This window comes from Streptomyces bikiniensis (genome assembly GCF_000716625.1).
Classification (GTDB): Bacteria; Actinomycetota; Actinomycetes; order Streptomycetales; family Streptomycetaceae; genus Streptomyces; species Streptomyces bikiniensis.
The window spans coordinates 1-115343 of record NZ_JNXJ01000007.1 but is presented as its reverse complement, the minus strand read 5'-3'; the positions used below and the strand labels follow the sequence as shown (position 1 = coordinate 115343).

General features: G+C 72.3%; 99 protein-coding genes and 1 pseudogene (1 of these 100 running past the window's edge). 65 read left to right on the top strand and 35 right to left on the bottom strand.

What is annotated here, in order from left to right; translation table 11 throughout:
• From OO47_RS07115 to OO47_RS07085, 7 genes are all read left to right on the top strand, one after another.
• Positions 1 to 398, top strand: partial view of an NUDIX hydrolase gene (locus tag OO47_RS07115; RefSeq protein WP_030223068.1) — the 3' portion only. The gene continues 121 nt to the left of window position 1, outside the view; only the last 398 of its 519 coding nucleotides appear in the window; its start codon lies off the left edge, out of view; it ends in the stop codon at positions 396 to 398.
• 55 nt (positions 399 to 453) lie between these two features.
• Positions 454 to 762 carry a DUF2469 domain-containing protein gene (locus OO47_RS07110; protein ID WP_005311352.1) on the top strand — a complete coding sequence of 103 codons (309 nt, stop codon included), beginning with the start codon at positions 454 to 456 and terminating at the stop codon, positions 760 to 762.
• A 130-nt stretch (positions 763 to 892) separates the two neighbouring features.
• Positions 893 to 1357, top strand: a complete 465-nt coding sequence (locus tag OO47_RS07105) for a YraN family protein (RefSeq protein ID WP_078489517.1) — start codon at positions 893 to 895, stop codon at positions 1355 to 1357.
• A gap of 1 nt (position 1358) precedes the next feature.
• Complete coding sequence (locus tag OO47_RS07100; RefSeq protein ID WP_030223061.1) at positions 1359 to 2972, top strand: YifB family Mg chelatase-like AAA ATPase; 1614 nt, start codon at positions 1359 to 1361, stop codon at positions 2970 to 2972.
• Entirely contained in the window at positions 2969 to 4276 is a 1308-nt protein-coding gene (gene dprA / locus OO47_RS07095) for a DNA-processing protein DprA (RefSeq protein WP_033208324.1), read from the top strand. Before OO47_RS07100 ends, dprA begins: the two co-directional genes overlap by 4 nt.
• A 245-nt stretch (positions 4277 to 4521) precedes the next feature.
• Positions 4522 to 5358 carry an RNA polymerase sigma factor WhiG gene (gene whiG, locus OO47_RS07090; RefSeq protein ID WP_030223055.1) on the top strand — a complete coding sequence of 279 codons (837 nt, stop codon included), beginning with the start codon at positions 4522 to 4524 and terminating at the stop codon, positions 5356 to 5358.
• Between the two features lie 53 nt (positions 5359 to 5411).
• On the top strand, positions 5412 to 5978 hold the full coding sequence (locus OO47_RS07085; protein WP_030223052.1) for a TetR/AcrR family transcriptional regulator: 567 nt from the start codon (positions 5412 to 5414) through the stop codon (positions 5976 to 5978).
• A gap of 97 nt (positions 5979 to 6075) precedes the next feature.
• Here OO47_RS07085 and OO47_RS07080 read toward each other — a convergent pair whose 3' ends face one another.
• Positions 6076 to 6540 carry a murein hydrolase activator EnvC family protein gene (locus OO47_RS07080; RefSeq protein WP_030217955.1) on the bottom strand — a complete coding sequence of 155 codons (465 nt, stop codon included), beginning with the start codon at positions 6538 to 6540 and terminating at the stop codon, positions 6076 to 6078.
• Positions 6541 to 6793: 253 nt separating this feature from the next.
• Here OO47_RS07080 and rpsB point away from each other — a divergent pair, with 253 nt between their 5' ends.
• The 11 genes and pseudogenes from rpsB to OO47_RS36025 form a co-directional block, all read left to right on the top strand.
• Positions 6794 to 7693, top strand: a complete 900-nt coding sequence (gene rpsB, locus OO47_RS07075; RefSeq protein ID WP_030217953.1) for a 30S ribosomal protein S2 — start codon at positions 6794 to 6796, stop codon at positions 7691 to 7693.
• 108 nt (positions 7694 to 7801) lie between these two features.
• Positions 7802 to 8638, top strand: a complete 837-nt coding sequence (gene tsf, locus OO47_RS07070) for a translation elongation factor Ts (RefSeq protein ID WP_030217950.1) — start codon at positions 7802 to 7804, stop codon at positions 8636 to 8638.
• 163 nt (positions 8639 to 8801) lie between these two features.
• Positions 8802 to 9566, top strand: a complete 765-nt coding sequence (gene pyrH / locus OO47_RS07065; protein WP_030217948.1) for a UMP kinase — start codon at positions 8802 to 8804, stop codon at positions 9564 to 9566.
• Positions 9567 to 9660: 94 nt separating this feature from the next.
• Positions 9661 to 10218, top strand: a complete 558-nt coding sequence (gene frr, locus OO47_RS07060; protein ID WP_030217939.1) for a ribosome recycling factor — start codon at positions 9661 to 9663, stop codon at positions 10216 to 10218.
• On the top strand, positions 10218 to 11321 hold the full coding sequence (locus tag OO47_RS07055) for a phosphatidate cytidylyltransferase (RefSeq protein WP_030217937.1): 1104 nt from the start codon (positions 10218 to 10220) through the stop codon (positions 11319 to 11321). Before frr ends, OO47_RS07055 begins: the two co-directional genes overlap by 1 nt.
• A 114-nt stretch (positions 11322 to 11435) precedes the next feature.
• The gene (rlmN, locus tag OO47_RS07050; protein WP_030217934.1) at positions 11436 to 12542 is read left to right on the top strand and encodes a 23S rRNA (adenine(2503)-C(2))-methyltransferase RlmN; all 1107 of its coding nucleotides are present in this window, start codon (positions 11436 to 11438) and stop codon (positions 12540 to 12542) included.
• A gap of 226 nt (positions 12543 to 12768) precedes the next feature.
• A complete protein-coding gene (locus OO47_RS07045) occupies positions 12769 to 13881 on the top strand; it encodes a thiamine ABC transporter substrate-binding protein (RefSeq protein WP_030217931.1) in 1113 nt (370 codons plus the stop codon).
• Positions 13882 to 13934: 53 nt separating this feature from the next.
• Positions 13935 to 15548: an ABC transporter permease gene (locus OO47_RS07040; protein ID WP_030217927.1), complete on the top strand. Its 1614-nt coding sequence runs from the start codon at positions 13935 to 13937 to the stop codon at positions 15546 to 15548.
• Complete coding sequence (locus OO47_RS07035; protein WP_030217924.1) at positions 15548 to 16579, top strand: ABC transporter ATP-binding protein; 1032 nt, start codon at positions 15548 to 15550, stop codon at positions 16577 to 16579. The genes OO47_RS07040 and OO47_RS07035 overlap by 1 nt, the downstream gene beginning before the upstream one ends.
• Before the next feature lie 102 nt (positions 16580 to 16681).
• Positions 16682 to 17326 carry a deaminase gene (locus OO47_RS34405; RefSeq protein ID WP_078489515.1) on the top strand — a complete coding sequence of 215 codons (645 nt, stop codon included), beginning with the start codon at positions 16682 to 16684 and terminating at the stop codon, positions 17324 to 17326.
• Between the two features lie 15 nt (positions 17327 to 17341).
• A pseudogene (locus tag OO47_RS36025) lies at positions 17342 to 17497 on the top strand (dihydrofolate reductase family protein); the annotation flags it as partial.
• Between the two features lie 63 nt (positions 17498 to 17560).
• Here the strand turns inward: OO47_RS36025 and OO47_RS07025 are convergent.
• The 4 genes from OO47_RS07025 to OO47_RS07010 form a co-directional block, all read right to left on the bottom strand.
• Positions 17561 to 18712: a hypothetical protein gene (locus tag OO47_RS07025; RefSeq protein WP_030217922.1), complete on the bottom strand. Its 1152-nt coding sequence runs from the start codon at positions 18710 to 18712 to the stop codon at positions 17561 to 17563.
• Positions 18694 to 19422: an ABC transporter ATP-binding protein gene (locus OO47_RS07020; RefSeq protein ID WP_030217919.1), complete on the bottom strand. Its 729-nt coding sequence runs from the start codon at positions 19420 to 19422 to the stop codon at positions 18694 to 18696. The genes OO47_RS07025 and OO47_RS07020 overlap by 19 nt, the downstream gene beginning before the upstream one ends.
• A gap of 214 nt (positions 19423 to 19636) precedes the next feature.
• Complete coding sequence (locus OO47_RS07015; RefSeq protein ID WP_199812276.1) at positions 19637 to 21016, bottom strand: aspartate aminotransferase family protein; 1380 nt, start codon at positions 21014 to 21016, stop codon at positions 19637 to 19639.
• Positions 21001 to 21492 carry an Lrp/AsnC family transcriptional regulator gene (locus tag OO47_RS07010; protein ID WP_030217913.1) on the bottom strand — a complete coding sequence of 164 codons (492 nt, stop codon included), beginning with the start codon at positions 21490 to 21492 and terminating at the stop codon, positions 21001 to 21003. Before OO47_RS07010 ends, OO47_RS07015 begins: the two co-directional genes overlap by 16 nt.
• Positions 21493 to 21697: 205 nt before the next feature.
• Here OO47_RS07010 and OO47_RS07005 point away from each other — a divergent pair, with 205 nt between their 5' ends.
• The 3 genes from OO47_RS07005 (at position 21698) to OO47_RS06990 (ending at position 25382) form a co-directional block, all read left to right on the top strand.
• Positions 21698 to 23134 carry a gamma-aminobutyraldehyde dehydrogenase gene (locus OO47_RS07005; RefSeq protein ID WP_030217911.1) on the top strand — a complete coding sequence of 479 codons (1437 nt, stop codon included), beginning with the start codon at positions 21698 to 21700 and terminating at the stop codon, positions 23132 to 23134.
• A gap of 118 nt (positions 23135 to 23252) precedes the next feature.
• Positions 23253 to 24443: a polyamine ABC transporter substrate-binding protein gene (locus OO47_RS07000; protein WP_030217908.1), complete on the top strand. Its 1191-nt coding sequence runs from the start codon at positions 23253 to 23255 to the stop codon at positions 24441 to 24443.
• A gap of 396 nt (positions 24444 to 24839) precedes the next feature.
• A complete protein-coding gene (locus OO47_RS06990; protein ID WP_030217902.1) occupies positions 24840 to 25382 on the top strand; it encodes a hypothetical protein in 543 nt (180 codons plus the stop codon).
• 26 nt (positions 25383 to 25408) lie between these two features.
• Here OO47_RS06990 and OO47_RS06985 read toward each other — a convergent pair whose 3' ends face one another.
• From OO47_RS06985 to OO47_RS06960, 6 genes are all read right to left on the bottom strand, one after another.
• Positions 25409 to 26584: a serine hydrolase domain-containing protein gene (locus OO47_RS06985; protein ID WP_030217899.1), complete on the bottom strand. Its 1176-nt coding sequence runs from the start codon at positions 26582 to 26584 to the stop codon at positions 25409 to 25411.
• Positions 26585 to 26777: 193 nt separating this feature from the next.
• A complete protein-coding gene (locus OO47_RS06980) occupies positions 26778 to 27443 on the bottom strand; it encodes a response regulator transcription factor (RefSeq protein WP_030217896.1) in 666 nt (221 codons plus the stop codon).
• Positions 27440 to 28612 (bottom strand): sensor histidine kinase, encoded by a 1173-nt coding sequence (locus OO47_RS06975; protein ID WP_030217893.1) that lies wholly within the window; start codon positions 28610 to 28612, stop codon positions 27440 to 27442. Before OO47_RS06975 ends, OO47_RS06980 begins: the two co-directional genes overlap by 4 nt.
• Positions 28612 to 29433, bottom strand: coding sequence for an SAM-dependent methyltransferase (locus OO47_RS06970; protein ID WP_167345347.1), 822 nt, complete (start codon positions 29431 to 29433; stop codon positions 28612 to 28614). Before OO47_RS06970 ends, OO47_RS06975 begins: the two co-directional genes overlap by 1 nt.
• A 1-nt stretch (position 29434) precedes the next feature.
• A complete protein-coding gene (locus tag OO47_RS06965) occupies positions 29435 to 30121 on the bottom strand; it encodes a glycerophosphodiester phosphodiesterase (protein ID WP_030217885.1) in 687 nt (228 codons plus the stop codon).
• A 68-nt stretch (positions 30122 to 30189) separates the two neighbouring features.
• Positions 30190 to 31221 carry an adenosine deaminase gene (locus OO47_RS06960; RefSeq protein ID WP_030217882.1) on the bottom strand — a complete coding sequence of 344 codons (1032 nt, stop codon included), beginning with the start codon at positions 31219 to 31221 and terminating at the stop codon, positions 30190 to 30192.
• A gap of 75 nt (positions 31222 to 31296) precedes the next feature.
• Between OO47_RS06960 and OO47_RS06955 the strand changes: the two genes are divergently transcribed.
• Positions 31297 to 31974 (top strand): DUF4190 domain-containing protein, encoded by a 678-nt coding sequence (locus OO47_RS06955; RefSeq protein ID WP_030217879.1) that lies wholly within the window; start codon positions 31297 to 31299, stop codon positions 31972 to 31974.
• A 166-nt stretch (positions 31975 to 32140) separates the two neighbouring features.
• Here the strand turns inward: OO47_RS06955 and OO47_RS06950 are convergent, their stop codons facing one another.
• Entirely contained in the window at positions 32141 to 32689 is a 549-nt protein-coding gene (locus OO47_RS06950; protein ID WP_033208318.1) for an NADAR family protein, read from the bottom strand.
• A 175-nt stretch (positions 32690 to 32864) separates the two neighbouring features.
• Here OO47_RS06950 and OO47_RS06945 point away from each other — a divergent pair, with 175 nt between their 5' ends.
• From OO47_RS06945 to OO47_RS06910, 8 genes are all read left to right on the top strand, one after another.
• Positions 32865 to 34379, top strand: coding sequence for a gamma-aminobutyraldehyde dehydrogenase (locus tag OO47_RS06945; protein WP_030217873.1), 1515 nt, complete (start codon positions 32865 to 32867; stop codon positions 34377 to 34379).
• Between the two features lie 49 nt (positions 34380 to 34428).
• Positions 34429 to 35676, top strand: coding sequence for an ABC transporter substrate-binding protein (locus OO47_RS06940; protein WP_030217870.1), 1248 nt, complete (start codon positions 34429 to 34431; stop codon positions 35674 to 35676).
• A gap of 44 nt (positions 35677 to 35720) precedes the next feature.
• A complete protein-coding gene (locus OO47_RS06935) occupies positions 35721 to 36890 on the top strand; it encodes an ABC transporter ATP-binding protein (RefSeq protein WP_030217868.1) in 1170 nt (389 codons plus the stop codon).
• Complete coding sequence (locus OO47_RS06930) at positions 36887 to 37819, top strand: ABC transporter permease (protein WP_030217865.1); 933 nt, start codon at positions 36887 to 36889, stop codon at positions 37817 to 37819. The genes OO47_RS06935 and OO47_RS06930 overlap by 4 nt, the downstream gene beginning before the upstream one ends.
• The gene (locus OO47_RS06925) at positions 37819 to 38616 is read left to right on the top strand and encodes an ABC transporter permease (protein WP_030217863.1); all 798 of its coding nucleotides are present in this window, start codon (positions 37819 to 37821) and stop codon (positions 38614 to 38616) included. Before OO47_RS06930 ends, OO47_RS06925 begins: the two co-directional genes overlap by 1 nt.
• 36 nt (positions 38617 to 38652) lie before the next feature.
• Positions 38653 to 40071 (top strand): NAD(P)/FAD-dependent oxidoreductase, encoded by a 1419-nt coding sequence (locus OO47_RS06920; RefSeq protein ID WP_030217858.1) that lies wholly within the window; start codon positions 38653 to 38655, stop codon positions 40069 to 40071.
• Between the two features lie 123 nt (positions 40072 to 40194).
• The gene (locus OO47_RS06915; protein ID WP_030217856.1) at positions 40195 to 40674 is read left to right on the top strand and encodes a bifunctional DNA primase/polymerase; all 480 of its coding nucleotides are present in this window, start codon (positions 40195 to 40197) and stop codon (positions 40672 to 40674) included.
• 50 nt (positions 40675 to 40724) lie between these two features.
• The gene (locus tag OO47_RS06910; RefSeq protein ID WP_407696286.1) at positions 40725 to 42593 is read left to right on the top strand and encodes a chitinase; all 1869 of its coding nucleotides are present in this window, start codon (positions 40725 to 40727) and stop codon (positions 42591 to 42593) included.
• Here the strand turns inward: OO47_RS06910 and OO47_RS06905 are convergent.
• Complete coding sequence (locus OO47_RS06905; RefSeq protein ID WP_078489514.1) at positions 42544 to 43293, bottom strand: phosphatase PAP2 family protein; 750 nt, start codon at positions 43291 to 43293, stop codon at positions 42544 to 42546. The genes OO47_RS06910 and OO47_RS06905 overlap by 50 nt on opposite strands.
• Before the next feature lie 105 nt (positions 43294 to 43398).
• A complete protein-coding gene (gene gabT / locus OO47_RS06900) occupies positions 43399 to 44733 on the bottom strand; it encodes a 4-aminobutyrate--2-oxoglutarate transaminase (protein WP_030217850.1) in 1335 nt (444 codons plus the stop codon).
• Between the two features lie 322 nt (positions 44734 to 45055).
• Between gabT and OO47_RS06895 the strand changes: the two genes are divergently transcribed.
• Positions 45056 to 47197, top strand: a complete 2142-nt coding sequence (locus OO47_RS06895; protein ID WP_030217849.1) for a type IV secretory system conjugative DNA transfer family protein — start codon at positions 45056 to 45058, stop codon at positions 47195 to 47197.
• 90 nt (positions 47198 to 47287) lie between these two features.
• Complete coding sequence (locus OO47_RS06890; RefSeq protein WP_030217847.1) at positions 47288 to 48841, top strand: PucR family transcriptional regulator; 1554 nt, start codon at positions 47288 to 47290, stop codon at positions 48839 to 48841.
• Between the two features lie 38 nt (positions 48842 to 48879).
• On the opposite strand, the gene OO47_RS06885 is transcribed toward OO47_RS06890, so the two are convergent.
• Entirely contained in the window at positions 48880 to 49083 is a 204-nt protein-coding gene (locus OO47_RS06885; RefSeq protein ID WP_030217844.1) for a hypothetical protein, read from the bottom strand.
• A gap of 237 nt (positions 49084 to 49320) precedes the next feature.
• On the opposite strand from OO47_RS06885, the gene OO47_RS06880 reads away from it, so the two are divergent.
• From OO47_RS06880 to OO47_RS06845, 8 genes are all read left to right on the top strand, one after another.
• Entirely contained in the window at positions 49321 to 50766 is a 1446-nt protein-coding gene (locus OO47_RS06880; protein ID WP_030217839.1) for an aldehyde dehydrogenase family protein, read from the top strand.
• Positions 50767 to 50982: 216 nt separating this feature from the next.
• Positions 50983 to 52218: a 3-phosphoshikimate 1-carboxyvinyltransferase gene (gene aroA, locus OO47_RS06875; protein WP_030217835.1), complete on the top strand. Its 1236-nt coding sequence runs from the start codon at positions 50983 to 50985 to the stop codon at positions 52216 to 52218.
• Between the two features lie 34 nt (positions 52219 to 52252).
• Positions 52253 to 53503 (top strand): 1-deoxy-D-xylulose-5-phosphate reductoisomerase, encoded by a 1251-nt coding sequence (gene dxr / locus OO47_RS06870; protein ID WP_030217832.1) that lies wholly within the window; start codon positions 52253 to 52255, stop codon positions 53501 to 53503.
• A complete protein-coding gene (locus OO47_RS06865; RefSeq protein WP_030217831.1) occupies positions 53500 to 54807 on the top strand; it encodes a M50 family metallopeptidase in 1308 nt (435 codons plus the stop codon). The genes dxr and OO47_RS06865 overlap by 4 nt, the downstream gene beginning before the upstream one ends.
• A 103-nt stretch (positions 54808 to 54910) precedes the next feature.
• Complete coding sequence (gene ispG / locus OO47_RS06860; RefSeq protein WP_030217821.1) at positions 54911 to 56068, top strand: flavodoxin-dependent (E)-4-hydroxy-3-methylbut-2-enyl-diphosphate synthase; 1158 nt, start codon at positions 54911 to 54913, stop codon at positions 56066 to 56068.
• Between the two features lie 129 nt (positions 56069 to 56197).
• Positions 56198 to 57043 carry a GNAT family N-acetyltransferase gene (locus tag OO47_RS06855; RefSeq protein WP_030217819.1) on the top strand — a complete coding sequence of 282 codons (846 nt, stop codon included), beginning with the start codon at positions 56198 to 56200 and terminating at the stop codon, positions 57041 to 57043.
• A gap of 28 nt (positions 57044 to 57071) precedes the next feature.
• Positions 57072 to 57617: a GNAT family N-acetyltransferase gene (locus OO47_RS06850; protein WP_030217818.1), complete on the top strand. Its 546-nt coding sequence runs from the start codon at positions 57072 to 57074 to the stop codon at positions 57615 to 57617.
• Positions 57618 to 57688: 71 nt separating this feature from the next.
• Positions 57689 to 59389: a proline--tRNA ligase gene (locus tag OO47_RS06845; protein ID WP_030217817.1), complete on the top strand. Its 1701-nt coding sequence runs from the start codon at positions 57689 to 57691 to the stop codon at positions 59387 to 59389.
• Positions 59390 to 59444: 55 nt separating this feature from the next.
• Here OO47_RS06845 and OO47_RS06840 read toward each other — a convergent pair whose 3' ends face one another.
• From OO47_RS06840 to OO47_RS06825, 4 genes are all read right to left on the bottom strand, one after another.
• A complete protein-coding gene (locus OO47_RS06840; RefSeq protein WP_033208311.1) occupies positions 59445 to 60389 on the bottom strand; it encodes a slipin family protein in 945 nt (314 codons plus the stop codon).
• Positions 60390 to 60547: 158 nt separating this feature from the next.
• Positions 60548 to 61447 (bottom strand): aminoglycoside phosphotransferase family protein, encoded by a 900-nt coding sequence (locus OO47_RS06835; RefSeq protein ID WP_030217814.1) that lies wholly within the window; start codon positions 61445 to 61447, stop codon positions 60548 to 60550.
• Between the two features lie 66 nt (positions 61448 to 61513).
• On the bottom strand, positions 61514 to 61930 hold the full coding sequence (locus OO47_RS06830; RefSeq protein ID WP_030217813.1) for a ferritin-like domain-containing protein: 417 nt from the start codon (positions 61928 to 61930) through the stop codon (positions 61514 to 61516).
• Positions 61927 to 62514, bottom strand: a complete 588-nt coding sequence (locus OO47_RS06825) for a hypothetical protein (RefSeq protein WP_030217812.1) — start codon at positions 62512 to 62514, stop codon at positions 61927 to 61929. Before OO47_RS06825 ends, OO47_RS06830 begins: the two co-directional genes overlap by 4 nt.
• A 201-nt stretch (positions 62515 to 62715) precedes the next feature.
• Here OO47_RS06825 and rimP point away from each other — a divergent pair, with 201 nt between their 5' ends.
• The 9 genes from rimP (at position 62716) to OO47_RS06770 (ending at position 74652) form a co-directional block, all read left to right on the top strand.
• Positions 62716 to 63213: a ribosome maturation factor RimP gene (gene rimP / locus OO47_RS06820; protein WP_030217811.1), complete on the top strand. Its 498-nt coding sequence runs from the start codon at positions 62716 to 62718 to the stop codon at positions 63211 to 63213.
• Positions 63214 to 63215: 2 nt separating this feature from the next.
• Positions 63216 to 64208: a transcription termination factor NusA gene (nusA, locus tag OO47_RS06815; RefSeq protein ID WP_030217810.1), complete on the top strand. Its 993-nt coding sequence runs from the start codon at positions 63216 to 63218 to the stop codon at positions 64206 to 64208.
• A 74-nt stretch (positions 64209 to 64282) separates the two neighbouring features.
• A complete protein-coding gene (locus OO47_RS06810; RefSeq protein ID WP_078489512.1) occupies positions 64283 to 64564 on the top strand; it encodes a YlxR family protein in 282 nt (93 codons plus the stop codon).
• A gap of 145 nt (positions 64565 to 64709) precedes the next feature.
• Positions 64710 to 67799 carry a translation initiation factor IF-2 gene (gene infB, locus OO47_RS34730; protein WP_078489511.1) on the top strand — a complete coding sequence of 1030 codons (3090 nt, stop codon included), beginning with the start codon at positions 64710 to 64712 and terminating at the stop codon, positions 67797 to 67799.
• Between the two features lie 148 nt (positions 67800 to 67947).
• A complete protein-coding gene (locus OO47_RS06790) occupies positions 67948 to 68241 on the top strand; it encodes a DUF503 domain-containing protein (protein ID WP_030217805.1) in 294 nt (97 codons plus the stop codon).
• Between the two features lie 30 nt (positions 68242 to 68271).
• Positions 68272 to 68712 (top strand): 30S ribosome-binding factor RbfA, encoded by a 441-nt coding sequence (rbfA, locus tag OO47_RS06785; protein ID WP_030217803.1) that lies wholly within the window; start codon positions 68272 to 68274, stop codon positions 68710 to 68712.
• Entirely contained in the window at positions 68709 to 69608 is a 900-nt protein-coding gene (gene truB, locus OO47_RS06780; RefSeq protein ID WP_030217802.1) for a tRNA pseudouridine(55) synthase TruB, read from the top strand. The genes rbfA and truB overlap by 4 nt, the downstream gene beginning before the upstream one ends.
• 204 nt (positions 69609 to 69812) lie before the next feature.
• Entirely contained in the window at positions 69813 to 73652 is a 3840-nt protein-coding gene (locus OO47_RS06775) for a trypsin-like peptidase domain-containing protein (protein ID WP_030217801.1), read from the top strand.
• A 31-nt stretch (positions 73653 to 73683) separates the two neighbouring features.
• The gene (locus OO47_RS06770) at positions 73684 to 74652 is read left to right on the top strand and encodes a bifunctional riboflavin kinase/FAD synthetase (RefSeq protein ID WP_030217800.1); all 969 of its coding nucleotides are present in this window, start codon (positions 73684 to 73686) and stop codon (positions 74650 to 74652) included.
• A gap of 16 nt (positions 74653 to 74668) precedes the next feature.
• Here OO47_RS06770 and OO47_RS06765 read toward each other — a convergent pair whose 3' ends face one another.
• From OO47_RS06765 to eccE, 9 genes are all read right to left on the bottom strand, one after another.
• Positions 74669 to 75685 carry an ABC transporter ATP-binding protein gene (locus OO47_RS06765; RefSeq protein ID WP_051716202.1) on the bottom strand — a complete coding sequence of 339 codons (1017 nt, stop codon included), beginning with the start codon at positions 75683 to 75685 and terminating at the stop codon, positions 74669 to 74671.
• A complete protein-coding gene (locus OO47_RS06760) occupies positions 75682 to 76647 on the bottom strand; it encodes an ABC transporter ATP-binding protein (RefSeq protein ID WP_030217798.1) in 966 nt (321 codons plus the stop codon). The genes OO47_RS06765 and OO47_RS06760 overlap by 4 nt, the downstream gene beginning before the upstream one ends.
• Positions 76644 to 77618, bottom strand: a complete 975-nt coding sequence (locus tag OO47_RS06755; RefSeq protein WP_030217796.1) for an ABC transporter permease — start codon at positions 77616 to 77618, stop codon at positions 76644 to 76646. The genes OO47_RS06760 and OO47_RS06755 overlap by 4 nt, the downstream gene beginning before the upstream one ends.
• Positions 77615 to 78676 carry an ABC transporter permease gene (locus OO47_RS06750; RefSeq protein WP_030217795.1) on the bottom strand — a complete coding sequence of 354 codons (1062 nt, stop codon included), beginning with the start codon at positions 78674 to 78676 and terminating at the stop codon, positions 77615 to 77617. Before OO47_RS06750 ends, OO47_RS06755 begins: the two co-directional genes overlap by 4 nt.
• Before the next feature lie 3 nt (positions 78677 to 78679).
• A complete protein-coding gene (locus OO47_RS06745) occupies positions 78680 to 80530 on the bottom strand; it encodes an ABC transporter substrate-binding protein (protein WP_030217794.1) in 1851 nt (616 codons plus the stop codon).
• Positions 80531 to 80722: 192 nt separating this feature from the next.
• The gene (locus tag OO47_RS36805) at positions 80723 to 83854 is read right to left on the bottom strand and encodes an SCO5717 family growth-regulating ATPase (RefSeq protein WP_030217792.1); all 3132 of its coding nucleotides are present in this window, start codon (positions 83852 to 83854) and stop codon (positions 80723 to 80725) included.
• A 368-nt stretch (positions 83855 to 84222) separates the two neighbouring features.
• Entirely contained in the window at positions 84223 to 84456 is a 234-nt protein-coding gene (locus OO47_RS06735) for a DUF397 domain-containing protein (protein ID WP_030217791.1), read from the bottom strand.
• Between the two features lie 245 nt (positions 84457 to 84701).
• On the bottom strand, positions 84702 to 85421 hold the full coding sequence (locus tag OO47_RS06730; RefSeq protein WP_030217790.1) for a hypothetical protein: 720 nt from the start codon (positions 85419 to 85421) through the stop codon (positions 84702 to 84704).
• Positions 85418 to 86806 (bottom strand): type VII secretion protein EccE, encoded by a 1389-nt coding sequence (gene eccE / locus OO47_RS06725; protein ID WP_199812275.1) that lies wholly within the window; start codon positions 86804 to 86806, stop codon positions 85418 to 85420. The genes OO47_RS06730 and eccE overlap by 4 nt, the downstream gene beginning before the upstream one ends.
• 139 nt (positions 86807 to 86945) lie before the next feature.
• Here eccE and eccB point away from each other — a divergent pair, with 139 nt between their 5' ends.
• The 7 genes from eccB to OO47_RS06690 all read left to right on the top strand — a co-directional run bounded on the left by eccB (position 86946) and on the right by OO47_RS06690 (position 94401).
• A complete protein-coding gene (gene eccB, locus OO47_RS06720; protein WP_030217788.1) occupies positions 86946 to 88469 on the top strand; it encodes a type VII secretion protein EccB in 1524 nt (507 codons plus the stop codon).
• Complete coding sequence (mycP, locus tag OO47_RS06715) at positions 88466 to 89731, top strand: type VII secretion-associated serine protease mycosin (protein ID WP_030217787.1); 1266 nt, start codon at positions 88466 to 88468, stop codon at positions 89729 to 89731. Before eccB ends, mycP begins: the two co-directional genes overlap by 4 nt.
• A gap of 203 nt (positions 89732 to 89934) precedes the next feature.
• Positions 89935 to 90393, top strand: coding sequence for a hypothetical protein (locus tag OO47_RS06710; protein WP_030217786.1), 459 nt, complete (start codon positions 89935 to 89937; stop codon positions 90391 to 90393).
• A gap of 6 nt (positions 90394 to 90399) precedes the next feature.
• The gene (locus OO47_RS36800) at positions 90400 to 92250 is read left to right on the top strand and encodes a mediator complex subunit 15 domain-containing protein (protein ID WP_030217785.1); all 1851 of its coding nucleotides are present in this window, start codon (positions 90400 to 90402) and stop codon (positions 92248 to 92250) included.
• Positions 92251 to 92274: 24 nt separating this feature from the next.
• On the top strand, positions 92275 to 93567 hold the full coding sequence (locus tag OO47_RS06700; RefSeq protein ID WP_030217783.1) for a S8 family serine peptidase: 1293 nt from the start codon (positions 92275 to 92277) through the stop codon (positions 93565 to 93567).
• Between the two features lie 112 nt (positions 93568 to 93679).
• Positions 93680 to 94042, top strand: a complete 363-nt coding sequence (locus OO47_RS06695) for a WXG100 family type VII secretion target (protein WP_030217782.1) — start codon at positions 93680 to 93682, stop codon at positions 94040 to 94042.
• A gap of 59 nt (positions 94043 to 94101) precedes the next feature.
• Complete coding sequence (locus OO47_RS06690) at positions 94102 to 94401, top strand: WXG100 family type VII secretion target (protein ID WP_030217781.1); 300 nt, start codon at positions 94102 to 94104, stop codon at positions 94399 to 94401.
• A gap of 242 nt (positions 94402 to 94643) precedes the next feature.
• Here OO47_RS06690 and OO47_RS06685 read toward each other — a convergent pair whose 3' ends face one another.
• The 5 genes from OO47_RS06685 to OO47_RS06665 form a co-directional block, all read right to left on the bottom strand.
• On the bottom strand, positions 94644 to 95132 hold the full coding sequence (locus OO47_RS06685; RefSeq protein WP_030217780.1) for a hypothetical protein: 489 nt from the start codon (positions 95130 to 95132) through the stop codon (positions 94644 to 94646).
• Between the two features lie 98 nt (positions 95133 to 95230).
• Positions 95231 to 95806, bottom strand: coding sequence for a hypothetical protein (locus OO47_RS33895; protein WP_158708642.1), 576 nt, complete (start codon positions 95804 to 95806; stop codon positions 95231 to 95233).
• 65 nt (positions 95807 to 95871) lie between these two features.
• Positions 95872 to 98121 (bottom strand): DUF6571 family protein, encoded by a 2250-nt coding sequence (locus tag OO47_RS06675; RefSeq protein WP_030217779.1) that lies wholly within the window; start codon positions 98119 to 98121, stop codon positions 95872 to 95874.
• A gap of 11 nt (positions 98122 to 98132) precedes the next feature.
• Positions 98133 to 98636, bottom strand: coding sequence for a hypothetical protein (locus tag OO47_RS06670; RefSeq protein ID WP_030217778.1), 504 nt, complete (start codon positions 98634 to 98636; stop codon positions 98133 to 98135).
• Between the two features lie 279 nt (positions 98637 to 98915).
• Entirely contained in the window at positions 98916 to 102881 is a 3966-nt protein-coding gene (locus tag OO47_RS06665) for a type VII secretion protein EccC (RefSeq protein WP_030217777.1), read from the bottom strand.
• A gap of 269 nt (positions 102882 to 103150) precedes the next feature.
• Here OO47_RS06665 and eccD point away from each other — a divergent pair, with 269 nt between their 5' ends.
• The 6 genes from eccD (at position 103151) to OO47_RS06635 (ending at position 110335) form a co-directional block, all read left to right on the top strand.
• Positions 103151 to 104650: a type VII secretion integral membrane protein EccD gene (gene eccD / locus OO47_RS06660; protein ID WP_030217776.1), complete on the top strand. Its 1500-nt coding sequence runs from the start codon at positions 103151 to 103153 to the stop codon at positions 104648 to 104650.
• A gap of 213 nt (positions 104651 to 104863) precedes the next feature.
• Positions 104864 to 105154, top strand: a complete 291-nt coding sequence (gene rpsO, locus OO47_RS06655; protein ID WP_015036567.1) for a 30S ribosomal protein S15 — start codon at positions 104864 to 104866, stop codon at positions 105152 to 105154.
• A gap of 350 nt (positions 105155 to 105504) precedes the next feature.
• Positions 105505 to 107721 (top strand): polyribonucleotide nucleotidyltransferase, encoded by a 2217-nt coding sequence (locus OO47_RS06650; protein WP_030217773.1) that lies wholly within the window; start codon positions 105505 to 105507, stop codon positions 107719 to 107721.
• On the top strand, positions 107718 to 109097 hold the full coding sequence (locus OO47_RS06645) for a M16 family metallopeptidase (RefSeq protein WP_030217770.1): 1380 nt from the start codon (positions 107718 to 107720) through the stop codon (positions 109095 to 109097). The genes OO47_RS06650 and OO47_RS06645 overlap by 4 nt, the downstream gene beginning before the upstream one ends.
• 27 nt (positions 109098 to 109124) lie before the next feature.
• Positions 109125 to 109877 carry a 4-hydroxy-tetrahydrodipicolinate reductase gene (gene dapB, locus OO47_RS06640; RefSeq protein ID WP_030217767.1) on the top strand — a complete coding sequence of 251 codons (753 nt, stop codon included), beginning with the start codon at positions 109125 to 109127 and terminating at the stop codon, positions 109875 to 109877.
• A 5-nt stretch (positions 109878 to 109882) separates the two neighbouring features.
• Positions 109883 to 110335: a hypothetical protein gene (locus OO47_RS06635; RefSeq protein ID WP_030217763.1), complete on the top strand. Its 453-nt coding sequence runs from the start codon at positions 109883 to 109885 to the stop codon at positions 110333 to 110335.
• Here the strand turns inward: OO47_RS06635 and OO47_RS06630 are convergent.
• Together OO47_RS06630 and OO47_RS06625 are read right to left on the bottom strand one after the other, a co-directional pair.
• Positions 110325 to 110888, bottom strand: a complete 564-nt coding sequence (locus OO47_RS06630; RefSeq protein ID WP_030217760.1) for a hypothetical protein — start codon at positions 110886 to 110888, stop codon at positions 110325 to 110327. The genes OO47_RS06635 and OO47_RS06630 overlap by 11 nt on opposite strands.
• Positions 110889 to 110942: 54 nt before the next feature.
• Positions 110943 to 111182: a hypothetical protein gene (locus tag OO47_RS06625; RefSeq protein ID WP_030217756.1), complete on the bottom strand. Its 240-nt coding sequence runs from the start codon at positions 111180 to 111182 to the stop codon at positions 110943 to 110945.
• Between the two features lie 228 nt (positions 111183 to 111410).
• Here OO47_RS06625 and thyX point away from each other — a divergent pair, with 228 nt between their 5' ends.
• The 3 genes from thyX (at position 111411) to OO47_RS06610 (ending at position 115062) form a co-directional block, all read left to right on the top strand.
• The gene (gene thyX, locus OO47_RS06620; protein WP_030217753.1) at positions 111411 to 112151 is read left to right on the top strand and encodes an FAD-dependent thymidylate synthase; all 741 of its coding nucleotides are present in this window, start codon (positions 111411 to 111413) and stop codon (positions 112149 to 112151) included.
• A gap of 190 nt (positions 112152 to 112341) precedes the next feature.
• Positions 112342 to 113241 carry a 4-hydroxy-tetrahydrodipicolinate synthase gene (gene dapA, locus OO47_RS06615; protein WP_030217750.1) on the top strand — a complete coding sequence of 300 codons (900 nt, stop codon included), beginning with the start codon at positions 112342 to 112344 and terminating at the stop codon, positions 113239 to 113241.
• 135 nt (positions 113242 to 113376) lie between these two features.
• A complete protein-coding gene (locus OO47_RS06610) occupies positions 113377 to 115062 on the top strand; it encodes a ribonuclease J (RefSeq protein WP_030217748.1) in 1686 nt (561 codons plus the stop codon).
• Positions 115063 to 115343 lie beyond the last annotated feature (281 nt).

Below are 115343 nucleotides of genomic sequence, written 5' to 3'. Positions count from 1 at the left end.
TCACCTGGTGGTTCACCCCCGGAGGAGGCCTGGAGGGCGACGAGACCCGGGAGAAAGCGGCGCTTCGCGAGCTCGCGGAGGAGACCGGCATCACCGACGTCGACCTCGGGCCCGTGCTCTGGACCCGGCACTGCTCCTTCCCCTTCGCCGGACGCCGCTGGGACCAGGACGAGTGGTACTACCTCGCCCGCACCCGCCGGGCCGATGCCGCGCCCGGGCCGCAGGCCCTCACGGAGCTGGAGACCCGCAGTCTCTCGGGCCTGAGATGGTGGACCTCCGCCGAACTGTCGGCCGCCCGTGAGACGGTGTACCCGACCAGGCTCGCCGAGCTGCTGCGCACGCTGCTCGACGAGGGACCTCCGCGTACGCCGGTCGTCCTCGCCCCGGAAATCGTCTAGGGGCGCGTACGACTGGCGCACAATGGGGGGACGCACGGCTGAAGGGGAACATGCCATGAGCGCCGAGGACCTCGAGAAGTACGAGACCGAGATGGAGCTGAAGCTCTACCGGGAGTACCGCGACGTCGTCGGCCTGTTCAAATACGTGATCGAGACCGAACGACGCTTCTACCTCACCAACGACTACGAGATGCAGGTGCACTCGGTTCAGGGAGAGGTCTTCTTCGAGGTCAGCATGGCCGACGCCTGGGTCTGGGACATGTACAGGCCGGCCAGGTTCGTGAAGCAGGTCCGCGTCCTCACGTTCAAGGACGTGAACATCGAGGAGCTCAACAAGAGCGACCTCGAACTCCCCGGCAGCTGAGGACGGCGGTGGGGGTGCCACGGGAAACGCACCCCCACGGGTGAGAGGGTTTTCCACAACCCCCCGGTCGTCCACAGCGCCGCACACGGAATGCCCCACCCCGTCACAGTCGGTGACGGAGGTGGTCCGTATGAATACGACCGATACGACCAGTACAACCGGCACGGCCGACACGACCAGTACGACCGACACGGCCAATACGACTGGTACGACCGACACGCCCGGCAAGGCCGGCGCCACTCGCGCGCTCGGACGGTACGGGGAGGAACTGGCGGCCCGCCGACTCATCGAGGCCGGCATGCGCGTCCTCGCCCGCAACTGGCGCTGCGGCCGGGCCGGAGAGATCGACATCGTCGCCCGCGACGGCGACACCCTCGTCATCTGCGAGGTCAAGACCCGGCGCCACGGCTCCTACGAGCACCCGATGTCCGCCGTCACGCCCCGCAAGGCCGAACGGCTCCGCCGCCTCGCCGCCTGCTGGCTCGACCGCAGCGGCACCCCGGCCCCCGCCGGCGGCGTGCGCATCGACCTCGTCGGCATCGTCCTGCCCCGCCGCGGCGCCCCCGTCCTCACCCACGCCCGGGGGGTGGCCTGAGATGGGGTTCGCCCGCACCTGCTCCGTCGCCCTCGTCGGCGTCGAGGGCGTCGTCGTCGAAGTGCAGGCCGACCTCGAACCCGGCGTCGCCGCCTTCGCCCTCGTCGGCCTCCCCGACAAGAGCCTCACCGAGAGCCGCGACCGCGTCCGTGCCGCCGTCGTCAACTCCGGCGCCGAATGGCCCCAGAAGAAGCTCACCGTCGGCCTCAGCCCGGCATCCGTCCCCAAGGGCGGCAGCGGTTTCGACCTCGCTGTCGCCGCCGCGGTCCTCGGTGCCGCCGAGCGGATCGACCCGCGCACCATCGCCGACCTCGTCCTCATCGGCGAACTCGGACTCGACGGACGCGTCCGCCCCGTCCGCGGCATCCTGCCCGCCGTCCTCGCCGCCGCCGACGCCGGATACCGGCAGGTCGTCGTCCCCGAGCAGACCGCCGGCGAGGCCTCGCTCGTCCCCGGCGTCTCCGTCCTCGGCGTCCGCAGCCTCCGCCAGCTGATCGCCGTCCTCACCGACGAACCCGTCCCCGACGAGGAACCCACCGAGGAAGGACGACCCGACGCCATGCTCGCCGGGCTCCTCGTCCCCGGCGCCGGCATCGGTACCGGACTCGCCGCCGATCCCGCCGAAGGGCCCGACCTCGCCGACGTCGCGGGCCAGCACCACGCCCGTCGCGCCCTGGAGATCGCCGCCGCCGGCAGCCACCACCTGCTGCTCTCGGGACCGCCCGGCGCGGGGAAGACCATGCTGGCCGAACGCCTCCCCGGCATCCTCCCGCCCCTCACCCGACAGGAGTCCCTGGAGGTCACCGCCGTCCACTCCGTCGCCGGCATCCTCCCGCCCGGCGAACCCCTCGTCCGCCGCGCCCCCTACTGCGCGCCCCACCACTCCGCCACCATGCAGTCCCTCGTCGGTGGCGGGAACGGGCTCCCCAGGCCCGGCGCCGTCTCCCTCGCCCACCGCGGCATCCTGTTTCTGGACGAAGCCCCGGAATTCTCGGGCAAGGCGCTCGACGCGCTCCGCCAGCCCCTCGAATCCGGGCACGTCGTCATCGCCCGCGCCGCCGGAGTCGTCCGCCTCCCCGCCCGCTTCCTCCTCGCCCTCGCCGCCAACCCCTGCCCCTGCGGACGGCACACCCTGCACGGAGCCGGCTGCGAATGCCCGCCCTCACTCGTCCGCCGCTACCAGGCGCGCCTCTCCGGGCCCCTGCTCGACCGGGTCGACCTCCGGGTCGAGGCCGAGCCCGTCACCCGCGCCGACCTCCTCGGGCAGGGCGGCAGGGGAGAGAGCACCGCAGTCGTCGCCGCGCGCGTCCGCGAGGCCCGCGACCGGGCCGCCGCCCGGCTCGCCGACACACCCTGGAGCGTCAACAGCGAGATCCCCGGCCACGAGCTCCGCACCCGCTACCACGCCGCGCCGGGAGCCCTCGTCGAAGCCGAACGCGACATCGAACGCGGCCTCCTCACCGCCCGCGGCCTCGACCGCGTCCTGCGCGTCGCCTGGACCGTCGCCGACCTGGCCGGACACGACCGGCCCGACCACCAGGACGTCGCCCTCGCCCTGGAGATGCGCACCGGCGTCACCCGCGGCGTACCCGTCGGAACGGGGGACCGGGCATGACCTTCGCCGCCCCTGACACCCCCGACGTCCCCACCACCCCTGATGCTCCCTCCACCCCTGACGTCCCCGCCACGTCCGGCGGCCCCGTCGCTCCCACCGCACCCGCCGCTCCCACGGACGAACGGCTCGCCCGTGCCGCCCTCACCCGTACCGTCGAACCAGGCGACGAACACGCCGGTCGCTGGATCCGCCGGTACGGAGCCACCGGCTTCCTGGAACGACTCCTGCGCCCCGAAGAGACCCGCCCCGACGACACCCGTCCCGACGGCGACACCCGCCCCGGCGAAGGCCCCTTCCCCGGCACCGGCCGCAAGCGCGTCGCCTCCTGGCGCCTGCGCGCCGCCGCCGCCGAACCCGCCCGCGACCTCGACGCCGTCCACGCCCTCGGTGGCCGGTTCCTCGTCCCCGGCGACACCGAATGGCCCCGGCAACTCGACGACCTCGGAGACGCCCGCCCCGTCGGCCTCTGGCTCCGGGGCCCCGCCGACCTGCGCACCTGGGCCCTGCGCTCCGTCGCGCTCGTCGGCGCCCGCGCCTGCACCCCCTACGGCGCCCACGTCGCCACCGACCTCGCCACCAGCCTCGCGAGAAAGGGCTGGGTCGTCGTCTCCGGGGCCGCCTACGGCATCGACGCCGCGGCCCACCGGGGCGCCCTCGCCGCCGACGGCGCCACCATCGCCGTCCTCGCCTGCGGCGTCGACGTCTCCTATCCCCGCGGCCACGACCGGCTCATCCGGCGCGTCGCCGAACAGGGCCTCGTCGCAGGAGAGTTGCCGCCCGGAAGCCACCCCACCCCCAGTCGCTTCATCCTCCGCAACCGCGTCATCGCCGCCCTCACCCGCGGAACCGTCGTGGTCGAGGCGCAGCACCGCAGCGGCTCCCTCTCCACCGCCCGCGCCGCCACCCGGCTCGGCCGCCACACCATGGGCGTGCCCGGACCGGTCACCAGCGCCCTCTCCGCGGGCGTCCACGAACTCCTGCGCGGCGACGCCACCCTCGTCACCGACGCCGAGGAGATCGTCGAGCTCGTCGGGGACATGGGCCAGCTCGCCCCGACGCGCCGAGGACCCGTCCTGCCCCGCGACCTCCTCGCCCCCGCCACGGCACACGTCCTGGAGGCCGTCCCCGCCCACGGCCCGACCCCCACCACCGCCATCGCCCGCCGCGCCGGCACCCACCCCGACGAGACCCTCGCCAAGCTGTACGAACTCCACTCCCTCGGCTTCGTCGAACGGTACGGAGCGGGCTGGCAGTTGACGAACACCGCCACACCGGCGTCGAACGCGCGGCGAGGCGGTACTTGACCCGGAGCATTCGGGTGAAAAGGTGAAGGCGATGAACAATCGAGTTCTCTCGGCCGCACCCGAGGGGCCGACCCGCGCCACGGTCCCGGTTCGAAGATGCGGTCGACGGCGTCCACCCGGAGCGGCGCGATCCACCGACGTTCGCTCACCGCGACGGCACACTCACGCTACGCTCACCGGGATTCCCTCCACGACACCCTCATCCACCCCGACACACCCCACAGCAGAACGGCTCAAGGCAACGCATGCCCCAGCACACCTCCGGGTCTGACCGCGCTGCGGTGCCCCCAGCAGCCCGGGGCACCGTGCGACCGCCGGCACCGACCTCCCTCGACGAACTATGGCGCTCGTACAAGGACACGGGCGACGAGCGGCTGCGGGAGCAGCTGATCCTGCACTACTCGCCCCTCGTCAAGTACGTCGCGGGACGGGTCAGCGTCGGCCTGCCCTCCAACGTGGAGCAGGCCGACTTCGTCTCCTCCGGAGTCTTCGGCCTCATCGACGCCATCGAGAAGTTCGACGTCGAGCGCGCCATCAAGTTCGAGACGTACGCCATCACCCGCATCCGCGGCGCCATGATCGACGAGCTCCGCGCCCTCGACTGGATCCCGCGCTCCGTCCGCCAGAAGGCGCGCAACGTCGAACGTGCCTACGCCACCCTGGAGGCCCAGCTCCGCCGCACCCCCTCCGAGAGCGAGGTCGCCGCGGAGATGGACATCACACTGGAGGAACTGCACTCGGTCTTCAGCCAGTTGTCCCTGGCCAACGTGGTCGCCCTGGAGGAGCTGCTACACGTCGGCGGTGAGGGCGGCGACCGGCTCTCCCTGATGGACACGCTGGAGGACACGGCCGCCGACAACCCCGTCGAGATCGCCGAGGACCGCGAGCTGCGCCGACTGCTCGCCCGCGCCATCAACACGCTCCCCGAACGCGAGAAGACGGTCGTCACCCTCTACTACTACGAAGGCCTCACGCTCGCCGAGATCGGCCACGTGCTCGGCGTCACCGAGAGCCGCGTCAGCCAGATCCACACCAAGTCCGTCCTCCAGCTCCGGGCCAAGCTGGCCGACGTCGGACGCTGAGCACGGCGGTCCGGTCGTACAGTGGAGCCGTGCCCAGGATTCGAGCGGCCTCCGTGGCCGAGCACCGGACGATGCAGCGCGGCGCCCTGCTGGACGCCGCGCGTTCCCTGCTGTCCGAGGGCGGGACGGAGGCGCTGACCTTCCCCGCGCTCGCCGAGCGCACGGGCCTGGCCCGCTCGTCGGTCTACGAGTACTTCCGATCGCGCGCCGCCGTCGTCGAGGAGTTGTGCGCCGTCGACTTCCCGGTCTGGGCCGCCGAGGTCGAGCTGGCCATGGCCGACGCGGAGACGCCCCAGGGCAAGATCGAGGCGTACGTCCGCAAGCAGCTGGAACTGGTCGGGGACCGGCGTCACCGCGCGGTCGTCGCCATCTCCGCCGGCGAGCTGGACGACGGCGCCCGCGAGAAGATCCGCGCGGCCCACGGCGGCCTCGTCTCCATGGTGGTCGAAGCGCTCGCCGCCCTCGGCCGGCCCCGGCCCCGCCTGGCCGCCATGCTCCTCCAGGGCGTCGTCGACGCCGCCGTCCGCCGCCTCGAACTCGGCGCGGCCGAAGACCCCGCGGACATCACCGAAGCGGCGGTCACGATGGCCCTCCACGGCGTCAACGGCCCCCCGGCCTGACCGCCCGAAGAAAATCCGGGGGCTTCCCCCGCCCCTCCCCCCCCACCCTCCCTCCCCCCACCCCTCCACCACGCATCACTCATCCATCACTCCAGGCTTACTCCAGCGGCAGCAGCCGCGATGGCCCCCTTCTCGTCAGGAGCAGTGGGTTCAGGTACCGGTCGCCTCTGAGGAGGCCCCAGTGGAGGCAGGTCCGCGGGCAGTGGGTGCCCGGGGTGACCCGGGCGATCGGGGTGCCCGCGGGCACGGTGGTGCCGGCCGGGACCAGGGGGGTCACCGGGGAGAAGGTCGTGCGCAGCGGGGGAGTGCCCGTGCCCGGGAGGGACAGGGTGAGGACGCCCCGGCCGCCGACCGGGCCCGCGAAGGTGACCGTGCCCGTCACTGGGGCCAGGACCGGGGTGCCCGGCGGGGCGGCGAGGTCGACGCCGCGGTGGCCCGCCGCGTACGGGCCCGGCGGGGGCTGCCAGCCGCGGACGATCTCGGGCGGCGGCGGGCCGCCCACCGGCCAGTAGGAGCCGAGGGCCAGGAGCAGGGCCGTGAACCAGGTCGTCGTGAAGTGCATGGGGAAAGGCTCTCCCGGGCGTCCGGTTCGCACGGTTCGCGGGCGGTTTCTGTGGACTACTCACCGGTTGTGGACAGTGCCGTCACCCGCTGCCCCCGGGGTCCCGTACACTTCCTATGGCGACTCGGGTCACCGGGTCGACTTCGCACGCCCCGCCACGGTCCTCCGACGGTGGCAGCGCCTTTCGGTCCCTTGTGGGCATGGCGCGCCGGGGCGTCAGGAACACAACCGAGAAACCCAAGGAGATACGGCCATGGCCGTCGTCACGATGCGGGAGCTGCTGGAGAGCGGCGTCCACTTCGGTCACCAGACCCGTCGCTGGAACCCGAAGATGAAGCGCTTCATCTTCACCGAGCGCAACGGCATCTACATCATCGACCTGCTCCAGTCGCTGTCGTACATCGACCGCGCCTACGAGTTCGTCAAGGAGACCGTCGCGCACGGCGGCTCCATCATGTTCGTCGGTACGAAGAAGCAGGCCCAGGAGGCCATCGCCGAGCAGGCGACGCGTGTCGGCATGCCGTACGTCAACCAGCGTTGGCTCGGTGGCATGCTCACCAACTTCTCCACCGTCTACAAGCGTCTGCAGCGCCTCAAGGAGCTCGAGCAGATCGACTTCGAGGACGTCGCCGCCTCGGGTCTCACCAAGAAGGAGCTCCTGGTCCTCTCCCGCGAGAAGGCCAAGCTGGAGAAGACCCTCGGTGGTATCCGCGAGATGCAGAAGGTGCCGAGCGCCGTCTGGATCGTCGACACCAAGAAGGAGCACATCGCCGTCGGCGAGGCGCGCAAGCTCCACATCCCGGTCGTCGCGATCCTCGACACCAACTGCGACCCCGACGAGGTCGACTACAAGATCCCGGGCAACGACGACGCGATCCGCTCCGTCACCCTGCTCACCCGCGTGATCGCCGACGCCGTCGCCGAGGGCCTCATCGCCCGCTCCGGCGCCGCGACCGGCGACTCGAAGCCGGGCGAGAAGGCCCAGGGCGAGCCGCTCGCCGAGTGGGAGCGCGACCTGCTCGAGGGTGAGAAGAAGGCCGACGAGGCACCGGCCGCCGCCGAGGCCGCCGAGGTCCAGACCTCCGCCGAGACCGAGAAGGTCGCGGACGCCGAGGCCGCCGACGCTCCGGCCGAGGCCGCCGAGCAGGCCTGACCCTTCAGGACCCAGGTCCTTCGGTGACGACGGCGGGGGCCCACGAAGCCCCCGCCGTCCTCCCGTGGATCCGCCCGATCTTTCAGACTTCGAGAGAGAAACAGACTCATGGCGAACTACACCGCCGCTGACGTCAAGAAGCTCCGCGAGCTCACCGGCGCCGGCATGATGGACTGCAAGAAGGCCCTGGACGAGGCCGACGGCGACGTCGACAAGGCCGTCGAGGCCCTGCGCATCAAGGGCCAGAAGGGCGTCGCCAAGCGCGAGGGCCGCTCCGCCGAGAACGGCGCCGTGGTCTCCCTCATCGCCGACGACAACACCTCCGGTGTCCTCGTCGAGCTGAAGTGCGAGACGGACTTCGTCGCCAAGGGCGAGAAGTTCCAGGCCGTCGCCGCCCAGCTGGCCGCGCACGTCGCCGCCACCGCCCCGGCCGACCTGGAGGCCCTGCTCGCCTCCGAGATCGAGCCCGGCAAGACCGTGCAGGCCTTCGTGGACGAGGCCAACGCCAACCTCGGCGAGAAGATCGTCCTCGACCGCTTCGCGCAGTACGCCGACGGCTACGTCTCCGCGTACATGCACCGCACCATGCCCGACCTCCCGCCGCAGATCGGTGTCCTCGTCGAGTTCGACAAGGAGAACGCCGAGGTCGCCAAGGGCGTCGCGCAGCACATCGCCGCCTTCGCGCCGAAGTACCTCACCCGTGAGGACGTCCCGGCCGAGGTCGTCGAGTCCGAGCGCCGCATCGCCGAGGAGACCACCCGCGCCGAGGGCAAGCCCGAGGCCGCGATCGCCAAGATCGTCGAGGGTCGCGTCAACGGCTTCTTCAAGGACGCCACGCTGCTCGGCCAGCCGTACGCCCTGGACAACAAGAAGTCCGTCCAGCAGATCCTGGACGAGGCCGGTGTCACCCTGAAGCGCTTCACCCGCATCAAGGTCGGCATCTGAGTCCGGTCGCGAACGCGACGGACACCGGACCCCGGTAGGGTCTGAAGCAGTCGTCCGCGCCCGCGCAGGACGACCGCAGATCTGACGAGGAGGCCATTGCCGCACGGGATACCGCGAGGACCCAAGGCAATGGCCTCCTTCGTATGTGCACGAGGAGAGCTCCATGAACCAGGGCGCCGTACAGGGCGACGACAACAACGGCAAAAAGGCCGGCCGCTACATGCTGAAGCTGTCCGGAGAAGCCTTCTCCGGCGGTACCGGCCTGGGCGTCGACCCCGATGTCGTGCACGCCATCGCGCGTGAGATCGCGGCCGTCGTCCGCGACGGCGCGGAGATCGCGATCGTGATCGGCGGGGGCAACTTCTTCCGTGGCGCCGAACTCCAGCAGCGCGGCATGGACCGGGCCCGCTCCGACTACATGGGCATGCTCGGCACCGTGATGAACTGCCTCGCCCTCCAGGACTTCCTGGAGAAGGAGGGCATCGACTCCCGCGTCCAGACCGCCATCACCATGGGCCAGGTCGCCGAGCCGTACATCCCGCTGCGCGCCGTGCGCCACCTGGAGAAGGGCCGCGTGGTCATCTTCGGTGCGGGCATGGGCATGCCGTACTTCTCCACGGACACCACCGCCGCCCAGCGCGCCCTGGAGATCGACGCCGAGGCCCTGCTCATGGGCAAGAACGGCGTCGACGGCGTGTACGACTCCGACCCGAAGCGGAACCCCGACGCGGTCAAGTTCGACGCGCTCGAGTACGGCGAGGTGATCGCCCGTGACCTCAAGGTCGCCGACGCCACCGCCGTCACCCTGTGCCGGGACAACAACCTCCCGATCCTCGTCTTCGAACTGCTCGCCGAGGGCAATATCGCGCGCGCGGTGAAGGGTGAGAAGATCGGCACGCTCGTGAGCGACCAGGGCACCCGGGCCTGACCCGAACCGGGAACCGCCCCGCACGGGGCTGGACGACAGCCCTGCCGGTCGTACACCGTGCAGGACACAACGCGACGACACGCAGGAGCATGTGGTGATCGAAGAGACCCTCCTCGAGGCCGAGGAGAAGATGGAGAAGGCCGTCGTGGTCGCCAAGGAGGACTTCGCCGCGATCCGCACCGGCCGTGCGCACCCGGCGATGTTCAACAAGATCGTGGCGGACTACTACGGCGCCCTCACGCCCATCAACCAGCTCGCGTCCTTCTCGGTGCCCGAGCCGCGGATGGCCGTGGTGACCCCGTTCGACAAGAGCGCGCTGCGCAACATCGAGCAGGCGATCCGCGACTCCGACCTCGGCGTCAACCCGAGCAACGACGGCAACATCATCCGGGTGGTGTTCCCCGAGCTGACCGAGGAGCGCCGCCGCGACTACATCAAGGTCGCCAAGGGCAAGGCCGAGGACTCGAAGATCTCGATCCGTTCGGTGCGCCGCAAGGCCAAGGAGACCATCGACAAGTTCGTCAAGGACGGCGAGGTCGGCGAGGACGAGGGCCGCCGCGCGGAGAAGGAGCTCGACGACACCACCGCGAAGTACGTCGCGCAGGTGGACGAGCTGCTCAAGCACAAGGAAGCCGAGCTGCTCGAGGTCTGATGAACGACTCTTCCTGGGATGCCCCGGCCGGTCACGGCCGCGGGGGACCCCACCAGGGGCCCGCCCCGGCGGGTCCCGCCCACGAGGGGCGCCCGGCGGCGCAGACTCGCCCCATGCCCATCGTGCCCGACGTTCCCGCCGGCGGATTCCAGGACGGTCACGGCCGGGGGGCCGCTCACCCGAGCGGTCCCCTGTTCCGCGACGAGACCCCGCACGAGCACCCACAGGAGCCCATGCCCAGCCGCACCCCGCCTCCGCCGCCCGCGCCGCCGGCGCCACGGCAGAAGAAGAGCGCGGGGCGGAACCTGGGCGCGGCCATAGGGGTCGGGGTCGGTCTCGGCGCCGTCATCATCGCCTCTCTGTTCATCTGGAAGGCGGCCTTCGTCGGAGTGGTCGCGGTCGCCGTGGTGGTCGGACTGTGGGAGCTGACCTCCCGGCTCCAGGAGCGCAAGCAGATCAAGGCGCCCCTGGTGCCGCTCGCGATCGGCGGCGCGGCGATGGTCGTCGCCGGGTACGTGCGCGGGGCCGAGGGCGCCTGGGTCGCGACGGCCCTGACGGCGCTCGCGGTCCTGGTGTGGCGCATGACGGAGCCGCCCGAGGGCTATCTGAAGGACGTCACGGCGGGCGTGTTCGCCGCGTTCTACGTGCCGTTCCTGGCGACGTTCGTGGCGCTGATGCTGACCGCGGACGACGGCCCGGAGCGGGTCCTCACCTTCCTGATCCTCACGGTGGTCAGCGACACCGGGGCGTACGCGGTCGGCTGGCGCTTCGGCAAGCGCAAGCTGGCACCGCGGATCAGCCCCGGCAAGACCCGTGAGGGCCTGGTCGGCGCGGTGACGTTCGCGATGGCGGCGGGCGCGCTGTGCATGCAGTTCATGATCGACGACGGGGCCTGGTGGCAGGGCCTGGTCCTCGGCCTCGCGGTGGCGGCGAGCGCGACGCTCGGCGACCTCGGCGAGTCGATGATCAAGCGGGACCTGGGCATCAAGGACATGGGCACGCTGCTGCCCGGCCACGGCGGCATCATGGACCGGCTGGACTCGCTGCTGCCGACGGCGCCGGTGGTGTGGTTGTTCTTCGCGCTGTTCGTCGGTACCGGCTGACCTGCGGTTCTTCGGGCGAGGGGCCCGTTGTCCACAGGGTGTTCCTCCGGGAGGGGCCCGCTGTCCACAAGGGCGGCGGGCCCTTCTTCGTATCTCTGCGACACTGGTAGCACCATGCCCAAGCCCGGAGAACTCACTTTCGTCGCCCCCCGCGGAGCCAAGAAGCCGCCGCGGCACCTCGCCGACCTCACGCCCGCCGAGCGGAAGGAGGCCGTCGCCGCGATCGGCGAGAAGCCCTTCCGCGCCAAGCAGCTGTCCACGCACTACTTCGCGCGGTACGCGCACGACCCCGCCGAGTGGACCGACATCCCGGCCGCCGCGCGGGAGAAGCTGGCCGGGGAGCTGCTGCCCGACCTGATGTCCGTGGTGCGGCACATCTCGTGCGACGACGACACCACCCGCAAGACCCTGTGGCGGCTGCACGACGGCACGCTCGTGGAGTCGGTGCTCATGCGCTACCCGGACCGGGTGACCATGTGCATCTCCTCGCAGGCCGGCTGCGGGATGAACTGTCCGTTCTGCGCGACCGGACAGGCCGGCCTCGACCGGAACCTGTCGACCGCCGAGATCGTGCACCAGATCGTCGACGGCATGCGGGCCCTGCGCGACGGAGAGGTCCCCGGCGGCCCGGCCCGCCTGTCGAACATCGTGTTCATGGGCATGGGCGAGCCGCTCGCCAACTACAAGCGGGTCGTCGGCGCCATCCGCCGCCTCACCGACCCCGAGCCGGACGGCCTGGGCCTGTCCCAGCGCGGCATCACCGTCTCCACCGTCGGGCTCGTGCCCGCCATGCTCCGCTTCGCCGACGAGGGCTTCAAGTGCCGCCTCGCGGTCTCCCTGCACGCCCCGGACGACGAGCTGCGCGACACCCTCGTGCCCGTCAACACGCGCTGGAAGGTGCGGGAGGTCCTGGACGCGGCCTGGGAGTACGCGGAGAAGTCCGGGCGCCGGATCTCCATCGAGTACGCCCTCATCCGGGACATCAACGACCAGGCCTGGCGCGGCGACCTGCTCGGCCGGCTGCTCAAGGGCAAGCGGGTGCACGTCAACCTGATCCCGCTGAACCCGACGCCCGGGTCGAAGTGGACCGCCTCCCGCCCGGAGGACGAGAAGGCGTTCGTGGAGGCCATCGCCCGCCACGGCGTGCCGGTGACCGTGCGCGACACCCGGGGACAGGAGATCGACGGCGCCTGTGGACAGCTCGCGGCCGCCGAACGCTGACCTTGTACTCTGAGCTCGAACACATCTTCATAGTCATTCCGACAGGGGAGCGCCACAGCGCTGAGAGTGCGGTGTCCGTCAGACCGCAGACCCTCTGAACCTCGCCCAGGTCATTCTGGGTAGGGAGTTCGGTCGTAACTCGAGCTGTTGCGCCCTGCCCGCGTCCGGTCCGCCGGTCGCGGGCGGGGCCGCGTCTCTTCCTGGTCCCACCCAGGAGGAAAACTCAGTGAGCACCAGAAACCCGGCGAGCACCAGGAAGCAGGCCGCCGTCGCGGTCCTCGCGGCGCTCGGCGTCACCGCCCTCGCCGCCTGCGGCACCGACGACACCGGCGAGGCCGCCGGCAAGTCCGGTGCGCCCGCGCCGAAGACCGTGACCCTCGTGAGCCACGACTCGTTCAACGCCTCCAAGGAGGTCCTGGCCGAGTTCACGAAGCAGACCGGCTTCACCGTCAAGGTCCTCAAGGCCGGCGACGCCGGCGAGGCCGTCAACAAGGAGATCCTGACCAAGGGCTCCCCGCAGGGCGACGTCTTCTTCGGCGTCGACAACACCCTCCTCTCCCGCGCCCTCGACAACGGGATCTTCGCCGGATACCGGGCGAAGGGGCTCGACCGGATTCCGGCGGAGTACCACCTGGACAAGGAGCACCGGGTCACCCCGATCGACTCCGGCGACATCTGCGTCAACTACGACAAGAAGTACTTCGCCGACAAGAAGCTGGCGCCGCCGGTGACCTTCGACGACCTGGCGAAGCCCGAGTACAAGGACCTCCTCGTGGTCGAGAACCCGGAGCGGTCCTCCCCGGGCCTCGGCTTCCTCCTCGGTACGGCCGCGAAGTACGGCGACGACGGCTGGCAGGACTACTGGAAGAAGCTCAGGGCCAACGGCGTGAAGACGGTCGACAGCTGGGAGCTCGCCTACAACCAGGAGTTCTCCGGCTCGGCTGGCGGCAAGCAGGCCAAGGGCGACCGGCCGCTCGTCGTCTCGTACGCCTCCAGCCCGCCGGTCGAGGTGCTGTACGCCGAGCCGCAGCCGAAGGAGGCGCCCACCGGCGTCTCCACCGGCACCTGCTTCCGGCAGACCGAGTTCGCGGGCCTGCTGAACGGGGCGAAGAACCCCGAGGGCGGCAAGGCGCTGATCGACTTCCTGATCTCGAAGAAGTTCCAGGAGGACATGCCGCTCCAGATGTTCGTCAACCCGGTGGCGAAGGACGCGGCCCTGCCCGAGCTGTTCACGAAGCACGGCGTGGTCGTGGGGAAGCCGGAGACCATGGAGCCGGGGAAGATCGCCGAGAAGCGCGACGCGTGGATCCAGCAGTGGTCGTCGCTCGTCCTGAAGTAAGGCGCGCCGGAGCAGGACGCGACCCGCGCGGGAACGCGGCACGGCTCGGCCTCATGGCCCTGCCCGTCGCGTTCTTCGCGGTGTTCTTCGCGTGGCCCGTCGTGTCCATCGTGGACCGGGGGCTGCGGCCCGGCGGCGACTGGCGGTTCGGCCGGATCGGCGAGACGCTGAGCCGGCCGGACATCCTCGACGTGCTCGGCTTCACCGCCTGGCAGGCGCTCGCCTCCACCGGCCTCACCCTGCTCGTCGCCCTGCCCGGCGCGTACGTCTTCGCCCGCTTCGACTTCCCCGGCAAGAGCGTCCTGCGGGCCGTGGTCACGGTGCCGTTCGTGCTGCCCACGGTCCTGGTCGGAACGGCGTTCCTGGCCCTCGTCGGCCGCAACGGGCTCACCGACGAGCTGTGGGGGCTGCGGCTCGACACCGGCGTGTGGGCGATCCTGCTCGCCCACGTCTTCTTCAACTACGCGGTCGTCGTCAGGACCGTCGGCGGCCTCTGGGCGCAGCTCGACCCGCGCCAGGAGGAGGCCGCCCGGGTCCTCGGCGCCTCCCGCCTCACGGCCTGGCGGACGGTGACGCTGCCCGCGCTCGTCCCGGCCGTGTCGGCGGCGGCCCTGATGGTCTTCCTCTTCACCTTCACCTCCTTCGGCGTCGTGCAGATCCTCGGCGGGGACGCGTACACGACCTTGGAGGCGGAGATCTACCGGCAGACCGCCCGGCTGCTCGACCTGCCGACGGCGGCCGTCCTCACCCTCGTGCAGTTCGCCGCGGTCGGCGCGATCCTCGGGCTGCACGCGTGGACGGTACGGCGGCGGGAGACCGCGCTGCGGCTCGTACCGCCGGAGCGGACCGCGCGCCGGCCGCGCGGCGCCGGGCAGTGGGCGCTGCTCGGCGGCGTCCTCCTCTCGGTGGCGCTGCTGATCCTGCTGCCGCTCGGAGTGCTCGTGGAGCGGTCGTTCGCCGGCCCCGGGGGGTACGGGCTCGGCTACTACCGGGCGCTCGGCTCGCTGGACGAGAGCGGGACCTTCCTGGTGCCGCCCCTGGAGGCGATCGGGAACTCGCTGCGGTACGCGCTGGCCGCCACCGCCATCGCCGTCGTCATCGGCGGGCTCGCGGCGGCCGCCCTCACCCGGCGGGCCGGGCGGCTCGTCCGGGGCTTCGACGCGCTCCTCATGCTGCCGCTCGGGGTATCCGCCGTCACCGTCGGCTTCGGCTTCCTCATCACGCTGGACGAACCGCCGCTCGACCTGCGGGCGAGCTGGATCCTCGTCCCCCTCGCGCAGGCCCTCGTCGGCGTCCCCTTCGTCGTACGGACGATGCTGCCGGTCCTGCGCGCGGTGGACGAGCGGCTGCGGGAGGCGGCGGCCGTGCTCGGCGCCTCGCCGTGGCGGGCCTGGCGGGAGGTGGACCTGCCGCTGGTGCGGCGGGCGCTGCTCATCGCGGCCGGGTTCGCGTTCGCCGTCTCGCTCGGAGAGTTCGGCGCGACCGTCTTCATCGCCCGGCCCGACAGCCCGACGCTGCCGGTCGCGGTCGCCCGGCTGCTCGGCCGGCCCGGCGAGCTCAACTACGGCCAGGCGATGGCCCTCTCGACGATTCTGATGGTGGTGTGCGCGGTGTCCCTGCTGCTGCTCGAACGGCTCCGCACCGACCGGACCTCCGGGGAGTTCTGATGCTGAGACTCGACGGGGCGACCGTACGGTTCGGGGCGCGGGCCGTGCTCGACGCCGTGGACCTGGAGGTCGCCGACCAGGAGACCGTGTGCGTGCTCGGCCCCAGCGGCAGCGGCAAGTCCACGCTGCTGCGGGCCGTCGCGGGCCTCCAGGCGCTCGACGCCGGCCGGGTGCTCCTGGACGGCGCCGACCAGGCCGGGGTGCCGACGCACCGACGGGGCGTCGGCCTGATGTTCCAGGACCACCAGCTCTTTCCGCAGCGGGACGTCGGCGGCAACGTCGCCTTCGGGCTGCGGATGCGGGGCGACGGCAAGTCCGAGCGGGCGGAGCGGGTGCGGGAGCTGCTCGACCTCGTGGGCCTGCCGGGCGCCGGGCGGCGGTCCGTCGCCGCGCTCTCCGGCGGCGAGCAGCAGCGGGTCGCCCTGGCCCGGGCGCTCGCGCCCCGGCCCCGGCTCCTCATGCTGGACGAACCGCTCGGCCAGCTCGACCGGGGTCTGCGGGAGCGGCTCGTCGTGGAGCTGCGGCAGCTCTTCGGGCGGCTCGGGACGACGGTCCTGGCCGTCACCCACGACCAGGGCGAGGCCTTCGCGCTCGCGGACCGGGTCGTGGTCATGCGGGACGGGCGGATCGCCCAGTCGGGGACGCCCGTCGAGGTGTGGCGCCGCCCGGCCTCCGAGTTCGTCGCCCGCTTCCTCGGCTTCGACAACGTGGTGCCCGCCCGGGTCACCGGCACGGTCGCCGAGACCGCCTGGGGCGAGGTCCCGGTGCCGGACGGCTCCCCGCAGGGCGACCGGCGGCTCCTGGTCCGCCCCGGCGGAGTGCGGCCGGTCCCGGCGGCCGGGGACGCGCCGGCCTGGACGGTGGAGTCGTGGACCTTCCGGGGCAGCCATGTCGTCGTACGGCTCCGGCCGGCCGGCGGCCCGCCTCTGGAGGCCGAACTCCCGCTGCGGGACGCGCCCGAGGAGGGCACGGAGACGGGGCTCGCGTTCCGGCCGGAGGACGTGGTGGTGCTGGGCGACGACACGCCGTAGGGCGTGTGCCGGACCGATGAGTTCCGCCCGCCGGGGGAGTCCTCCGTACGTACGGAGCCTTCGCCGCCCGTACGTCCCGCAGGTCCCGCACCGGAGGAACCCATGGCCCAGCAGCTGCTCAGAGTCCAGAACTTCAACGTCTCGTCCGACGGGTACGGCGCCGGGGAGGGCCAGACCCTCGAACGGCCCTTCGGGCACGCGGACCCGGAGGCGATGTTCGCCTGGGCCGGTGCCACGGCGAGCTGGCCCCGGCGCACCGACCCCGGCGGCAGCCGCGGCCTCGACGACTACCTGACGCGGGACTACGGGCGGAACATCGGCGCCGAGATCATGGGCCGCAACAAGTTCGGGCCCCAGCGCGGGCCCTGGCGGGACCACGAGTGGCGCGGCTGGTGGGGCGACGAGCCGCCGTTCCACACCCCGGTGTTCGTCCTGACCCACCACCCGCGCCCCTCGTTCGCGCTCGGCGGCACCACGTTCCACTTCCTCGACGCCGACCCGGCCACCGCCCTCGCGGCGGCGCGGGAGGCGGCGGACGGCAAGGACGTGCGGCTTGGCGGCGGGGCCGCCACCATCCGGGCGTTCCTCGACGCCGGCCCAGGGCCTGTCCGGCGGATCATGGCCGGGGCCGCGACGCCCGGCACGGCACCTCGCCGCGTTGCCGAAACGCCCCGACAGCTCCGCTGTCGAGACGCTCCGGCGCCTTGCGAGCCACCGCACCAGACGCCGCGGCCCACCCGACCCTGATCCGCCGGACAGGCCCTGGTCGACACCCTGCACGTGGCGGTCTCGCCGGTGGTGCTCGGCGGCGGCTCGCGGCTCTGGGAGTCGCCCGACGAACTCCTCGACCGCTACCACCGCGACGTCGTGCCCAGCCCGGGCGGCACGGTCACGCACCACCTGTTCTGGCGGAAGTGAGCGCGGGACCCGGCCGGGGCCGGGTCTCCTTCCGAAGGGCAGCGCCGCCGGTACGGGGCCCGGTCACCCCCTGAGCGGCAGCGCCGCCAGTTCCGCCACCGCCCACGTCAGCGGCAGGAAGACGGCGAGCAGGACCCCTGCGCGCAGGAGGGCCACCGCGCGGAGGGTCGCGGGCGGGGCGCCGACGCGTACGAGGGCCTCGGTGACGGGCGCGCGGTCCTGCCGGGACTCCAGGGCCGCGGTCAGGAGCGTGGCGCCGGTGCAGGCCAGGATCAGGGTGGCGCCCAGGCCGGTGAGCGGCCCGAAGGCGTCGGAGCCGGTGTCCGACTCGTACAGCGAGGCCGTCGCGAGCAGGCCGGAGAGCACCGCGCAGACCACGCCGAGCGGTCGGCCGACACGGCGGGACTCCGTCATCAGGACGCGGCCCGCGAGCAGCCGGACGGCGCCGGGGCGGGCCGTCTGGAGGAGGCGGCCGCAGCCGTGGACGAGGGCGGGGCCCGCCGTCGCGAGGCCGATCGCGGTGAGGACCCAGCCGGCCAGGACGGCCGCCGGGCTGCCGTCGAAGCGGCCCGGCAGCGGGAGGCCGTCCCCGCCGCCGCCCCGGCCCGCGTACGTCTCGACGGCGAGGCCGATCGCGACCAGGGCGACGCCCCACGGAAGGCCGGACGGCATGGTCTCGTCCTTGACGTCCTCCGCGGGTGGCGCGGTGCGCGGGCGCAGGGCCAGGGCCGCGGCCGTGGCGGCGGTCACGGGGACGACGGCGAGCAGGGTGAGGACGGCCGCGAGCGGCACCGGCTGGTCGCCGGCGAGCAGCCCGGCGGCCGCCCCGTCGAAGGGCAGGCCCGTGAGGTCGCCGCGCAGGTGCAGATAGAGCAGGAGCGCGACCGCCGAACCGAGCGCGCAGGTGACGGCCGTCGAGGCGGCGGCGAGCAGGGTCAGCCGGGCCGGTCCGAGGCCGATCGCGGAGAGCCCGGGGCGCGGCCGGGTGCTGGGGTCGGTGCGGGCCACGGCGACGGCGAACTGGACGGCGGCGGCGAGCGGCAGGACGCACCAGAGGAGCCGGAGCGCCGAGGCCGAGGCCTGCTCCGGGTGTCCGAGGGCGTGGCCGAGGGCGCAGAGCAGGAGGAAGCCCACCCCGGCGGACGCGGCGGCGACGAGCAGCCGGCGCGCCAGGACGAGGGGGTGGGCGCCCCGGGTCAGACGGAGAGCGAGCACGCGGCGACGCCCTCCGCCCCGGTCGCCGGGGGTACGGTGCCGGCCCGGCGTCCGTCGAGGAGCGCGACCGTGCGGTCGGCGAGCGCCGCGACCTCGGCGTCGTGGGTGGCGAGGACCACGGTGATGCCGTGCGAGCGGGCGGCGGCCGTCAGGGTGCGCAGCACCTGGGCTCCGTCGGCGCGGTGCAGGCCGGCGGTGGGTTCGTCGGCGAAGAGCACCGGGGGAGTGGTGACGAGGGCGCGGGCGATCGAGATCCGCTGGCGCTGCGACTGGGTGAGGGCGCGGGGGCGCTTGCGGGCGCAGGCCCCGGCGTCGAGCCGGTCCAGCCACTCCAGGGCGGCGGTCTTCGCGGCGCGGCGGGGGACCCCGCGCAGCAGCAGGGGCAGGGCGGTGTTCTCCCAGCCGGTGAGTTCGGGGACGAGGCCGGGTTCGGGGCCGATCCAGCCGAAGCGCTCGCGGCGGAGCTGTTCGCGCCGGGCGGGGCTCAGGGTGTGCACGGGTCCGCTGTTGAACCAGACCTCGCCCTCCTGGGGGACGAGCTGGCCGGAGAGACAGCGCAGGAGGGTGGTCTTGCCGCTGCCCCGCGGACCGGTCAGGGCGAGGATCTCGCCCTCGCGGACGCCGAGGGAGACGCCGCTGAGGGCCTCCGAGCCGTCCAGGGTGCAGTGCAGGGAACGCGCCCAGAGCACGTCGTTGTCCGGTGGGGCCATCGCGTACACCTCTGTCGATCCGATCTGTGTCCCCCGTACGGAGGGGGGTTTCCCCCGTACGGGTGAACGAAGGACGGGCCTGTCGGTCACTCGGCACCGTAAGTATTCGGATCGGTTCGTAGGGACAGCACACGGCCCGGGCCGCCGCCATCCACTCGGATGGCGGGCAGGCCCGGGCCGTGGTGTCACGCCGTGAGGGCGGCGTGAGGTTCCGCTAGAGCTTGGTCCACGCCTCGGTGAGCACCGAGCGCAGGATGCCTTCGATCTCGTCGAAGGTGCCCTGGTCGGCGATCAGCGGCGGGGCCAGCTGGATGACCGGGTCGCCGCGGTCGTCGGCACGGCAGTACAGGCCGTTGTCGAACAGCGCCTTGGAGAGGAAGCCGTACAGGACGCGCTCGGTCTCCTCGTCCGTGAAGGACTCCTTGGTGACCTTGTCCTTGACGAGCTCGATGCCGTAGAAGTAGCCGTTGCCGCGGACGTCGCCGACGATCGGCAGGTCGTGCAGCTTCTTCAGCGTCGAGAAGAAGGCGTCCTCGTTGTCCAGGACGTGCTGGTTGAGGCCCTCCTTGTCGAAGATGTCGAGGTTGGCGATGGCGACCGCCGACGACACCGGGTGGCCGCCGAAGGTGTAGCCGTGCAGGAAGGTGTTGTCGCCCTTGTAGAACGGCTCCGCGATGCGGTCGGAGACGATGCAGGCGCCGATCGGGGAGTAGCCCGAGGTCATGCCCTTGGCGCAGGTGATCATGTCCGGCACGTAGCCGAACTTGTCACAGGCGAACATCGTGCCGAGGCGGCCGAAGGCGCAGATCGTCTCGTCGGAGACGAGGAGCACGTCGTACTGGTCGCAGATCTCTCGGACCCGCTGGAAGTACCCGGGCGGCGGCGGGAAGCAGCCGCCGGCGTTCTGCACCGGCTCCAGGAAGACGGCGGCGACGGTGTCGGGGCCCTCGAAGAGGATCTGCTGCTCGATCTGGTCGGCGGCCCAGCGGCCGAAGGCCTCGGGGTCGTCGCCGTGGATCGGGGCGCGGTAGATGTTGGTGTTCGGCACCTTGTGCGCGCCGGGGACCAGCGGCTCGAAGGGGGCCTTGAGGGCCGGCAGGCCGGTGATGGACAGGGCGCCCTGCGGGGTGCCGTGGTAGGCGACCGCGCGCGAGATGACCTTGTACTTGGTGTGCTTGCCCTGCAGCTTGAAGTACTGCTTGGCGAGCTTCCAGGCGGTCTCGACGGCCTCTCCGCCGCCGGTGGTGAAGAAGACCTTGTTCAGGTCGCCCGGGGCGTAGTCCGCGAGGCGCTCGGCCAGCTCGACGGCCTTGGGGTGCGCGTACGACCACACGGGGAAGAACGCGAGCTCCTGGGCCTGCTTGTACGCGACCTCGGCCAGCTCCTGGCGGCCGTGTCCGGCGTTGACCACGAAGAGGCCCGCGAGACCGTCGAGGTAGCGCTTGCCCTTGTCGTCGAAGATGTAGGTGCCCTCGCCACGCACGATGGTGGGAACGGGCGAGTTCTCGTACGACGACATGCGGGTGAAGTGCATCCACAGGTGGTCGTAGGCGGTCTTGGAGAGGTCCTTGCTCACGGCTATCGGGTTCCCCACATATAGGTCTGCTTCTTGAGCTTGAGGTAGACGAAGCTCTCGGTGGAGCGCACGCCGGGGAGGGTGCGGATGCGCTTGTTGATCACATCCAGCAGGTGGTCGTCGTCCTCGCAGACGATCTCCACCATGAGGTCGAAGGAGCCCGCGGTCATCACCACGTACTCGCATTCGGCCATGGCCGTCAGTGCTTCCGCAACCGGATCAAGGTCACCCTCGACGTTGATGCCGACCATCGCCTGCCGCCGGAAACCCACGGTGAGCGGGTCGGTGACGGCGACGATCTGCATGACGCCCTGGTCGAGCAGCTTCTGGACGCGCTGCCGCACGGCGGCTTCGGAGAGGCCGACGGCCTTGCCGATCGCCGCGTAGGGACGGCGACCGTCCTCCTGGAGCTGTTCGATGATCGCCAGGGAGACGGCGTCGATCGTCGGGGACGAACCGGTTCCGGTCCTGGAGTCTGCGCTTCGACTGGCCACACCTCACTGTGCACCGAGACTCGTCGGTCTTGCAACCCCGGAGCGATGTAATTCGTTGTGTGACGGTCCAGATCTCACTGAATCCGAAGTTGTGGGGGGTCGGGCCTGTTGAAAGCGTCAGCCGAGCGATTAGGCTGGGGTGTCTCACCCATCGGGACAGCGCACGAGGACGTGCGAAGTCAGAACGTGACAGGAGGGGTGGCAAGTGACCACCGAGCTGCGCCGGCTGCGTAACTACATCAACGGGGAGTTCCGCGACGCGGCCGACGGCCGCACGATCGACGTGATCAACCCGGCCACCGGCGAGGTGTACGCCACCTCCCCGCTCTCCGGCCAGGCCGACGTCGACGCCGCCATGGAGGCCGCCGCGGCCGCCTTCCCCGCCTGGCGCGACAGCACCCCGGCCGAGCGCCAGAAGGTGCTCCTCAAGATCGCCGACGCCTTCGAGGAGCGCGCCGAGGACCTGATCGCCGCCGAGGTCGAGAACACCGGCAAGCCGGTCGCCCTCACCGCGAGCGAGGAGATCCCGCCGATGGTGGACCAGATCCGCTTCTTCGCGGGTGCCGCCCGGCTGCTCGAAGGCCGCTCGGCCGGCGAGTACATGGAGGGCCTGACCTCCATCGTCCGCCGCGAGCCCGTCGGCGTCTGCGCCCAGGTCGCGCCGTGGAACTACCCGATGATGATGGCCGTCTGGAAGTTCGCCCCGGCCCTCGCCGCGGGCAACACCGTCGTCCTCAAGCCCTCGGACACGACCCCCGCGTCGACCGTCCTGATGGCCGAGATCATCGGGCGGATCGTCCCCAAGGGCGTCTTCAACGTCGTCTGCGGCGACCGCGACACCGGCCGTGCGATGGTCGAGCACCCGATCCCCGCCATGGCCTCCATCACCGGCTCCGTCCGCGCCGGCATGCAGGTCGCCGAGTCGGCCGCCAAGGACGTCAAGCGCGTCCACCTGGAACTGGGCGGCAAGGCCCCCGTCGTGGTCTTCGAGGACACCGACATCGAGAAGGCCGTCGAGGACATCTCCGGCGCGGGCTTCTTCAACGCCGGCCAGGACTGTACGGCCGCCACCCGCGTCCTCGTCCACGAGTCCATCCACGACGAGTTCGTCTCCGCGCTCGCCAAGGCCGCCGCCGCGACCAAGACCGGGCAGCCGGACGACGAGGACGTGGCGTACGGCCCGCTCAACAACGCCAACCAGCTGAAGCAGGTCTCCGGCTTCATCGACCGCCTCCCGGCCCACGCCAAGGTCGAGGCCGGCGGGCAGCGCGTCGGCGACAAGGGCTACTTCTACGCCCCGACCGTCGTCTCCGGCCTCAAGCAGGACGACGAGATCATCCAGAACGAGGTCTTCGGCCCGGTCATCACCGTCCAGTCCTTCACGGACGAGGCCCAGGCCCTGGAGTACGCCAACGGCGTCGAGTACGCCCTCGCCTCCTCCGTCTGGACCAAGGACCACGCGCGCGCGATGCGCATGTCCAAGGCGCTCGACTTCGGCTGCGTGTGGATCAACACCCACATCCCGCTGGTCGCCGAGATGCCCCACGGCGGCTTCAAGAAGTCCGGCTACGGCAAGGACCTCTCGGGCTACGGCTTCGAGGACTACACGCGTATCAAGCACGTGATGACGTCCCTCGGCTAGTCGCCGGGAATCCGGCCGCGGCCCCGGCACCCCGCTCGACAGGGTGTCGGGGCCGCGGCGTACCGCCCGCACGGACCGTCCATTGCCGCGGGAGGCGACCGGCCGGGATGCTGCCCGGATGAGAGCGACAGCCAGGAAGAACACGTCCCGCCGGTCCCTGCTGCGCGGCATGGGCGGCGCCGGGGCCGCCGCCCTGCTCGCCGGGTGCGGGGTGCCCGCCGCCTTCGTGGAGGAGGGCGACCGGGCCGCCGCCCGGGACCTCTCGGCCCGCGACCGGATCCTCGACTTCGCCAACTGGCCGCTCTACATCGACACCGACGAGGACGACGAGTCGAAGCGCCCCACCCTGGACGCCTTCCGGGAGCGGACCGGGATATCCGTCCGCTACACCGAGGAGATCAACGACAACGACGAGTTCTTCGGCAGGATCAGCCCCTCCCTGATGAACCACCAGGAGACCGGGCGGGACCTGATCGTCCTCAGCGACTGGATGGCCGCCCGCTTCGTCCGCCTCGGCTGGGTCCAGGAGATGGACCGCGCCGCCCAGCCGAACGTCGCCGCGCACCTCGACCCGCAGCTGCGCTCGCCCGCCTTCGACCCGGGCCGGCTGCACACCGTGCCCTGGCAGTCCGGCATCACCGGCATCGCGTACAACCGCCGGAAGCTCGGCCGGGAGCTGCGCTCCGTCAACGAGCTGTGGGCCGACGACCTGCGCGGGAAGGTCACCCTGCTGTCCGGGCTCGACGAGTCCTTCGCCCTGCTGATGATGGGCGAGGGCGTCGACGTGACCCGCTGGAAGGAGGACGACTTCCACGCCCTGTGCGAGCGGGTCGAGCGGCTCGTCCGCGCCAAGCACATCCGCCGCTTCACCGGCAACGACTACATCAAGGACCTCTCCTCCGGCGACGTCCTGGCCTGCCAGGCGTACTCCGGGGACGTCATCCAGCTCCGGGCCGACAACCCCGACATCGAGTTCGTCGTCCCCGAGGAGGGCGCCGAGCTCTGGGCCGAGTCCCTCATGGTCCCCAACCTCGCCCGGCACAAGGCCAACGCCGAGAAGCTGGTCGACCACTACTACGATCCCGAGGTCGCCGCCGAACTCGCCGCCTGGGTCAACTACGTCTGCCCCGTACCGGCCGCGCAGCGGGTCCTCGCGGACTCCGGCGACGAGGAACTGGCCGCGCTCGCCGAGGACCCGCTGATCTTCCCCGACTCCGCCATGCGGAGCCGGCTCGCCATCGCCCGGGACGTCACCGCCGAGGAGCGCCTGACCTTCGCCAAGAAGTGGAACGCGATCGTGGGGCTGTGAGCCGGCCCTGTCACGGCGGACTCGCGCCTCGACCCCCTTGCCGCGTACGGCCTGTTCCTCGCCCGGGCCGTTCACGACGCCGAGGAGCTCCCGTACGGGCCGCGCCGGCTCCGGGAGAACCCGCCCGTCCTGCGCGAGCGCTTCCCCGGGGCGCCGGAGGAGGTGTGGCGAGCGGCCGAGAGGGACGACGAGCGCGAATCCACCGCGGCCGTGGGGGTGATGGGCGTGATCGCCGCCGCCGCCGTCGCCGGGGCGCGGTCCGGCGGGGCTCGTGCTCGCGGCGGGGGCGACCGTGGCCGCGCCCGGAGCGGGGCGGCCGGCCCGCACTTTTGAACGTGTTCTAAAAAATGGCCCCCTGACTTTTGAACGCGTTCAGAGCGGGCGTACGCCGTCCCCGTGACCGACACGAACGGGCCGAGAGCCCTTCTCGAGCGCATCCGCACCTGGCTGGTCCTCTTCGTCGTCTGTCTGGTCCTGAGCGGACTCACCGCCTTCCCGCTCGTCACCGAACTCCGCCTCCTCGACTCCGCGCTGACCGGCTGGGCCGCCCCCGTCGCCGACGCCCTCCCCGGACTCGCCGAGTGGATCCACCGGGTCCGGGGCGGCCTGGAGACCGCCGACCGGGACGCCCCCTACCTCCTCTACGGCAACGACTGGCCGGCCTTCGCCCACCTGGTCATCGCCGTCGCCTTCCACGGCGTCTGGCGCGACCCCGTCCGCAACGTCCGGGTCGTCGAGTTCGGCATGCTCGCCTGCGTCGGCATCATCCCGCTCGCCCTGATCTGCGGCCCGATCCGCGAGATCCCCTTCTGGTGGTCGGTCGTCGACATGTCCTTCGGCGTCTTCGGCATCCTGCCGCTGCTCCTCGTCCGCCGGCTGATCAAGCGTCTGGAGGCCGCCACGACGACGGCGGCCCCGGAGGCCGTGCCCGCCGCCTGACGGCCGCCGGCCGCGCGCCCCGGCGGTCAGTCCGGCAGGCCGTACGCCGCCACCATCACCCCCAGTGCCGTCGGGTTCGCGTCCCGGCCCTTGGCGTCGGTGGAGTTGACCCCGTAGACGAGCGTCCGGGAGCCGTCCCGGGTCGAGCCGATCGCCGCGTTGTACCCCCAGCGGCCCCCGGTCTTCCCCCACACCTCGCGCCCGCCGAGCCGCTTCATCGACAGGCCGACGGAGTACGCGGCCGGGGCGCCGGTCTCCAGGTCCGTCACCTCCGGCAGCGTGAACATCTCCTCCAGGAGCGGCCCGCGCACCACCCGGCCCGCGAACAGGGCCCGGGTGAACCGCTCCAGGTCCGCCGTGGTCGAGACGAGGTCCCCCGCCGCCCAGGCGTCCGACGTCCCCCACGCCGAGACGTCCCGCAGACCGGTCGTGCCGTCGCCGAGCCGCATCGACTGGTAGCCGTGGTTGTACGGGCCGGAGATCTCGGACGCGCCGCCCGGCAGGTAGGTGTCCCCCAGTCCGAGCGGGCGCAGGATCCGCCGCTCCACCTGGCGCTCGTACGAGTCGCCCGTGACCCGCTCCACGATCAGCCCGGCGATCGTGTAGCCGATGTTCAGGTAGTGCTGCCGGGTCCCCGGCCGGAACTCGCGCGGCTGCGCCGTCGCCGAGCGGACCAGCTCCTCGGGGGTGTGCACGTCGAAGCGGTGCTCGTACGCCTCCTCCACCGTCCGGTCCGGCAGGTCGGCGGCCGGGATGCCGTGGGTGTGGTTCAGGAGCTGCCGGACGGTCACCCGGGAGTAGCGGGCCGGGACCAGGTCCGGCAGGTACGCGCGGGCCGGGCGGTCCAGGTCGATCCGGCGCTCGGCGGCGAGCAGGAGGACGGTCGCCGCCGTGAACACCTTGGTCACCGAGCCGGCCCGGAAGCGTCCCGCCGGGTCCGCCGGGGCGCCCGACTCCAGGTCGCGGACGCCCGAGCTCCCCTGCCAGGCCCCCTCCGTGCCGCCGACCCGGACCAGCGCGGCCGTCGCGTCGGCGCGGGGGAGGCCCGCGATCGCCGCCGCCATCGTCTTCGCGAGGCCGGCGTCCTGCGCGGGGCGGGCGGCCGTGGCCGGTTGCGCCGCCACGGCCGGGCCGAGCGCCGGACCGGCGGCGACGCCCAGGACCAGGGCGGTGGCGAGCAGGGTGCGGACGGATGTGCGCATGGCGGTCGACTCCTTGGATGTGGGCCGTCGTTCTCGACGTCTCCATCCTGCTGACCGGGGACGTTGCGGGGATCGCCCGCGCGGGCGGTCCTCCGGAGGCGGTTTCCTCACCGGCACGGGGGAGCGGGCGGGCCGTCATCTCCCCCGCGCGGGGGAGGCGGAGTGCCGGCGGGCCGCGCGACCGGGGCGCCCCTCAGGGCCGGGGCGTCCCCGCCGCGACGAGCCCCGTCTCGTACGCGCAGATCACCGCCTGGATCCGGTCGCGCAGGCCCAGCTTCGCGAGGACGTTGCCCACGTGGGTCTTCACCGTGTGGTCGCTGACGACCAGCTCCGCCGCGATCTCCGCGTTGGACAGGCCCCGCGCGAGCAGCAGCAGCGTCTCGCGCTCCCGGGCCGTGAGCACGTCCAGGCGCGGATCGGGGGCCGCCCGGCGCGGACCGCCCGCCGTGTACTGCTCCACCAGGCGCCGGGCCACCGACGGCGCGAGCAGCGAGTCGCCCGCCGCCACCACCCGGACCGCGTGCACCAGGTCGTCCCGCCGCACGTCCTTGAGGAGGAAGCCGCTCGCGCCCGCGTGCAGCGCCTCGTACACGTACGCGTCGGTGTCGAAGGTCGTGAGCATCACCGTCCGGCAGCCGGACTCGGCGCAGATCGTCCGGCAGGCCTCGATGCCGTCCGTCCGGGGCATCCGGATGTCGAGCAGCGCCACGTCGGGGGAGTGGCGGCGGACCGCCTCGACGGCCTCCGTCCCGTCCCCGGCCTCCGCCACCACCTCGATGTCCGGCTGCGCGTCCAGGATCATCGCGAAACCGCCGCGGACCAGCTCCTGGTCGTCCGCGACCACCACCCGGACCGTCATGCCTCCGCCTCCGCCCTCGTCGAGGTCACCGTGCCGGGCACGGGCAGCAGGACCCGCACCTCGAACCCCTTCCCGCCCGGACCCGGGCCCGTCTCCGCCGTCCCGCCGTGCGCGGCGGCCCGCTCCCGTATGCCCGTCAGGCCGTGCCCGCCGGAGCCCGGCCGCGGGCCGCGCCCGTCGTCGGTGACCGTGACCCGCAGGACGCCGTCCGCGTGGGCGAGCCGTACGCCCGCGGTACGGGCGCCCGCGTGCCGGACCACGTTCGTCAGCGCCTCCTGCACGATCCGGTAGACGCTCGCGCCGGTCGCCGCGGGCAGCGCCCGCACCCCGCCCTCCGTCGTGTAGGCCACGTCCAGACCGCCCGCCCGCACCCGCTCCACGAGCGCCGGGATCGCGGCGATGTCCGGCTGCGGCCCGCGCGGGGCCGCCGCCCCGTCGCCCTCGCGCAGCACCCCCAGCATCCGCCGCAGCTGGTCCATCGCGTCGCGGCCCGTCGCCGAGATCGCCTCGAAGGCGGCCTCGGCGCGCTCCGGCGCCGCCCGCACCGCCACCGGGCCCGCCTCCGCCTGTACGACCATCAGGCTCACTGCGTGCGACAGGACGTCGTGCATCTCCCGGGCGATCCTGGCCCGTTCGCGCGCGGCGGCCCGCTCGGTCTCGACCCGCTGCGCGCGCTGCCGGGCGTCCGTGAGCCGCCCGAAGACGTAGGCGGCGGCGAACACGAAGAGGGAGAAGGTCAGTTCGCGCGCCGACCGGGTGTTGAGCCACACCGACACCGGCACCGCGACCACCAGCAGCCCCACCGTGGCGAGCCGCTGCCACGCGGGCGCGAGCGCGGCGATCGTGTGGACGGCGACGAGCCCGGTGTACGGCAGCGGCTGCCCCGGCCCCTCCACCGCGAGGCGGTACAGGGCGCTCGTCGCCAGGATCGCGAGCAGCACGCCCAGCGGCGCGCGCCTGCGCCAGACCAGCGGCAGCACGGTCAGCGTCATCAGCCCGTACGCCGGCCAGGTCGCCGGTTCGGACCCGGGCGGGCGCGGCACCACGAACGGCATCGTCACCGCCGCCTGGACCAGGAGCGCGATCCCGGCGTCCACCGCCCGCGGGTGGTCCGCGGCCCAGGTCCGCGCCCGCTCCCGGGCGCCGCGCACCTCCCCCCGTACGCCCATTACGGCTTGCGGCCCACCGCGCCGAACTGGGCCACCACGGCACCCTCCTCGGAGCGCCAGCGGGAGCAGGAGACGATGCCCGGTTCGAGGAGGTCGAGACCGTCCAGGAAGGAGGCGAACTCGGCGCGGGTGCGGGCGGTGATCGGCGGGGTGGCGTTCTCGTTCCAGAACGCCATCGCGGCCCTGTTGCCCTCGCCGCCGAGCTCCGGCTCCAGGGTGGGGTGGGTGAGGACCAGGAAGCTGCCGGAGGGGACGGCGTCCATCAGGGTCCGTACGACGGAGCGGGCCTCGTCGGTGTCCAGGATGAAGTTGAGGATGCCCAGCATCATCACCGCGACCGGGCGGGACAGGTCCAGGGTGGCCGAGGCCGCCGCCAGGATGTGCTCCGGGTCGTGCGCGTCGGCGTCCACGTACTCGGTGACGCCTTCCGGCGCGCTCGTCAGGAGCGCGCGGGCGTGGGTGAGGACGATCGGGTCGTTGTCGACGTAGACGATCCGGGACCCGGGGGCCGCCCGCTGGGCCACCTCGTGGGTGTTGTCGGCGGTCGGCAGGCCCGTGCCGATGTCCAGGAACTGCCGGACGCCCTCCTCGGCGGCCAGACGGGTCACCACCCGGCCGAGGAACGCCCGGTCCGCGCGCGCCACTTCGCCGATGCTCGGGTAGAAGCCGGTGACCTGCGCGCCGACCGCGCGGTCCACCGGGTAGTTGTCCTTACCGCCCAGCCAGTAGTTCCACACGCGGGCGTTGTGGGCGATGTCGGTGCGGATGCGGTCGCCGACGCTGTCGTTCGCGCTCGCGCTGTCGTTCACGCTGTCGTTCACCTCAGGAGTCCTCTCGCAGGACGGCGGCGAGGGCGTCGACGCGGTTCGTGGTGATCGCGTCCGCCCCGTTCATGATCAGCTTACGCATCGTGCGCTTCGTGTCCGCCGTCCAGGCCGACAGGAGCAGCCCGTCCCGGTGCACCCGCTCGGCCAGCTCCCGGCCCACCAGGCCGAAGCGGTAGTTGAGCCAGCGCGGGCGCACGGCGTTGAGGAGCACCGGCCGGGGCGGGGCGAGCGAGTTCCAGGTCAGGGCGATCTCGGCGGCCGGGTCGGCGGCCCGCACCTGGAGCATGGCGACGGTCCCGGCGCAGTAGTAGACCCGCTCCCCGGCCCCGCACTCGCGGACCGTGCCGACGACCTTCCGGACCGAGTGCTCGTTCCCGCCCGGCAGGTCCAGCATCAGCCGGTGGTCCCCGACGGCGAGCAGGGCCTCCCGCAGGGTCGGCACCCCGCCCGCCGTCACCTCCTCCACCTGCGCGTACGTGAGCGCGGAGAGCGCCCGGTCCGGGCCCCAGAGGCGCTTGAGGGTGTCGTCGTGGAGGAGGACGGGCACTCCGTCCCTCGTCAGCCGGACGTCCACCTCGACCGCGTCCGCGCCCCGTTCGATCGCCGAGGAGATCGAACGGAGCGTGTTCTCGCGGAAGCGGTACGGGTCGCCGCGGTGGCCCACGGCAGTGACGGATCGCATGGGGCCATTGTGGCCGGGGACGACCGCCGGTGTCGCCGGTGCGCGGGCCCCGGCGGCCTCCCGTGTCGTCAGCGGGCCTGCCACGCCTCGGTGTACGCGTCGATCTCGGCGGCGATCCGGGCCTTGCCGGCCCCGTCCAGGAAGGAGGCCTCCACCGCGTTCTTCGCGAGGGCGGCGAGACCGCGCTCGTCGAGGTCGAGGAGCCGGGCGGCGACCGCGTACTCGTTGTTCAGGTCGGTGCCGAACATCGGCGGGTCGTCGCTGTTGACGGTGACCAGGACCCCCGCGTCCACCATCTGCCGGATCGGGTGCTCGTCCAGGGTGGCGACGGCCCGGGTGGCGATGTTGGAGGTCGGACAGACCTCCAGGGCGATCCGGTGCCCGGCCAGGTACGCCAGGAGCTCCGGGTCCCGCACGGAGCTGGTGCCGTGCCCGATGCGCTCGGCGCCCAGCTCGCGGATCGCGTCCCAGACGGTCTCCGGGCCGGTCGTCTCGCCCGCGTGCGGCACGGAGCGCAGACCGGCCGCCCGGGCCCGGTCGAAGTACGGCTTGAACTGCGGGCGCGGCACCCCGATCTCCGGGCCGCCGAGACCGAAGGAGACCAGGCCCTCCGGGCGCAGCCCCTCGGTGGTGGCCAGCCGCGCGGTCTCCTCGGCGGCTTCGAGCCCGGCCTCGCCGGGGATGTCGAAGCACCAGCGCAGGACCGTGCCGAACTCGGCCTCGGCCGCCTTGCGGGCGTCCTCGATCGCGTCCATGAACGCGTTCTCGTCGATGCCCCGGCGGGTGGAGGAGTAGGGGGTGATGGTCAGCTCCGCGTAGCGGACGTTCTGCCGGGCCATGTCCCGGGCGACCTCGAAGGTCAGCAGCCGGACGTCCTCGGGGGTGCGGACCAGGTCCACGACCGACAGGTAGACGTCGATGAAGTGCGCGAAGTCGGTGAACGTGAAGTAGTCGGCCAGGGCCTCCGGGTCCGTGGGGACCTTGGAGTCCGGGTGGCGGGCCGCGAGCTCGGCGACGATCCGGGGCGAGGCGGAGCCCACGTGGTGGACGTGCAGCTCGGCCTTGGGGAGGCCCGCGATGAAGGGGTGCAGATCGGTCATCGGGTCATCGTAGGCCGGACGGTTCCCCCGCAGGAGTGAGGCCGTAGCATGACGTGACCACGATGGGGGAGGCCCATGTCCGACAACCGAGACCAGCAGCCGGGCGGCTACGACCCGGCGGACCCGTGGGCTCCGCCGAACCGCGACGGGGTGGAACCGAGCAAGCCGGCGGCGCCGCCGCCCCCGCCGGTCCACGACCAGCAGACCGTCACGTCCATGCCGATCGCGCCCGGCCCCGGCGACGTCCCGCCGCCCCCGGTCGCGCCCGGCGGCCCGGCGGCGGCACCCGGCGCGTACGGCTATCCGGCCGACACGGTCGGGAGCTACGGCTACCCGGCTCCGGCCGCCCCGGCGCCCATGACGACCTCCGGGTACGGCTACCCCGGATATCCGGGGTACGGCGGTCAGCCCGGCTGGCAGCAGTCCCCCTCCAACGGCATGGGCACGGCCGCGCTGGTGCTCGGCATCGTCGCGGTCGCGGGCTTCTGCCTGTACGGCCTGGGGGTGATCCTCGGCGTCCTGGCCCTGATCTTCGGCATCATCGGGGTGAAGAAGGCGGGCCGGGGCGAGGCGACGAACCGGGGGATGGCGGTCGCCGGCATCGTCCTCGGCGCCGTCGGCACCGTGGTCAGCGCGGTCTTCCTCGGCTTCGTCATCTGGGCGATCGCCCAGGACCCCTCGTCCTTCGAGGACTCCGGCGGCTACGAGGACGACCCGTTCGCCTCCTCCCTGGTCCTGGAGACCACCCGCTGAGGCGCCGTGCGCAAGCCGTGCGCACGGGGAAGGGCCCCGCACCGGACATCCGGTGCGGGGCCCTTCCGCATGACGCGTGACGCATGACGCGTGACGCGTGACGCGTGACGCGTGACGCATGACGCGTGACGCATGACGCGTAACGCGTGACGCGTGACGCACGGCGTCACGCGCCCCGCAGCCGCTCCCGCGCCTCCATGAGGGCGAAGCCGAGCAGGTTGAGGCCGCGCCAGCGCGCCGGGTCGTGGGCGCCGGGGTCGGTCGCGGCGAGCCCGATGCCCCAGACCCGGTCCACCGGACTGGCCTCCACCAGGACCCGGGCGCCGGTGCCGAGCAGATACGCGCGCAGGGCCTCGTCCGAGGAGAACTTGTGGACGCTGCCCTCGACCACGATCCCGAACCGCTCCCGCTCCCACACCGCGTCCTCGAAGCCCCGCACCGTCCGGCCCGCCTTCTTGGCCTCGGCGGGGGTACGGGCGGCCAGCGCGGCCCGCTCGGCGTCCGCGTCTCCGAAGAGCCGCGCCTTGGCGGCCATCATCCAGTGCTCCGCGGTCGCGTAGGCCGTCCCGTCGACCGTGAAGGGGGACGGCCACCACTGGCTCAGACAGCTCGCCGAAAGGTGTCCGTCCGGGTGCGGACGGTGACCCCAGAAGTGCAGCCACTTCACCCCGTCACCCCTGCTGACCTGCTGTGTCAGCTGCTCGATCGCGCTCATGCATGGGAGTCTGGCATCCGCCACGGACACTCCGTACGGAGATTTTCCGACGACCTCGACACATGGTCGACCGAATCCGTCGCGTAACCAAAAGGCAACAACGGAATCACTTGTTGGGTGGTCGTCCCTCTGTCAGGATCGGCACTCAATTCGAGCTGGGACAACGGAGAGCGTCATGGGCAACCGCTTCCAGGTGACGGACCGCTTCGCGGACGGCGCGCAGTACATCGGCGGAAGGCTCCGCCCCGGAACGTCCGGCGAGGACCACCACGTGATCGACCCGGCGACCGGGAAGAGCGTGTACACCTACGCGCTCGCCTCCACCGCCGACGTGGACGAGGCCGTGGCCGCCGCCAAGGCCGCCTTCCCGGGCTGGGCGCGTGCCACCCCCGGCGAGCGCTCCGACGCCCTGCACCGCTTCGCGGGCCTCCTCGCCGAGCGGGCCGAGGACTTCGCCCGCGTGGAGTCCCTCCAGTGCGGCAAGCCGCTCAAGCTCACCGCCGAGTTCGACGTGCCCGGCACGGTCGACAACACCGCCTTCTTCGCCGGGGCCGCCCGTCACCTCCAGGGCCAGGCCGCCGCCGAGTACTCCGGCGACCACACCTCCTACGTACGGCGCGAGCCCCTGGGCGTCGTCGGCTCCATCGCCCCCTGGAACTACCCCCTCCAGATGGCCGCCTGGAAGATCCTCCCGGCGATCGCCGCCGGCAACACGATCGTCCTGAAGCCCGCCGAACTCACCCCCCTCACCTCCCTGATGTTCGCGCAGGCCGCCACGGACGCCGGCATCCCCGACGGCGTGATCAACGTCGTCAACGGCGCCGGCCGGACCGTCGGCGAACACCTCGTCGGCCACCCCGACGTCGTCATGACCTCCTTCACCGGCTCCACCCCGGTCGGCAGGCGGGTCGCCGAGATCGCCACCGCCACCGTCAAGCGCCTCCACCTCGAACTCGGCGGCAAGGCCCCCTTCGTCGTCTTCGACGACGCCGACCTGGAGGCCGCCGCCCACGGCGCCGTCGCCGCCTCCCTCATCAACAGCGGCCAGGACTGCACCGCCGCCACGCGCGCCTACGTCCAGCGCCCCCTCTTCGACGCCTTCACCGCCCGCGTCGCCGAACTCATGGAGTCCGTACGGCTCGGCGACCCCTTCGCCCCGGACACCGACCTCGGCCCGCTGATCAGCCACGCCCAGCGCGACCGGGTCGCCGGCTTCGTCGACCGCGCCCGCGCCTACGCCACCGTCGTCACCGGCGGCGAAGCACCCGGCGGGGACCTGGAGGACGGTGCGTACTACCGTCCGACCCTGATCACCGGCGCCGCGCAGGACAGCGAGGTCGTGCAGTCGGAGATCTTCGGCCCGGTCCTGGTGGCCCTGCCCTTCGACACCGACGACGAGGGCATCGAGCTCGCCAACGACACCCCCTACGGCCTCGCCGCCTCCGCCTGGAGCCGCGACGTCTACCGGACGGGACGGGCCACCCGGGAGATCAAGGCCGGCTGCGTCTGGGTCAACGACCACATCCCGATCATCAGCGAGATGCCCCACGGGGGAACCCGGGCCTCGGGCTACGGAAAGGACATGTCGGTGTACTCCTTCGAGGAGTACACGCAGGTCAAGCACGTGATGTACGACAACACCGCAGTCGCCGCGAAGGACTGGCACCGCACGATCTTCGGGGACCGATAGCCGACCGTCGCCCGACCGGCGACGCAACCCTCCCGAAAGGGCACAGCGCATGGAGCAGTACGAGCCCGACAGCCTGTCCGCCGCCCAGCTCGCGGCGATACGGCGCAGCATGACGAGCGGCCGGGGCGCCCTCAGCCGCCGTTCGATGCTGCGCGCGGGCGGCGTCGGCGCGCTCACCGTCGGAGGCCTCGCGTCCCTGAGCGCCTGCGGCATCCCGCCCGCCAAGCGGGAGGGCCAGGGCGCCGCCTCCACGGACGACTCGGCCAAGGAGAAGACGGTCGCCTTCTCCAACTGGACCGAGTACATGGACGTCAGCGAGGACGAGAAGTCCCGCCCCACCCTGGAGGCGTTCGAGAAGCGCACCGGGATCAAGGTCAAGTACACCGAGGACATCAACGACAACGTCGAGTTCTTCGGCAAGATCAAGCCGCAGCTCGCCGCCGGCCAGGACACCGGACGCGACCTCATATGCGTCACCGACTGGCTCGCCGCCCGGATGATCCGCCTCGGCTGGGTGCAGAAGCTCGACCCCTCGAACCTCCCCCACGCCTACACCAACCTCTCCGCCCAGTTCCGCAACCCCGACTGGGACCCGGGCCGCGCCCACTCGTACCCCTGGACCGGCATCTCCACCGTCATCGCGTACAACGTGAAGGCGACCGGCGGGAAGAAGGTCGACTCGGTCACCCAGCTCCTGGACGACCCCTCCCTCAAGGGCCGGGTCGGCTTCCTCACCGAGATGCGCGACACCGTCGGCATGACCCTGCTCGACCTCGGCAAGGACCCGGGCTCCTTCACGGACGCCGACTTCGACGCGGCGATCGGACGCCTCCAGAAGGGCGTCGACAAGAAGCAGATACGCCGCTTCACCGGCAACGACTACACGTCCGACCTCGACAAGGGCGACATGGCCGCCTGTCTCGCCTGGGCCGGCGACGTCATCCAGCTCCAGGCGGACAACCCCGACATCCGCTACTCCATACCGGCGGCCGGCTACATCACCTCCACCGACAACCTGCTCGTCCCCGCGCAGTCCCGGCACAGGACCAACGCCGAGAAGCTCATCGACCACTACTACGAGCTCCCCGTCGCCGCCCAGCTCGCCGCGTACATCAACTACGTCTGCCCCGTCGACGGGGTGAAGGACGAGCTCACCAAGATCGATCCCGAGCTCGCGGACAACACGCTGATCCTCCCCGACAAGGCCATGGCGAAGAAGTCGCGCGCCTTCCGCTCGCTCACCGGCGCAGAGGAGACGGCGTACGAGGAGAAGTTCGCCAAGCTCATCGGCGCCTGAGTCCGGCCTCGTCCACCCCTCTCACTCCCCCGGGACCACGACCCATGACTGACAAGACTGCCCACACCGGAAAGAACACGGGCGGCGGCGACGTCCGCCTCACCGGGATCAGCAAGGCGTACGGCTCCTTCACCGCCGTCCACCCGCTCGACCTGACCGTCCCGCAGGGCTCCTTCTTCGCCCTCCTCGGCGCCTCCGGCTGCGGCAAGACCACCACCCTGCGCATGATCGCCGGCCTGGAGGACCCCAGCACCGGCACCGTCTTCCTCGGCGACACCGACGTCACCGACCTCCCGCCCTACAAGCGGCCGGTCAACACCGTCTTCCAGTCCTACGCGCTCTTCCCGCACATGGACATCTCCGAGAACATCGCCTTCGGCCTGCGCCGCCGCGGCATCAAGTCGGTCAAGAAGCAGGTCGACGAGATGCTGGAGCTCGTCCAGCTCGGCGACAAGGCCCGGCATAAGCCGCACCAGCTCTCCGGCGGCCAGCAGCAGCGCGTCGCCGTGGCCCGCGCCCTCATCAACCACCCGCAGGTGCTCCTCCTCGACGAGCCGCTGGGCGCCCTCGACCTCAAGCTGCGCCGCCAGATGCAGCTGGAGCTCAAGCGGATCCAGACCGAGGTCGGCATCACCTTCGTGCACGTCACCCACGACCAGGAGGAGGCCATGACCATGGCCGACCAGGTCGCGGTGATGAACGGCGGCCGGGTCGAGCAGCTCGGCGCCCCCGCCGACCTGTACGAGAACCCGCGGACCACCTTCGTCGCCAACTTCCTCGGCACCTCCAACCTCATCGAGGCCGAGGTCCTGGAGGCGGGTTCCGACGTGCTGGTCACGGCGGGCGGCGGCAAGCTCCGGGTCCCCGGCGACCGCTGTACCCCCGCCGTCCGCGCGGGCGGCCGGCTGCTCGTGGGCGTCCGCCCCGAGAAGATCTCCCTCACGCACGCGGACGACGCCGGCGCGATAGCCGACGGCCGCAACCGCGTCACCGGCCGGATCGCCGACTCCTCCTTCATCGGCGTCTCCACCCAGTACGTGGTGAACTCGCCCGCCGGGGCCGAACTCCAGGTGTACGAGCAGAACATCGAGCGGGACGCGCGGCTCGTCCCGGGCGCCGAGGTGGTCCTGCACTGGAACCCGGCCCACACCTTCGGACTCGACGCCGATCAGGACATCGACGCGGGCGTGGAGAGCGTGGAGGACGCCGGATGAGCGCCCCCGTCCTCACGAAAGAGGCGCCGGAACCGGTCGAGGAACCGGTTCTGCGCAAGCCCGCCACCCGCAAGCGGCTCGTCCCCTACTGGCTGCTGCTCCCCGGCATCGTCTGGCTGCTCGTCTTCTTCGCGCTGCCGCTGGTCTACCAGGCCTCCACCTCGGTCCAGACCGGCTCCCTCGAAGCCGGCTTCGAGGTCACCTGGCACTTCCCGACCTACTGGGAGGCCCTCCAGGAGTACTGGCCCCAGTTCGTCCGCTCCCTGCTCTACGCCGGGACCGCGACCGTCCTCTGCCTGCTGCTCGGCTACCCGCTCGCGTACCTGATCGCCTTCCGGGCCGGCCGCTGGCGCAACCTGCTCCTCGTCCTGGTCATCGCCCCCTTCTTCACCAGCTTCCTCATCCGGACCCTGGCGTGGAAGACGATCCTGGCGGACGACAGCCTCGTGGTCGACGCGCTGAACGCGCTGCACGTCCTCGACGTGACGAGCTGGCTCGGCTGGACCGAGGGCGACCGCGTGCTCGCCACCCCGATGGCGGTCGTCTGCGGCCTGACGTACAACTTCCTGCCCTTCATGATCCTGCCCCTCTACACCTCCCTGGAGCGGATCGACGGGCGCCTGCACGAGGCCGCGCAGGACCTGTACGCCTCCCCGGCCACCACCTTCCGCAAGGTGACCTTCCCGCTGTCGATGCCCGGCGTCGTCTCCGGCACCCTGCTCACCTTCATCCCGGCGAGCGGCGACTACGTCAACTCCGAACTGCTCGGCTCGACCGACACCAAGATGGTCGGCAACGTCATCCAGTCGCAGTTCCTGCGGGTCCTCGACTACCCGACGGCCGCCGCGCTCTCCTTCATCCTCATGGCGATCGTCCTGGTCATGGTCACCGTCTACATCCGCCGCGCCGGAACGGAGGACCTCGTCTGATGCGCTGGATCCGCAAGAACCTCGTCGTCGTCGCGGGCCTGCTGACGCTCGCGTACATGATCCTGCCGAACCTCGTCGTGATGGCGTTCTCGTTCAACAAGCCGAACGGGCGCTTCAACTACTCCTGGCAGCAGTTCTCCCTGGACGCCTGGAAGGACCCCTGCGGCGTCGCCGACATGTGCCAGTCGCTGTCGCTCTCGCTCCGGCTCGCCGCCTGGGCCACCCTCGGCGCCGTCGCCCTCGGCACGGCGATCGCCTTCGCGCTCGTCCGCTACCGCTTCCGGGCGCGCGGCTCGATCAACTCGCTGATCTTCCTGCCGATGGCGATGCCCGAGGTCGTCATGGCCGCCTCGCTGCTCACCCTCTTCCTCAACATGGGGATCGAGCTGGGCTTCTGGACGGTCCTGATCGCCCACATCACCTTCTGCCTGTCGTTCGTCGTGACGGCGGTCAAGGCCAGGGTCATGTCCATGGACCCGCGTCTCGAGGAGGCCGCGCGCGACCTCTACGCGGGGCCCGCGCAGACCTTCCTGCGCGTCACCCTGCCGATCGCCGCCCCCGGCATCGCCGCCGGCGGACTGCTCGCCTTCGCGCTCTCGTTCGACGACTTCATCATCACCAACTTCAACGCGGGACCCTCCACGGTCACCTTCCCCATGTTCGTCTGGGGCTCGGCGCAGCGCGGAACACCCGTTCAGATCAACGTCATCGGCACCGCGATGTTCGTCCTCGCGGTACTGGTGGTCATGGCCGGACAGATCATCACGAACCGGCGCAAGAAAACAGCAACAGCCTGAGCGAAGGCCGCCCAGGCACCGAAGGAGTTGGAAACCATGGCCCCAGTCGCCATGCGTCTCGCCGCCCGATCTCTCTCCGACGCCCAGCCCGTCCCCTTCTGGCTGGAAGACCCCGGCAAGCCCGGAGCCCTGCCCGCCCTCACCGGCACCGAGAAGTGCGACCTCCTCGTGGTCGGCGGCGGCTACAGCGGACTGTGGACCGCGCTCCTCGCCAAGGAGCGCGACCCCTCCCGGGACGTCGTCCTGATCGAGGGGCGCGAGGTGGGCTGGGCCGCCTCGGGCCGCAACGGCGGCTTCTGCGCCGCCTCCCTCACCCACGGTTTCGGCAACGGGCTCGCCCGCTGGCCGGGCGAGCTGCCGAAGCTGGAGGAGCTGGGCGAGCGGAACCTCGACGCCATCGAGGCGGCCGTCGCCCGCTACTCCCTGGACTGCGACTTCGAGCGCACCGGCGAGATCGACGTGGCCACCGAGCCGTACCAGGTCGAGGAGCTGCACGAGGTGCACGCGGAGCTCGAACGGCTCGGCCTCGCCGACGGCGTCGACGTCCTCGACCGGGACGCGGTGCGCGCCGAGGTCGACTCGCCGACCTTCCTCGGCGGCCTGTGGGACCGCCGGGGGGTCGCCATGCTGAACCCCGCCAAGCTGGCCTGGGGCCTCAAGCGGGCCTGCCTGGGCCTGGGCGTCCGGATCCACGAGAACACCCCCGGCCTGGACCTGGTCTCCGTCGGCGCCGGCATGGGCGTGCGCACCCCGTACGGCAAGGTCCTCGCCCGCCGGGTCGCGCTCGGCACCAACGTCTTCCCGTCCCTGGTCAAGCGGGTCAGGGCCTACACGGTCCCGGTCTACGACTACGCCCTGACCACCGAACCGCTCGGCGCCGAACAGCTCGCCTCGATCGGCTGGAGGAACCGGCAGGGGCTCGGCGACTCCGCCAACCAGTTCCACTACTTCCGGATCACCGCCGACAACAGGATCCTGTGGGGCGGCTACGACGCGATCTACCCCTTCGGCGGCAAGGTCAGCGCCGAGAGGGACCACCGCCCCGAGACGTACCTCAAGCTGGCCGAGCACTTCTTCCACTGCTTCCCGCAGCTCGAAGGGCTCCGCTTCAGCCACGCCTGGGGCGGCGCGATCGACACCTGCTCCCGCTTCTCGGCCTTCTTCGGCACGGCCCACAAGGGCAAGGTGGCGTACGCGGCCGGGTTCACCGGCCTCGGCGTCGGCGCCACCCGCTTCGGCGCCGACGTGATGCTCGACCTGCTCGCGGGGGAGCGCACCGAGCGCACCGAGCTGGAGATGGTCCGCTCCAAGCCGCTGCCGTTCCCGCCCGAGCCGGTCGCCTGGGCCGGCATCGGCCTCACCAAGTGGTCACTCGCCCGCGCCGACGAGAACGGCGGCCGGCGGAACCTGTGGCTGAAGGCGATGGACCGCCTGGGCCTGGGCTTCGACAGCTGAGCGGTCACGACCGGCCGAGTGACGCACGTCACAACCGACGAGTGGGCGAAGTCGCGTAAGAGGAGCCGCCCTCCCCGCTCTCTCCGTGTGGACACCGTGTCCACACGGAAGGAGGACGTCGCGATGACTGGTACGGGGACCACGGGCGCCAGGAGCGCGGTGGAGTGGCTGCTCTCGGCCGCGCCCGATCCCGACGCCTGCCGGTGGGAGTGGGAGCGCAGCCCGCACGGGGTCGCGCTGCTGCCCGCCGGCGTGCGGTGGGACGTGCTGATCCTGCCGGCCGGGCTCGGCTATCCCACGCTCGACGTGCTGACCCGCCTGGTGGGCCGGCCGGGCCCGGTCCTGACCGACTTCGGCGACGCCCGGATGGGCTTCTTCGTCCCGCCGGGCACCGCCGCCCGCTGGCTCGGCACCGGCATCCGCAGCGCGGGCTCCGGGACCTGGATCGTCGTCCCGTACCCGGGCCGGGCGAACGGCGCGGTGCGCTGGCTGGTGGTCCCGGACGGCTCGGGGACCCTCACCGACGCCCCGCTCCTGGAGCTGGCGATGCACGAGGCGGCGGGCCGACTGGCCCGGGGGGAGGGGGTGGTGGACGGGGACTGAGCGAAGAGGTCGTCCGTACAGAGGTCTTGACCACTCGATTGGTCTGGACCATGCTGTGGCGCGCTCCCTTCGATTCCCCCACCTCCCCTCTCCCCCTCCCGGAGGCAGTCGTGGCCCGCTCCAGACCCCTCACCCTGATCCTGGCCGGCGCCCTCGCCGCCGGTGGACTCCTCGCGCTCACCCCCGGCGCCCAGGCCGCCGACGCCGAACTCGCCCGCAACGGCGGCTTCGAGGCCGGACTCGACGGCTGGACCTGTACGGCGGGCAGCGGCGCCGTCGTCACGTCGCCCGTGCACGGCGGCACGAAGGCACTCCGGGCCACTCCGGCCGGCAGCGACAACGCCCGCTGCTCCCAGACCGTCACCGTGAAGCCGAACTCCACGTATGCGCTGAGCGGCTGGGTGCGCGGCAGCTACGTCTACCTGGGCGCCACCGGCACCGGCACCACCGACGTCTCCACCTGGACGGGCTCGGCCCCCGACTGGCAGAAGCTCTCGACCTCGTTCACCACGGGCCCCTCGACCACCTCGGTCACGATCTACACCCACGGCTGGTACGGCACCCCCGCCTACCAGGCCGACGACCTCTCCCTGTACGGCCCCGGCGGCGACCCGGTCCAGCTCCCCACCGCCCCCACCGGGCTCGCGGCCGGCTCCCCGACCTCCACCACCGTGCCGCTGACCTGGAGCGCGGTCTCCGGCGCCACCTCGTACCACGTCTACCGGGGCACCACGAAGATCCAGACGGTGACCGGCACCTCGGCCACCGCGACCGGTCTCACGCCCTCCACCGCGTACACCTTCCAGGTCAGCGCCGCGAACGCGGCGGGCGAGTCCCCGAAGTCCGCCGCCGTCACCGCGACCACGACCAGCGGCGGCGGCGGGGACGGCGGCAACCAGGGCCTGCCCGCGCACGCCCTCGTCGGCTACCTCCACGCCAGCTTCGCCAACGGCTCCGGCTACACCCGCATGGCCGACGTCCCCGACTCCTGGGACGTCATCAACCTGGCCTTCGGCGAGCCGACCTCGGTGACCTCGGGCGACATCCGCTTCAAGCTCTGCCCGGCCACCGAGTGCCCCAACGTCGAGTCGGAGGCGGAGTTCAAGGCGGCGATCAAGGCCAAGCAGGCCGCCGGCAAGAAGGTCCTCATCTCCATCGGCGGCCAGAACGGCCAGGTCCAGCTCTCCACCGCGGCCGCCCGCGACGCCTTCGTCACCTCCGTCTCGAAGATCATCGACGAGTACGGGCTCGACGGCCTGGACATCGACTTCGAGGGCCACTCCCTCTCGCTCCAGACCGGCGACACCGACTTCCGGAACCCGACCAGCCCGGTCGTCGTCAACCTGATCCAGGCGGTCAAGACCCTCAAGGCCAAGTACGGCGCGAAGTTCGTCCTCACCATGGCCCCGGAGACCTTCTTCGTCCAGCTCGGCTACCAGTTCTACGGCTCCGGCCCCTGGGGCGGCCAGGACCCGCGCGCCGGCGCCTACCTGCCGGTCATCCACGCCCTGCGCGACGACCTCACCCTGCTGCACGTCCAGGACTACAACTCGGGCCCGATCATGGGCCTGGACAACCAGTACCACTCGATGGGCGGCGCGGACTTCCACATCGCGATGACCGACATGCTCCTCACCGGCTTCCCGGTGGCGGGCAACGCCGACCGCTTCTTCCCGGCCCTCCGCGCCGACCAGGTCGCCATCGGCCTCCCGGCCTCCACCCAGGCGGGCAACGGCCACACCAGCCCGGCCGAGGTCAACAAGGCCCTGAACTGCCTCACGAAGAAGGTCGACTGCGGCTCGTACCAGACCCACGGCACCTGGCCCGCCCTGCGCGGCCTGATGACCTGGTCCATCAACTGGGACCGCTTCAACCAGTGGGAGTTCTCGAAGAACTTCGACGCGTACAACTGGAGCTGACGGCCAGGATCCACAGCCCCAGACAGAGACTGGCCACCACGTCCAGCGGCCAGTGGTAGCCCCGCAGCACCAGCCCGGTCCCCGTCACCGCCGTCAGCACGGCGGCGACGGGGACCAGCCGGTTCGAGACGAGGAAGGCCGCGCCGAAGTAGGCCACCAGCGCGGTGGCCGTGTGGCCCGACGGGTAGTAGCCGTGCGCCCACGGCTCCAGGGGTCCGGGCCGCGCGGTCCACAGCTTCATCGGAACCACGAGGAGCGGTACGGCGGCCATGGCGAGGCCCGCGCACAGGGCGGCCCGCCACCGCCCGCGCCACACCGCGTACGCCATGGCGCAGCCGAGCACGGGGAGGGCGACGGGCAGGTTGCCGAGGTCGGAGGCGAGTTCGCTCAGGGGCCGGGGGACCGTGTCCACCAGGGCCCGGGACACCCGCTCGTCGAGCCTGGCCAAGGGGCCGTGGACGAGTACCTGCCAGGTCACGACGGCGAGGGCGACGAGCGCCGAGAGGAGAGCCGGCCGCCCTGGAACAGGGGGGGTGGTTCCAGGACGGCCGGGAGGACCGGTCCGCCGCGCGCCCCGGGGGGTATGGGGCGTGCGGCCGTCCGATCGGTGAGGAGTGCCGGGGCACGAGGCGCCGGCGGCGTGCGCGGAGGCACGGTGCGGACGGGGCTGGGGAGGCTCCGCCCGGGGTGTTTCTCTCATCCGTGGGAACCGTACGTCAGGGAAAGGGGGACCGACAGCGGGAAACGCGTCCCGCCATCGGCCCCCCACAGAGTCTTCACACCACGGCCCTCACGGGCCGGTGGATCAGATCCGGGCGAACGCGTTCTCGATGATGTCGAGGCCCTCGTTCAGCAGGTCCTCGCCGATGACCAGCGGCGGCAGGAAGCGGAGCACGTTGCCGTAGGTGCCGCAGGTCAGGACCAGGAGGCCCTCCGCGTGGCAGGCCTTCGCCAGGGCGCCGGCGGCCTCCGCGTACGGCTCCTTGGTGGCGGGGTCCTTCACCAGCTCGATGGCGATCATGGCGCCGCGGCCGCGGATGTCGCCGATGGCCGGGAACTTCTCCTGCATGGCGGTGAGGCGGGCCTTCATGACCTCCTCGATACGCTTGGCCCTGCCGTTGAGGTCGAGCTCCTTCATCGTCTCGATGGCGCCGAGCGCACCGGCGCAGGCCACCGGGTTGCCGCCGTAGGTGCCGCCCAGGCCGCCGCCGTGGACGGAGTCCATGATCTCGGCGCGGCCGGTGACGGCGGCGAGCGGCAGACCGCCGGCGATGCCCTTGGCGGTGGTGATGAGGTCCGGGACGACGCCCTCGTCCTCGCAGGCGAACCACTGGCCGGTGCGGCAGAAGCCGGACTGGATCTCGTCCGCGACGAAGACGATGCCGTTGTCGTTGGCGAACTTCACGATCGCCGGCAGGAAGCCCTTGGCCGGCTCGATGAAGCCGCCCTCGCCGAGGACCGGCTCGATGATGATCGCGGCGACGTTGTCGGCGCCGATCTGCTTACTGATCTGGTCGATCGCCTGGGCGGCGGCCTCGGGGCCGCAGTTCTCGGCACCGGTGGGCCAGCGGTAGCCGTAGGCCACCGGCACGCGGTACACCTCGGGCGCGAACGGACCGAAGCCCTGCTTGTACGGCATGTTCTTCGAGGTGAGCGCCATCGTCAGGTTCGTACGGCCGTGGTAGCCGTGGTCGAAGACGACGACGGCCTGGCGCTTGGTGTACGAACGGGCGATCTTGACCGCGTTCTCGACGGCCTCGGCGCCCGAGTTGAACAGGGCCGACTTCTTGGCGTGGTCGCCCGGGGTCAGCTCGGCGAGCGCCTCGCAGACCTCGACGTAGCCCTCGTACGGGGTCACCATGAAACAGGTGTGGGTGAAGTCCTGGAGCTGCGCGGAGGCGCGGCGCACGACGGCCTCGGCGGAGGCGCCGACCGAGGTCACGGCGATGCCGGAGCCGAAGTCGATCAGGCGGTTCCCGTCGACGTCCTCGATGATGCCGCCGCCGGCCCGCTTGGTGAAGACCGGCAGCGTGGAGCCCACGCCACCGGCGACCGCGTCGAGGCGTCGGGCCTGAAGCTCCTGCGACTTCGGACCGGGGATGGCGGTGACGACGCGCCGCTCCTGCGGGACAGCGTTCATGCGGGGCTCCTGGGGGTGTTCTGGACGCACTTGTGGGTTTCCTCCGCAGGCTAGGCGGGGGGAAGGGGCGGAGGCATGCGCCGATCGGGAGTGGTGGGGGGCGTGTCGTTGTCCGGGATGGACATGAAGCTTGACGGGAGGGCGCCGGCGCCGCACGGCGGGGGCCGGCCCACACCGCGGGGCGGGCCCTGCGGGAGGCGGCCGGGCCGCGTCGGCGGGGATCGGCCGCACGGGTGGTCGAAATCCCTCCGGGGCGCCGCGGGCCCACTAGATTGACGGTGGCACAGACGCGGCGACCTGGCTGGTCAGGGGGCAGGGGTTCATGGAGACCGACGGTACGTACGAGTCACGCGACACGAAGGGGGACGCGGTACCACGACCGGCGGGACCGCCGCCGTCCGCCATCCCCTACCCGGCGCCGCCGACTCCACCCGCGCGCCCGGTACCTCCGCCGCCCGCCCACACGCCCGCTGTCGGCCCCTCCCTGGGCACCTGGCTCCGTGTACCGAGGCCCGAGGCCGCCGCCGGCGTCTGGCGCTACGGCCACGCACCTCGCCCCGACGCGCCACGTGAGGACGTGCCGGGTACACAGCTGCTGAGCGGCGCGCTGATCTCGGCTCTCGTCGGGCTGCTCATCTGGTCGCTGTACGACAACTACTACCTCCCGTTCTGGCTCGACCCGCACTACTGGGCAGGTGCGCTGATCAAGCTCTCCGATGATCCGGTGGTCAAGGGGATCATCGGCAAGATCATCGACCTCGCCCTGGTGGCCGGCCTGATCGCCTTCGTCTTCCGCATCGGACGGTGGGGCGAGGTGACCCGGCGCTACCTGCTTCCTCTCGTCGGTGTGCACCGAGCGGAAACGGGCCCCCGGGCCGAGCCGCCCGTGGAAGAGGGGTCTCCGGGAGATCCCGGCAGATGGCCGCGCCTCAGGGCGGCGGGACAGGACGCACCCGCCGACCGGCTGGCTGAAGAGGCCGGAGCGGGCCGCATGAACGACGTCGACTACGCGAGGATCACGCGTGCCTGGCAGGCGGTCCAAGCCGTCCCGAACCACCTGGGATCATTCGTCGAAGCGGTGCTGCACCGGGGGGCGTCCGCGTTCCCCCACCCCTCGGGCGCTCGTGATCTACCCGGTCGTACCTCTCCGCACGACCTCTTCACCCACCAGGTGAAGATCGGCACCGTGGCGGACCACCCCCGCAACCCGTATGCCCGGCGCACCACCGGCATCGCCCTGGAGCCCGCGCTTCTCGGCACGTCGCTGCTCGCCGTCGGACCCGCGGGAAGCGGAAAGACCACGCGCCTGGTCCGGCCGGTTGTGGAGTTCCTCTGTCTCGAGGCCCTGGCCAATCGTGCTGCGGTCGTCGCCGTCACCGCCCATGGCGACCTGCTCGGCCCCGACAGGGCTTTTGACGTCGTCGTCTCCGTCGGACGTCCGGAGTCCACTCACGACCTCGATCTGTACGGCGGCACGGACGACCCCGACGAGGCCGCCAGGATCGTGGCCGAGGCCCTCGTCGGCGACCTGGTGGCCGACAGCCGTCGTGCCGCCACCGCACTCGCCCGGCTCATCGGACCCTTCCGGGCCGCGTACGGCCGTTTCCCCGCCGTGCCCGAGCTGAGTGAACTGCTCTCCGGCGTTCCTGCCGCCCTCGATGCCCTCCGTACGGCTGTCGCCTCCGACCCCGCCCAGCTGCGTGAGCTCGACGCGCGGCAGCGGCAGGCCGAGCGCGGTGACGACATCGGCCTCCTGCTCGCAGAGCGGATCGCTTTCCTCGACCGGCCGGCCTTCGCACCCTTCTTCGCTACGGACCGGGCCGAACGACCGCAGTTCTCTCCCCGCGCCCTCGCGCACCCTCTCAGGGTCCGCGTCGACCTCCCCGAACGCGGTCACGCCGAAGCTTCCCGGATCATCTCCCGCCTGCTTCTCGCCCAGTTCACGGAGGCGGCCCTCGGCCGCCGCGATCGCTCCCTCTTCGTCTGTATGGCCTTCGACGATGCCACGCGCACCGTCACAGGCGAGGCCCTCCGGGCAATCCAGGGACTCCGCTCCGCACACGCAGGGGTCGTACTCGCACTGCGCAGCCTGGAAGACGTGCCCGAGGCGCTGCGTGAGCCGTTGCTCGGTTCGGTCGGGTGCCGGATGGCCTTCGCGGGCATCGCGCCCTGGGACGGCGGACGGTTCGCCGAGGCGTGGGGCACCGAGTGGGTGCAGACCCGGGACGTCACCAACCGGCAGATCGTCGCGGACGAGCCGCTGACCAAGGCCCTCCACTTCATGCGGCGACTGGTCACCGGCCGGGCGGCCACCGCGGAGGCCGTCACCGTACGGGAGGTGGAGCGGCAGCGCTGGTCCGCCTCCGACCTCGCCCACGCCGTCCCCCCCGGCCACGCCGTCCTCTCCCTCACCCATGTGAGGGGCGAGCACGTCCCCCCGCTCCTCGTCGACCTCCGAAGCTGAGCGCTACCCTTCGCGCGGACTGGCACAATCAGGAGCGCGCCGTCCGACGGGCGGCGCGCCACCCTCCCCCCAAAGGTCCGACGGTCCCCAATGCCGCCCACCCTCGCCTCGCTCGCGCAGCACTCCGCCCTCAAGCTCGTCGTCCGTGCCGGGGAGGACCGTCTCGACACCCCCGTCCGCTGGGCGCACGTCAGTGAGCTCGCCGATCCCGTGCCCTACATGGAGGGCGGCGAGCTGCTGCTCACCACCGCGCTCACCCTCGACGCCGAGGACCTGGAGGCGATGCGCCGCTACGTGCGGCGGCTGCTCGCCGCCGGGGTCGTCGGGCTCGGGTTCGCCGTGGGGGTGAACTACGACGAGATCCCCGCGGCGCTCCTCGAAGCGGCCCGCGAGGAGCACCTGCCGCTCCTCGAAGTGCCGCGCCGCACCCCCTTCCTCGCCATCAGCAAGGCCGTCTCCGCCGCCATCTCCGCCGACCAGTACCGCGCCGTCACCGCCGGCTTCGAGGTCCAGCGCGAACTGACCCGGGCCGCGCTCGCCGAGGGCCCCGACGCCGTCGTCGCCCGCCTCGCCGCGCACGTCGACGGCTGGGCCGCCCTCTACGACACCTCCGGCAAGCCCGTCGCCGTCTCGCCCGAGTGGGCCGCCCGCCGGGCCGCCCGCCTCACCCCCGACGTCGAGCGGCTGCGCGAACGCCCCGCCCCCGCCAGCGCCGTCGTCGGCGGCACCGACGACCGCGTCGAACTCCAGTCGCTCGGCACCGGCCGCCGCGTCCGGGGCGCCCTCGCCGTCGGCACCGGCGCCCCCCTCGGCACCGCCGAGCGGTACGCCGTCCACTCGGCCATCGCCCTGCTCACCCTCACCACCGAGCGCTCCCGTTCCCTCCAGGCCGCCGAGCAGCGCCTCGGCACCGCCGTCCTGCGCATGATGCTCGCCGGACAGCCGGACCACGCGCGCGCGGTGGCCGGCGACGTGTACGGCGGGCTGCTCGACGCCCCCTTCCGGCTCCTCGTCGCCGAACCCGCCGGCGGCGAACCGCCCGCAGCACCGCCCCTCCCCGTCCTCGCCGAGGCCCTGGAGGCCGCCGCCGCCCGCGCGGGCGAAGCGGTCCTCGCCGTCCCCGAGGGCGAGCAGCGGCTCGTCGTCCTCGCCGGCGACGGCGGCGCGGTCGTCACCGCCTGCGAGGGGTACGCGGAACGCGAGGCCGAGGAGGCCGGCGTCGTCGTCGGCCTCTCCGCCCCGGCGGGCCCGATCGCGGCCGCCGCCGCGTACAAACAGGCCGAGCAGGCGCTCTCGGTGGCCCGCCGCCGCGGCAGGGCGCTCGTCGAGCACGAGGACCTGGCGGCGGGCTCGGTCCTGCCGCTCCTCGCCGACGACGCCGTCCGGGCCTTCGCCGACGGGATGCTCCGCGCCCTGCGCGACCACGACGCCACCGGCCGCGGCGACCTCGTGGCCTCCCTGCGCGCCTGGCTCTCCCGACACGGCCAGTGGGACGCCGCCGCCGCCGACCTGGGCGTCCACCGGCACACCCTGCGCTACCGGATGCGCCGCGTCGAGGAGATCCTGGGCCGCTCCCTGGACGATCCGGACGTACGGATGGAGCTGTGGCTCGCCCTCAAGGCCACGGGGGAGGGCGCGGGGTAAGCCCCCGGAGCAGGTGATCCGGTCCTCCGGACCCCGTCTCAGCCGTCCGAGCCGTCGGCGTCGCCCCCCGACCCCCTGCTCCCGCCGCCCCGCCCGCCCCCGGCGCGCACCAGTTCCCCGCCCAGCAGCACCACCGCCGCCACCCCGCGCGTCCAGCGCGGGCCGCCCCGGGCCGCCCACACCACGCAGGCGCACCCGCCCACGGCGAGGACCAGGACAGCGGACATCACGAACAGGAACATGCGTCTCCCCCTTGCGGTTCTGCGGTCCTCCCCATCCTTCCACTCCGCTCCCCGCCCACCCGCTCCGCGGCGAGCACCACGGACCCGACCTCGCCGGGTCCCCACCCGTTCGGCCAATTCGGACAGGGCCCCCGCCCCACCACTCCACACCGGACAAACCCACACCCGTCGCCCCGGCCCTAACGTGTCACGAGAGCAATCGCTCGCACCCCCCGATACGGAAAGGGCCGGGACGCAATGACGACCACCCACGCCTTCTGGCTCGCCGGCCGCGAGGCCACCGGCGAGGCCGCCTTCGACGTCACGAACTCGTACGACGGACGTCTGGTCGGCAAGGTCAGCGTGCCCACCGAGGCCCAGGTCGAGGAGGCCGTCGCCGCCGCGCACGCCGTCGTCGACGAGTTCGCCGCCACCCCGGCGCACGTCCGCGCCGCCGCCCTCGACCACGTGTCGAAGCGGCTCGCCGAGCGCACCGAGGAGATCGCCCAGCTGATCTCCGCCGAGAACGGCAAGCCGATCAAGTGGGCCCGCGGCGAGGTCGGCCGCGCCGTCTCCGTCTTCCGCTTCGCCGCCGAGGAGGCCCGCCGCTTCAACGGCGGCGAGGCCCAGCGCCTCGACACCGAGGCCGGCGGCGTGGGCCGGCTCGCGCTGACCCGCCGCATCCCCAAGGGCGTCGTCCTCGGCATCGCGCCGTTCAACTTCCCGCTGAACCTCAGCGCCCACAAGGTCGCCCCGGCCATCGCCGTCGGCGCCCCGATCATCCTCAAGCCGGCCCCCTCGACCCCGATCTCCTCCCTGGTCCTGGGCGAGATCCTGGCCGAGACCGACCTGCCGGCCGGCTCCTGGTCGATCCTCACCGTGCCGAACGACCGCATGCCCGCCCTCGTCCAGGACGAGCGCCTCCCGGTCATCTCCTTCACCGGCTCCGACACGGTCGGCTACGCCATCCAGGAGTCCGTGCCGCACAAGCACTGCACCCTGGAGCTCGGCGGCAACGCCGCGGCCGTCGTCCTGCCCGACTGGTCCTCCGAGGCCGACCTGGACTGGGCCGCGACCCGCATCGCCACCTTCTCCAACTACCAGGGCGGCCAGTCCTGCATCTCCGTCCAGCGCGTGATCGTCGACTCCTCCGTCCACGACCGCCTGCTGCCGAAGATCGTCGCCGCCGTCGAAGCCCAGGTCACCGGCGACCCGGCGGACGACGCCACCGACGTCGGTCCGCTCGTCGACGAGGCCGCCGCCCAGCGCGTCGAGTCCTGGGTGGACGAGGCCGTCGCCGCCGGCGCGAAGCTCCTGGCCGGCGGCAAGCGCGAGGGCGCGACCTACGCCCCGACCGTCCTCACCGACCTCCCGGCCGACGTCACCCTGGCCCGCGCCGAGGTCTTCGGCCCGGTCCTGACGATCGCGAAGGTCGACGGCGAGGCCGAGGCGTTCGCCGCGGTCAACGACTCCGACTTCGGCCTCCAGGCCGGCGTCTTCACCCACGACCTGCAGGCCGCCTTCCGCGCCCACCGCGCCCTGGAGGTCGGCGGCGTGATCGTCGGAGACGTCCCCTCGTACCGCGCCGACCAGATGCCGTACGGCGGCGCCAAGCGCTCCGGCGTCGGCCGCGAGGGCGTCAAGTACGCGATGGACGACTACACCTACGAGCGCGTCCTCGTCCTGACGGGCCTGGCGCTCTAGGACACGGGACCGTACGTCCTCCGGGACACGCGCCCCGAACCGTACGACCTCCAGGCCGTACGGCCCCGGGGCGCACGCCCCACCCGGACCAGGCGGTCCGGCTCCACTGTGCGGGGAGCCGGGCCGCCTTTCCCGTGCCCGCCGGGCGCCCGCCGGCCCCGTTCCGCCATGCGGAACGCCGGGCCGTCCCGCCCGGCGGGACGGCAGGATGGCGCCGTGACCGTCATCGACATCCCCGGCTCCAAGTCCGTCACCGCCCGCGCGCTCTTCCTCGCCGCGGCCGCCGAGGGCACCACCACCCTCCTGCGGCCCCTCGTCTCCGACGACACCGAGGGCTTCGCCGAAGGGCTCGCCGCCCTCGGCTACGCCGTCCGCCGCGAGCCGGGTGCCTGGCACATCGAGGGCCGGCCCGCCGGACCCGGCGCGGACACCGCCGACGTGTACTGCCGCGACGGCGCCACCACCGCCCGCTTCCTCCCCGCCCTCGCCGCCGCCGGCCACGGCACGTACCGCTTCGACGCCTCCGCCCAGATGCGCCGGCGCCCCCTCGGGCCGCTCACCAACGCCCTGCGCGACCTCGGCGTCGACCTCCGGCACGGCGGTCAGGAGGGCCACCACCCGCTCTCCGTCCACGCCCGCGGCGTCAAGGGCGGCGCGCTCACCCTGGACGCCGGGCAGTCCTCCCAGTACCTCACCGCCCTGCTCCTGCTCGGCCCGCTCACCGCCGAGGGCCTCGACATCACCGTCACCGACCTGGTCTCGGAGCCGTACGTCGAGATCACCCTCGCCATGATGCGGAGCTTCGGCGCCGAGGTCCGGCGGGAGGGACGCACCTACCGCGTCGCCCCCACCGGCTACCGCGCCAGGACGTACGGCATCGAGCCCGACGCCTCCACCGCCAGCTACTTCTTCGCGGCCGCCGCCCTCGAACCCGGCCGCCCGGTCACCGTCCCCGGCCTCGGCACCGGCGCCCTCCAGGGCGACCTCGCCTTCGTCGACGTCCTGCGCCGGATGGGCGCCGACGTCGAGATCGGCGCGGACGCCACCACCGTCCGCTCCACCGGCACCCTGCGCGGACTCACCGTCAACATGCGCGACATCTCCGACACCATGCCGACCCTCGCCGCCATCGCGCCGTTCGCCGAAGGGCCGGTCCGCATCGAGGACGTCGCCAACACCCGGGTCAAGGAGTGCGACCGGCTCGACGCCTGCGCCGAGAACCTGCGCCGCCTCGGGATCACCGTCCGCACCGGCCCCGACTGGATCGAGATCCACCCCGGCACGCCCGCCGGACCCGTCGGGATCGCCACCCACGGGGACCACCGGATCGTCATGTCCTTCGCGGTCACCGCCCTGCGCACCCCCGGCGTCACCTTCGACGACCCCGGCTGCGTGAAGAAGACGTTCCCCGACTTCCACCGGGTCTTCGACACGTTCGCCCGCACCCCGTGAAGACCGCGCCGCGTTTGGGGCAAGAATGGGGGGCATGACCGACCGCCCCTCACCCCTCGCCGACCCGCACGTCGCCTTCGACGTCTCCGAAGGACGCCGGGACGTCGTCGTCCTCGGCTCGACCGGGTCCATCGGCACCCAGGCCATCGATCTGGTGCTGCGCAACCCCGACCGCTTCCGGGTCACCGCCCTGGCCGCCTCCGGCGGCCGGATCGGACTGCTCGCCGAGCAGGCGCACCGGCTGGGGGTCGCCGCGGTCGCGGTCGCCCGCGAGGAGGCGCTGCCCGAGCTGCGCGAGGCCCTGGAGGCGCTGTACGGCTCCGAGCCCCTGCCCGAGCTCCTGGCGGGGCCGGACGCCGCCACGCAGCTCGCCGCATCGCCGTGCCACACCGTCCTCAACGGCATCACCGGCTCCATCGGCCTCGCGCCCACCCTCGCCGCCCTCGAAGCCGGCCGCACCCTCGCCCTCGCCAACAAGGAGTCGCTGATCGTCGGCGGCCCCCTGGTGAAGGCGCTCGCCAAGCCCGGCCAGATCATCCCGGTCGACTCCGAGCACGCGGCCCTCTTCCAGGCGCTCGCCGCCGGCACCCGCGCCGACGTCCGCAAGCTGGTCGTCACCGCCTCCGGCGGCCCCTTCCGCGGCCGCACGAGGGAGCAGCTGGCCCACGTCACCCGCGAGGACGCGCTCGCCCACCCCACCTGGGCCATGGGCCCGGTGATCACGGTGAACAGCGCGACCCTGGTCAACAAGGGCCTGGAGGTCATCGAGGCCCACCTGCTCTACGACGTCCCCTTCGACCGCATCGAGGTCGTCGTCCACCCCCAGTCGTACGTCCACTCGATGGTGGAGTTCACCGACGGCTCCACGCTCGCCCAGGCCACCCCGCCCGACATGGGCGGCCCGATCGCCATCGGCCTCGGCTGGCCCGAGCGGGTCCCGGACGCGGCCCCCGCCTTCGACTGGAGCAAGGCCTCCACCTGGGAGTTCTTCCCGCTCGACACCGAGGCCTTCCCGTCCGTCGGCCTGGCCCGGCACGTCGGCGAGCTGGGCGGCACCGCCCCCGCCGTCTTCAACGCCGCCAACGAGGAGTGCGTCGAGGCGTTCCTGGCCGGGCGGCTGCCGTTCAACGGCATCATGGACACGGTCACGGCGGTCGTGGCGGAGCACGGCGTTCCCGCCGCGGGAACCTCCCTCACCGTGCCGGACGTCCTCGAAGCGGAGACCTGGGCACGGGCCCGGGCCCGAGAGCTCGCAGCGAAGGCAACAGCGGAGGCCCGCGCATGAACGAAACGCTCCTGTACGTCCTGGGCATCGTGCTGTTCGCGTTCGGACTGCTCGTCTCCATCGCCTGGCACGAACTCGGCCACCTCTCCACGGCCAAGCTCTTCGGCATCCGCGTCCCGCAGTACATGGTCGGCTTCGGCCCCACGATCTGGTCGAAGAAGCGCGGCGAGACCGAGTACGGCATCAAGGCCATCCCGGCAGGCGGCTACATCCGCATGATCGGCATGTTCCCGCCCGGCGACGACGGGCGGATCGAGGCCCGCTCCACCTCGCCGTGGCGCTCCATGATCGAGGACGCCCGCGAGGCCTCGTACGAGGAGCTGCGGCCCGGCGACGAGACCCGGCTCTTCTACACGCGCAGGCCGTGGAAGCGCGTCATCGTGATGTTCGCCGGACCGTTCATGAACCTGGTCCTGGCGGCGGCGCTCTTCTTCGGCTCGATGATGACGCTCGGCATGGAGGGCCAGACGACCGGGGTCGCCGGCGTCCAGAAGTGCGTCATCGAGCAGAGCGAGAAGCGCGACACGTGCGCGCCGGGCGACCCCGTCTCCCCGGCCTTCGCGGCCGGCCTGAAGGAGGGCGACCGGATCGTCGCCTTCAACGGCACGCCCGTGGGCGACTGGGACACCCTCTCCGACCGCATCCGCGACACCCTCGGCCCCGCCACGGTCACCGTCGAGCGGGCCGGGCAGCGGATCGACCTGCACCCCACCCTCGTCACCAACAAGGTCCCGAAGAAGGACGAGGACGGCAAGGTCGTCCAGCCCCTGACCTACATCGACGCCGGCTACCTGGGCTTCGCCTCCAAGACCGAGGTCGCGCCGCTCACCTTCGGCGAGACCACCGACCGGATGACCGACCTCCTGGAGAACGGCGTCCACTCGGTCGTCGCCCTCCCGGGCAAGATCCCCGGCCTGTGGGACGCCACCTTCGGCGACGGCGAGCGGGCGGACGACTCGCCCGTCGGCGTCGTCGGCGCCGCCCGCCTCACCGGCGAGCTGATGACCGTGGACGCGCCGCCGGAGCGCATCCTCGTGATGTTCATGAACCTGCTGGTCATGTTCAACGTCTCGCTGTTCCTGTTCAACATGCTCCCGCTGCTGCCGCTCGACGGCGGCCACATCGCGGGCGCCCTGTGGGAGTCCGTCCGCCGCCACACGGCCCGGATCTTCAAGCGCCCCGACCCCGGCCCGTTCGACGTGGCCAAGCTGATGCCCGCCGCGTACGTGGTGGCCGGCGTCTTCGTCTGCTTCACCCTGCTCGTCCTCGCCGCCGACATCGTCAACCCGGTGAAGCTGACGTGAACCCGAGGGGGGCCGGACCCGGTGGTGTCCGGCCCTCCGCCGCCGGGGCGGTAACCTCGGAGACCTGAGCCCGCCGACGCACAACCTTGAGGTTGCACAACAGATGACCGCGATTTCTCTCGGTATCCCTACCGTCCCGACCCGGCTCGCCGAGCGGCGCAAGAGCCGTCAGATCCAGGTCGGCACCGTGGCCGTCGGCGGTGACGCACCCGTCTCGGTGCAGTCGATGACCACCACCCGGACGTCCGACATCGGCGCCACGCTCCAGCAGATCGCCGAGCTGACGGCCTCCGGCTGCCAGATCGTGCGCGTGGCCTGCCCGACCCAGGACGACGCCGACGCCCTCGCGACGATCGCCCGGAAGTCCCAGATCCCGGTCATCGCCGACATCCACTTCCAGCCGAAGTACGTCTTCGCCGCGATCGACGCGGGCTGCGCGGCCGTCCGCGTCAACCCGGGCAACATCAAGCAGTTCGACGACAAGGTCAAGGAGATCGCCCGGGCCGCCAACGACGCGGGCACCCCGATCCGGATCGGCGTCAACGCCGGCTCCCTCGACGCGCGGCTCCTCAAGAAGTACGGCAAGGCCACCCCCGAGGCGCTCGTCGAGTCCGCCCTCTGGGAGGCGTCCCTCTTCGAGGAGCACGACTTCCGCGACATCAAGATCTCGGTCAAGCACAACGACCCGGTCGTCATGGTCGAGGCCTACCGCCAGCTCGCCGCCCAGTGCGACTACCCGCTGCACCTCGGCGTCACCGAGGCGGGCCCGGCCTTCCAGGGCACCATCAAGTCCGCCGTCGCCTTCGGCGCGCTGCTCTCCCAGGGCATCGGCGACACCATCCGCGTCTCGCTCTCCGCGCCCCCGGCCGAGGAGATCAAGGTCGGCATCCAGATCCTGGAGTCGCTGAACCTGCGCCAGCGGCGCCTGGAGATCGTCTCCTGCCCGTCCTGCGGCCGCGCCCAGGTCGACGTCTACAAGCTCGCCGAGGAGGTCACCGCCGGCCTCGACGGCATGACCGTCCCGCTGCGCGTCGCCGTCATGGGCTGCGTCGTCAACGGCCCCGGCGAGGCCCGCGAGGCCGACCTCGGCGTCGCCTCCGGCAACGGCAAGGGCCAGATCTTCGTCAAGGGCGAGGTCATCAAGACCGTGCCCGAGTCGAAGATCGTCGAGACCCTCATCGAGGAGGCGCTGAAGATCGCCGAGCAGATGGAGAAGGACGGCGTCGCCAGCGGCGAGCCGTCGGTCGCCGTCGCCGGCTGACGCGCGCGACTCCCGCGCGAAGCCCCGCCCCCGCTCCGGGAGGCGGGGCTTCCCGCTGCCGGAGGCGTGCCCCGGGGCCCTCCGGGTAAAGTGCGTGGAATCAGCGGAACCGCACGGTGAGGCCCCCTCGTGTTGACAGAGACCACCACTCGGGTCCTCGAACCCACCGACCTCGGCGCCGCCCTCGCCGTCCTGGAGAGCGCCCCGGTCGAGAACGCGTTCGTGACCGCCCGCGTCCAGCTCGCCGGGCTCGACCCCTGGCGCCTCGGCGGCGAGATGTGGGGCTGGTACAGCGGGGGAAGGCTGCGCTCGCTCTGCTACTCCGGCGCCAACCTGGTCCCGATCTGCGCCACCCCCCAGGCCGTCCGCGCCTTCGCCGACCGGGCCCGCAGGACCGGCCGCCGCTGCTCCTCCATCGTCGGCCCCGCCGGGCCCACCACCGAGCTGTGGCGGCTCCTGGAGCCCAGTTGGGGCCCCGCCAGGGACGTCCGGGCCAACCAGCCCCTGATGATCGCCGAGGAGCCCTCCGCCACCGTCGAGCCCGACCCGCTGGTGCGCCGCGTCCGCAAGGACGAGATGGAGGTGATCATGCCCGCCTGCGTGGCCATGTTCACCGAGGAGGTCGGCGTCTCCCCGCTCGCCAACGACGGCGGCCTGCTCTACCAGGCCCGGGTCGCCGAACTCGTCGGCTCGGGCCGCTCCTTCGCCCGCATCGAGGACGGCAGGGTCGTCTTCAAGGCCGAGATCGGCGCCGCCACCCGCCAGGCCTGTCAGATCCAGGGCGTCTGGGTCGCCCCCGAGCACCGCGGCAAGGGCCTCTCCGAGACCGGCATGGCCGCCGTCCTGCGGTACGCCCTGGCCGACGTCGCCCCCGTGGTCAGCCTGTACGTCAACGACTACAACACCCCCGCCAGGGCCGCGTACCGCCGTGTCGGCTTCCGGGAGACCGGGGCCTTCATGAGCGTGCTGTTCTGAGGGGCGGGCCGCTTGTAGGGTGCGCCGCATGGATGACGCGGAGATCGTGATCGGACCGGTCGACCTGGCCGCCCGGGTGGACGAGGCCCTCGCCGTGCAGGCGGTCGCCTTCGGCCTGGACGCCGAAGAGGTCGCCGTGCGCCGCCACATCGTGCTGCGCCACCTGCTCAGCCCCGGCGCCCGCGCCTACGGCGCCACCACCCCCGGCGGACGGCTCGTCGGCTTCGTGTACGGGATGCCCAACGACCGCACCCACTGGTGGTCCACCGTCGTCGAGGCGCACCTGCGCGCCACCGGCACCGCCGACTGGCTCGACGACTCCTTCACCATCACCGAACTCCACGTCCACCCCGACTTCCAGGGCCGGGGCGCGGGCCGCGCGCTGATCACCACCATCACCGACACGGCCGACGAGCCGCGCTCGATCCTCTCCGCGATCGACACCGAGAGCCCCGCCCGCTGCCTCTACCGCTCCCTCGGCTACCGGGACCTCGCCCGCCGGGTGCACTTCCCCAGCGCCCCCCGCCCGTACGCCGTGATGGGCGCCCCGCTGCCGCTGCCGCGGGGTAACTGATTTCTCGTCCCCGGGGCCGCCCGGCTAACCTCGGGCCCATCACTTACAGCCCCGGCAGGAGTACGAGAACCATGGCCAACGCACCGGTCCAGCGCATGTCGAAGTTGATGGCGAAGACGCTGCGCGACGACCCGGCGGACGCCGAGGTCCTCAGCCACAAGCTCCTCGTCCGCGCGGGGTACGTGCGCCGCACGGCCGCCGGCATCTGGAGCTGGCTGCCCCTCGGCAGGAAGGTCCTCTCCAACGTGGAGCGGATCGTCCGCGAGGAGATGGACGCCATCGGCGCCCAGGAGGTCTCCCTGCCGGCCCTGCTGCCCCGCGAGCCCTACGACGCGACCGGCCGCTGGGACGAGTACGGCGCCGAGCTGTTCCGCCTCCAGGACCGCAAGGGCGGCGACTACCTCCTCGGCCCGACCCACGAGGAGATCTTCACCCTCCTGGTGAAGGACCAGGCGTCCTCCTACAAGGACCTGCCGGTCATCCTCTACCAGATCCAGAACAAGTTCCGCGACGAGGCCCGCCCCCGCGCCGGCATCCTGCGCGGCCGCGAGTTCCTGATGAAGGACTCGTACTCCTTCGACACCGAGGACGAGGGCCTCGCCGAGGCGTACGCCCTGCACCGCCAGGCCTACCGGCGCGTGTTCGAGCGCCTCGGCCTCGACTACCGCATCTGCGCCGCCACGGCGGGCGCCATGGGCGGCTCGAAGTCCGAGGAGTTCCTCGCCCCGGCCGAGGCCGGCGAGGACACCTTCGCCGACTGCCCGAACTGCGACTTCGCCGCCAACACCGAGGCGGTCTCCTTCGCCCTGACGGCCGTGGACGGCTCCGCCGTGCCCGCCGCCGAGGAGATCCCCACCCCGGACACCCCGACCATCGAGACCCTCGCGGCCTCGCTCGGCGTCCCGGCCTCCGCCACCCTCAAGAACCTCCTGGTGAAGGTCGACGGCGAGATCGTCGCCGTGGGCGTCCCCGGCGACCGCGAGGTGGACCTCGGCAAGGTCGAGGCGCACTTCGCGCCGGCCGCCGTCGAGATGGTCACCGAGACCGACTTCGCGGGCCGCCCCGACCTGGTGCGCGGCTACGTCGGCCCGCAGGGCCTCGACAAGGTCACCTACATCGCGGACCCGCGCGTGGCCCCGGGCACGGCCTGGATCACGGGCGCCAACAAGGAGCACACCCACGCGAAGAACGTGGTGGCCGGGCGCGACTTCGAGGTCACCGAGTACGTCGACGTGGTCGTCGTCGAGGAGGGCGACCCCTGCCCGAAGTGCGGCACCGGCCTCAAGCTGGACCGCGCCATCGAGATCGGCCACATCTTCCAGCTCGGCCGCAAGTACGCCGACGCCCTCAAGCTCGACGTCCTCGGCCAGAACGGCAAGCCGGTCCGCGTGACCATGGGCTCGTACGGCATCGGCGTCTCGCGCGCCGTGGCCGCGCTCGCCGAGCAGACCGCCGACGAGAAGGGCCTGTGCTGGCCGGCCGAGGTCGCCCCGGCCGACGTCCACGTGGTCGCCGCCGGCAAGGCCCTCCAGATCGAGCTGGCCCTGGAGGTCTCCGACAAGCTGTCCGCCGCGGGCCTGCGCGTCCTGGTCGACGACCGCGCGGGCGTCTCCCCGGGCGTCAAGTTCACCGACGCGGAGCTCATCGGCGTCCCGAAGATCCTCGTCGCGGGCCGCCGCTCCGGCGAGGGCGTCGTGGAGCTGAAGGACCGCCGCACGGGCGAGCGCGAGGAGCTGACGGTGGACGAGGCGATCGCCCGCCTGACCGCCTGATCACGCCGTACGACGGCCCCGCCCCCTGTGAGCAGGGGGCGGGGCCGCCGCCGCGTCAGTCCTCCCGGGGCGGCGCGGGCGCGGGCTCCACCGACGTGCCCGTCAGGTCCTCGATGGCGTCCTCCGCCGCCGCCGTCCGGCTCCTCCGGTGCGGGTCGACGCCGATGTCGTCGAGCAGGGGCGGTATCTCCCGCTCCGGGGCCCGGTGCGGCGCGTGCGGCGCCACGTCCGGCTTGGCCTCCGGGGTCGCGCGCTCCAGGAAGCGGAGCAGTTCCACCGGGAACGGCAGCACCAGCGTGGAGTTCTTCTCGGCGGCCACCGCCACCACCGTCTGCAGCAGCCGCAGCTGGAGCGCCGCCGGCTGGTCGGACATCATCGCCGCCGCCTCGGACAGCTTCTTCGACGCCTGGAGCTCCGCGTCCGCGTTGATCACCCGCGCCCGCCGCTCCCGGTCCGCCTCCGCCTGCCGGGCCATCGACCGCTTCATGGTCTCCGGCAGCGACACGTCCTTGATCTCGACCCGGTCGATGGCCACGCCCCACCCCATCGCCGGACTGTCGAGCATCAGCTCAAGACCCTGGTTGAGCTTCTCCCGGTTGGACAGCAGGTCGTCCAGGTCGCTCTTGCCGATGATCGACCGCAGCGAGGTCTGCGCCATCTGCGAGACCGCGAACCGGTAGTCCTCCACCCGTACGAGCGCGTCCGCCGGGTCGACCACCTTGAAGTACACGACCGCGTCCACCCGGACCGTCACGTTGTCCCGGGTGATGCCCTCCTGCGCGGGCACCGGCATCGTGACGATCTGCATGTTCACCTTGTGCAGCCGGTCGACCACCGGGACGATCATCGTGAACCCGGGAGAGCGCACCCGACCGCGCAGCCGGCCGAAGCGGAAGACGACCCCGCGCTCGTACTGCTTGACCACCCGCGCCGCCGCGCCCGCGTACACGGCCGCCGCGGCGCCCGCGCCGGCCACCGCCATCAGCAGCTCTTCGATCATCACGGCCCCCTGGAGTCGGGCCGGACAACGAGGCCCGGCCGCCCGGCGAACGGTACAAAAAGGGTATTCCCCTCCAGTCCGCCCGCGAACGCGAGCCGATCCGCGAAGAGGCGCGAGCGAGCCGCCCTACGAACGAGCGGCCCTACGAGCGAGCCGCCCTACAGCCAGCCCGCGAACTCCAGGAGCAGCTCCGCGTCCTGTCGCCGCCCCGCCGTCAGCGCCCGCGTCCCCGACTCCACCGCGCGGAACAGGGTCCAGCCCCGCAGCCGCTCCCGGTCCACGTCGAGCGAGTCCGCCAGCCTGTTCATCCGCCGCCGGGCCGCCGAGGCGCCCGCCGAGGCCGCCACCAGGTCCTCCACCCGGTCCCGCACCAGCCGGGCCAGGTCGTAGGCCCGCTCTCCGACCAGCGGCTCCGGTCCCACGGCCAGCCAGGGCGCCCGGTCACCGGCCAGGACCTTGCCCTGCCGGAAGTTGCCGTGCAGGAGCACGGTCTCGGCCTCCCCGGCCATCAGCTCCTCGCGCGCCGCGAGCGCCGCCGCCGTCAGGTCGCCGACGGCCGCGTCCGCGCGGTAGCGGTCCATCGCTCCCGCCTGCCGGGCCGTCCGCCCGGCCACCGACTCGAAGCCGTGGTCCGCCGGGGGCTCGACCCACAGCTTCCGCACGGTCCCGGCCGCCTCCAGGAGCGCCTTCGCCTCTGGCAGCGAGCGCAGGGACACCTCGGGCTGGAGCCGCTCCAGGAGCAGCCCCTCCTCCCCGACGCCCTCGATCAGCCGCACCGCGCCCCAGCCGTTCCAGTGGGCCAGCGCCTCCCGCTCCCGGTCCGGCCGGGCGAACGGCGGCGCCACCTTGAGGGCGGCGGGGGAGTCGTCGGACCGCCGGACGAGCACCACCAGGCTGCTCCGCCCGCCGGGGGCCGTCACCCGCTCGGCGTCCAGGGAGCCCCGGTCGAGCGCGGCCCGCGCGTGCTCCGGCAGCCGCTCCAGCCACTCGGCCGCGACGGCCCTCCCGTACGTCTCGCCGAGCGCCCGGACGAGTCGCTGCGGCGGTTCGAAAGCCATGCGTGCGTTGTTCCTTCGGTCGGGGAGGGGCCGGCGGGGCGGGGCGTCGAGGCCGCCGGGGCGGGCTCAGGCCCGCTCGGCGAGCCCAGGAAAGGTTACGTCGGCGCCGCGCCAGCGCACGGCGCGCACCGCGGCCTCCTTGAGCGCGGCGGCCGCCTCGCGCCGGGCCGGGCCCTCGGTGGCCCGGACCAGGTCGGAGTAGACGCCCGCGACCCGGTCCTCCAGGACGGCGGCCAGCCGCACCGCGCCCGCCGGGTCGGTCACCCGGAACGGCAGCGCGTACGCGGCCGCGGCCGCCGCCGGCGCGCCGCCGAGGTCCCGCACCGCCCGGCGCAGCATCTCCCGGCGGGCCCGGTGGGCCTCGTACGCGGCCGTGGCCTCCGCCCGGCGCTCCGTACCGATCCGGCCGCCGACGACCCCGTACCCGTACACCGCCGCGTGCTCGGCGGCCAGGGCCGCCTGGGTGGCGTCGAGGGCGCTCATGCCCGGGCTCCTTCGGTCAGCAGATGGGCGTGGACGGCGCCCGAGGCCGCCACCGAGGCGAGCAGCCGGGCGTACTCGGGCGGGGCGGCGAGCAGCGCGTCCGTGTGCCCGTCGGAGGCGGTCCGCTCGGCCGCCGCCAGCTCGCCGAGGGCCGTCGCGGGATCGGCCGCCACCGGCACGGGCGCGGGGGAGGGCGCCGTCGTGGAGCGGGCCGGCGCGGAGGCGGAGGGGGCGGGGGAGCCGGAGGCCGCCGCGGGTTCCACCGCGCCCGTACCGCCCCCATCCGTACCGCCGTCGCCGAGCGCCCTCACGTGCGCCGCCACCGAGCTGCGCAGCGGGGTCAGCCGGGGCGCCAGGGCCGGGTGCGCGGCGAGCACCGCGTCGTACCGTTCGAGCAGTCCGCGCGCGACCGCCACCGAGCGGGCCCGCAGCGCCGCCTCGGCGCGCGCCACCCGTTCGGCCTCCCGCTCGGCGGCGCCCGGCCGCCGGGGCCCCTCCCCGCCGGAGGAGGTGCAGCCCACCAGGGCCGCGGCCCCCGCGGCCGCCCCCGCCGCGAGGAGCGCGCGCCTGCCCGTCGTCGTCACGCCTTCTCCCTCGGCCGCCGTCCACTGTCGAAGATCCGTCCGCACCGGGACCCGTCCGTACCGGAAGGCCGTTCGGATCACCGCAGGCGAGCGTACCCGCGGGCCCCGGGGCGGTGGACGGCAACACCCTCCGGGACCGGATACCCTTTGGTCTGACACGCGACGACACACAACAGCACACGCGGCCGAGGAGTCACCCGGATGAGCACCACCCAGAGCGACAGGCTGCGCGGACTCGTCGAGCCGCTCGTCCGCGCGAAGGACCTGGATCTGGAAGAGGTCGAGGTGTCCCGGGCGGGCCGCCGCGGACTGCTGCGGATCGTCGTCGACTCCGACGAGGGCGTGGAGCTGGACGCCTGCGCCGAGCTGAGCCGCGCGATCTCCGAGAAGCTGGACGAGACCGACGCGATGGGCGAGGGCGAGTACGTCCTCGAAGTCAGCTCCCCCGGCGCCGACCGCCCCCTCACCGAGCACCGCCACTACGTGCGCGCCACCGGCCGCCTCGTGCGCCTCCAGCTCGCCGACGAGGGGGAGCTGGTCGCCCGGATCCTCGCCGTGGACGAGGACGGCCTCGACCTCGAAGTCCCGGGCGTGAAGGGGCGCAGGCCCACCGCCCGCCGGATCGGGTTCGCCGACATCTCCAAGGCGCGTGTCGAGATCGAGTTCAACCGCAAGGACAAGAAGGAAGAGGAGGCGTAGCCGTGGACATCGACGTGAAGCTTCTCAAGGGCTTGGCGCATGAGAAGGAGATCTCCTTCGACCTGCTGGTCGAGGCGATCGAGTCGGCCCTCCTCATCGCGTACCACCGCACCCCCGACGCCCGCCGCCACGCGCGCGTGGAGCTGGACCGGCACACCGGCCACGTCACCGTGTGGGCCAAGGAGGACCCCTCCGACCTGGAGGAGGGGCAGGAGCCCAAGGACTTCGACGACACCCCCTCGGACTTCGGCCGGATCGCGGCGAGCACCGCCCGCCAGGTCATCCAGCAGCGGCTGCGGGACGCCGAGAACGACGTGACCTTCGGCGAGTACGCGCGCCGTGAGGGCGACGTCGTCGCCGGTGTCGTGCAGCAGGGCAAGGACCCGAAGAACGTCCTGGTCAAGCTGGACGACAAGCTGGAGGCCATCCTCCCGGTCCAGGAGCAGGTGCCGGGCGAGGAGTACAGCCACGGCCTGCGCCTGCGGACGTACGTCGTCCGGGTCGCCAAGGGCGTCCGCGGCCCCTCCGTCACCCTCTCGCGCACCCACCCCAACCTGGTGAAGAAGCTCTTCGCCCTGGAGGTGCCGGAGATCGCGGACGGCTCGGTCGAGATCGCGGCCATCGCCCGCGAGGCCGGCCACCGCACCAAGATCGCCGTCCGCGCCACCCGTTCGGGCCTGAACCCCAAGGGCGCCTGCATCGGCCCCATGGGCAGCCGCGTCCGCAACGTGATGGCGGAGCTGCTCGGCGAGAAGATCGACATCGTCGACTGGTCGGACGACCCGGCCGAGATGGTGGCGAACGCGCTCTCCCCGGCCCGGGTCTCCAAGGTCGAGATCGTCGACCTGGCCGCCCGTTCGGCCCGGGTGACGGTGCCGGACTACCAGCTCTCCCTGGCGATCGGCAAGGAGGGCCAGAACGCCCGCCTGGCCGCCCGGCTCACCGGCTGGCGGATCGACATCCGCCCGGACACCGAGCAGGCCGAGCAGGCCTGAGACAGTTTTTGGCCAACGAGTGTTCGATTCTTGCCCCAAACGGGCGGGGTCGGTACGGGGAGGTAGACTTAATCGTGTCTGGCCGGACGCACGCCCGCGTGTGCCCTGAGCGAACCTGCGTGGGATGCCGGGAGCGAGCGGCCAAGAGCGATCTGCTGCGGATCGTGGTGAATAAGGACGAGTGCGTTCCGGATCATCGCGGTACGCTGCCCGGCCGGGGTGCGTACCTGCACCCCGCCGTGGTCTGTCTCGATCTGGCGGTCCGCCGCCGGGCGTTCCCGAGGGCCTTCAGGGTCCAGGGCCCGCTCGACACCGCGGCGCTCCGCCACCACGTCGAGCGATCGGCACAGCAGTGAAGAAGTACGGCACGGAACACCGTGCGGTCAGGTACCTCGCGAGTTGGAAGTAGGTCGAGATTGCGATGAGCACTCGATGAGTACGCGATGAGTACGCCCATGAAGTAGCGACGGTCCGGCGGTAACCGGACCTCAAAGGAGCGAAGTGGCTAAGGTCCGGGTATACGAACTCGCCAAGGAGTTCGGCGTGGAGAGCAAGGTCGTCATGGCCAAGCTCCAAGAACTCGGTGAATTCGTCCGTTCGGCGTCCTCGACGATCGAGGCGCCGGTCGTGCGCAAGTTGACTGACGCTTTGCAGGGTCCCGGTGGCAACGCCGGCAAGACCGCTGCCAAGCCCGGCGCGCCCCGCAAGGCGACGCCCACCCCCGCCGCGCCGAAGCCGGCGCAGGCATCCCCCGCGCCGTCCCCGGCGCAGGCTGCACGTCCCGCCGCCCCGAAGCCTGGCGCGCCCACCCCGGCGCCCAAGCCCGCGGCTGCGGAGAAGCCCTCGACGCCGGCCGCCCCCGGCCCGCGTCCCACCCCGGGTCCGAAGCCCGCGGCCGCGCCGAAGCCGGCGCCGGCCTCCCCGGCTCCGACCACCCCGGAGTTCACCGCGCCTCCGGCGGCCCCCGCCGCCGGTCAGCAGCGTCCCGCCGGCGCGACCCCGGGCCCCCGCCCGGCCGCCCGTCCGGGCCAGCAGGCGCCCCGCCCGCAGGGCCAGGGCGCGCCGCGCCCCGGCGGCCAGCAGGCCCCCCGTCCGGGCGGTGCCCGTCCGGCCGGTCCCCGTCCGGGCAACAACCCGTTCACCTCGGGCGGCTCCACCGGCATGGCGCGGCCGCAGTCGCCCCGTCCCGGTGGCGGTGCCCCGCGTCCCGGCGGCCCCGGTGCCGTTCCGGGCGCCCCGCGTCCGCAGGGCGGCCCCGGCGGCGCACAGCGTTCCGGCGGCCCCGGCGCCCCGGGCGGCGCTCGCCCCACTCCGGGCGGCATGCCCCGTCCGCAGGCTCCCCGTCCGGGCGGCGCGCCCGGCGGCAACCGTCCGAACCCGGGCATGATGCCGCAGCGTCCCGCCGCGGGTCCGCGTCCCGGCCCCGGCGGCCGTGGTCCCGGTGGCCCCGGCGGTCGTCCGGGCGGTCCCGGCGGCGGCGGCGGTCGTCCCGGCTTCGCCGGTCGTCCGGCCGGTCCCGGCGGTGGCGGCGGCGGCTTCGCCGGCCGTCCCGGTGGTCCCGGTGGCGGCGGCGGTCGTCCGGGTGGTCCCGGCGGTGGCGGCGGCTTCGGCGGTCGTCCCGGCGGCTTCGGCGGCCGTCCCGGCGGCCCCGGTGGCCGTGGTGGCACGCAGGGCGCCTTCGGCCGTCCCGGCGGTCCCGCGCGTCGCGGTCGCAAGTCGAAGCGTCAGAGGCGCCAGGAGTACGAGGCCATGCAGGCCCCGTCCGTGGGCGGCGTGATGCTGCCCCGCGGCAACGGCGAAGCCATTCGCCTGTCGCGCGGTGCGTCCCTCACCGACTTCGCGGAGAAGATCGGCGCCAACCCGGCGTCGCTCGTCGCGGTCATGATGAACCTCGGCGAGATGGTCACGGCCACGCAGTCCGTCTCCGACGAGACGCTGCAGCTCCTCGGCGACGAGATGAACTACCAGGTTCAGATCGTCAGCCCCGAGGAGGAGGACCGCGAGCTGCTGGAGTCCTTCGACATCGAGTTCGGCGAGGACGAGGGTGGCGAAGAGGCCCTGGTCTCCCGTCCGCCGGTCGTGACCGTCATGGGTCACGTCGACCACGGAAAGACCCGCCTCCTCGACGCGATCCGCAAGACCAACGTGGTCGCGGGCGAGGCCGGCGGCATCACCCAGCACATCGGCGCCTACCAGGTGGGCACCGAGGTCAACGGCGAAGAGCGTCGCATCACGTTCATCGACACCCCGGGTCACGAGGCGTTCACCGCCATGCGTGCCCGTGGTGCGAAGTCGACCGACATCGCGATCCTCGTGGTCGCGGCCAACGACGGCGTCATGCCGCAGACGATCGAGGCGCTCAACCACGCCAAGGCCGCCGGCGTCCCGATCGTCGTCGCGGTCAACAAGATCGACGTCGAGGGTGCCGACCCGACCAAGGTCCGCGGCCAGCTGACCGAGTTCGGTCTGGTGGCCGAGGAGTACGGCGGCGACACGATGTTCGTCGACATCTCCGCCAAGCAGGGTCTGCACATCGACTCCCTGCTCGAGGCCGTCGTCCTCACCGCCGACGCCTCGCTCGACCTGCGGGCCAACCCGAACCAGGACGCGCAGGGCATCGCGATCGAGTCCCACCTCGACCGCGGCCGCGGTGCGGTCTCGACCGTCCTGGTCCAGCGCGGAACGCTGCGCATCGGCGACACGATGGTGGTCGGCGACGCGTACGGCCGCGTCCGGGCGATGCTCGACGACAAGGGCAACAACGTCGAGGAGGCGACCCCGTCGACTCCCGTCCTCGTCCTGGGCCTCACCAACGTCCCGGGTGCCGGCGACAACTTCCTGGTCGTCGACGAGGACCGCACGGCCCGCCAGATCGCCGAGAAGCGCGCGGCGCGGGAGCGCAACGCCGCCTTCGCCAAGCGCGTCCGCCGGGTGTCCCTGGAGGACCTCGACAAGGTGCTCAAGGCCGGTCTCGTCCAGGAACTCAACCTCATCATCAAGGGCGACGCGTCCGGTGCGGTCGAGGCCCTGGAGTCCTCGCTGCTCCAGCTCGACGTCGGCGAAGAGGTCGACATCCGCGTCCTGCACCGCGGTGTGGGTGCGGTCACCGAGTCGGACATCGACCTGGCCATGGGCTCCGACGCCATCGTCATCGGCTACAACGTCCGCGCGGCCGGCCGTGCCGCGCAGATGGCGGAGCGCGAGGGCGTCGACGTCCGGTACTACTCGGTCATCTACCAGGCGATCGAGGAGATCGAGGCGGCGCTCAAGGGCCTCCTCAAGCCGGAGTACGAAGAGGTCGAGCTCGGCACGGCGGAGATCCGCGAGGTCTTCCGCTCGTCCAAGCTGGGCAACATCGCCGGTGTCCTCATCCGTTCGGGCGAGGTCAAGCGCAACACCAAGGCGCGCCTCATCCGCGACGGCAAGGTCATCGCGGAGAACCTCAACATCGAGGGTCTGCGCCGGTTCAAGGACGACGTCACCGAGATCCGCGAGGGCTTCGAGGGTGGTATCAACCTCGGAAACTTCAACGACATCAAGGTCGACGACGTCATCGCGACGTACGAGATGCGCGAGAAGCCGCGCGCCTGATCGCGTCCGATCGCAGCAGTGAGCAGGGGCCGGTCGGCGGAACTTATTCCGTCGATCGGCCCCGGCCGTTGCGTGTACGGTTCCCGGTGTACCCGCCCTCTGGTGGGCGGGGCCACTGACCCCGAACCGGCGGGACATCCGGACACACATGTACGTGGGGACACTGTCCTTCGATCTGCTCCTCGGCGACGTACGGTCGCTGAAGGAGAAGCGCTCCGTCGTCAGGCCGATCGTCGCCGAGCTCCAGCGCAAGTTCGCGGTGAGCGCGGCGGAGGTCGGCGGCCAGGACCTCCACCGGCGGGCCGAGATCGGCGTCGCGATGGTGACGGGGGACCCGGGCCACCTCAGCGACGTGCTGGACCGGTGCGAGCGGCTCGTCGCCGCCCGGCCGGAGGTGGAGCTGCTGTCGGTGCGCCGCAGGCTCCACACTGATGAAGACTGATTTTGAGCAAGGCGAGAAGGAGAAGGACCAGTGGCCGACAACGCGCGGGCGAAGAAGCTGGCGGACCTCATCCGGGAGGTGGTCGCCGAGAAGCTGCAGCGCGGCATCAAGGACCCCCGCCTGGGTACGCACGTGACCATCACGGACACCCGCGTCACCGGTGACCTGCGGGAGGCCACGGTCTTCTACACGGTCTACGGCGACGACGAGGACCGCGCGAGCGCCGCGGCCGGCCTGGAGAGCGCCAAGGGCATCCTCCGCTCGGCCGTGGGCCGGGCGGCGGGGACCAAGTTCACCCCGACGCTGACCTTCGTGGCCGACGCCCTCCCGGAGAACGCCCGCACCATCGAGGACCTCCTCGACAAGGCGCGCGCCTCCGACGCCCAGGTGCGGGAGGCGTCCTCGGGCGCCTCCTTCGCGGGCGAAGCCGACCCGTACAAGAAGCCGGGCGAGGACGACACCGCCGAATGAGCGACAGGACCCCCACGCCCGACGGCCTCGTCATCGTCGACAAGCCGTCGGGCTTCACTTCGCACGACGTCGTGGCCAAGATGCGCGGGATCGCGAAGACCCGCCGCGTCGGCCACGCCGGAACGCTCGACCCCATGGCCACGGGCGTCCTCGTCCTCGGCGTGGAGCGGGCGACCAAGCTCCTCGGTCACCTCGCGCTGACCGAGAAGGAGTACCTGGGCACCGTCCGCCTGGGCCAGACCACGATCACCGACGACGCCGAGGGCGAGATCACGGCGTCGGTCGACGCGTCGAAGGTCACCCGCGAGCAGATCGACGCCGGTGTGGCGGAGCTGACCGGCGCCATCATGCAGGTGCCGTCGAAGGTCTCCGCGATCAAGATCGACGGCAAGCGGTCGTACGCGCGCGTGCGCGGCGGCGAGGAGTTCGAGATCCCGGCCCGCCCGGTCACCGTCTCCTCCTTCCGCGTGTACGACGTCCGCGAGGCCGTCGCCGAGGACGGCACCCCCGTGGTCGACCTGGTCGTCTCGGTGGTCTGCTCCTCCGGTACGTACATCCGGGCGCTCGCCCGGGACCTCGGCGCCGGGCTCGGCGTGGGCGGACACCTGACCGCGCTGCGCCGCACCCGGGTCGGCCCGTACAAGCTGGACTCGGCCAGGACCCTGGACCGGCTCCAGGAGGAGCTGACGGTCATGCCGGTCGCGGACGCGGCCGCGGCGGCGTTCCCGCGCTGGGACGTGGACGAGAAGCGGGCCCGGCTGCTGCTCAACGGCGTGCGCCTGGAGATGCCGGAGTACCCGAAGGGCCCCGTCGCGGTCTTCGGACCGGAGGGGAAGCTGCTCGCCCTGGTCGAGGACCAGCGGGGCAAGGCGAAGAGCCTGGCCGTCTTCGGCTGACGAACCGACGGGCCTCGGCCCATGAGTGGGGCGGGTACGCGCGCGCGTACCCGCCCCACTCTCGTTCCCCCACGGGTCCTTGTCCGCGAAAGTCACGGAAATTCACCCCGCCGGGGAGGCGCTCGGGGCGAAAAGGGGAGTGCGAGGGGGCGCGTTCTTCTCCGCACGCCGTCGTGCGCTCACGGGCCGCCTACCGTCGTCACCATGGGACGCGGGGACCTGGCGACGCTGGTGCGGATCTGCGATCCGGCGGGGCGGACGCGCGGCACCGGTTTCCTCGCCGACCACCACGGAACGGTCGTCACCAGCCACGAAGCCGTCGACGGACTCAGCCGCGTGCTGCTCCGCGCCCCCGATGACCGCAGCTGGCTCGCCGAGGCCGGGGCCGTCACCCCCCTGCCCGAGAGCGGACTCGCCCTCGTCCGCAGCGAAGGGCTCGGCGTCCGCCCCCTGCCGCTCGCCACCCGCCCCGAGATCGAGCCCGGCACGTACGTCCGGATCGAGGCCCACGGCTGGCGCGAGGCCCGCGTCCTCGGCCCCGCCGCCGTCACGTACACCGCCGCCGACCGCTTCCACGACCTCGACCGGGCCCTGGAGCTCGCCATCGGCACCGAGGGCGCCGAGGCGCTCCGGCGCGGCGGCCGGGCCGCCGGAAGCCCCGTCCTCGACACCGCCACCGGCACCGTCCTCGCCGTCCTCGGCACCGCCCTCCACGGCGGCCGCAGAGCCGCCGGGTACGCGGTCCCGCTCCGGCCCGACGGCCCGCTCACCGATCTGCTGCGGCGCAACGCCGCCACGGTCCCCGCCTACGGCCCCGACCTCAACCTCGCCGGGATCCTGGAGCTCACCGCCACCTCCACCGGCCCCGTGGGCGACCCCGGCCCCTGGCCCGAACCCGTCGAGCGCGCCGCGTGCGCCCGCGAACTCGACCGCTTCACCACCGGGGACGCCCCCGTCCTCGCCCTGGTCGGCGCCCCCGGCACCGGCCGCACCACCGCCCTCGCCGCGCTCTGCGCCCGCCGTGCCCGGGGCGAGGCCCCGGCCCCCACCGTCCGGCTGCGCGGCGCCGACCTGCGCGCCGAGGACCACTCCCTCGCCGACGCCGTCGGCCGCGCCCTGGAGCGGGCCGGCCGCATCGTCGCCGCCTCCGGAGCCCTCGGCGACACTGCCACCGCCACCCCCGAGCGGGCCGCCGCCCTCGCCCGGGAGGCCGGCCGGCCGCTCCTCGTCGTCCTCGACGGCCCCGAGGAGATGCCCCCGCTCCTCGCCCACCGGCTCCCCGCCTGGACCGGGGCCACCGAGCGGTGGCTCCGTGCCCACGGGGTCCGGCTCGCCACCGCCTGCCGCCCCGAGCACTGGGAGCGGGCGGGCGCGCTCTACGGCTCCGGGGCCCTGCACCGCCCCGCCGCCGGGGGCGACGGGAGCGGCGGAAGCAGGGGGGACGGGAGCGGGGGTGACGGAAGCGGGAACGGCGGGAGCGGGGACGGCGGGAACGGGCTCCCCCCGGCCGTCGTCCTCGGCCCGTACACCGAGGCGGAGGCCCGGGCCGTACGCGAGGGGTACGGGCTCCGCGAGACGGACCTCGCCGAGGCGGACGCCCGGCACCCGCTCGCCCTGCGGCTGCTCGCCGAGGTCCGGGCCGCGCTGCCCGGGGAGGTGCCCGGGAGGCCCTGCCGCGAAGAGGTCTTCACGGCCCACCTGGACCTGATGTGCCTGCGGATCGCCGTCCGGATCGCCGCCGGGACCCGGCCCCTGATCCGGGGGACCGCCGTCCGCCGGCTCGCCGCGCGCGTGACCGGCCGGGTCCACGAGGCGGCCCGCCGGTGCCTCGGCCCCGGCCACGGCGTCCTCGACCGCGCCTCCTTCGAGGAGCTGTTCCCCTGGCGGGAGGGCTGGGCCCCGGCCGTCCTCACCGAGGGCCTCCTCGTCCCGGCGGGCTCCGGCTACCGCTTCGCCCACGAGGAGCTCTCCGACTGGCTCCAGGCTGCCCACCTGGACCTGGACACGGCCCTCCACGCCCTGGTCCACGTCCACCACGGGAACCGGACACCGGACGCGCCCCCGAGCATCCCCGGCCCGGGGGCCGCGCACCCCCGGGGTCCGGGCAGTACGGCCGCTGCCGGGCCCTTCGCGCCTCCGGACGCCCCCGGCGGTGCGGAAGCAGGCCCCCGGCTCCTCGACGGGGCGGGCGCCCCCGACGCCCCCGCAAGCCCGGACGCCCCCGGCTTCCCCGCCGGTCCCGGAGCCGTCACAGGTCCCGAAGCCCCCGGCTCCCCGGCGGGACCGGGCGTGCCCGGGCCCCGTACGGCCCCGGACGTCTCCGGAGCGCCGCCGGGGCCCGGCGCCCCCGCCTCCGCCGTGCCCCCGGCCCCCCTCCCCGGGCCGGCCGGCGGGGAACCCGGAGGTGCCGGGGGCGCCGGGCGTGCGCAGGCGCCCCCCGTGCCCCGGCACCGGATCGGGCCCGTGCTCCAGGCGCTGCTGCTCGAACACCGGGAGCGCGGGGCGGGCGGGTCCGTGCCGCGGCTCGCGGGGCTCGTCGAGGCGCTCGCCCGGTTCGCGGACGCCGGGGAGGACGACGGGGACGGGGCCTGGTGGGCCGCGCGGCTGCTCGGGGAGGGCCTGCGGCGCGTGCCGGACCCCCGGCCCTGCCTGCCCGTCCTGCGGCTGCTCGCCGACCGGATCGGCGCCCGCCCGGGACGCCGCCCCGCCTTCGCCGCCTTCGGGCCGGAGTTCTGGCGGGGCCTCGCGGTCGGCGAGGACGAGCGGATCGACCTGCTGCGCCGGCTCGTCACCGCCGACCCGCCCGGCGAGGACCGCTGGTTCGCCGCGGTCGCCGGGCTGCTCGCCGCCGACCCCCGGGGCGTCCAGCCGCTCCTGTGCCGCTGGTTCGGCGACGCGCGGCCGCTGCCCGCCGCCCCGCACGCCACCGTCGCCACCGGCGCCCAGGCCCTCCTGCACGCCCACCGGCACCTCGCCGTGGACGACCTGTGCGAAGCGCTCGTCGCCACCGCCCACCCCCTCGCCGAAGGCCTCCTCACCGCGCTCGCCCGGGACGAGACCGCCGCCCTCTGCCGGGCCGTCGACCGCTGGGCCCACGACGACGGGCGCCCGGAGCGGCGTGCCGCGGCCGCCGCGTACGGGCACCTGGTCGCCGGCCGCGCCACCGCCCCCGCCGACCGCGAACTCCTGCGCTACGCCGCCCTCGCCCTCCTCGCCCGCCCCGCCGACCGGGACCTGCACGGCGCCGCCCTCGGCCTCCTGATCCGCGACCCGGAGTCCCGCGCCCGCCACCTCCCGCGCGCCGCGATCGAGCCGGGGGTCCCCGTGGACGCCCTCGTGGAAGCCCTCGCCACCCACCCCGAGGACGTCCTCGACGCCCCCGGCGGGGCCCCCTCCGCCGTCCTGGCGGCCCTCGCCGGGATCGACGCGCCCGCCCTCGCCCGCCGCGTCGCCGCCCTCGTCCGCGACCACGCCCTCCTGCGCCCCGGGGACGCCCCGCAGGTGGCCGCCTTCGTCGACCGGCGCCTCGAAGCCGGGCCCGAGGCCGGGACCGTACTGCTCCCGCTGGTCGGCGATCTGGTCCGGAGCCGGTCCGTCCCCCTCCGCCGCGCCCTCGCCCCCGTGCTCGCCGCCCCCGGCACCGGCGCCTCCCGCCACCTGCGGGCCGAACTGCTCGACGTACTCCTGGACCACGAGCGGTACGAGGCCGAGGCCGGGGAGACCTCCGTCCTGGAGGCGCTTCTGACGGCCGCCGCCGAGGACGCGGAGCGGCGCAGCGAGCCCCGCACCCGGCGGCTCACCCACCGGGCCGGCCTGCTGTGCGTCCGCACCGCCGAGGGCGCCGCGCGGCTCGACCGGCTCCTCGCCTCCCTCGTCCGCGAGTGGCCCGTCTTCACCGAACTCCTCGGCGGCTGGATCGTCGCCGCCCCCGGCGACTGGGCCCCGCTCCTCGGCATCGAGACCCTCGACGCGCTGCGCTTCCCCGGCACTTCCATGCCGATGCGTGCCGACGGGCGTGGGCATGGCAGTCTTAGACCTGCGTAATCGGCGAACAGGCGGACGAGGAGCGGTCACAGTGCAGCGCTGGCGTGGTTTGGAGGACATCCCCCAGGACTGGGGGCGCAGCGTCGTCACCATCGGCTCCTACGACGGGGTGCACCGCGGGCACCAGCTGATCGTCGGGCGGGCCGTCGAGCGCGCCCGCGAGCTCGGCGTCCCCTGCGTCGTGGTCACCTTCGACCCGCACCCCTCCGAGGTCGTGCGGCCCGGCAGCCACCCGCCGCTGCTCGCCCCCCACCACCGGCGCGCCGAGCTGATGGCCGGGCTCGGCGTGGACGCGGTGCTCGTGCTGCCGTTCACCGCCGAGTTCTCCCAGCTCTCCCCGGCCGACTTCATCGTCAAGGTCCTCGTCGACAAGCTGCACGCCAAGGCCGTCATCGAGGGCCCCAACTTCCGCTTCGGCCACCGGGCCGCCGGCAACGTCGACTTCCTCGCCGAGCTCGGCGCCACCTACGACTACGAGGTCGAGGTCGTCGACCTGTACGTCAGCGGCAGCGCGGGCGGCGGCGAGCCCTTCTCCTCCACCCTCACCCGCCGCCTGGTCGCCGAGGGCGACATGGCCGGGGCCGCCGAGATCCTCGGCCGCCCGCACCGCGTCGAGGGCGTCGTGGTCCGCGGCGCCCAGCGCGGCCGCGAGCTCGGCTTCCCGACCGCCAACGTCGAGACCCTGCCGCACACCGCGATCCCGGCCGACGGCGTCTACGCGGGCTGGCTGACGGCCGCCGGGGAGCGGATGCCGGCGGCCATCTCGGTCGGCACGAACCCGCAGTTCGACGGCACCGAACGGACCGTCGAGGCGTACGCGATCGACCGCGAGGGCCTCGACCTGTACGGGCTGCACGTGGCCGTCGACTTCCTGGCGTACGTGCGCGGGATGCTCAAGTTCGACACCCTGGACGACCTGCTCCTGGCGATGGCCGACGACGTGAAGCGCTGCCGCGAGCTGACGGGGGAGTACGACCGGGAGCACCCGCAGCAGGTCTGACCCCCTCGGGGGCTCCTCAGCCCGCCCCGCCCCCCTTCACCCAGTGGCAGGCCACCGCCCCCGCCCCGCCGCCGGGCAGGACCGGCAGGTCCTCGCCCCGGCACCGGTCCGCGACCGCCTCCGCCGCGCCCGAGGCGAGGACCTGGCAGCGGGCGTGGAAACGGCAGCCGGAGGGGATCCGGGACGGGTCCGGGGGCTCGCCCGTCAGCACCACCGGCGCCCCCTCGGACTCGGGGAGCACCGAGAGCAGCGCCCGCGTGTACGGGTGCCGGGGGTTCGTCAGTACGGACTCCACCGGGCCCGTCTCCACGACCCGGCCCAGGTACATCACCGCCACCCGGTCCGCGATGTTCCACGCGAGGCCCAGGTCGTGCGTCACCACCAGGGCCGACAGGCCCAGTTCGTCGCGCAGCCGCAGCAGCAGCGCCAGGATCTCGCCCCGTACGGACGCGTCCAGGGAGGCCACCGGCTCGTCCGCGACGATCAGTTCGGGCTCCAGGACCAGCGCGCCCGCGATGACCACCCGCTGCCGCTGCCCGCCGGACAGCTCGTGCGGGTAGCGCAGGAAGAAGCGCTCCGGCGGGCGCAGTCCGGCCCGCGCCAGGGCCTCGGCCACGGCGGCCCGCTCGTCCCCCGCGTACCCGTGGATCCGCAGCCCCTCCGCCACCGCGTCGTACACCGTGTGCCGGGGGTTCAGCGAACCGCTCGGGTCCTGGAGGACCAGCTGCGCCCGCTTCCGGTAGGACCTCAGCGCCCCGGAGGAGTACGCGAGCGGCTTCCCGTCGAAGGCGACCGTGCCCGACGTGGGCCGGACCAGGCCGAGCAGCGAGCGGGCCAGGGTCGTCTTGCCGCAGCCCGACTCCCCGACGAGCGCCACGATCTCGCCCGCGCCGACGTCCAGGTCCACCCCGTCCACCGCCCGCGCGGGCGGCGCGCCGCGGCGCCCGGGGAAGACCACGCGCAGGTCCCGCGCCGAGAGCAGCGCCCCGGTCGCCGTCCCCGGCTCCGTACGCGCGGTGGTGTCCGTCCTCATGAAGCGCTCCCCACGTGCACGCAGGCGGCCCGGCGCCCCGCGCCCGCCTCCCGCAGTTCCTGGTCGAGCTCCCCGCAGGCGTCGAGCGCCACCGGGCAGCGCGGGTGGAAGGTGCAGCCGCCCGGCAGGGCGGCCGGATCCGGCGGATCGCCCGGCAGACCACGCGGCGCCCGCCGGGACGCGGGGTCCCCGATGCGCGGGAACGCCGAGGACAGCGCCCGCCCGTAGGGGTGCGCGGCCGCCTCGTACACCTCCCGCGCCGGACCCTCCTCGACGACCCGGCCCGCGTACATCACGGCGAGTCGGTCGCAGGTGTCGGCGAGGACCGCCAGGTCGTGGCTGATCATCAGGAGGCTGATCGACTGCTCGGCGACCAGGCCCTCGATCAGGCGCAGGATCTGCGCCTGGATCATCACGTCGAGCGCGGTCGTCGGCTCGTCCGCCACGATCAGCCGCGGATCGCAGGCGAGCGCCATCGCGATCATCACGCGCTGCCGCTGACCGCCGGACAGCTCGTGCGGATACGCGGCGGCGCGGGCGGCGGGCAGACCGACGTGTTCGAGGAGTTCCCCGACCCGCGCGCGGGCCGCCGCCGGGGTCGCCCGGCCGTGCACGAGCAGCGGCTCCGCGATCTGGTCCCCGATCCGGTGCACCGCGTTCAGCGAGTGCATCGCGCCCTGGAAGACGATCGACGCGCCCGCCCAGCGCACGGCCCGCAGCCGCCCCCACGACATCGCGAGGACGTCCTCGCCGTCGAGCAGGACCTCGCCCTCCAGGCGCGCCGACGCCGGGAGCAGCCGGAGCAGCGCGAGCGCGAGCGTGGACTTGCCGCAGCCGGACTCGCCGGCCACGCCCAGCTTCGTCCCCGCCTCCAGGGTCAGGTCCACCCCGCGCACGGCGGGCACGGCCGCCGCACCCGACCCGTACGTCACCCTGAGGTCCCGTACCTCCAACAGGCTCATCGCCCCACCCCCAGCTTCGGGTTGAGCACGGACTCGACGGCCCGGCCGCACAGCGTGAAGGCGAGCGCCACCAGGGCGATCGCGATCCCGGGCGGGGCCAGGTACCACCAGTGCCCGGACGAGACCGCGCCGGCCTCGCGGGCGTCCTGGAGCATCCCGCCCCAGGAGACCACCGTCGGGTCGCCCAGGCCGAGGAAGGCGAGGGTGGCCTCGGTGAGGATGGCGGTCGAGATGCCGAGCGTGGTCTGCGCGAGGACCAGCGGCATCACGTTCGGCAGCACGTGCCGGGTCATGACGTGCCGGTGGCCGCCGCCGAGCGCGGTCGCCCGCTCGATGTACGGGCGGGACTCCACCGCGATGGTCTGCGCCCGCACCAGACGGGCGGTGGTCGGCCACGAGGTCACCCCGATCGCCAGGACCACCGTCCACATCGAGCGGGACATCACGGTGGCGAGCACGATCGCCAGGACGAGGGCCGGCATCACCAGGAACCAGTCGGTGATCCGCATGACGACGGTCGAGAACCAGCCGCCGTAGTGCCCGGCGACGATCCCCACCAGGGTGCCGATGGCGACCGAGAGGGCCGCCGCGAGCAGACCGACGAGCAGCGAGATCCGCGCGCCCCAGATCAGCAGCCCGAGCAGCGAGCGCCCGAACTGGTCGGTGCCGAGCGGGAACTCGGTGCTCGGGGACTCCAGGGCCGTGCCCGGCGCCGCCGTCACCGACTGCACGTCGGCGCCGACGAGCAGCGGGGCGGCGAGCGCGAGCAGGGCGATCAGGACGAGCCCGGCGAGACCGTAGAGCCCGGCGCGGTGGGTGCGGTACTGCTTCCAGAAGCGGACCGCCGAGGCCTTGCGGCGCTGCCGGGCGAGGGAGGCCGCGGAGAGCGGCTTCCGTACGGACCCGGGGACGGCGGGAGGGGGTTCCAGGGGTTCCGGCGCGGGTGTCGCGGAGGTCGTGGAGGAGGTCATCGGCCCACCCGGGGGTCGAGCAGCGGATAGAGCAGGTCGGCGAGCAGGTTCATCAGGATCATCGCTCCGGCGAAGACCACGAACAGGCCCTGCACGAGCGGCAGGTCGGGCACGCTGAGCGCCTGGTAGAACAGCCCGCCGAGCCCCGGCCAGGAGAACACCGTCTCCACCAGGATCGAACCGGCCGCCACGTGGCCCAGGTTGATGAAGACCATGGTCACGGTCGGGAGCAGCGCGTTCGGCACGGCGTGCCTGCGGCGCACGACGTCGTCGCGCAGCCCCTTCGCCCGCGCCGTCGTCAGGTAGTCGCCGCCCATCTCGTCCAGGAGCGAGGAGCGCATCACGAGCAGCGTCTGCGCGTAGCCGACCGCCACCAGGGTCACCACCGGCAGGACCAGGTGGTGGGCGACGTCCAGGACGTACGCGAGACCGGTCTCGCCCATGCCCGACTCCATGCCGCCGGTCGGGAAGAGTCCCGGGACCGGGCCCGTGCCGACGGAGAACACGATGATGAGGAGCAGGCCGAGCCAGAAGGACGGCACCGACCACAGGGTCAGCGCGATCCCGGTGTTCAGCTTGTCCCCGAGGCCGCCGTGGCGCCAGGCCGAGCGGGTCCCGAGCCACAGCCCGAGCGCCGAGTAGACCACCACCGCGACGCCGGTGAGCAGCAGCGTCGCCGGCAGCTTCTCCCAGATCAGCTCCCCGACGGGGGCGCGGAACTGGAACGAGGTGCCCAGGTCGCCCGTCAGGGCCTTCGCGCAGTAGTCGGTGAACTGCTGCCAGAGCGGCAGGTCGAGCCCGAACTGGCGCCGCAGCGTGGCCAGTTGCTCGGCCGAGGTGGGCACGCCGTGGGTCATCGCCTTCACCGGGTCGCCGGGGATGATCCGGAACAGGAAGAAGCTGGTGACGAGCACGGCGAAGAGCGAGACGAGCGCGCCGCCCAGCTTCCCCGCCGCGTGGCGGAGGTAGCCGGAGGAGGCGCCGGTGCGGGGCGCGCCGTCCGCGGCGCGGGCCTGGTCGGCCCGCACCGCGTCGGCCGGGGTGCTGGTCGTCGCCACGGACTACTCGCGGTCGTCGGCGGTGGAGCGGCGGCGCAGGCCGAGGACGACGCCGAGGCCGACCGCGACCACCACGACCGCGCCGATGCCGGCGATCACCCCGGTGGAGGACCCGCCGCTCCCGGACCCGCCGGAGCCCGGGGCCGCGGGCACGGCCGACCACCAGCTCCAGTAGCCGTCCTGGCCCCACAGGTTCCCGGCGGCCTCGGGCATGGTGGTGATGGACGCGATCTGGTCCGTGCGGTACGCCTCCAGGGCGTTCGGATAGGCCATGACGTTCATGTACCCCGTGTCGTACAGGCGGGACTGCATCCGCTTCACCAGATCCGCCCGCTTGGCGGTGTCGTACTCCACCGCCTGCTGCGCGTAGAGCCCGTCGAACTCCTTGTCGCAGATGAAGTTGTCGGTGGCCCCGCTGTCCTTAGGAGTGGCCGGGAGGGCGCCGCAGGTGTGGATGGAGAGGACGTAGTCCGGGTCCGGGTTGACCGACCAGCCGTCGAACGCGAGGTCGTAGTCGCCCTTCGTCCACGGGTCCGAGACGCTGTCCAGGCACTCGACCTTCAGGCCGATGCCGAGCTCGCCCCACCACTCCTGGAGGTACTTGCCGACCGCCTTGTCGTTCGGGTCGGTGGCGTGGCAGAGGATCCGGAAGTCCAGCGGCCTCCCGTCCTTGCCGACCCGCTTGCCCTCGCCGTTCTTCCGGTACCCGGCGGCGTCGAGGACCTTCGCCGCCTCCTCCGGGTCGTACCTCCGTACCTGGTCCCCGTCGGGCTTCCAGAAGTACGAGCCGAAGCGGGGCGGGATGTAGCCCTCGCCCTCGACGGCGTGGCCCTGGAAGACCTTGTCGACGAGGGTGGTGCGGTCGACCGCGAGGAAGAGCGCCTTGCGCACGGCCGGGTCGAGCAGCGCCTTGTGCCCGTTGCCGAAGGTCCTGCCGTCCCGCGACCGGGCGCCCGGGTTGGTGGCGAGGGCGAAGAAGCGGCGGCCGGGGGCGTCGTTGACCTTGATGTTCTTCTGGGTCTTGAGCGCGTCGGCCTGGGCCGGCGTCAGGTTCGGTACGAAGGACACCTCGCCCTTCTGGAGGGCGGCGACGGCGGCGTCCCCGTCCTTGTAGTACTTGAAGACCAGCTCGTCGAACTTGGGGGCGCCCCGCCAGAACTTCCTGTTCGGCTTGAGCTTGACGTACTGGTCGACCTTGTAGTCGGTGATGACGAAGGGCCCGTTGCCCACGACGGGGAACTGCCGGTCGTTGTTGAACTTCGAGAAGTCGCCGACCTTCTCCCAGACGTGCTTGGGCACGATCGGCACGTCGAGCGCGGTCATCGTCGCCTGGGGCTTCTTCAGCTTGATGACGAGGGTCTGCGGGTCGGGCGCGGTGACCTTCTCGAAGTTGGCCGTGAAGCTGCCGTTGGCGGTGGCGGCGTTCGGGTCGGTCATCATCTTGGTGAAGGTCCAGGCCGCGTCCTCGGCGGTCGCCTGCGTCCCGTCCGACCAGTACGAGTCCCCGCGGATCGTGTACGTCCACGTCAGCTTGTCGGGCGAGGGCTTCCACTCGGTCGCCAGGCCCGGGATCGTCCGGGCGTCCTTCGGGTCGTAGTTCGTCAGGTACTCGTAGGCCAGGCGGTGGATGCTGGTCGAGGTGAGCTTCTGGGCGAGGAACGGGCTCAGCGAGTCGATGCTCTGGGAGACCGCCACCGTGAGCGTGGTGCCGCCGGCCTTGTCGTCCTCCGCCCGCGCGGTGCCGGGGGCGACGACGAGCGAGGTGGCGGCGACGCCGGAGGCGAGCAGGACACGGAGGGCTCCGTGGGCTCTGTGGGGTCTGCGGGCGGGGCGGGGTGGGACCTTCGTGACCATGACCATGGGACGTGACCTCGCGTCGGGGTTTCTGTCGTGGATCTTGGGCTGACGGTGAGTGAAGCGAAGGTGTATCAGCGGTGGTCTGCCGTCGTCAACGACGACTCAAACCCCTTGTGGGCTGCGGGAACACCATGAGGCCCCGTATCGGACGACCGATACGGGGCCTCATTGGTCTACTCCTGTGACGCCCTACTGCTGAGGGGCTGGCGGAGTCTGCGGAGGGGCCGGCGGGCCCGCCGGCGGGGGCAGCGGCTGCCCGGTGTACTGCTCGGGAACCTCCTGCGGCGGAGCCTGCGCCGGGGCCGGCTGCTGCTGCCAGGCCGGGGGCACGCCGGGAACGCCCGGCTGTCCGGAATGCGCCGGATAGGGCTGACCGGGGTACGGAGCCTGGGGGGCGTACGGCTGTCCGGGCGCGGGCTGTCCGGGCGCCGCCTGGCCGGGCATCGGCTGACCGGGCGGGGCCTGGGCGAACTGACCGGGCATCGGGCCGGGGGCCTGTCCGGGCTGTCCCTGCTGTCCCTGCTGTCCCGGTACGGCCTGGCCGCCGGGGGCCGGATACGCCTGCGGCGGGTAGGGCTGACCGGGCTGGGGGGCCTGGGGCGCGTACGGCTGACCGGGCGCGGGCTGACCGGGCGCGTACTGCCCCGGCAGCGGCTGCCCGGGCTGCCCCTGCTGGGCGGGCTGTGCGAGCTGTCCGGGCTGTCCCGGGGTGAAATGGCCGGGGGCCTGCTGGCCGTACTGGCCGGGCTGACCGTACTGGCCCGGCTGGCCCGGGTACGGCTGTCCCGGCATCGGCGGAGCCATGTGCGGCGGCACCGCGCCCGGGCCGTCGCCGGTCCACAGGCCCTGCGCCTGCTGCGCCCGCGCGAAGTCCTCGGCCACCATCGCCGACAGGTGGAAGTACGCCTCGCGGGTCTTCGGCCGCATCATGTCGAGGTCGACCTCGGCACCGGCCGCCAGGTGCTCGTCGAAGGGCACGACCACGACCCCGCGGCAGCGGGTCTGGAAGTGCTGCACGATGTCCTCGACCTTGATCATCTTGCCGGTCTCGCGGACTCCCGAGATGACGGTGATGGAGCGCTGCACCAGGTCCGCGTAGCCGTGCGCGGAGAGCCAGTCCAGGGTGGTCGACGCGCTGGAGGCGCCGTCCACGGAGGGCGTCGAGATGATGATGAGCTGGTCGGCGAGGTCGAGCACCCCGCGCATGGCGCTGTAGAGCAGGCCGGTGCCCGAGTCGGTGAGGATGATCGGGTACTGCTTGCCCAGGACGTCGATCGCCCGCCGGTAGTCCTCGTCGTTGAAGGTCGTCGAGACGGCCGGGTCCACGTCGTTGGCGAGGATCTCCAGGCCCGAGGGCGCCTGCGAGGTGAACCGGCGGATGTCCATGTACGAGTGGAGGTACGGGATCGCCTGCACCAGGTCGCGGATGGTCGCCCCGGTCTCGCGCCGCACTCGGCGGCCCAGGGTGCCGGCGTCCGGGTTGGCGTCGATCGCCAGGATCTTGTCCTGCCGCTCGGTCGCCAGGGTCGCGCCGAGCGCGGTGGTCGTCGTGGTCTTGCCGACGCCGCCCTTGAGCGAGATGACCGCGATCCGGTAGCAGGAGAGGACCGGCGTCCGGATCAGGTCCAGCTTCCGCTGCCGCTCCGCCTCCTCCTTCCTGCCGCCGAGCTTGAAGCGGGAGGCGGCGCCGGGGGTGCGGCTGGACTTGGGCTTCTGCTTGCTGTTCCGCAGCAGCCGGTCGGAGGAGAGCTCGACGGCCGCGTTGTACCCGAGCGGGGCGCCCGGCACGGACCGCTCCCGCTGGTCGTGCGTCACGGGCGAGGGCCAGGCGGCACCGGACCGGGGGTCGACGGGCGGCTGCGCGTCGTGCGGTGCCTGTCCCTGAGGGGTTTGTGGCTGTGCCTGTGCCTGTGCCGGGGGAGCCTGCGGGGGTACGGCACCGGGGTGCGGGAAGCCGTACCCGCCCGGCCCCTGGGCCTGCGGCGGCACACCGCCGGGCTGCTGCGGGTAGCCGTGACCGGCCTGCTGCGGAGGCGTACCGGGGTGGGGGAAGCCGTACCCGCCCTGAGGCGCGGAGGGCTGAACGGGCTGGGGCTGGGGCGCCTGGGGAGGCTGCGGGGCCTGCGGGTAGCCGTACCCGCCGGGCTCCTGCGCCTGCGGCGGCACACCGCCGGGCGCACCGGGCGCGGTCGCGGGCGCCGGCCAGGCGGCGGCGGGCGGCAGCGGCGCGGCCGGGGGTGCCGGCTGGGCGCCCGGCACCGGCTGCGCGGGCCACTGCTGGGCGGGGGCGGCCGGCTGGAACGACGGCGGCAGCGGCGGCAGTCCGGGCGCGGCGGGGGGCGGGAAGGAACCGGGAGCGGGGGCGGAGACCTGAGGAGCCTCGGGCACGGGGGAGGTGTCCTGGGGTCCGGCGGGCTGCTCGGGAGCCGGGGCCTCCTCTGCGCGTGCCTCCTCGGCAGGGGCGTCCTCGGAGCGGGAGCTCTCGGGGGAGGCGCCATCGGCGGTGGTCCCGGCGGCGCCGGCCGCGGTGTCACCAGCGGCCGCGTCGGCCCCCTCCCGGGTCTCGTCCGCGACGGACTTCGCCGGATCCTCGCCGTCCCGGTCCGCCGGGGCCCGCGTGCCGTCGTCCCCGGAGGCCCGCCCGGACGGGGTGCCGGCGTCGTCGGCCGGCTCCTCCCGCACCGCGGTGGAAGGAGCGTCGGACGACGGTCCGGCGGTCTCCGGACCCGCCGCCGGCGGCACGGCCGGTCCGTCCGACGGGGCGGAGACCGCTTCCGAGGACGCGGAGGCCGTCTCTGAGGCCGCGGGGGCCGCTTCCGATGGCACCGAGGCCGTCTCCGAGGCCGCGGGGGCCGTCTCCGAAGAAGTCGCCGCACCCCCGTCCTCGCCGCTCGCCGAGGCGGACCGCGCCGCCGCGGCGCGCTCCGCGATCTCCTCCATCTCCCGCCGCATCGCCACGGGGGAGAACCGCATCGTCGCGCCGCTCTCCAGGTCGCCGTTGCCGAAGGGCCCCGAGGACGCCTCGGGGGACAGGGGCGCGGCGGGGGCGGGCGGCACGGGAGCCGCCGGGGGGTGCGGCGGGTTCGCGGGGAAGCCGCTCCCGGCGGGCGGACCGGGCACGGCGACCGGCGACCCCACCGGGGGCGGCGGGTACTGCTGCCCGGTGCCCGTGCCGGAGGCGTCGCCCGACGTGCTCTGCGCGTACCAGGCGGGCGGCGTGTAGTCGATGGTGAACTCGCCCGTCAGCTCCGCGGCTTCCACGTCGGAATCGTCGGCGGCAGGGTCCCAGCCCCCGTGCATGTCGTCCCGATCGCCGTTCACTCTGCCTCCTGGTGTGGTCGAGCACCCTCGTGCCGTCGTGGGCGGGGGCCACCGTTCACTTCCGATGGGCCCGGCTCTCCCCCTGGAGCACGGCGGACGGTTCCGAGGGTTCTCCTGCCGTGCCCCGGTCCAGCCTAATCGTCCCCGCCACCACCGCGGCAGGCCCGTCCGCCCCGCGCCCGTCCCTCCCGTCGCGCGGTGCCCCGAAGTGACTCCGGTACGGCGGAGCGTGAAGGAGAAGAGGGGCGGAACGGTACGACCGCGCACGATTTCGGGCCCGTAACGCAGGACCGGCGGTCGCGGGCCCGTCTCCGGGCGCGCGACCGCCGGTCCGTGGAGCCCCGGGATCCCCGGCCGGCCCCGACGCCTCAGCGGAGGTCGAACTCCCCGTCCCGGGCGCCGAGCACGAACGCCCGCCACTCGGCCTCGGTGTAGCGCAGCACGGTGCCGTGGTCCAGCGAGGAGCGCATGGCCACGCCCCCGCCCGGCAGATGAGCGATCTCGACGCGCTCCTCGTCCGGGCTCGTGCCGGGGGCACCCTGCCATTCGACGTCGGAGATGTCGAGGGCGTACAGCTCGTCCTTTTCCTGCGCGCTCCCCATGGGGTTCCTTTCGCTCACGGCCGGTCGAACGGCCCAAGTCTCGCACGGTGCCGAGCCGTTCGCCGGTGCCCGGCGACCGCCGGGGCGACGGCCCGTCCGGGCCATAGTAGGGAGCCCGGCGCTCCCGCGGGGGCGGTTCGGCCCCCGCTTCACCCGGGGGCGGTTCGGCCCCCGCTTCACCCGGTGGCGGTTCGGTCTCCGCTTCATCCGGGGGCGGTTCGGCCTCCGCTTCACCCGGGGGCGGCTCAGTCCATCCGGCGGGCCGTGCCGAGCAGCCCGGCCTCCACGTCCGTGGGGCTCGTCATGACCCACTGCCGCTCCCCGCCGGAGCACCAGAGCGTGACCCCGTCCGCCAGCGTCGGCAGCGCCTCGACCTCGCCCCGCGAAAGTCCCAGGATGCGGCCGGTCTGCTGCGCCTCCTGCGGGGAGACCCGCTGGACGCCCACGAGCGTCGCGGACCGCATGAGCCGCGGTGCCACCGGGCTGAGGTAGGGAAGGAGGGTCAGCACCGACTGCCAGGGGGCGGAGACGACGCGTCCGCGCGGCGGGCGCATACCGCAGTCGCGCACGACCACGGCCGGGCTGCCGACGGTCGCGCCCAGCGGGGGCACCCGCCCCACGTCGTGGAGCGTGATGCACTCCAGGCCCGCTCCCGCCGCCTGCGCCAGGCCGACCCACTCGTGGGGGCGCCCGGTCTCCACCACCACGCGCGCGCCGGTGCCGGCCGCGCGCAGCGCCAGCACCTGTGCCGTCCACAGGCCGCCGACGAGGAGCACGTCGTACGGCGCCGAGCGGTGGAACCCGACTAGCTGCGACCGCCCCTCGGCGTCCTCGCCGACGACCACGCCGTCGTCGCCCACGGGCAGGGACAGGGCGGAGAGGTGGTCCGCGGGCATGGTGTGCCCCGCGTGCCGCGGCCCGGTCAGGCCGCGCGGCCCGGCCGCCTTCCGGCCACGTCCGATCATCGGGCGCCTCCCAGGGGCATCGTCGCCAGCACGCCCGGCAGCTGCTCGCGGTCCAGGCGCAGCAGGCCGACCTTCGCGGCGCGCGCCGCCTCTTCCAGGGCCCGCCGCACCCGGACCAGTTCGTTGTCGGAGCCGCCGGTGACCCGCACGTGGCCGTCGAGGTCCATGGCCCCCTGGCGCGTGCCGCGCCGGACGGTCAGGCTGAACGTCGTGGCGTACGCCGGTACGGAGGTGAGCAGCGAGACCAGCCGGGGCAGCGGCGTCGCCCCCCGCCCGAGTTCGGGCCAGCGGCCGATCGCGTACGCGGTGTGCCAGCGGTCGTCGCACCGCCAGACCCGGGAGGTCTCGGCGGTCCGCCGCTGCGGCGCGCTGTCGGGCAGGCCCGCGCGGGCGACGGCGCGCGGATTGGTGCAGATCGCCGTGGCGACGGTGGAGTTGAGCTCCTCCTGGTCCATCACCGTGGCCTGGAAGCCCGCCCCCGTGATCCGGCTGGCCAGGTGGTCGGCGATCCGCACCAGGCAGCGCTGCGCGCCCTCCAGGCCGCCGCCGCGGGCCTCCACGGCCTCCCGGCAGAGTTCGGGGTCCAGCTTCACGGCCACCCAGGTCAGCCGCAGCGCGGGGGCGCCGGTCCGCTCCTGGAGCGGGGCGTACGAGAGCCGGGCCGCGGCCTGCTGGGGGAGGTGCAGCGCCGGGGCCGGGCGCACCTGCTGCACCAGCTGCACCGACTCCACCGTGATGTCGTCGACCTCCAGGGCGCCGCCCAGGACGGAGAGCGGGAAGGCGCGCGCGCCGAAGACCGGACGCAGTGCCGAGCCGCTCGCCTCGACGCGCAGCACGGCGGTCAGGAAGGTGCCGTCGCCCAGCATGCCGACGGTGCGGTGGTTGCGGTCGACGTAGGGCGAGGCGCGGAAGCCCGGCACGTTCTCGCCCACCGGAGCGAGGGAGGGGTCGGTGTCGGCTGCGGCGGGGGCGGCGGCGCCCCGGCGCGCGCGGAGCGCGAGCACGGTCCCCAGCCAGTCCTGCACGGCCTGTCCGCGGCGGCGGATCACGGCCAGCAGGACCAGGACGCCGGCGACGACGCAGGCGGGCACGAGCCAGAGGCCGCCGGCCACCAGACCGACCGCGACGAGGGCCAGCGCCGACTCCACGAGGACGAGCTGCCGCAGCCGGAACGGGCCCACCCGCCCGGCCCGGGACAGGGGGCGCAGGGCCGTGGTCGCGGGGACCTCCCGCGGGACGGGTGGCGTGCGGACTCCGTCGCCGTCATTGCTGCGTTGCCGTCGGGAAGTCCCGGGCGCCGGGTCGGTGGCCCGCCCGCGCCGTGCACGCGTCGCCGTACCCGTCGCCACGTTGCCCCCTCGTGTCCGTAATAGCCGAATTCCCATGGGCGTTGACTGGGCGATCACCCTACCTGAGCAGTGGGACGCAAGCGCCGACGGGCATAGTAGGGGGCGGCTGAACGGCAGTCCGGGTCCGCGGGTGTGGGACCCTGGTCGCCCATCGGGGAGAGGGACAAGCGAACAGATGGCATCACGTCGGGATGAACTGAACGCCTACACCTTCGCGAAGCGGAGGCTGATCGCACAGTTCGTGCAACCGAACGCGACGGGCTCGGAGGAAGGCGCACCGCGCCCCCTGCGCGCGGTGGTGCCGGGAGCCATCGTCGGCGCGGTGGTCCTCGCGGTCTTCGGGGCCTGGGGCATGTTCAAGCCCGTCGCCCCCAAGAACTGGGACAAGCCGGGCGAGAATGTCATCATCGCCAGCAAGTCGACCACCCGCTACGTCGTCCTCAAGACCGGCGACAAGACCCAGCTCCACCCGGTGCTCAACATGTCGTCGGCCAAGCTGCTCCTCGACCCCGACAAGGGCAAGGTCATCAACGTCGACGAGTCCGTGCTCGACAGCGGCAAGATCCCGCACGGCGCCACGCTCGGCATCCCCTACGCCCCCGACCGCCTTCCCGGTGACAAGGAGGCCGGCGCCGCCAAGCGCTGGGCCGTCTGCGAGCGCCCGGGCGAGGGCGGCCGGGCCATCCAGAAGGCGGCGTTCGTCCTCGCCGCCCGCGAGGAGGCGAAGACCGACGGCACCGAGCGGCTGACCGGCGGCGAGCTCCTCTACGTCGAGGGCCCCGACCGCACCCGCTACGTGGTCGACGCCAGGGGGACCGCGTACCCCGTGGAGAAGGACGAACTGCTCCTGCGCCAGCTCGTCGGCCAGGGCCGCGCCGCCCAGCGGGTCTCCGGCGCGTGGCTGAACACCCTCCACAAGGGCGACGCCATCTCCTTCCCGACCGTCCCCGGCCGGGTGGGCGAACCCGCCGGGATCGGAGACCTCCCCTCCGGGGCCGACCGGATCGGAATGGTGCTGTCCGCGACGGACGGCACCCGGAAGCAGATGTACGTCGTGCTCCGGGGAACGGTCGCCCCCGTCACGGACTTCACGGCCAAGCTGCTCCTCAACAGCCGGCAGCTCGTCGACCTCGGCCAGGCGGGCCAGGCGACCTCGGTCAGCGGCGGCGCCTTCCAGCCCGGCCGCGCCTTCGCCCGGGACAAGAAGTGGCCCCGGGCCGTCCCGGTGCCCGTCAACGAGGCGAGCACCGCCGAGGGCAGCCGGAACACCATTTGTAACGTGCTGCGCGAGGTCGACGCGGACAACGGGGCGACCACGCTGAGCACCTGGGCGGGCGAGGACTTTCCCGCCGCCCTGCCGGCCGGCTCCAGCAGCGCGTACGTCACCCCCGGTTCGGGGCAGCTGTTCCGGCAGTTCAAGGGCTCCACGACGTCCAGCGGCTTCCTGTTCCTCGTCACCGACACCGGTCTGCGCTACGCGATGCAGTCCAACGGCGACAGCGCCACCGACGACTCCGGGATCGGCTCGTCCGGCTCGGCCGAGGAGAAGCAGGCCCGGCAGGCGGAGGCGCAGCAGGCCCAGAACCGCCTCGGCTACAAGAACGTCGAGCCGCTGCCCATCCCCGCCGAGTGGTCGACCTTCCTGCCCACCGGCCCCCGCCTCTCCACGGGCGGCGCGCGCCAGCCGCAGGGCTCATGAGGGCCCGGACGCCGGCCCACCGGCTCTCCAGCCCCTCCCGGCGCGCGCTCGTCGTCGCGGCCACGACGGCGCTCTGCGCCCTCGGCCTGCCGTTCTCCACGCCGGCGGTGGCGGACGACGGCTCCCAGTGCACGTACCCGGGCAAGACGTACGAGGGGCGCCCCTGGGCGCTCCAGCGCGTGCTGCTGGACGAACTGTGGTCGCAGTCCACCGGCAAGGGCGTCCGGGTCGCGGTCATCGACACGGGCGTCGACGTGAAGAACCCGCAGCTGGCCAAGGCCGTGGACGTCAAGAGCGGGATCAACCTCATCCCCAAGGACGCCAAGGACGCCAACGGCTACAAGCTGAAGCGGGGCAACGAGCAGGGCACCACGGACACCGTGGGCCACGGCACCAAGGTGGCCGGCATCATCGCCGCCCGCCCCGCCAAGGGCACCGGGTTCGTCGGCCTCGCACCGGACGCCGTGATCATCCCCATCCAGCAGAACGACGCCGAGGGCAACGGCACCGCGGAGACGCTGGCGACGGCGATCCGGCACGCCATCGCCAAGAAGGCCGACGTGATCAACATCTCGCAGGACACGGCCGACGCGGTGCGGCCCACCAAGCTCCTCGAAGACGCCGTGAACGAGGCCCTGAAGCGGGAGATCGTGGTCGTCGCGTCGGCGGGCAACGACGGCCTCGGCGGCAACGTCAAGAGCACGTACCCGGCCTCGTACGAGGGCGTCCTCGCCGTCGCCGCCTCGGACCGCAACAACGAGCGCGCGCAGTTCTCCCAGTCTGGCGAGTTCGTCGGCGTGGCCGCGCCCGGCGTCGACATGGTCTCCACGGTGCCGGGCGGCGGCCACTGCGCCGACAACGGCACCAGCTTCTCCGCCCCGTACGTCGCCGGTCTGGCCGCTCTCGTCAAGGCCGAGCACCGCGACTGGACGCAGGAGCAGATCGTCGCCCAGATCCAGCAGACCGCCGAACGCTCGGTCGCGGGCCACGACCGCCTGGTCGGCTGGGGGGTGGTCGACCCGGTCAGGGCCCTGACCGAGGACGACAAGCCCATCGAGAAGCCCGTCGCCCACGAGGGGGTGACCCGCGCCGAGGCCCCGACCCCGGCCGCCCTCCACCTGGGGGAGACCCCGGAGCAGCGCGCGGCCCGCCTGGCGACCTACGTGGTGGTCGGCGGGGGCGTCCTGGTGGCGGCGATCGTCGGCACGGCGGTGGCCCTGCGGGACCACCGGCGCGGAACCGCGAGACGGTCCGCCCCGTGACGGTTGCAGCCGCACACGGCTGATAGCGTCGGTGCGCGGAAGTCTCCTGCGATGCACGTCACTTGGGGCTGTCGGTCCCAGTCATTACAGTGGTACGCACGCGATCGTTCGATGCGGAGCCGTCACGATCGCAATGGGGCAGTAGGAGTAAACGGGGAGGAATGTCGTGTACGAGGCGACGGACGACGGGGACGGGGGCGACGGTGACGAGTGACCTCGAGCGCGGTGTCGGCGCGCTGAAGAAGTTCCGCGACCGGGTCGACGGAATCATCACGGACCTGGCGAGCGGCCCCGGCGGAGCCGCCCGGCTGAGCGCACGGCAGGTGACGCGCGAATCCCTCGGCGTCGGCATCCCCTTCGCGGAGGCCGACGAGTTCTTCAACGAGTACGACCGGGTGCAGAAGGCGCTCGTGGCGCTCTCGAAGTCCCTCGGCGGCCAGATCGAACTGCTGCAGATCGGTGTCCACGCGGCCGACGTCGGCTACAACAACGTGGAGGACGACCAGCGCAGGCGCTTCTACGAGATCCGGACGAACCTGGAGGCCGAGCGCAGCGACGCGATCGAGCAGGAGCGGTTGAAGCAGCAGAAGGCGGCCGGTGTGCCCGACCAGCCGCCCCCGCCCCAGCAGGGTGACAAGGGCGGCGAGGGGAACCTGAGGTGACGAACGATGAGTGAAGAGAAGCCGCCGAGCCTGACACCTCAGGAAAAGCAGCAGGCCGATGACGAGCTGTACATCCACGGGAGGTACGCGTTCACGAACTTCGCGGAGTTCATGAGCGACGTCTTCTCCGCCACGTTCGGGGCGCGGGATCGAAGCGTCTTCGGTAAATCGTCGTTCGAGGGCCAGCGGCTCAACGCGATGCTCGACTTCCTCGACAGCGCGAACCCGTCGGACCTGGAACAGGCCGGCGAGGCCCTGGAGAAGGCGACGACCGCCCTCAACGAGGCCGCGAAGGACCTGAACGTCTTCGTCCACAGCGTCGACTGGAAGGGCGCCGCCGCCACCGAGTTCCAGCGCTACGGCTCCGAGGTCGTGTCCTACGCCTGGGGCATCGGCAAGGTCGCCAACGCGGCCGGCGCCCAGATGAAGGTGGCCAGCACCGGCCTCGCCTCGGTGCGCAACGCCAGGCCGCCCCGCGACAACCGCCTCGTCCAGAAGAAGCCCGAGGACTTCACGCTTCCGGAGCGCACCCAGGACAACAAGGACTATCAGAAGGCCCTCCAGGTCGAGAAGGACCGCCAGGAGGCCATCAACCAGATGCACCGCCTGGCCTCGTTCTACGCGGTCTCCAAGGACGTCCTGAGTTCCCAGGAACTGCCCAAGCCGCCGAAGTCGTACAGGGCGGCGGTGCCGCCGCCGCGCGACTGGGTCGACGACTCTAATAATCCTGCCGCGTCACGTAATAGCGGCCTGGCGCGTAACGGCGGTCTGTCCCGGGAAGCACCCGGACATATCAGCGCCAGCGAGGACCGCACCACCCGGACGGCACCCCGTACCGGCCACCTGCTCGACGGTTCCGAGCCGATCAGGGAGGAGCAGCCGGGTACGAAGGTCCGGATCGACTCGGTCGCCACGCCTCCGGCGCCCACGATCACGACCTCCGCGCCCACGCCGACCGCACCCACGAACACCCCGAACCCGACCGGCCCCACGATGGCTCCGCCGATCGCGCTCGGCACCTCGCCGCGCACGACAGGACCCCGGACCACGGGAATGCCCGGCGTACCGCCCACCACCGGTCGTACTGCCGTGGGCCGTTCGAGCGGACCGGGAACGTCTCCCGCCGTGGGGCGTGCGAGCGGTCCAACGGGCGGCTCGCACGCCGTGGGACGCTCCGGCGGCCCGGGAACCTCCCCCGCCGTGGGCCGTGCGGGCGGACCGACCGGCAGCTCTCCGGCCGTGGGCCGTTCGGCCGGCCCGATGGGCGGATCACAGGCCGTGGGACGCTCCGGCGGCCCGACGAACTCTTCCGTCATGGGACGTCCGAGCGGTCCGACCGGCTCTCCGGCGGCGGGACGCTCCGGCGGCCCCGTCGGACGGGCGGGCGGGCCGCAGGCCTTCGGCCAGTCCCCCCAGACCGGCCGCCCCGGCGGCCCGGGGCAGTCCGCCACCGGTCGTGGCGCGGGCGGCGGGCGGTCCACCCCCATCGTCGGCGGTACTCCCCAGCGCACCTCGGCCGGGGGAGCCGGATCGCGGATCCCCAGGGGCACCGTCGTCGGCGGCGACGCCCCGGCAGCGGGCCGTACGGCCGCGGCACGGCCCAGCCAGGCAGGAGTGGTGGGCGCCAACACCGGCCAGGGGACAGCACGCCCCACCGGCCGTGGCACGCCCAGCACCAACGGCGTCGTCGGAAGCCCTCGCGGCGCCGGCACGCCCGTCGGCGGCGGACGCGGTGACCGGCGTCCGGACCGTGACGAACAGGATCGCGACGGCTCCTCGCGCCCCGACTACCTCACGGAGGACGAGGAGACCTGGACGAACCGGCGGCACGGCACCGTACCGCCGGTGATCGGCTAACCCCCGGAAGGCTCGGAAGTCAGGATGACGGCAGGAATGATCGGGAGTGGCAGGCTTCGGCGAGCGCTGCTCGGCGCCACGGCGGCAACGGCGCTGACGGCGGCTCTCGTCGGGGTCGCTCCGACGGCAGCCGCCGCCGACGTGCGTTCGCAGCAGTGGTATCTGGACGCCATGGGCGCCGAGGACATCTGGAAGAAGGCGACCGGCAAAGGCATCAAGGTCGCCGTCATCGACAGTGGAGTCAACCCGAACACCCCCTCGCTCAAGGGAAAGGTGCTCAAGGGCTGGGATGCCTCCGAGTCGGAGGGCGACGAGACCGACGACTACGACGGCCATGGAACGACCATGGCCGAGCTGATCGTCGGATCCGGCGCGAACGGCGGTATCAGGGGCCTGGCACCGGACGCCAAGGTGGTTCCCTACCGGGTGAGCAACACCGAGCGGCAGAACGAGCAGGTCGTCAACGCCTTCGACATGGAAGAGGCGATCAGGGCTGCGGCCAACAGTGACGCGCAGATCATCAACATCTCCGTGGCCTCCAAGTACACCGACATCTACACCCAGGAAGCTCTCCAACTCGCGAACGAGAAGGGGAAGCTGGTCTTCGCGGGAGCCGGCAACAGCGCCAAGGAGGGCAACAAGCCGCAGTATCCGGCGGCCTACCCCGAAGCGGTCGCCGTCGCGGCGACCGACCGGAAGGGCGTCGTGGCCGACTACTCGCAGCACGGCGACTACATCGACATCGCCGCACCGGGCAGCGACATTCCCGGCTGGTGCGACAAGGAATTCAAGAGTTACTGCACAGGCAACGGCACCAGTAACGCCACCGCCATCGCCTCCGCCACCGCCGCCCTCATCTGGTCGGTGCACCCCGACTGGACCGCCAACCAGGTCCTCCGGGTCATGCTGGAGTCCGCGGCGCGCAGCAAGGAATGGGAGCCGGGCACGGTCAGCACCTACCTCGGCCACGGGGTCGTCCGGCCCAACGCCCACATCAACCGCGGTCTCGGCAAGCCGGGCGACCCGAATGTCAACCCCCTGACCAAGAGGAAGACCATCGGCGTGCCGGGCGCGATCCCGTCTGCGGGATCGTCGGCGCCTTCGAGCGCGCCGTCCTCGACCGGCTCCCCGGCTCCGTCTGCATCAGACGTGACACAAGCCCCCGACGGCAGGGCGACTTCCGGCACCGTTGTGGCAGGCTCCAGCGGGAGCGCGGAGAGCGGTGGGAGCACGGGGCTCGTCATCGGCGCCGTCGCGGCCGTGGCCGTGGTCACCGGAGCGGGCTTCCTGATCGTGCGCCGACGGCGTACCACCTGACCGTGCCAGGAGCCGGCGGAACGGGCCGGGCAGACCGAACAGACCGAACCGCGTGCGCGTGAACCGGGCGGACGCGGTCTCAACGAGTAACACCAGAGAGGGAGAGGGACACATGTCAGTCCTGAAGGTTGGCGATCAGAGTCTCAAGGATTTCCAGGACGAACTCACCCGCAAGTTCGAGGACGTCAAGGGGCAGCTGCAGTCCCTCCAGGGCGTCATCGACAGCCTTGAGGGCCGCTGGAAGGGCATCGGCGCCGGCGCCTTCGACGTCAAGCAGAACGAGATCAACCAGGGCATGGTGCGCATCGCCAAGCTGATGCTCAACTTCCAGGAGGCCATCCAGGTCACCCGGACGACCTCCAGCAACACCGACGACGAGGTCGAGGCGGCCCTGCGCGGCGTCGACGTGACCGCGGGCTTCTCCGGCGACGCCGGGGCCGAGCGCGCGGCCAGGTCGAACATCGCCGGCCTCTGACCCGAGCGCCGGACACGGCACCAGCCACCCCGTACACACCACCGACACCCGGAGGAACCATGTCGTCCAAGAACGACGGCGTCATGCTCGTCACGTACTCCTCACTCGATGACGCGGCGAACACCATCGAGGCGCAGGCGAAGCGACTGGACCAGGCGCTGGAGGACATCCAGACGAGGATCCGCTCGGTCTCCAACACCTGGGAGGGTGAGGCGAAGACCGCCGCGGACGGCGCGCACGCCAAGTGGGACAAGGAGACCCGCGCCATCCACACCGCCCTGCAGGGCATCGCCAAGGCGGTCCGCCAGGCCTCCCCGGCCTACCAGGCGGGCGACAAGCGGGCCGCGGGCTTCTTCTAAGCACGACCGAACAGCACACGGGGTGGACGCGCGCGGGAGGCGTCCACCCCGTTCCGCTGCCCGGCCGGCGCCGTCGGCCTGCTGACCACACCCGAGTCGGTACGGAGCGATGACGCGGAGGCAGCCCGTGTGTTGTTCGGTTGCGGCCCCGGTCCCCTTCTGGACACACTTGGGCAATTTCTCCAGTGCCTTCGCGTATTCCAACATCTGCCTTCCGGATACATCCCCGATAGGGGCCCGTCCTATCTCAGGACCTTGCCGCACTCGCCCGACGCTGCGATGGAGTGGGCGTACGCCGTGATGAGGTTCTTCATCTGCTCCGAGGTCGTCCCATCGCGCGTCGTACGAACCATCGCCCACACGGACCTGCTCGCGCCATTCGCGGCCCGGCAGTCCACCCTCCCGACCGCGCCCGTGGCCGAGTAGACGAACCGGGCGTCCGCGCTCTGCGTGTCGCCGGGACCGACCGACTGCGCCGGGCCGGCCACGTCCCGCGCGGACGTGCCCTCCTCCCACCGCTCGATGCTCGCCGAGAACACGGACTCCCCGTCGACGTGCAGGCGACAGCGCGCGATCCCCGTCCCCTCCGGGTCCGTGGGGTGGGCGCTGATCTCCTTGCCGGGCGGCAGGACCGGTTCCAGCACCGAGGCCGGGACCCCGACGCCGCAGAGGTCGGTGGGTACGGCGTACTCACGCGCGGGCGACGCGCACGAGACCGTCAGCGCGAGCACGGCGCCGGCGCCGACAGCAGCTCCCCACAGACGCGCCGGCCGACGTGGAACTGTTGGGAGTCGGCTCACGGGGCCTTCCGGTTCGGTCGATCGTGCCATCACCGTGATGACGGCACGACGGCATCATGAGGACAAGCTGACGACTTTTCGACCGCCGTGGTGTAGTCCGTGATCAGTTGCTTCATGGTGGATTTGTCGTCCCGGCCGGCGGCGAACACCTGGATGACGGTGTACAGCTTCTGCTGCGGGTGGTCGGAGTCGACGCACCCTGCCGGCCTGCCGACGGCTCCGGTTCCCGAGTGGAGGTACTTCTGGTCGCTGCTCACTTCCCCGGTTCCCACCATCGCCTGCACGGAGGCGACTTCAGCGATGCTGTCCTCTTCTCTCCACCAGATCTGGGTGGCGAAGACGCTGGGTTGCCCATCAACGAAAAGCTCGCACGTCTTGGTTCCACCATCAGGAGCTTCCTCCTTCACCGAGAGATTCTTCCCTGGTGGTAGGAACGGTGACAGCAGGTCGGACGCCACCTTCACCCGGCACAAGGAGTCAGGAAGGGCATATTCTCGTTTCTCCTCGTGAGTTTTCGAGCAGGCCGAGATCGTCATGCCGATTGCGAGGACGGGCAACAGAAATGCGACCTTGGGGTGCGTTACGCAGAGGGAGCGGCTCATCATGGTGCCTCTCGGGGTGGGCGCATGGTCGGTGGACGCGCTGTGGTGGGCTTGGACGGTATGTGGCATCAAATGTCCGTCTTCAGATCTGCGGCCATTGCGGCCACATTTACCCCGGACGCCCGGAAACCGTCCTGCGCGCCTCTACGGGCCCACTCGCCCACATCCTTGAGGTCGGCCCTCCCGTGGGCCTGGGCCGCGAGTTCCGCTGCCTTCTCGGTATACATACTGTTGCTTCTCATGCCCGATTCCCAGTGCTCGCCCATGACAGGGCCAGCTTCGTCCTTAGCCTTGCCCTCGGCGTCCTTGAAGATCTCTTCGAGCAGCATGCTGGTTACGGTGCCGGAAATTCCTCCGACAGCTTCCCCCGCCACTGGGCTGGCGATGAAGGTCGCGCCGACGCCGGTGATCGTCCCGACCGTTCCCGAGATTCCGTTCTTCATCTGGGCCACCGAATGCTCGTAGGCCTTGTCCTTCTCTTCGGCCTCCCCGGCGACCGCTTCTGCACGCGCCTGTGCAAGGATTCCCGAAACCTCCCCTGATCCCTGCCCGATCTGCTCGACGGTGAACTGAGGGTCCTCGGAATAGCGAAGTTTCTCCGGAAGGTCGGGATTCAGGTGGTAATCCATCAGGCCCGCCATGTAGGCCTTCTGTCCCACTTCAACCGCCGCGTAGCCCTCGTCGTCCTGACCGACGAGGAACAGGAAGCGCGTCACGTCCTTGTGGCTCATGGTGGCTTGAGTGCCGGAGATCGGAAAAAGCCTGTCCGTATCCTTGTCGGCATCGTTGGTCATGGTCCGGTTGATGTCAGGAAGGTACTCCGACGCGATCTGCCCCATGCTGTCGGACATGAAACCGTTCTTGGTGAGCAGTTCGCTGTCCTCCGAGATGTATTTGACGATCCCCCCCATCAACTTGGCCTGGCCCGCGTTGTGAGGCAGAGTGTCATGAGTGGGCATTTCACCCGCAGGATGCCCGGTGGTTGCAGCTTCGAGCGCCCGTGCGAGGTTGTTGCGGCCCTCGATGCTGTCTTCCTGTTCGCTGTCCACCTCCGGCGGCCAGTCACGCTCCTTGAAGAGATAGTCGAAGTTGCTCAGATCACGCTTCTGCCCATCCTTCTTGAACTCGTGATCCTCGTCCTTGGTGAGGAAGCTTTCGTTGAAGAAGTCTGTCGCTGCATCGGGACTTTTTGCGAGGGCGGCCATGAAGCCGATCATTGGGTCGGACCCGCTGTCCGAACCGGTGCGATTGAGGTACGGATCCATACCCAGGCGCGTCCATGCCATGGGCGTGTGTCGACCGTTGCCGGATGAGGCCTTTTCAACCCCAATAAGCTTGTTGCCGTAGTCCTTGAGGAACCGGTCGTCGAAGTTGCCCCAGCGCATCAGGTTGCTCATGACCTGTGCCCCGAACGTGGTGCTGTTCTTGGAGAGGGGCTGGTCCGCCATGTTGACCATGTCGTACTTCCAGCGCGACATCTCGGGGGTGTCCGCCTGAGACGCCGAGGCGAGCGTGAGACTCAGGTTCTTCTGGAGCTCGGCGTACTTCTCGTGCCGGTCCGGGAAGACGTCCCTGTTCTTCTGGATGTCGTTCAGGCCCGCCCAGAGGTCGAGGGTCCCCTTGGCACCCACCGTCGAGGCGAAGTGCTCGGCGAAGATCGGGTCCCCCGAGTACTTCCCGAGTCCGGCGTTGAGCGCGTCGAAGTCCGCCGGCGTGAGGTCCTCCGGCTTCTTCTTCGCGAGCGCCGCCAGCTTCTCGGCCTCCTTGACGGCGTTCGCCGCCGAGTCGCGATCCTTGTACACCGCGTCGGAGAAGCCTTGGTCGGTGAGGTCGACCAGTGCCTTCAGGGACGTCGAGGCGGAGGTGTCGATCTCCGTCGCCCTGTTCAGGATCCCCTGGAGCTCGTCCCGGAGGCCGTTCACGTCGCTCTGCCCGCCGGGAGCCTTCTTGTCGGGGTTCTCCCGGACGATGAACCCGTCGCCGCTCGCGGTGACGGTCAGGTTCTTCCCCCGGCCGCGCTCGACGGCCTCCTTCAGGAGACGCTGCTGCGTCTTCAACTCGTCCCGGGTGTCGCGCATGATGTCGCGGATCGACGTCGCCTGGGTGAGGGCGTCGCCGAACTCGCCGGCGGTCTTGCCCACGAACTCGCGGCCGATCACCGCGTTGTCACCGGCCCAGTTGGCCTTCAGCGCCTTTCCCTGGAGGCCGTCACGGGCGTCCTGCTTCAGGGCCTGGAGCCTGCCGAGCATGCTCGTCCAGTCCGCGACCGTGTCGTCGAGCAACTTGAAGTTCGCCGAGTGAAGGGCATCGAAATCCATCAGGGTCTCCTCTAGTCCTTCTCGTTCTTCTCGTTCTTCTCGGCGTAGACCGGATTGGGCTTACCGCGGCCCTCCCAGTCGTCGTCGAAGCCCGCGTCCAGCGTCTGGATGCTGGAAACGTGCCGCTCGATGAAGACCTCGTCGCCGGCGTGCGCGTTCCGGGTGAAGTCCATGTGGTTCGAGATGAGCGCGCAGGCGTCCATCACCGAACCGAGCTGCTTGTCCCAGCGCGTCGACACGTGCTGGAGGGCCCCGCCGAGGGCGAAGCCCTGGGAGGAGAGGTCGGACGCCGCCGAGTCCGTGGAGGTGACCCGCGCCTCCTTCCACAGCCGGTTGTACAGCTTGAACGCCTCGTTGCCGATCGCGGCGAGGTCCTGCTGGTCGGCCGCGAGGAACCCACCGGACGGACTGCCCGCGTTGGGCCTGTCCTCGGGCGGCAGCCCGTTCAGCTGCATCCGCGCCGCGTCCTTGTCGGCCGCCGAGGCCTTCAGCCGTTCCCACTCGTCCCATGCCATGGGCGTCACATCTCCTTGCGGTTTCGGACTAGTTGGAACTTTGCCGGGGATTTCGTCGGGGAAGGCGACAGCCTCCCCGCACTCTCCGGCCCCGTACGCGTGCGGGGCCGTCCGGTGGACACGAAGCCAAGCACCACTCGGTACGGACCGCCACCGCGTGGCCGGGCCTCCCCGATGGTCCTGGCTTCGACGGTCGGAGAATGCGGTCTCCCCCCGGACGTACTCGTGCGAGCGGCAGGGCCGGCCCCCACCCGGAGCCGCACGCGCCCGCCCGCACCCTCACGCCTCCGGTACGCGGCCGGTCTGCACCAGCGGGTTCCCCCGCTGCCGCGACACGTAGATGCCCCGGCCCGCCGGCATCGGCCGCATGCGGACGCCGCCGAGCACGTCGCCCTCCTGCGGGTCGCCGGAGAGCAGCACGCCCTGGGCGCCCAGCTCCATCATCCGCTGCATGAAGGACTCGTACGCCGCCCGGCTCGCACCGGCCGCGCTGCGGGCGATGATGAAGCGGACGCCCACGTCCCGCGCGAACGGGAGCAGCTCCGTCAGCTTCGCCAGCGGGTTGCCGCTGGACGTGGACACCAGGTCGTAGTCGTCCACGACCACGAAGAGGGACGGCCCCTGCCACCAGCTGCGCTCCCGCAGCTGCTGCGCCGTGACGTCCGCCGAAGGCGAGCGCCGCCGCATCAGGTCGGCGAGCGCGTCCACGTGGTGCTCCATGTTGTTCGACATGGGCACGTACTCCGCGAGGTGGCTCGCCGGGGCGACGTCGAGCAGCGCCCGCCGGTTGTCGATCACGAAGAACTTCGCCGCGCTCCCGTCGTACCGCTCCGAGATCTGCTTGATGAGCAGCCGCAGCAGGTTCGACTTGCCCGACTCGCTCTCGCCGAAGACCAGGAAGAACGGGTCGCGGTCGAAGTCCACGAAGACCGGCTCCAGGCCGTTCTCGTCGATGGCGAACGCCACGCCGCGCCCCGGCTCCGCGTCCCCGGCGGGCAGCTCGCGCACGTCCAGCTCGCGCGGCAGCAGCCGCACCTCCGGCGCGCCGGGCGCCGTCCAGTGGCGCGTGACCTCCTGCGTCATCGCGGCCGTCGCCTCGGACAGGTCGCTGTCGGAGTTGATGCCGTCGATGCGGGGGACGGCCGCCATGAAGTGCAGCTTCTCCGGCGTCAGACCCCGGCCCGGCACCCCCGTCGGCACGTTGGCGGCGATCTTGCGGTCCAGCTCGGAGTCCATCGTGTCGCCGAGCCGCAGTTCCAGCCTGTTCATCAGGTGGTCCTTGAGGTTGGCGCGGACCTCCATGGAGCGCGAGGCCGTCAGGACCACGTGGATGCCGTAGCCGAGCCCGCGCGCGGCGATGTCGACGACGGCGGCCTCCAGACCCTCGTACTCGGTGCGGAAGTTGCCCCAGCCGTCGATCACGAGGAAGACGTCGCCCCACGGCTGGTCCTTCACCGAGATGTCGCCGCGGGCCCGGAGCCTGCGGTACGTCGCGATGGAGTCGATCCCCGCGCTGCGGAAGTACTCCTCGCGCCGGGACATGACCCCGTAGACCTCGGCCACCGTACGGCGCACCCGCTCGGGGTCGAGCCGGGAGGCCACCCCGCCGACGTGCGGCAGACCCGCCACCGACGACAGACCGCCACCACCGAAGTCGAGTCCGTAGAACTGCACTTCGTGCGGGGTGTGGGTCAGCGCGAAGGCGGAGACGATCGTCCGCAGCAGCGTCGACTTGCCGGACTGCGGACCGCCGATGATCTGCATGTGGCCCGCGGCGCCGGAGAAGTCCCGGTAGAGCGTGTCGCGGCGCTGCTCGTACGGCTTGTCCACGACGCCCAGCGGTACGACGAGCCGGCCGGCCCCCTCGTACCCCGGCTGTGTCAGGCCCCGGCCCTCCACGCCCGCGAGACCGGGCAGGACCGCGTCGAGCGGCGGCGGGTTGTCGAGCGGCGGCAGCCACACCTGGTGCGCCTCGACGCCGCGCCCTTCGAGCCGGCGCACGATCACGTCGAGCACCGAGTCGGCCAGGGCGTCGTCCTCCGGCCTCCGGGCCTCCGGGACCCGCTCCCGGGCGGCCGGTTCGACGTGGTGGACCGGGACGTGCGCCGCGGTGAACAGGGCCGGCCGGCGGTCCACCGGCAGCGGCCCGCCCGGCACGGCGGCGTGCTGGTTCGTGCGGTACACCCCGGAGACGTACGCCGCCTTGAAGCGGACCATCTCGTCGGTGCCGTACTTGAGGTACCCGGAACCGGGCACGTTCGGCAGCGTGTAGGCGTCGGGCACGCCGATGGCCGCGCGGGACTCGGCCGCCGAGAACGTCCGCAGACCGATCCGGTACGAGAGGTACGTCTCCAGACCGCGCAGCCGGCCCTCCTCCAGGCGCTGCGAGGCCAGCAGCAGGTGCACGCCGAGCGAACGCCCGATGCGGCCGATCTGCACGAACATCTCGATGAAGTCCGGCATGGCCGTCAGCAGCTCGCTGAACTCGTCGATGACGAGGACGAGCGAGGGGATCGGCTGGAGCGGCGCGCCCGCCGCGCGGGCCTTCTCGTAGTCGTGGATGTTGGCGTAGTTGCCCGCGTCGCGCAGCATCTCCTGGCGCCGGTTGAGCTCGCCCCGGATGGAGTCGCCCATGCGGTCCACCAGCGTGAGGTCGTCCGCCAGGTTGGTGATCACGGCGGCGACGTGCGGCATCTGCGACATGCCGGCGAAGGTGGCGCCGCCCTTGAAGTCCGCGAGGACGAAGTTCAGGGTCTCCGAGGAGTGCGTCACCGCCAGACCGAGGACGAGCGTGCGCAGCAGCTCCGACTTGCCGGAACCGGTCGCGCCCACGCACAGGCCGTGCGGGCCCATGCCCTCCTGGGCCGCCTCCTTCAGATCGAGCATCACCGGGACGCCGTCCTCGCCGACGCCGATCGGCACCCGCAGCCGCTCCGAGCGTGAGCGCGGCCGCCAGGTGCGCGCGACGTCGACCGACGCCGCGTCGCCGAGGTTCAGCAGATCGGTGAAGTCCAGGTTGGCGAGCAGCGGTTCGTCGTCGTCCGCGCCGGACGCGACCCGCAGCGGGGCGAGCTGCCGGGCGAGCGCCTCGGCGGCGTCCGGCCCCAGCCGGTCGGGCGTCCCGTCGTACACCAGCCCGTGGCCGGACTCCAGGCGCAGCGAGTCGCCCTCCACGGTCACGGACAGGTCGCCGCGGGGCCCGTTGGTCCGCCCCTGGACGACCTCGATGATCGTCACGCCCTGGATGCCCTCGGGGGAGGCGAGCGCCGAGGTCTGCGGGACCGACTGCCCGTCGAGGACGACGACGAGGTGCGGGTGGTCGAGCAGGGGGTGGGCCGCGCCCTGGAAGCGGGGGCGCCCTTCGAGGCGGGCGTCCAGCATGTCCTGCAGTTCGCGCGCGTCCGTGGTGATCAGGCGCCGGCTGCCCGCACCGTCCCCGGGACCCGGGGCCTGCACGTGCGGCAGCCACTTCGCCCACTCCCACGCGGGCGCCGCCCCGGCGTCCGCGGCGACCGCGACGACCAGGTCCTCGGGGGAGTGCAGCGCCGCGAGCGAACCGATCATGGCGCGCGCGGTGGAGCGCGCGGAGTCGCCGTCCCCGTGCACGGTGAGGTGGTAGAAGGCGCGGAGCGACACCGCCATGGGCAGGCCGTCCAGGGTGCCGTGCGCGGTGAGGAACTGCCGCATCGCACCGGCGGTCAGCGGCTCCAGCTCGTCCACGGGGGCGGTCTCGGGGGCGACGAGCGGAGTCGCGAGCTGCTGGCTGCCGAGCCCGACGCGGACCTGCGCGAAGTCGTCGTCGCCGATGCGCCGCTCCCAGACCCGGCTGCCCTCGGCGACCAGCGCCCACAGCTGCTCGGGCGACGGGTGGAGGTAGAACTGCGCGTCACGCTGGAGGCGGGCGGTCCTCAGGACCGCCCGCCGCGTCTGTGTCAGGTACTTCAGGTAGTCGCGCCTCATGTCGGCGAGCTGACCCTGCGTCCCGCGCCGGTAGCGGACCAGCATCGCGATCGCCATGGCGACCGTCGAGGCGATCATGATCATGCCCATGATCCGCATGATCGGATTCGGGGTCATGAAGAAGAAGACGACCGAACCGCCCATGCCGAGCATCGGCAGGAGCTGCATCAGAGCGCCCTCCTGCTGCCCCCTGGGCAGCTCCGGAGGTGATTGCAACTGCACCTGCTCGCTCGGCACTTCGGACGGCAGGGCCCGTGGTGGGCGCTTGACGACGATCTGGCTCACAGCTCACCAATTTCCGTTGCCGGACGGAAAGTTCCTCTGGGCGCCCCCGTGGCGACGAGATCCATCCGCGGGGACGGATCTTACTTTGGTACGGAGTCGCGGACGGGCGGTAGGGTGGCCCGAAATCTTTGCGCTCCCATGAGCTATCGCAAAAAAGGGTCATTCGGAGCGCATCGTCCAGAGCGCACCGCACCGGGCCTCCACGACGCCCGGAGCACGGCGCCGGGCCTGCCGGCCAGTGTCACCACGAGGGGAAGCAGCAGGTGAGTATGACGGCCCCAGCCACGACCAGCGGACCGGGCCAGTCGGCCTCCGCCGCCGCGTTCCACGGCGGTACCGGCTTCTGCCGGGTCACGGTCGTCGCGCCCGACGGCCGCGTCGACGTCGCCCTGCCCGAGGACGTCGCGGTCGCGGACCTCTACCCGGAGGTCCTCCGCCTGTCCGGCCAGACCCCGGCACCGGGCGCCCCGGTCGGCTACCACCTGGTGCGCCGCGACGGCACCGTCCTCGACGGCGGCCGCTCGCTCGCCGCCCAGCGCATCCTCGACGGCGAACTGCTCTCGCTGCGCCCCTTCGCCGAGTCCCTGCCGCCCGCCGTCTTCGACGACGTCTCGGACGCCGTGGCCTCCGCCGTGGCGCGCGACCGCACGCTCTGGTCCGACGCGCTGATGCGCGGCGCCGGCCTCCTCGGGGGCTCGGTCCTCCTCGTCCTGCTCGCGTTCGTCCTGTGGACGGCCGACCCCCGGCACGACATGCACGGCCTGCCGGGCATCCTCGCCGCCGTCACCGGCGTGCTCCTCCTCGCGCTCGCCGCCGTCCGCGCCCGGGTGTACGACGACCGGGGCTCCGCCGTCGCCCTCGGCATCGGCGCCCTGGCGAACGCCGCCGTCGCCGGCTCCGGACTGCTGCCCCTGGCGGCGGGGCAGGGCATCGGCAGGCTCCAGTTCCTCCTCGCCTGCGCCGCCGTCCTCGTCCTCGCCGTGATCCTGACGATCGTCTCCCCGGGCGGCGACGGCCCGTTCGTCGCGTTCGTCCTCGCCTCGGCCATCGGCCTCCTCGTCGTCTTCACGGCCATCCTGACCGGCCTGACGCCGTCCGAGACCGCCGCCGTCTGCGCACCCCTCGCCGTCGGCGCCCTCGCCTTCCTGCCCGGACTCTCCACCCGGTTCGCCCGGCTCCCCATCGGCTTCGACCCGCCCAGGACCGGCGTCGGCGGCTACGGCACCGAGGCCGAGCCCCAGGGTCCGGTGGACGCCGCCCGCATCGCCGCGCAGGCCCGCCGCGGCCACGAGCTCCTGGTCGGCCTCGTCGGCGGCTGCGCCCTCGTCGCCGTCGGCGCCGCGGCCGTCCTCGGCTTCTCCGAGAACGTCTGGGGGCAGCTCCTGGCGCTCGCCACCGGCGTCGCCATGCTGATGCGCGCCCACCTCTTCCGCTACACCGCGCAGGTCGGCTGCGCCCTCGGGGCCGGCCTCGGCGCCCTGGTGCTCCTCGGCCTCGGCCTCTGCCTCAACCCGCCCGCGGAGCTGATCCAGGAGGCCCTCAAGGGCGACGGCACGGGCCTGGACATCCGTACGGTCTGGCTCTCCGCCGCCGTCGCGGGCGTCGCCGCGCTGATCACCGCCATCGGCCTGATCGTCCCGCGCAAGGGCGTCACCCCCTTCTGGGGCCGCTTCCTGGAGATCGCCGAGACCTTCGTCCTGCTCACCCTGCTGCCGCTCTGCCTGGCGGTCTTCGACGTCTACCACTCCGTCCGGGCGCTGACGTCCTGAGCCGGGGCGCCGGAGCTCCCGGGCCGGGGTGCCGGACGGCGACCTCCCGAGCCCTGGTACGCTGTGTGACGGCCGTTTGTGTACGCGCTTCCGGAAGCCCTCGAAGCCTCTGGAAGCTGCGCCCATCGGACCTTCGCCCGTCGAGTCACGGAAGCTTCCCCTGAGACCAAGACCAGGGGCACTCGCGGGCGCGTGAACCAAGAGGAGATCCGCGTGGCTCTCGACGCCGCCGTCAAGAAGCAGATCATGGCCGAGTTCGGCACCAAGGAGGGCGACACCGGCTCCCCCGAGGTCCAGGTCGCGATGCTGTCCCGTCGCATCTCGGACCTGACCGAGCACCTCAAGCAGCACAAGCACGACCACCACTCCCGCCGTGGTCTGCTGATCCTGGTCGGCCAGCGCCGCCGCCTGCTGCAGTACCTGGCCAAGAAGGACATCCAGCGCTTCCGTACGCTGGTCGACCGCCTCGGCATCCGCCGCGGTGCGGCCGGCGGTGCCAAGTAAGACGCCGTGAAGGGAGCGGTTCCCACTGCCGGGGGCCGCTCCCTTCGCCGTACGTACGCCCGTACGGACTGCCGTGCGGATCGTCGTACGGGCTGTCGCACACGTGCCGTACGGACCGCCGTACGTGCGCGAAGTGCGCCCGGACATTTAGTCTGGTAGCCACAACCCCATAACGACGAGCGAGAAGCCGCCGGCCAGCCGCCGGTCCTCGGTAGTGGCCCCCGGAACCGAAACCCCGGGTGCTTCGATCGAAGACCGGCCCGCCCTCCGAGCTTCTCCGCCGCCGTCGCACACCGTCCCCGGCCACACGGGCCCCGGACGCAAAGACGAACACGTAGGAGAACCCCATAGTGGAGAACGAGACCCACTACGCCGAGGCCGTCATCGACAACGGAGCCTTCGGCACCCGCACCATCCGCTTCGAGACCGGCCGCCTCGCCAAGCAGGCCGCCGGCTCCGCCGTCGCCTACCTGGACGACGACACGATGGTCCTCTCGGCGACCACCGCATCGAAGCGCCCCAAGGACCAGCTCGACTTCTTCCCCCTGACGGTGGACGTCGAGGAGCGGATGTACGCGGCCGGCAAGATCCCCGGCTCCTTCTTCCGCCGGGAGGGCCGCCCCTCCGAGGACGCCGTCCTCACCTGTCGCCTGATCGACCGCCCGCTGCGCCCCTCCTTCAAAAAGGGCCTGCGCAACGAGATCCAGATCGTCGAGACGATCATGGCGCTCAACCCCGACCACCTGTACGACGTGGTCGCCATCAACGCCGCCTCCTGCTCCACGCAGCTCGCCGGCCTGCCCTTCTCCGGCCCCATCGGCGGCACCCGCGTCGCCCTGATCAAGGGCCAGTGGGTCGCGTTCCCGACGCACACCGAGCTCGAGGACGCCGTCTTCGACATGGTCGTCGCCGGCCGCGTCCTGGAGGACGGCGACGTCGCGATCATGATGGTCGAGGCCGAGGCCACCGAGAAGACCATCCAGCTGGTCAAGGTCGGCGCCGAGGCGCCGACCGAGGAGGTCGTCGCCGCCGGTCTCGAGGCCGCGAAGCCCTTCATCAAGGTCCTCTGCAAGGCCCAGTCGGACCTCGCCGCCAAGGCCGCCAAGCCCACCGGCGAGTTCCCGGTCTTCCTCGACTACCAGGACGACGTCCTGGAGGCGCTCTCCGCCGCCGTCAAGGGCGAGCTCGCCCAGGCACTCACCATCGCCGGCAAGCAGGAGCGCGAGGCCGAGCTCGACCGCATCAAGGAACTCGCCGCCGAGAAGCTCCTCCCGGCCTTCGAGGGCCGCGAGAAGGAGATCTCGGGCGCCTACCGCGCGCTGACCAAGAAGCTGGTCCGCGAGCGCATCATCAAGGACAAGGTCCGCATCGACGGCCGCGGCATCACGGACATCCGTACGCTCGCCGCCGAGGTCGAGGCCATCCCGCGCGTGCACGGCTCCGCCCTGTTCGAGCGCGGCGAGACCCAGATCCTGGGCGTCACCACCCTCAACATGCTCCGCATGGAGCAGCAGCTGGACACCCTCTCCCCGGTGACCCGCAAGCGCTACATGCACAACTACAACTTCCCGCCGTACTCCGTCGGCGAGACCGGCCGCGTGGGCTCGCCCAAGCGCCGCGAGATCGGCCACGGCGCCCTCGCCGAGCGCGCCCTCGTGCCGGTCCTCCCGACCCGCGAGGAGTTCCCCTACGCGATCCGCCAGGTGTCCGAGGCCCTCGGCTCCAACGGCTCGACGTCCATGGGCTCGGTCTGCGCCTCCACCATGTCGCTGCTGAACGCCGGTGTGCCCCTCAAGGCCCCCGTCGCCGGCATCGCCATGGGCCTGATCTCCGAGGAGATCGACGGCCAGACGCACTACGTCGCCCTCACCGACATCCTCGGTGCGGAGGACGCCTTCGGCGACATGGACTTCAAGGTCGCCGGTACGAAGGACTTCGTCACCGCCCTCCAGCTCGACACCAAGCTGGACGGCATCCCGGCCTCCGTCCTGGCCGCGGCCCTCAAGCAGGCCCGCGACGCCCGCCTCCACATCCTCGACGTGATGATGGAAGCGATCGACACCCCGGACGAGATGTCCCCCAACGCCCCGCGGATCATCACCGTCAAGATCCCCGTGGACAAGATCGGCGAGGTCATCGGCCCCAAGGGCAAGATGATCAACCAGATCCAGGAGGACACCGGCGCCGAGATCACGATCGAGGACGACGGCACCATCTACATCGGTGCCGCCGACGGTCCGGCCGCCGAGGCCGCCCGCGCCACGATCAACGGCATCGCCAACCCGACCATGCCGGAGGTCGGCGAGCGCTACCTGGGCACGGTCGTCAAGACCACCACCTTCGGTGCCTTCGTCTCCCTGCTCCCGGGCAAGGACGGCCTGCTGCACATCTCGCAGATCCGCAAGCTCGCCGGCGGCAAGCGCGTGGAGAACGTCGAGGACGTGCTCGCGATCGGCTCCAAGGTCCAGGTCGAGATCGCCGAGATCGACCAGCGCGGCAAGCTCTCCCTGATCCCCGTGATCGCGGACGAGGACGCCGAGGGCGAGAAGGACGACGCCGCCAAGTGACGTCCCGTAGTCCCCGCGCGACGGCCCGCCCCTCTTCGGAGGGGCGGGCCGTCGCCCGTACCCAAACGCTTCTCCCGGGCAAGGACGGCATCGGCACGGTCCGCCGCACGACCCTCCCCGGCGGCCTCCGCATCGTCACCGAGACCCTCCCCTCCGTGCGCTCCGCCACCTTCGGCATCTGGGCGCACGTCGGCTCCCGCGACGAGACCCCGGCACTCAACGGCGCCACCCACTACCTGGAGCACCTCCTCTTCAAGGGCACCCGCAAGCGGTCCGCCCTCGACATCTCCGCCGCGATCGACGCGGTCGGCGGCGAGATGAACGCCTTCACGGCGAAGGAGTACACCTGCTACTACGCCCGGGTCCTCGACACCGACCTGCCGCTCGCGATCGACGTCGTCTGCGACATGCTCACCGGCTCGCTCATCCTCGACGAGGACGTGGACGCCGAACGCGGCGTCATCCTCGAAGAGATCGCGATGACCGAGGACGACCCCGGCGACGTCGTGCACGAGCTGTTCGCGCAGACGATGTTCGGCGACACCCCGCTGGGCCGCCCGGTCCTCGGCACCGTCGACACCGTTAACGCGCTCACCCGGAGCCAGATCGCCCGCTTCTACAAGAAGCACTACGACCCGACCCACCTGGTCGTCGCCGCCGCCGGCAACGTCGACCACGCCACGGTGGTGCGCCAGGTCCGCCGCGCCTTCGAGAAGGCCGGCGCCCTCGGGCACACCGACGCCGTCCCCGTCGCCCCCCGCGACGGCCGCCGCACCCTGCGCGCGGCGGGCCGCGTCGAGCTCCTGAACCGCAGGACCGAGCAGGCCCACGTGGTCCTGGGCATGCCGGGCCTGGCCCGCACCGACGAGCGCCGCTGGGCCCTCGGCGTGCTGAACACCGCCCTCGGCGGCGGCATGTCCTCCCGCCTCTTCCAGGAGGTCCGCGAGAAGCGCGGCCTGGCCTACAGCGTGTACTCGTACACCTCGGGCTTCGCCGACTGCGGCCTCTTCGGGGTGTACGCGGGCTGCCGGCCCGGCCAGGTCCACGACGTCCTGAAGATCTGCCGGGAAGAGCTCCACAAGGTCGCCTCCGACGGCCTCACGGACGAGGAGATCCGCCGTGCCGTCGGCCAGCTCTCCGGTTCCACGGTGCTCGGCCTGGAGGACACCGGCGCCCTGATGAACCGCATCGGCAAGAGCGAGCTGTGCTGGGGCAGCCAGATGTCGGTCGACGACATGCTGGCCCGGATAGCCGCCGTCACCCCGGACGAGGTCCGGGAGGTCGCCCGCGATGTACTGGAGCAGCGGCCCTCGCTCTCGGTGATCGGCCCGCTGAAGGACAAGCAGGCCGACCGCCTCCAGCGAGCGGTCTCCTGACCCACGAGTCCCCCTTAAGGAAGAGCAATGAGCAAGCTGCGCGTGGCGGTCCTCGGAGCACGGGGCCGCATCGGCTCCGAAGCGGTCCGGGCCGTCGAGGCCGCCGAGGACATGGAACTGGTCGCGGCTCTCGGCCGCGGCGACGAGCTGTCGAAGCTCGTCGAGGCGGACGCCCAGGTCGTGGTCGAGCTGACCACGCCCGACTCGGTGATGGAGAACCTCGAGTTCTGCCTGGGCCACGGCATCCACGCGGTCGTCGGCACCACCGGCTGGACCGAGGAGCGCCTCGCGCGGCTGCGGACCCGGCTCGACGCCTCGCCGGGGACCGGCGTCCTCATCGCCCCGAACTTCTCCATCGGCGCGGTCCTCACCATGAGGTTCGCCCAGCTCGCGGCCCCGTACTTCGAGTCGGTCGAGGTCGTCGAGCTGCACCACCCGAACAAGGTGGACGCCCCCTCGGGCACCGCCACCCGCACCGCCCAGCTGATCGCCGAGGCCCGGTCGAAGGCAGGCTGCGCCCCGCAGCCCGACGCCACGACCACGGCCCTGGACGGCGCGCGCGGCGCCGACGTCGACGGCGTCCCGGTGCACGCCGTGCGCCTGCGCGGGCTCCTCGCCCACCAGGAGGTGCTGCTCGGCGGCGAGGGCGAGACCCTCACCGTCCGGCACGACTCCCTCCACCACTCCAGCTTCATGCCGGGCATCCTGCTCGGCGCCCGTCGCGTGACCGCCGCCCCCGGCCTCACCTTCGGCCTGGAGCACTTCCTGGACCTGGGCTGACGGCCATGGGCGGAAAGATCACGTACGTCTTCCTCGCCACCGTGCTCGTGCTCGTCTTCGGCGTGGTGGCGATGGAGGGCGTCCTGCTGCTCCTCACGGGCGAACCGGCCGCCATGGGCATGGGCGCGGTGGCGTTCCTGCTGCCCCTGGTCGGCGGCTGGTTCCTCTGGAAGAACACCCGCTTCGCGCGCCGGGCGAACCGCCTCGCCGCCGAGCTGGAGGCGGAGGGCGGTCTGCCCGTCGACGAGCTGAAGCGCACGGCGGGCGGCCGGATCGACCGCGACTCGGCCGACGAGGTCTTCGCCCGGCGCAAGGCCGAGACGGAGGACTCGCCCGAGGACTGGCGCTGCTGGTTCCGGCTCGCGGTCGCCTACCACGACGCCCGCGACACCCCCAGGGCCCGCAAGGCGATGCAGCGGGCCATCGCGCTCCACGAGGGGCGCCCGGTCAGCGCGTAGCGGCGACCGGGGCCGTGCCGTACTCGGCGTTCCAGGCCTCGACCGTGTCGGCCGCCCGGTCGAAGGCCTCGACCCGGGAGAGGAAGTCGGCGCTGTGGTCGGTGAGCAGCACCAGCTGCTCACCGCCCTGCCGGCCGAGCACCAGGGCCTGGCCCTGGACGGTGCGGGGAAGCCCCAGCCAGCGCACCGGCTGCTGGACGGTCCGCACGGAGGTCACCTTGGCCCACGGCACGGTGACGGTCGAGAGGAAGCCCACGCGGCGCACCCCGGCCCGGCTCACCCAGGTGCCCATCCGCAGCGCCCGCAGGGTGGCCGCGATGACGCCCCCGGCGATGCCGAAGGTGACGGCCGCGCCGCCGACGGAGCCCGCCGCGGCGATGATCACCGCGGCGAGGAGGACGAAGGAGGCGAGCAGCAGCGAAAGCGCCGCCGCCCCGACCCGCCAGGACCCCGGCCGGTACGGACGACGCCACTGGTCGTGGTCGTCGAACGGCAGGGCGACCTGGTCGTTCGCGTCAAAAGCACGGTCGGCCGTCAGAAAGGGCAGGGGCACGACAGATCCTCACTCACAAGCACGCTCGAAGGGGCGATGCCCGGTGAGGCTACCTCAGCGGTTGTCGGAGGCCTCGGACTGCTGCTGACGAGTGGCCGAGTCGCCCGACTGGAGCGAGGGCATCCCGAGGACCAGCGACCCGACGAGACCGGCCACGACGGTCAGTCCGAGCAGGGTGCGGCCCACGAGCTGCGAGGCGTTGAGGCGCTCCCGGGGCGGTGGAGTGACGTTACTGCGAAAGCTGTCGGCCTCCGCGACGAACGCGAACGGTACGGGCTCTCGCCGGCGCAGCATCAGGTCCACTCTCCTCGGGTCGTCGCACTCGTGTGTCGACGCACTCGTGTGTCGTCGTGCTTCACAGGTACAGACGACAGAACCGGTCTTTCGGTGCCCGTTTTCGTCAAGGATTTCACCAAACCGGCCGAATGTAGTCCTCCGGTAGGAGGGGGTCCGACCTGCGGCGGATCTGCCCTCGGCCCCTCGTTAAAGTGGGCGGCTGCACCCCGACTGGAAGGACCGCTGGTGAGCGACAGCCCCACCGAGAACGTGAAGATCGACTTCCGGAGCGACGTCACCGTCGACCTGGTCAAGAGCGCGGCGGCCGACTCCGACGTCCTGTGGGCCGCCCGGGTCTCCACGGCGGGCGAGCAGTCCCTCGAAGAGCTCCAGAAGGACCCGGAGCGCTCGAAGGGCCTCATCAACTTCTTGATGCGCGACCGCCACGGCAGCCCGTTCGAGCACAACTCGATGACCTTCTTCGTCAGCGCCCCCATCTTCGTGTTCCGCGAGTTCATGCGGCACCGCGTGGGCTGGTCGTACAACGAGGAGTCGGGCCGCTACAGGGAGCTCCAGCCGGTCTTCTACGTCCCCGACGCCTCCCGCAAGCTCGTCCAGGAGGGCCGCCCCGGCAAGTACGTCTTCGTCGAGGGCACCCGGGAGCAGCACGACCTGGTCACCCGCACGATGGAGGACTCGTACCGGAAGGCCTACGAGACGTACCAGGAGATGCTGGCCGCCGGTGTCGCCCGCGAGGTCGCCCGTTCGGTCCTTCCGGTCGGCCTCTTCTCCTCGATGTACGCCACCTGCAACGCGCGCTCGCTCATGCACTTCCTGGGCCTGCGCACCCAGCACGAGCTGGCCGCCGTCCCGTCCTTCCCGCAGCGGGAGATCGAGATGGTCGGCGAGAAGATGGAGGAGCACTGGGCCCGGCTGATGCCGCTGACCCACGCCGCCTTCAACAAGAACGGGCGCGTGGCCCCGTAGCGCACGTCCGTGGGGCACACATGTCCGACTCGTGACGCGAAGTGTCCGTATTGCGACGTTTCACGAAGTTCATCTAGGCTGATCAAACGGACCCGGCGCTGTCTGAACCCCCGAGCAGGCAGCGCCGGGCTCCCTTTCTCCCGTCCCCCAGGGGGACACCCGGCGCTGAGCAGCGAGTAGCGTGTTACCCATGGCTCCGATCTCCACTCCGCAGACCCCCTTCGGGCGGGTCCTCACCGCCATGGTCACGCCCTTCACGGCGGACGGCGCACTCGACCTCGACGGCGCCCAGCGGCTCGCCACCCACCTGGTGGACGCGGGCAACGACGGCCTCGTCATCAACGGGACCACCGGCGAGTCCCCCACCACCAGCGACGCGGAGAAATCGGAGCTGGTACGAGCGGTCCTGGAGGCCGTCGGCGACCGCGCCCACGTCGTCGCCGGCATCGGCACCAACGACACCCACCACTCGATCGAACTCGCCCGCACGGCCGAGCGCGACGGCGCCCACGGCCTCCTCGCCGTCACGCCGTACTACAACAAGCCCCCGCAGGAGGGCCTGTACCGGCACTTCTCGGCCATCGCCGACGCCACCGGCCTCCCGGTGATGCTCTACGACATCCCCGGCCGCAGCGGCGTCCCGATCGACACCGAGACGATCGTCCGCCTCGCCGAGCACCCGCGCGTCGTGGCCAACAAGGACGCCAAGGGCGACCTCGGCCGCGCGAGCTGGGCCATCGCCCGCTCCGGCCTCGCCTGGTACTCCGGCGACGACATGCTCAACCTGCCGCTGCTCTCCGTGGGCGCCTGCGGCTTCGTCTCCGTCGTGGGCCACGTCGTGACCCCGGAGCTCCGCGCCCTCCTCGAAGCCCACCTGGGCGGCGAGGTCCAGAAGGCCACCGAGATCCACCAGAAGCTGCTCCCGGTCTACACCGGCATGTTCCGCACCCAGGGCGTCATGACCACCAAGGCCGCCCTCGCCCTCCAGGGGCTTCCGGCAGGACCGCTCCGGCTGCCGCTCGTGGAACTCTCCCCCCAGGAGACGGACCAGCTCAAGGTCGATCTGGCCGTCGGCGGGGTAGAACTCTGACAACGGACTTCACAACTGAACAAGGTCTCGACAACTGAAGACGTTCGACAACTGAAAACCCACAACAGCAAGTGCACGATTGTCATGCGCGCCACGTGCCAGGGGGTACGTGGCGCGCGTGGTGAGGAGAGTCTTTTGAGTCATCCGCATCCCGAACTCGGCGCCCCGCCGAAGCTGCCCAAGGGCGCCCTGCGCGTCATCCCGCTCGGCGGCCTCGGCGAGATCGGCCGCAACATGACGGTCTTCGAATTCGACGGCCGCCTGCTCATCGTCGACTGCGGCGTCCTCTTCCCCGAGGAGGAGCAGCCCGGCATCGACCTGATCCTCCCGGACTTCACCATCATCCGGGACCGCCTCGACGACATCGAGGGCATCGTGCTCACGCACGGCCACGAGGACCACATCGGTGCCGTCCCCTACCTGCTCCGGCTCAAGCCGGACATCCCGCTGATCGGCTCCAAGCTGACCCTCGCCCTGATCGAGGCCAAGCTCCAGGAGCACCGCATCCGCCCCTACACCCTTGAGGTGAAGGAGGGCGACCGGGAGGTCCTGGGCGCGTTCGACTGCGAGTTCGTCGCGGTCAACCACTCCATCCCGGACGCGCTCGCCGTCGCGGTCCGCACCCCCGCGGGCATGGTCGTCGCCACCGGCGACTTCAAGATGGACCAGCTGCCGCTGGACGGGCGCCTCACCGACCTGCACGCGTTCGCGCGGCTCAGCGAGGAGGGCATCGACCTCCTGCTCTCCGACTCCACGAACGCCGAGGTCCCGGGCTTCGTCCCGCCGGAGCGGGACATCTCCAATGTCCTCCGGACCGTCTTCGCGAACGCCCCGAAGCGCATCATCGTGGCCAGCTTCGCCAGCCACGTGCACCGCATCCAGCAGATCCTCGACGCCGCCCACGAGTACGGGCGCCGGGTCGCCTTCGTCGGCCGCTCGATGGTCCGCAACATGGGCATCGCCCGCGACCTGGGCTACCTCCGGGTCCCGGCCGGCCTCGTCGTGGACGTGAAGACCCTCGACGACCTGCCGGACGACGAGGTCGTGCTCGTCTGCACGGGTTCCCAGGGCGAGCCGATGGCGGCCCTGTCCCGCATGGCCAACCGCGACCACCAGATCCGGATCGTCCCCGGCGACACCGTGATCCTGGCGTCCTCCCTGATCCCGGGCAACGAGAACGCGGTCTACCGCGTGATCAACGGCCTGACCCGCTGGGGCGCGAACGTCGTCCACAAGGGCAACGCCAAGGTCCACGTCTCGGGCCACGCCTCGGCCGGCGAGCTGCTGTACTTCTACAACATCTGCCGGCCCAGGAACCTCATGCCGGTCCACGGCGAATGGCGCCACCTGCGCGCCAACGCCGAGCTCGGCGCGATGACGGGCATCCCCAAGGACCACATCGTCATCGCCGAGGACGGCGTCGTGGTCGACCTGGTCGACGGCCGCGCCCGGATCACCGGCAAGGTCCAGGCGGGTTACGTGTACGTCGACGGCCTCTCGGTCGGCGACGTCACCGAGTCCTCCCTCAAGGACCGCCGGATCCTCGGCGAGGAGGGCATCATCTCGGTCTTCGTCGTGGTCGACTCCTCCACCGGCAAGATCGTCGGCGGACCGAACGTCCACGCCCGCGGCTCCGGCATCGAGGACTCCGCCTTCGACGCGGTGCTCCCGAAGATCGACCAGGCGCTCAACAAGTCCTTCCAGGACGGCGTCGTCGACGCCCACCAGCTCCAGCAGCTGATCCGCCGCACGGTCGGCAAGTGGGTCTCCGACACCTACCGCCGGCGCCCGATGATCCTCCCGGTCGTCGTGGAGGTCTGACAGGCCTGACCAGCGCGTTACTTGAGCGGGGCCCCTCGATTTGCATCGGGGCGCCCCGCTCCAGTACGTTTACGGCTCCGCCAGAACGGGAAGCCCCGGCGCCGACGTGCGCCCGGAAGGCCGAACGGGAGGCGGGAAATCCGACTCAGAACTTCTGATAAAGTCGGAAACGCCGAAAGGCCCCCGGAGCGAAAGCGAAAGGGACCGGAAAGCACCGAGGAAATCGGGTCGGAAAGATCTGATAGAGTCGGAGACGCAAGACCGAAGGGAAAAGCCCGGAG

Excerpts from the sequence above, each read along its gene's own strand:
- OO47_RS07110 (WP_005311352.1), top strand. The coding sequence starts at position 454 with ATGAGCGCCGAGGACCTCGAGAAGTACGAGACCGAGATGGAGCTGAAG.
- OO47_RS07105 (WP_078489517.1), top strand. The coding sequence starts at position 893 with ATGAATACGACCGATACGACCAGTACAACCGGCACGGCCGACACGACC.
- OO47_RS07100 (WP_030223061.1), top strand. The coding sequence starts at position 1,359 with ATGGGGTTCGCCCGCACCTGCTCCGTCGCCCTCGTCGGCGTCGAGGGC.
- dprA (WP_033208324.1), top strand. The coding sequence starts at position 2,969 with ATGACCTTCGCCGCCCCTGACACCCCCGACGTCCCCACCACCCCTGAT.
- whiG (WP_030223055.1), top strand. The coding sequence starts at position 4,522 with ATGCCCCAGCACACCTCCGGGTCTGACCGCGCTGCGGTGCCCCCAGCA.
- OO47_RS07080 (WP_030217955.1), bottom strand. The coding sequence starts at position 6,540 with ATGCACTTCACGACGACCTGGTTCACGGCCCTGCTCCTGGCCCTCGGC.
- rpsB (WP_030217953.1), top strand. The coding sequence starts at position 6,794 with ATGGCCGTCGTCACGATGCGGGAGCTGCTGGAGAGCGGCGTCCACTTC.
- tsf (WP_030217950.1), top strand. The coding sequence starts at position 7,802 with ATGGCGAACTACACCGCCGCTGACGTCAAGAAGCTCCGCGAGCTCACC.
- pyrH (WP_030217948.1), top strand. The coding sequence starts at position 8,802 with ATGAACCAGGGCGCCGTACAGGGCGACGACAACAACGGCAAAAAGGCC.
- OO47_RS07055 (WP_030217937.1), top strand. The coding sequence starts at position 10,218 with ATGAACGACTCTTCCTGGGATGCCCCGGCCGGTCACGGCCGCGGGGGA.
- rlmN (WP_030217934.1), top strand. The coding sequence starts at position 11,436 with ATGCCCAAGCCCGGAGAACTCACTTTCGTCGCCCCCCGCGGAGCCAAG.
- OO47_RS07040 (WP_030217927.1), top strand. The coding sequence starts at position 13,935 with ATGGCCCTGCCCGTCGCGTTCTTCGCGGTGTTCTTCGCGTGGCCCGTC.
- OO47_RS07035 (WP_030217924.1), top strand. The coding sequence starts at position 15,548 with ATGCTGAGACTCGACGGGGCGACCGTACGGTTCGGGGCGCGGGCCGTG.
- OO47_RS34405 (WP_078489515.1), top strand. The coding sequence starts at position 16,682 with ATGGCCCAGCAGCTGCTCAGAGTCCAGAACTTCAACGTCTCGTCCGAC.
- OO47_RS07020 (WP_030217919.1), bottom strand. The coding sequence starts at position 19,422 with ATGGCCCCACCGGACAACGACGTGCTCTGGGCGCGTTCCCTGCACTGC.
- OO47_RS07000 (WP_030217908.1), top strand. The coding sequence starts at position 23,253 with ATGAGAGCGACAGCCAGGAAGAACACGTCCCGCCGGTCCCTGCTGCGC.
- OO47_RS06985 (WP_030217899.1), bottom strand. The coding sequence starts at position 26,584 with ATGCGCACATCCGTCCGCACCCTGCTCGCCACCGCCCTGGTCCTGGGC.
- OO47_RS06980 (WP_030217896.1), bottom strand. The coding sequence starts at position 27,443 with ATGACGGTCCGGGTGGTGGTCGCGGACGACCAGGAGCTGGTCCGCGGC.
- OO47_RS06975 (WP_030217893.1), bottom strand. The coding sequence starts at position 28,612 with ATGGGCGTACGGGGGGAGGTGCGCGGCGCCCGGGAGCGGGCGCGGACC.
- OO47_RS06965 (WP_030217885.1), bottom strand. The coding sequence starts at position 30,121 with ATGCGATCCGTCACTGCCGTGGGCCACCGCGGCGACCCGTACCGCTTC.
- OO47_RS06960 (WP_030217882.1), bottom strand. The coding sequence starts at position 31,221 with ATGACCGATCTGCACCCCTTCATCGCGGGCCTCCCCAAGGCCGAGCTG.
- OO47_RS06955 (WP_030217879.1), top strand. The coding sequence starts at position 31,297 with ATGTCCGACAACCGAGACCAGCAGCCGGGCGGCTACGACCCGGCGGAC.
- OO47_RS06950 (WP_033208318.1), bottom strand. The coding sequence starts at position 32,689 with ATGAGCGCGATCGAGCAGCTGACACAGCAGGTCAGCAGGGGTGACGGG.
- OO47_RS06945 (WP_030217873.1), top strand. The coding sequence starts at position 32,865 with ATGGGCAACCGCTTCCAGGTGACGGACCGCTTCGCGGACGGCGCGCAG.
- OO47_RS06940 (WP_030217870.1), top strand. The coding sequence starts at position 34,429 with ATGGAGCAGTACGAGCCCGACAGCCTGTCCGCCGCCCAGCTCGCGGCG.
- OO47_RS06935 (WP_030217868.1), top strand. The coding sequence starts at position 35,721 with ATGACTGACAAGACTGCCCACACCGGAAAGAACACGGGCGGCGGCGAC.
- OO47_RS06930 (WP_030217865.1), top strand. The coding sequence starts at position 36,887 with ATGAGCGCCCCCGTCCTCACGAAAGAGGCGCCGGAACCGGTCGAGGAA.
- OO47_RS06925 (WP_030217863.1), top strand. The coding sequence starts at position 37,819 with ATGCGCTGGATCCGCAAGAACCTCGTCGTCGTCGCGGGCCTGCTGACG.
- OO47_RS06920 (WP_030217858.1), top strand. The coding sequence starts at position 38,653 with ATGGCCCCAGTCGCCATGCGTCTCGCCGCCCGATCTCTCTCCGACGCC.
- OO47_RS06915 (WP_030217856.1), top strand. The coding sequence starts at position 40,195 with ATGACTGGTACGGGGACCACGGGCGCCAGGAGCGCGGTGGAGTGGCTG.
- OO47_RS06910 (WP_407696286.1), top strand. The coding sequence starts at position 40,725 with ATGCTGTGGCGCGCTCCCTTCGATTCCCCCACCTCCCCTCTCCCCCTC.
- OO47_RS06905 (WP_078489514.1), bottom strand. The coding sequence starts at position 43,293 with ATGAGAGAAACACCCCGGGCGGAGCCTCCCCAGCCCCGTCCGCACCGT.
- gabT (WP_030217850.1), bottom strand. The coding sequence starts at position 44,733 with ATGAACGCTGTCCCGCAGGAGCGGCGCGTCGTCACCGCCATCCCCGGT.
- OO47_RS06895 (WP_030217849.1), top strand. The coding sequence starts at position 45,056 with ATGGAGACCGACGGTACGTACGAGTCACGCGACACGAAGGGGGACGCG.
- OO47_RS06890 (WP_030217847.1), top strand. The coding sequence starts at position 47,288 with ATGCCGCCCACCCTCGCCTCGCTCGCGCAGCACTCCGCCCTCAAGCTC.
- OO47_RS06885 (WP_030217844.1), bottom strand. The coding sequence starts at position 49,083 with ATGTTCCTGTTCGTGATGTCCGCTGTCCTGGTCCTCGCCGTGGGCGGG.
- OO47_RS06880 (WP_030217839.1), top strand. The coding sequence starts at position 49,321 with ATGACGACCACCCACGCCTTCTGGCTCGCCGGCCGCGAGGCCACCGGC.
- dxr (WP_030217832.1), top strand. The coding sequence starts at position 52,253 with ATGACCGACCGCCCCTCACCCCTCGCCGACCCGCACGTCGCCTTCGAC.
- OO47_RS06865 (WP_030217831.1), top strand. The coding sequence starts at position 53,500 with ATGAACGAAACGCTCCTGTACGTCCTGGGCATCGTGCTGTTCGCGTTC.
- ispG (WP_030217821.1), top strand. The coding sequence starts at position 54,911 with ATGACCGCGATTTCTCTCGGTATCCCTACCGTCCCGACCCGGCTCGCC.
- OO47_RS06850 (WP_030217818.1), top strand. The coding sequence starts at position 57,072 with ATGGATGACGCGGAGATCGTGATCGGACCGGTCGACCTGGCCGCCCGG.
- OO47_RS06845 (WP_030217817.1), top strand. The coding sequence starts at position 57,689 with ATGGCCAACGCACCGGTCCAGCGCATGTCGAAGTTGATGGCGAAGACG.
- OO47_RS06840 (WP_033208311.1), bottom strand. The coding sequence starts at position 60,389 with ATGATCGAAGAGCTGCTGATGGCGGTGGCCGGCGCGGGCGCCGCGGCG.
- OO47_RS06835 (WP_030217814.1), bottom strand. The coding sequence starts at position 61,447 with ATGGCTTTCGAACCGCCGCAGCGACTCGTCCGGGCGCTCGGCGAGACG.
- OO47_RS06830 (WP_030217813.1), bottom strand. The coding sequence starts at position 61,930 with ATGAGCGCCCTCGACGCCACCCAGGCGGCCCTGGCCGCCGAGCACGCG.
- rimP (WP_030217811.1), top strand. The coding sequence starts at position 62,716 with ATGAGCACCACCCAGAGCGACAGGCTGCGCGGACTCGTCGAGCCGCTC.
- OO47_RS06790 (WP_030217805.1), top strand. The coding sequence starts at position 67,948 with ATGTACGTGGGGACACTGTCCTTCGATCTGCTCCTCGGCGACGTACGG.
- truB (WP_030217802.1), top strand. The coding sequence starts at position 68,709 with ATGAGCGACAGGACCCCCACGCCCGACGGCCTCGTCATCGTCGACAAG.
- OO47_RS06775 (WP_030217801.1), top strand. The coding sequence starts at position 69,813 with ATGGGACGCGGGGACCTGGCGACGCTGGTGCGGATCTGCGATCCGGCG.
- OO47_RS06765 (WP_051716202.1), bottom strand. The coding sequence starts at position 75,685 with ATGAGGACGGACACCACCGCGCGTACGGAGCCGGGGACGGCGACCGGG.
- OO47_RS06760 (WP_030217798.1), bottom strand. The coding sequence starts at position 76,647 with ATGAGCCTGTTGGAGGTACGGGACCTCAGGGTGACGTACGGGTCGGGT.
- OO47_RS06755 (WP_030217796.1), bottom strand. The coding sequence starts at position 77,618 with ATGACCTCCTCCACGACCTCCGCGACACCCGCGCCGGAACCCCTGGAA.
- OO47_RS06745 (WP_030217794.1), bottom strand. The coding sequence starts at position 80,530 with ATGGTCACGAAGGTCCCACCCCGCCCCGCCCGCAGACCCCACAGAGCC.
- OO47_RS06735 (WP_030217791.1), bottom strand. The coding sequence starts at position 84,456 with ATGGGGAGCGCGCAGGAAAAGGACGAGCTGTACGCCCTCGACATCTCC.
- OO47_RS06730 (WP_030217790.1), bottom strand. The coding sequence starts at position 85,421 with ATGATCGGACGTGGCCGGAAGGCGGCCGGGCCGCGCGGCCTGACCGGG.
- eccE (WP_199812275.1), bottom strand. The coding sequence starts at position 86,806 with ATGGGAATTCGGCTATTACGGACACGAGGGGGCAACGTGGCGACGGGT.
- eccB (WP_030217788.1), top strand. The coding sequence starts at position 86,946 with ATGGCATCACGTCGGGATGAACTGAACGCCTACACCTTCGCGAAGCGG.
- mycP (WP_030217787.1), top strand. The coding sequence starts at position 88,466 with ATGAGGGCCCGGACGCCGGCCCACCGGCTCTCCAGCCCCTCCCGGCGC.
- OO47_RS36800 (WP_030217785.1), top strand. The coding sequence starts at position 90,400 with ATGAGTGAAGAGAAGCCGCCGAGCCTGACACCTCAGGAAAAGCAGCAG.
- OO47_RS06700 (WP_030217783.1), top strand. The coding sequence starts at position 92,275 with ATGACGGCAGGAATGATCGGGAGTGGCAGGCTTCGGCGAGCGCTGCTC.
- OO47_RS06695 (WP_030217782.1), top strand. The coding sequence starts at position 93,680 with ATGTCAGTCCTGAAGGTTGGCGATCAGAGTCTCAAGGATTTCCAGGAC.
- OO47_RS06690 (WP_030217781.1), top strand. The coding sequence starts at position 94,102 with ATGTCGTCCAAGAACGACGGCGTCATGCTCGTCACGTACTCCTCACTC.
- OO47_RS33895 (WP_158708642.1), bottom strand. The coding sequence starts at position 95,806 with ATGATGAGCCGCTCCCTCTGCGTAACGCACCCCAAGGTCGCATTTCTG.
- OO47_RS06675 (WP_030217779.1), bottom strand. The coding sequence starts at position 98,121 with ATGGATTTCGATGCCCTTCACTCGGCGAACTTCAAGTTGCTCGACGAC.
- OO47_RS06670 (WP_030217778.1), bottom strand. The coding sequence starts at position 98,636 with ATGGCATGGGACGAGTGGGAACGGCTGAAGGCCTCGGCGGCCGACAAG.
- eccD (WP_030217776.1), top strand. The coding sequence starts at position 103,151 with ATGACGGCCCCAGCCACGACCAGCGGACCGGGCCAGTCGGCCTCCGCC.
- dapB (WP_030217767.1), top strand. The coding sequence starts at position 109,125 with ATGAGCAAGCTGCGCGTGGCGGTCCTCGGAGCACGGGGCCGCATCGGC.
- OO47_RS06635 (WP_030217763.1), top strand. The coding sequence starts at position 109,883 with ATGGGCGGAAAGATCACGTACGTCTTCCTCGCCACCGTGCTCGTGCTC.
- OO47_RS06625 (WP_030217756.1), bottom strand. The coding sequence starts at position 111,182 with ATGCTGCGCCGGCGAGAGCCCGTACCGTTCGCGTTCGTCGCGGAGGCC.
- dapA (WP_030217750.1), top strand. The coding sequence starts at position 112,342 with ATGGCTCCGATCTCCACTCCGCAGACCCCCTTCGGGCGGGTCCTCACC.